Source organism: Variovorax sp. MPBD4-3 (genome assembly GCF_058809745.1).
Genome location: NZ_JBXASW010000017.1, coordinates 1 through 84,973 on the forward strand (window position 1 = coordinate 1; position 84,973 = coordinate 84,973).

Annotated in this window: 77 protein-coding genes, 1 tRNA gene and 1 pseudogene; 41 read left to right on the top strand and 38 right to left on the bottom strand. The window is 67.7% G+C overall.

The window, feature by feature from the left end:
- On the top strand, window positions 1-221 hold a 221-nt coding region (locus AC1RVW_RS12805; RefSeq protein WP_493200278.1), incomplete at its 5' end, for a DUF3297 family protein.
- Between the two features lie 24 nt (window positions 222-245).
- Here the strand turns inward: AC1RVW_RS12805 and AC1RVW_RS12810 are convergent.
- The gene (locus tag AC1RVW_RS12810) at window positions 246-1,112 is read right to left on the bottom strand and encodes a DUF2272 domain-containing protein (protein WP_493200280.1); all 867 of its coding nucleotides are present in this window, start codon (window positions 1,110-1,112) and stop codon (window positions 246-248) included.
- A 435-nt stretch (window positions 1,113-1,547) separates the two neighbouring features.
- Here AC1RVW_RS12810 and AC1RVW_RS12815 point away from each other — a divergent pair, with 435 nt between their 5' ends.
- Window positions 1,548-2,354, top strand: a complete 807-nt coding sequence (locus AC1RVW_RS12815) for a hypothetical protein (protein ID WP_493200282.1) — start codon at window positions 1,548-1,550, stop codon at window positions 2,352-2,354.
- 155 nt (window positions 2,355-2,509) lie between these two features.
- On the opposite strand, the gene AC1RVW_RS12820 is transcribed toward AC1RVW_RS12815, so the two are convergent.
- From AC1RVW_RS12820 to AC1RVW_RS12830, 3 genes are all read right to left on the bottom strand, one after another.
- Window positions 2,510-3,010, bottom strand: coding sequence for a DUF4760 domain-containing protein (locus AC1RVW_RS12820; RefSeq protein ID WP_493200284.1), 501 nt, complete (start codon window positions 3,008-3,010; stop codon window positions 2,510-2,512).
- 438 nt (window positions 3,011-3,448) lie between these two features.
- Complete coding sequence (locus AC1RVW_RS12825; RefSeq protein ID WP_493200286.1) at window positions 3,449-4,012, bottom strand: hypothetical protein; 564 nt, start codon at window positions 4,010-4,012, stop codon at window positions 3,449-3,451.
- A gap of 154 nt (window positions 4,013-4,166) precedes the next feature.
- The gene (locus AC1RVW_RS12830) at window positions 4,167-4,427 is read right to left on the bottom strand and encodes a hypothetical protein (protein ID WP_493200288.1); all 261 of its coding nucleotides are present in this window, start codon (window positions 4,425-4,427) and stop codon (window positions 4,167-4,169) included.
- Between the two features lie 448 nt (window positions 4,428-4,875).
- Here AC1RVW_RS12830 and bla point away from each other — a divergent pair, with 448 nt between their 5' ends.
- Window positions 4,876-5,763 carry a class A beta-lactamase gene (gene bla / locus AC1RVW_RS12835; RefSeq protein ID WP_081266697.1) on the top strand — a complete coding sequence of 296 codons (888 nt, stop codon included), beginning with the start codon at window positions 4,876-4,878 and terminating at the stop codon, window positions 5,761-5,763.
- 202 nt (window positions 5,764-5,965) lie between these two features.
- On the top strand, window positions 5,966-6,283 hold the full coding sequence (locus AC1RVW_RS12840; RefSeq protein WP_106934915.1) for a hypothetical protein: 318 nt from the start codon (window positions 5,966-5,968) through the stop codon (window positions 6,281-6,283).
- A gap of 10 nt (window positions 6,284-6,293) precedes the next feature.
- Here the strand turns inward: AC1RVW_RS12840 and AC1RVW_RS12845 are convergent, their stop codons facing one another.
- The 5 genes and pseudogenes from AC1RVW_RS12845 to AC1RVW_RS12865 form a co-directional block, all read right to left on the bottom strand.
- Window positions 6,294-7,151 (bottom strand): amidohydrolase family protein, encoded by an 858-nt coding sequence (locus tag AC1RVW_RS12845; RefSeq protein WP_199851931.1) that lies wholly within the window; start codon window positions 7,149-7,151, stop codon window positions 6,294-6,296.
- Window positions 7,152-7,198: 47 nt separating this feature from the next.
- Entirely contained in the window at window positions 7,199-7,822 is a 624-nt protein-coding gene (trhA, locus tag AC1RVW_RS12850) for a PAQR family membrane homeostasis protein TrhA (protein ID WP_493200291.1), read from the bottom strand.
- Between the two features lie 37 nt (window positions 7,823-7,859).
- Entirely contained in the window at window positions 7,860-9,269 is a 1,410-nt protein-coding gene (locus AC1RVW_RS12855; protein WP_493200293.1) for a glycerophosphodiester phosphodiesterase family protein, read from the bottom strand.
- A gap of 137 nt (window positions 9,270-9,406) precedes the next feature.
- Complete coding sequence (locus AC1RVW_RS12860; protein WP_493200295.1) at window positions 9,407-10,177, bottom strand: class I SAM-dependent methyltransferase; 771 nt, start codon at window positions 10,175-10,177, stop codon at window positions 9,407-9,409.
- 5 nt (window positions 10,178-10,182) lie between these two features.
- Window positions 10,183-10,323: pseudogene (locus AC1RVW_RS12865) on the bottom strand (O-acetyl-ADP-ribose deacetylase); the annotation flags it as partial.
- Between the two features lie 177 nt (window positions 10,324-10,500).
- Between AC1RVW_RS12865 and AC1RVW_RS12870 the strand changes: the two are divergent.
- Window positions 10,501-11,496 carry a sialic acid TRAP transporter substrate-binding protein SiaP gene (locus AC1RVW_RS12870; protein WP_493200297.1) on the top strand — a complete coding sequence of 332 codons (996 nt, stop codon included), beginning with the start codon at window positions 10,501-10,503 and terminating at the stop codon, window positions 11,494-11,496.
- Between the two features lie 6 nt (window positions 11,497-11,502).
- On the opposite strand, the gene AC1RVW_RS12875 is transcribed toward AC1RVW_RS12870, so the two are convergent.
- The 3 genes from AC1RVW_RS12875 to AC1RVW_RS12885 form a co-directional block, all read right to left on the bottom strand.
- Window positions 11,503-12,927 carry a GTPase/DUF3482 domain-containing protein gene (locus AC1RVW_RS12875; RefSeq protein WP_493200299.1) on the bottom strand — a complete coding sequence of 475 codons (1,425 nt, stop codon included), beginning with the start codon at window positions 12,925-12,927 and terminating at the stop codon, window positions 11,503-11,505.
- On the bottom strand, window positions 12,924-14,327 hold the full coding sequence (locus AC1RVW_RS12880) for a DUF2868 domain-containing protein (RefSeq protein ID WP_493200301.1): 1,404 nt from the start codon (window positions 14,325-14,327) through the stop codon (window positions 12,924-12,926). Before AC1RVW_RS12880 ends, AC1RVW_RS12875 begins: the two co-directional genes overlap by 4 nt.
- A gap of 346 nt (window positions 14,328-14,673) precedes the next feature.
- A complete protein-coding gene (locus AC1RVW_RS12885; protein ID WP_493200303.1) occupies window positions 14,674-15,255 on the bottom strand; it encodes a TetR/AcrR family transcriptional regulator in 582 nt (193 codons plus the stop codon).
- 83 nt (window positions 15,256-15,338) lie between these two features.
- Here AC1RVW_RS12885 and AC1RVW_RS12890 point away from each other — a divergent pair, with 83 nt between their 5' ends.
- Window positions 15,339-15,770, top strand: a complete 432-nt coding sequence (locus AC1RVW_RS12890; protein ID WP_081266706.1) for a VOC family protein — start codon at window positions 15,339-15,341, stop codon at window positions 15,768-15,770.
- A 14-nt stretch (window positions 15,771-15,784) separates the two neighbouring features.
- Here the strand turns inward: AC1RVW_RS12890 and AC1RVW_RS12895 are convergent, their stop codons facing one another.
- Window positions 15,785-17,641, bottom strand: a complete 1,857-nt coding sequence (locus tag AC1RVW_RS12895) for an ABC transporter ATP-binding protein (RefSeq protein WP_493200306.1) — start codon at window positions 17,639-17,641, stop codon at window positions 15,785-15,787.
- Between the two features lie 219 nt (window positions 17,642-17,860).
- Between AC1RVW_RS12895 and AC1RVW_RS12900 the strand changes: the two genes are divergently transcribed.
- The 6 genes from AC1RVW_RS12900 (at window position 17,861) to AC1RVW_RS12925 (ending at window position 24,666) form a co-directional block, all read left to right on the top strand.
- Window positions 17,861-19,090, top strand: coding sequence for an ABC transporter substrate-binding protein (locus AC1RVW_RS12900; RefSeq protein WP_493200308.1), 1,230 nt, complete (start codon window positions 17,861-17,863; stop codon window positions 19,088-19,090).
- A gap of 83 nt (window positions 19,091-19,173) precedes the next feature.
- Entirely contained in the window at window positions 19,174-20,049 is an 876-nt protein-coding gene (locus tag AC1RVW_RS12905; protein ID WP_081266709.1) for a branched-chain amino acid ABC transporter permease, read from the top strand.
- A 25-nt stretch (window positions 20,050-20,074) separates the two neighbouring features.
- Window positions 20,075-22,000 (top strand): branched-chain amino acid ABC transporter ATP-binding protein/permease, encoded by a 1,926-nt coding sequence (locus AC1RVW_RS12910; RefSeq protein ID WP_409195289.1) that lies wholly within the window; start codon window positions 20,075-20,077, stop codon window positions 21,998-22,000.
- Between the two features lie 34 nt (window positions 22,001-22,034).
- Window positions 22,035-22,757, top strand: a complete 723-nt coding sequence (locus tag AC1RVW_RS12915; protein ID WP_081266711.1) for an ABC transporter ATP-binding protein — start codon at window positions 22,035-22,037, stop codon at window positions 22,755-22,757.
- A gap of 76 nt (window positions 22,758-22,833) precedes the next feature.
- Entirely contained in the window at window positions 22,834-23,718 is an 885-nt protein-coding gene (locus tag AC1RVW_RS12920) for a LysR family transcriptional regulator (RefSeq protein ID WP_493200311.1), read from the top strand.
- Window positions 23,719-23,841: 123 nt separating this feature from the next.
- Window positions 23,842-24,666 (top strand): DODA-type extradiol aromatic ring-opening family dioxygenase, encoded by an 825-nt coding sequence (locus AC1RVW_RS12925; RefSeq protein WP_493200313.1) that lies wholly within the window; start codon window positions 23,842-23,844, stop codon window positions 24,664-24,666.
- Between the two features lie 4 nt (window positions 24,667-24,670).
- Here AC1RVW_RS12925 and AC1RVW_RS12930 read toward each other — a convergent pair whose 3' ends face one another.
- A complete protein-coding gene (locus tag AC1RVW_RS12930) occupies window positions 24,671-26,128 on the bottom strand; it encodes a glycosyltransferase family 2 protein (protein WP_493200315.1) in 1,458 nt (485 codons plus the stop codon).
- A gap of 128 nt (window positions 26,129-26,256) precedes the next feature.
- Between AC1RVW_RS12930 and AC1RVW_RS12935 the strand changes: the two genes are divergently transcribed.
- Both AC1RVW_RS12935 and AC1RVW_RS12940 read left to right on the top strand, forming a co-directional pair.
- The gene (locus AC1RVW_RS12935) at window positions 26,257-26,829 is read left to right on the top strand and encodes a cytochrome b (protein ID WP_106934902.1); all 573 of its coding nucleotides are present in this window, start codon (window positions 26,257-26,259) and stop codon (window positions 26,827-26,829) included.
- Between the two features lie 8 nt (window positions 26,830-26,837).
- Window positions 26,838-27,695 (top strand): alpha/beta fold hydrolase, encoded by an 858-nt coding sequence (locus AC1RVW_RS12940; protein ID WP_493200316.1) that lies wholly within the window; start codon window positions 26,838-26,840, stop codon window positions 27,693-27,695.
- Between the two features lie 15 nt (window positions 27,696-27,710).
- On the opposite strand, the gene AC1RVW_RS12945 is transcribed toward AC1RVW_RS12940, so the two are convergent.
- Together AC1RVW_RS12945 and AC1RVW_RS12950 are read right to left on the bottom strand one after the other, a co-directional pair.
- Window positions 27,711-28,727: a Bug family tripartite tricarboxylate transporter substrate binding protein gene (locus AC1RVW_RS12945; protein ID WP_106934900.1), complete on the bottom strand. Its 1,017-nt coding sequence runs from the start codon at window positions 28,725-28,727 to the stop codon at window positions 27,711-27,713.
- Window positions 28,724-29,719 carry a Bug family tripartite tricarboxylate transporter substrate binding protein gene (locus AC1RVW_RS12950; protein WP_493200318.1) on the bottom strand — a complete coding sequence of 332 codons (996 nt, stop codon included), beginning with the start codon at window positions 29,717-29,719 and terminating at the stop codon, window positions 28,724-28,726. Before AC1RVW_RS12950 ends, AC1RVW_RS12945 begins: the two co-directional genes overlap by 4 nt.
- Before the next feature lie 155 nt (window positions 29,720-29,874).
- On the opposite strand from AC1RVW_RS12950, the gene AC1RVW_RS12955 reads away from it, so the two are divergent.
- The 7 genes from AC1RVW_RS12955 to AC1RVW_RS12985 all read left to right on the top strand — a co-directional run bounded on the left by AC1RVW_RS12955 (window position 29,875) and on the right by AC1RVW_RS12985 (window position 37,991).
- Window positions 29,875-31,329 carry an FAD-dependent oxidoreductase gene (locus AC1RVW_RS12955; protein ID WP_493200320.1) on the top strand — a complete coding sequence of 485 codons (1,455 nt, stop codon included), beginning with the start codon at window positions 29,875-29,877 and terminating at the stop codon, window positions 31,327-31,329.
- 85 nt (window positions 31,330-31,414) lie between these two features.
- Entirely contained in the window at window positions 31,415-32,257 is an 843-nt protein-coding gene (locus AC1RVW_RS12960; protein WP_422087192.1) for an IclR family transcriptional regulator, read from the top strand.
- A gap of 53 nt (window positions 32,258-32,310) precedes the next feature.
- Window positions 32,311-33,606 (top strand): aconitase X, encoded by a 1,296-nt coding sequence (locus tag AC1RVW_RS12965; RefSeq protein ID WP_409195295.1) that lies wholly within the window; start codon window positions 32,311-32,313, stop codon window positions 33,604-33,606.
- A complete protein-coding gene (locus tag AC1RVW_RS12970; protein WP_493200323.1) occupies window positions 33,603-34,055 on the top strand; it encodes an aconitase X swivel domain-containing protein in 453 nt (150 codons plus the stop codon). The genes AC1RVW_RS12965 and AC1RVW_RS12970 overlap by 4 nt, the downstream gene beginning before the upstream one ends.
- Window positions 34,052-35,752, top strand: a complete 1,701-nt coding sequence (gene ilvD / locus AC1RVW_RS12975) for a dihydroxy-acid dehydratase (RefSeq protein WP_493200324.1) — start codon at window positions 34,052-34,054, stop codon at window positions 35,750-35,752. Before AC1RVW_RS12970 ends, ilvD begins: the two co-directional genes overlap by 4 nt.
- 125 nt (window positions 35,753-35,877) lie before the next feature.
- Window positions 35,878-37,005 (top strand): porin, encoded by a 1,128-nt coding sequence (locus AC1RVW_RS12980; protein WP_409195296.1) that lies wholly within the window; start codon window positions 35,878-35,880, stop codon window positions 37,003-37,005.
- A gap of 14 nt (window positions 37,006-37,019) precedes the next feature.
- Window positions 37,020-37,991: a Bug family tripartite tricarboxylate transporter substrate binding protein gene (locus AC1RVW_RS12985; protein WP_081266723.1), complete on the top strand. Its 972-nt coding sequence runs from the start codon at window positions 37,020-37,022 to the stop codon at window positions 37,989-37,991.
- Here AC1RVW_RS12985 and AC1RVW_RS12990 read toward each other — a convergent pair.
- Complete coding sequence (locus AC1RVW_RS12990) at window positions 37,978-38,889, bottom strand: aldo/keto reductase (RefSeq protein WP_493200419.1); 912 nt, start codon at window positions 38,887-38,889, stop codon at window positions 37,978-37,980. The genes AC1RVW_RS12985 and AC1RVW_RS12990 overlap by 14 nt on opposite strands.
- 114 nt (window positions 38,890-39,003) lie before the next feature.
- On the opposite strand from AC1RVW_RS12990, the gene AC1RVW_RS12995 reads away from it, so the two are divergent.
- The gene (locus tag AC1RVW_RS12995; RefSeq protein WP_285413360.1) at window positions 39,004-39,918 is read left to right on the top strand and encodes a LysR substrate-binding domain-containing protein; all 915 of its coding nucleotides are present in this window, start codon (window positions 39,004-39,006) and stop codon (window positions 39,916-39,918) included.
- On the opposite strand, the gene AC1RVW_RS13000 is transcribed toward AC1RVW_RS12995, so the two are convergent.
- Entirely contained in the window at window positions 39,907-40,512 is a 606-nt protein-coding gene (locus AC1RVW_RS13000) for a 2-hydroxychromene-2-carboxylate isomerase (RefSeq protein ID WP_493200327.1), read from the bottom strand. The two genes, AC1RVW_RS12995 and AC1RVW_RS13000, sit on opposite strands and share 12 nt — an antisense overlap.
- Window positions 40,509-41,357 carry a CmcJ/NvfI family oxidoreductase gene (locus AC1RVW_RS13005; protein ID WP_493200329.1) on the bottom strand — a complete coding sequence of 283 codons (849 nt, stop codon included), beginning with the start codon at window positions 41,355-41,357 and terminating at the stop codon, window positions 40,509-40,511. The genes AC1RVW_RS13000 and AC1RVW_RS13005 overlap by 4 nt, the downstream gene beginning before the upstream one ends.
- Before the next feature lie 174 nt (window positions 41,358-41,531).
- Here AC1RVW_RS13005 and imuA point away from each other — a divergent pair, with 174 nt between their 5' ends.
- The 4 genes from imuA (at window position 41,532) to AC1RVW_RS13025 (ending at window position 48,009) form a co-directional block, all read left to right on the top strand.
- On the top strand, window positions 41,532-42,341 hold the full coding sequence (gene imuA / locus AC1RVW_RS13010; RefSeq protein ID WP_106934890.1) for a translesion DNA synthesis-associated protein ImuA: 810 nt from the start codon (window positions 41,532-41,534) through the stop codon (window positions 42,339-42,341).
- Window positions 42,310-43,662, top strand: coding sequence for a Y-family DNA polymerase (locus tag AC1RVW_RS13015; protein WP_493200331.1), 1,353 nt, complete (start codon window positions 42,310-42,312; stop codon window positions 43,660-43,662). Before imuA ends, AC1RVW_RS13015 begins: the two co-directional genes overlap by 32 nt.
- On the top strand, window positions 43,655-47,008 hold the full coding sequence (locus AC1RVW_RS13020; protein WP_493200333.1) for an error-prone DNA polymerase: 3,354 nt from the start codon (window positions 43,655-43,657) through the stop codon (window positions 47,006-47,008). Before AC1RVW_RS13015 ends, AC1RVW_RS13020 begins: the two co-directional genes overlap by 8 nt.
- A gap of 71 nt (window positions 47,009-47,079) precedes the next feature.
- A complete protein-coding gene (locus AC1RVW_RS13025) occupies window positions 47,080-48,009 on the top strand; it encodes a hypothetical protein (protein WP_493200335.1) in 930 nt (309 codons plus the stop codon).
- Window positions 48,010-48,025: 16 nt separating this feature from the next.
- Here AC1RVW_RS13025 and AC1RVW_RS13030 read toward each other — a convergent pair whose 3' ends face one another.
- The 4 genes from AC1RVW_RS13030 to AC1RVW_RS13045 all read right to left on the bottom strand — a co-directional run bounded on the left by AC1RVW_RS13030 (window position 48,026) and on the right by AC1RVW_RS13045 (window position 51,197).
- Window positions 48,026-49,063 (bottom strand): phosphotransferase, encoded by a 1,038-nt coding sequence (locus AC1RVW_RS13030; RefSeq protein ID WP_493200337.1) that lies wholly within the window; start codon window positions 49,061-49,063, stop codon window positions 48,026-48,028.
- A 33-nt stretch (window positions 49,064-49,096) separates the two neighbouring features.
- Window positions 49,097-49,615 carry a 2'-5' RNA ligase family protein gene (locus AC1RVW_RS13035; RefSeq protein ID WP_493200339.1) on the bottom strand — a complete coding sequence of 173 codons (519 nt, stop codon included), beginning with the start codon at window positions 49,613-49,615 and terminating at the stop codon, window positions 49,097-49,099.
- 10 nt (window positions 49,616-49,625) lie between these two features.
- Window positions 49,626-49,847 (bottom strand): hypothetical protein, encoded by a 222-nt coding sequence (locus AC1RVW_RS13040; RefSeq protein ID WP_081266774.1) that lies wholly within the window; start codon window positions 49,845-49,847, stop codon window positions 49,626-49,628.
- Between the two features lie 78 nt (window positions 49,848-49,925).
- Complete coding sequence (locus tag AC1RVW_RS13045; RefSeq protein WP_493200341.1) at window positions 49,926-51,197, bottom strand: SGNH/GDSL hydrolase family protein; 1,272 nt, start codon at window positions 51,195-51,197, stop codon at window positions 49,926-49,928.
- A 112-nt stretch (window positions 51,198-51,309) separates the two neighbouring features.
- Here AC1RVW_RS13045 and AC1RVW_RS13050 point away from each other — a divergent pair, with 112 nt between their 5' ends.
- Complete coding sequence (locus AC1RVW_RS13050; protein ID WP_493200343.1) at window positions 51,310-52,218, top strand: LysR family transcriptional regulator; 909 nt, start codon at window positions 51,310-51,312, stop codon at window positions 52,216-52,218.
- 5 nt (window positions 52,219-52,223) lie between these two features.
- Here the strand turns inward: AC1RVW_RS13050 and AC1RVW_RS13055 are convergent, their stop codons facing one another.
- The 3 genes from AC1RVW_RS13055 to AC1RVW_RS13065 all read right to left on the bottom strand — a co-directional run bounded on the left by AC1RVW_RS13055 (window position 52,224) and on the right by AC1RVW_RS13065 (window position 55,320).
- Window positions 52,224-52,646, bottom strand: a complete 423-nt coding sequence (locus AC1RVW_RS13055) for a hypothetical protein (protein WP_493200345.1) — start codon at window positions 52,644-52,646, stop codon at window positions 52,224-52,226.
- Window positions 52,647-52,766: 120 nt separating this feature from the next.
- Window positions 52,767-54,314 carry an amidase gene (locus AC1RVW_RS13060; RefSeq protein WP_493200347.1) on the bottom strand — a complete coding sequence of 516 codons (1,548 nt, stop codon included), beginning with the start codon at window positions 54,312-54,314 and terminating at the stop codon, window positions 52,767-52,769.
- A 10-nt stretch (window positions 54,315-54,324) separates the two neighbouring features.
- On the bottom strand, window positions 54,325-55,320 hold the full coding sequence (locus tag AC1RVW_RS13065; RefSeq protein WP_493200349.1) for a Bug family tripartite tricarboxylate transporter substrate binding protein: 996 nt from the start codon (window positions 55,318-55,320) through the stop codon (window positions 54,325-54,327).
- Window positions 55,321-55,444: 124 nt separating this feature from the next.
- On the opposite strand from AC1RVW_RS13065, the gene AC1RVW_RS13070 reads away from it, so the two are divergent.
- Window positions 55,445-56,356, top strand: coding sequence for a LysR family transcriptional regulator (locus AC1RVW_RS13070; RefSeq protein WP_106934881.1), 912 nt, complete (start codon window positions 55,445-55,447; stop codon window positions 56,354-56,356).
- Window positions 56,357-56,382: 26 nt separating this feature from the next.
- Here the strand turns inward: AC1RVW_RS13070 and AC1RVW_RS13075 are convergent.
- A tRNA-Gly gene (locus AC1RVW_RS13075) sits at window positions 56,383-56,456 on the bottom strand.
- Between the two features lie 60 nt (window positions 56,457-56,516).
- Window positions 56,517-56,996, bottom strand: a complete 480-nt coding sequence (locus AC1RVW_RS13080; protein WP_493200351.1) for a DUF4188 domain-containing protein — start codon at window positions 56,994-56,996, stop codon at window positions 56,517-56,519.
- 91 nt (window positions 56,997-57,087) lie between these two features.
- On the opposite strand from AC1RVW_RS13080, the gene AC1RVW_RS13085 reads away from it, so the two are divergent.
- Together AC1RVW_RS13085 and AC1RVW_RS13090 are read left to right on the top strand one after the other, a co-directional pair.
- Window positions 57,088-57,489 (top strand): hypothetical protein, encoded by a 402-nt coding sequence (locus AC1RVW_RS13085; RefSeq protein ID WP_493200353.1) that lies wholly within the window; start codon window positions 57,088-57,090, stop codon window positions 57,487-57,489.
- A 94-nt stretch (window positions 57,490-57,583) separates the two neighbouring features.
- Window positions 57,584-58,285 carry a Crp/Fnr family transcriptional regulator gene (locus AC1RVW_RS13090; protein WP_493200355.1) on the top strand — a complete coding sequence of 234 codons (702 nt, stop codon included), beginning with the start codon at window positions 57,584-57,586 and terminating at the stop codon, window positions 58,283-58,285.
- A gap of 42 nt (window positions 58,286-58,327) precedes the next feature.
- Here AC1RVW_RS13090 and AC1RVW_RS13095 read toward each other — a convergent pair whose 3' ends face one another.
- From AC1RVW_RS13095 to AC1RVW_RS13105, 3 genes are all read right to left on the bottom strand, one after another.
- A complete protein-coding gene (locus AC1RVW_RS13095; protein ID WP_106934870.1) occupies window positions 58,328-58,597 on the bottom strand; it encodes a hypothetical protein in 270 nt (89 codons plus the stop codon).
- 773 nt (window positions 58,598-59,370) lie between these two features.
- Window positions 59,371-59,685, bottom strand: coding sequence for a hypothetical protein (locus AC1RVW_RS13100; protein ID WP_106934869.1), 315 nt, complete (start codon window positions 59,683-59,685; stop codon window positions 59,371-59,373).
- 192 nt (window positions 59,686-59,877) lie between these two features.
- On the bottom strand, window positions 59,878-60,699 hold the full coding sequence (locus AC1RVW_RS13105; protein WP_493200357.1) for a ferritin-like domain-containing protein: 822 nt from the start codon (window positions 60,697-60,699) through the stop codon (window positions 59,878-59,880).
- Between the two features lie 249 nt (window positions 60,700-60,948).
- On the opposite strand from AC1RVW_RS13105, the gene alaS reads away from it, so the two are divergent.
- The 4 genes from alaS to AC1RVW_RS13125 all read left to right on the top strand — a co-directional run bounded on the left by alaS (window position 60,949) and on the right by AC1RVW_RS13125 (window position 67,997).
- Complete coding sequence (alaS, locus tag AC1RVW_RS13110; RefSeq protein WP_106934867.1) at window positions 60,949-63,573, top strand: alanine--tRNA ligase; 2,625 nt, start codon at window positions 60,949-60,951, stop codon at window positions 63,571-63,573.
- A 36-nt stretch (window positions 63,574-63,609) separates the two neighbouring features.
- A complete protein-coding gene (locus AC1RVW_RS13115; protein ID WP_493200359.1) occupies window positions 63,610-64,626 on the top strand; it encodes a 2-dehydropantoate 2-reductase in 1,017 nt (338 codons plus the stop codon).
- A gap of 705 nt (window positions 64,627-65,331) precedes the next feature.
- Window positions 65,332-67,578, top strand: a complete 2,247-nt coding sequence (locus tag AC1RVW_RS13120) for a M1 family metallopeptidase (RefSeq protein ID WP_493200361.1) — start codon at window positions 65,332-65,334, stop codon at window positions 67,576-67,578.
- A 14-nt stretch (window positions 67,579-67,592) separates the two neighbouring features.
- Entirely contained in the window at window positions 67,593-67,997 is a 405-nt protein-coding gene (locus tag AC1RVW_RS13125) for a hypothetical protein (protein ID WP_493200363.1), read from the top strand.
- A 4-nt stretch (window positions 67,998-68,001) separates the two neighbouring features.
- On the opposite strand, the gene AC1RVW_RS13130 is transcribed toward AC1RVW_RS13125, so the two are convergent.
- Window positions 68,002-68,754 carry an ABC transporter substrate-binding protein gene (locus AC1RVW_RS13130; protein WP_493200365.1) on the bottom strand — a complete coding sequence of 251 codons (753 nt, stop codon included), beginning with the start codon at window positions 68,752-68,754 and terminating at the stop codon, window positions 68,002-68,004.
- 165 nt (window positions 68,755-68,919) lie between these two features.
- On the opposite strand from AC1RVW_RS13130, the gene AC1RVW_RS13135 reads away from it, so the two are divergent.
- The 5 genes from AC1RVW_RS13135 (at window position 68,920) to AC1RVW_RS13155 (ending at window position 75,353) form a co-directional block, all read left to right on the top strand.
- Complete coding sequence (locus AC1RVW_RS13135; RefSeq protein ID WP_081266746.1) at window positions 68,920-69,336, top strand: response regulator; 417 nt, start codon at window positions 68,920-68,922, stop codon at window positions 69,334-69,336.
- Window positions 69,337-69,347: 11 nt separating this feature from the next.
- Window positions 69,348-69,998 (top strand): biliverdin-producing heme oxygenase, encoded by a 651-nt coding sequence (locus AC1RVW_RS13140; protein WP_493200367.1) that lies wholly within the window; start codon window positions 69,348-69,350, stop codon window positions 69,996-69,998.
- A gap of 103 nt (window positions 69,999-70,101) precedes the next feature.
- On the top strand, window positions 70,102-72,375 hold the full coding sequence (locus AC1RVW_RS13145; protein WP_493200421.1) for an ATP-binding protein: 2,274 nt from the start codon (window positions 70,102-70,104) through the stop codon (window positions 72,373-72,375).
- Complete coding sequence (locus AC1RVW_RS13150; protein ID WP_081270138.1) at window positions 72,368-72,826, top strand: response regulator; 459 nt, start codon at window positions 72,368-72,370, stop codon at window positions 72,824-72,826. Before AC1RVW_RS13145 ends, AC1RVW_RS13150 begins: the two co-directional genes overlap by 8 nt.
- Window positions 72,819-75,353: a hybrid sensor histidine kinase/response regulator gene (locus AC1RVW_RS13155; RefSeq protein ID WP_493200369.1), complete on the top strand. Its 2,535-nt coding sequence runs from the start codon at window positions 72,819-72,821 to the stop codon at window positions 75,351-75,353. Before AC1RVW_RS13150 ends, AC1RVW_RS13155 begins: the two co-directional genes overlap by 8 nt.
- Before the next feature lie 102 nt (window positions 75,354-75,455).
- On the opposite strand, the gene AC1RVW_RS13160 is transcribed toward AC1RVW_RS13155, so the two are convergent.
- The 3 genes from AC1RVW_RS13160 to AC1RVW_RS13170 form a co-directional block, all read right to left on the bottom strand.
- The gene (locus AC1RVW_RS13160; protein ID WP_493200423.1) at window positions 75,456-76,280 is read right to left on the bottom strand and encodes a substrate-binding domain-containing protein; all 825 of its coding nucleotides are present in this window, start codon (window positions 76,278-76,280) and stop codon (window positions 75,456-75,458) included.
- Window positions 76,281-76,373: 93 nt separating this feature from the next.
- A complete protein-coding gene (locus AC1RVW_RS13165; protein ID WP_106934860.1) occupies window positions 76,374-76,571 on the bottom strand; it encodes a type II toxin-antitoxin system antitoxin in 198 nt (65 codons plus the stop codon).
- An 18-nt stretch (window positions 76,572-76,589) separates the two neighbouring features.
- Window positions 76,590-77,486 (bottom strand): SPFH domain-containing protein, encoded by an 897-nt coding sequence (locus AC1RVW_RS13170; protein WP_106934859.1) that lies wholly within the window; start codon window positions 77,484-77,486, stop codon window positions 76,590-76,592.
- A gap of 172 nt (window positions 77,487-77,658) precedes the next feature.
- Here AC1RVW_RS13170 and AC1RVW_RS13175 point away from each other — a divergent pair, with 172 nt between their 5' ends.
- On the top strand, window positions 77,659-78,147 hold the full coding sequence (locus tag AC1RVW_RS13175) for a Spy/CpxP family protein refolding chaperone (RefSeq protein WP_493200372.1): 489 nt from the start codon (window positions 77,659-77,661) through the stop codon (window positions 78,145-78,147).
- Between the two features lie 21 nt (window positions 78,148-78,168).
- On the opposite strand, the gene AC1RVW_RS13180 is transcribed toward AC1RVW_RS13175, so the two are convergent.
- The 3 genes from AC1RVW_RS13180 to AC1RVW_RS13190 all read right to left on the bottom strand — a co-directional run bounded on the left by AC1RVW_RS13180 (window position 78,169) and on the right by AC1RVW_RS13190 (window position 83,337).
- Window positions 78,169-78,939, bottom strand: a complete 771-nt coding sequence (locus AC1RVW_RS13180) for a TIGR04325 family methyltransferase (RefSeq protein ID WP_493200374.1) — start codon at window positions 78,937-78,939, stop codon at window positions 78,169-78,171.
- Between the two features lie 122 nt (window positions 78,940-79,061).
- Window positions 79,062-79,964: a response regulator transcription factor gene (locus tag AC1RVW_RS13185; RefSeq protein ID WP_106934856.1), complete on the bottom strand. Its 903-nt coding sequence runs from the start codon at window positions 79,962-79,964 to the stop codon at window positions 79,062-79,064.
- Window positions 79,942-83,337 (bottom strand): hybrid sensor histidine kinase/response regulator, encoded by a 3,396-nt coding sequence (locus AC1RVW_RS13190; RefSeq protein ID WP_493200376.1) that lies wholly within the window; start codon window positions 83,335-83,337, stop codon window positions 79,942-79,944. The genes AC1RVW_RS13185 and AC1RVW_RS13190 overlap by 23 nt, the downstream gene beginning before the upstream one ends.
- 244 nt (window positions 83,338-83,581) lie before the next feature.
- On the opposite strand from AC1RVW_RS13190, the gene urtA reads away from it, so the two are divergent.
- A complete protein-coding gene (gene urtA / locus AC1RVW_RS13195) occupies window positions 83,582-84,847 on the top strand; it encodes an urea ABC transporter substrate-binding protein (RefSeq protein WP_106934854.1) in 1,266 nt (421 codons plus the stop codon).
- Window positions 84,848-84,973: the final 126 nt, after the last annotated feature.

The window sequence follows — 84,973 nt, forward strand, 5'->3', positions numbered from 1 at the left end:
TTCCCGACCACCTGTCTTCCGACCCGCGCAGCCCCCACCACCTGGCGGCCGCCTTCGAAGGCGACATCGGCATCCGCTTCAACGGCAAGGAGCGCCTCGACGTCGAGGAATACTGCATCAGCGAAGGCTGGATCAAGGTTCCCGCCGGCAAGACGCTTGATCGCAAGGGCAAGCCCCTGCTGCTCAAGCTCAAGGGCAAGGTCGAGGCGTACTACAAGTAAGCGGCGCGCTTTTTTGTTTCTCGATCAGCGCCACTGCAGCAGCAGCGACCACGGCTGCCGGCTCATGTGGCGGTCGATGCACCCCGCCGCGCCGGGCGTGCATCCCTCGGGCAGGTAGCTCGGGTCCAGCCAGCGCGTGCCCGGCGCAAAGTCCAGCCGGCGCTGCGTGACCGACTGCAGCACGTTGCCGCCAATCGTGTCGAAGCCCGTCGCATCGACGGCCACCACCACATCGCAATGCATCGGCAGCGCATCGCCGCCGGTGGGCCGCGTTGCCAGCACCTCGCCGATCTTGTCGAAAGTGTCCAGGTCCGCGCCCGCGCCGCGCGCCTGGCAGACCAGATCGCCCACGCGAGGCGGCGTGCGCGTCAGGTCGCAGGCACGCAGGGCGTAGCGCGTCGGGCGCCCGGCCTGCTCCTCGATGCCTGCCTGCCACGCGGCACCCGCGTAGTCCACGTGCGCTTCGGAGAAGACGAACTCGTCTCCCGCCAACCCCGCCTGCCGCGCGAGCCAGCTGATGAAGGCCGCCGACCACGGCGTGTCGATCACCGCGACCCGCTTCAATGCGACATCTACCGCGCGCAGCTCCGGCGAGTCCAGCCCCTCGTCGGGCCCCACGCCCATGCCCTGGAGGCGCGCGGCCGAAGCCTCGTTCAGCGACTGCATCAGCAACTGCCGGTAGGCCGGCCGCAGCCCGCCGTAGCGCACTCGCGAAGGCAACAGCGGATCGACCGCCTGCCAGTAGCCGACCACCCGCTCCCAGGGCGCAAGGCCCGGCACCGTGCGGCGCGTGTCCTCGGCTTCGGAGTCGCCGTCCGTCGTCATGCGGCCCTCGGCATCCATCGTCTGCCCGCCGAAGGCTTCGTGCTCCTGCGTGGCGAAGGTGGCCATGGCGAGGGCGCGTGCGGGGGAGGGGGATTGGAGGGCGGTGTCGAGGCAGCCTGGGGCGGCGAGTGCCGGCGCGCAGGCGCTGGCGAGGCACAGGGCGGCCAGGGCTGACTTGGCTTGGTGCGGGAGAGAAGAGGGGGAGGCGTTCTGTCGCGGCATGTGGTCGGGGAGCATAGCCCGGTGTGTCGCGCAGGGGGTGCAGGCAGAACTCGGATACCGGTGCTGGTTTTTTTCCTGCGGCAATCGCTGGCTGACACTCTGCTTGGTGAGGGGGCCTGTGCTGGCGGATGTTGTGGCGAAGAATTGATGGTGCGGGCGGCGGCGGCGGCGGAGGTGGCGGGCTTTGGTGCTTCAGGGCAGCTTTGCAGCGGTTGCGGCCTTTATCGAAACTGAACTGAATGGCTGAGATCGCCGCCAGTTGCGGTCGCTCGCGCTTGCTTGACCAACGCATCGACGTCCTCGCTCGCAACGGCCTTTTGCCTGATGAAGTGGTCAAGCCGTCAATGGCAAAGAGCGAAGCACACGGTGCTACGCTTACTCATGCCCTACTGCCCTAGCAACTGCATCGATATGCCAGCAAGCTTCCCTTGCAGCGAATACTCCCTTTGGCGTTCGGCTGCCAGCAAACTTGTTGCAGCAGTTCCTGTTGGCGATCCGGCGTGGGAACATCTGGCTGCGTCAAATCTGACGGGAAGGCGATTCCGGCAGGCCCTGGAATATTGGGATGAGCTCAAAACCTTCGTGATGCATACGAAGAACGGTGGTTCACACCAAGAACAGTACGAGACGGACAAGCAGATGTTCGGTCTACTGACGGCCGTGGTCTCCTGCATCGAAAGCACGATCTATTCAATCGCCGCTGTTGCCAGCTTGCCCTCAGTAGCTGGAATACCCTTTGACCTCAAGGCGCAGAAGAGCGGCTCAGACCCGACGTGGCTTGCACAGAAGCTTGCTACCAATCCCAAGGCTACACAGCTTTGCATCGAGCTAACCAAGCTGGCGGCTGCTCCCGAATGGCAGTTCTTCATGACTTTTCGGAATCGTGTGAGTCATCGATCTAACCTGTCCCGCGTCGGATATGCAACGTCTGCCGGCAATGCCTTGCCACCTCCAGATGACTTCCGTTTCAGTGCGACGACGAACACGCCGGACACCACCAAGACGATTGCCGATTTCGATGCCCACCTCGATTGGCTGGCTGTGACTGTAAAAGCGCTGATGGTTGGCGCGCATACATTGCTATAGCGACGGCGCCGTGGCCATGTGTGCAACCCGATCGCGACATCAGCACTAGGAGGCAGAATGAGGCCAAGCAGTGGACCTTCATTGCATAGTCGGTTTTAGCCACCGGGTTAGACCCTAGTTTGGAGGAGGTTGTACGGCGCTGGGGGCCCGGGCCGCTACTGCTGACGGGGGGGTGCTGCAGGCCGCACACCAAGCTCTCGTTCTATCCGCGGCCTCCATTTGTTGTGTAGATTGCAGTAGTGCTCTAGGGTCGTCTTGTCTTTCGCTCGTACCCGTTCGATCCACTTGGAAACGTTTGGCTCATACAGGGGGGAATAGAAATATTTCCACCAGTAGTTGTAGATTAGCTCCCCATCAAACGCCCGCTTCTTGATCAACAGCGCCACGGTGTCCAGCATGCCGAACAGCGCGCTCGCTGCTTCGTCAGCCTCCGCACCTGGAGGCATGGTTTGCAGGGCTTTCCATTCAGCGCTCAAGTCTTTCGTCTTCTTCTCCAAGAATCCAATCGTCTCCCGATGGCGTGCGATTCGACCGTCGACTCGTGCCTTAATGAGGAATGTGATGAAAGCAACTATGAGGGCACCAAAGGCGATCCAGTCTCGAGCCTCCATTTTCGCAACGGCGTTCAAAATCTTGGCCGCTTGCTCGGAAGTCATGGCGGGTTCCATACGATTCCTTAAGTTTTTTTGTCAATGAGTGGTGTTCTGTACCGATTGCTCAGCTTGTCTTGGCATACGTGTCAGCCCAGGCAGCTTGCCACGAGTGACTCGAAGCTGAGTTGATGACTAGCTTTGGCCACCATGCCCAACGACCAATCGCTCGCTTTCTGGAGCACGAACAGGAGACTCCGCTTGTCGGAAGACGATGCGCGCAACCAAAGCCGATAAATAGCGGGATGAACCACCGGGATCACTTAGTGGCCGCTTTAGCGGGGCTCATGTTTCGCGATGGAGATCCCCGCTGAATATCTGTTCATAGTCGCAGCAGTCGTCCATTTCTGGATCTGCGCCCGGCAGCTTTCCAGCCTAAGCTGACTTCGCGCCGGACCTTCATACGATGCAAACACACTGCGGTTTTGGATATTCATAAGGCTCCTAACCATATCTCCGCACCAGCACTTGCAACCGCTCTCTAGCTGGCGCTTTCAACTGTTCAGATTTCGCCATTTCATTGGCCTTCGCAATCAAGCTGCTCTTTCTCGCAGCCTGATTCGCCAGCTTCGCCGGCAGCAGACTCAGCATTGCGAGTTGCACCCCAATCGTCTCGACGTACTCGTCCTGGTACCACTTACCCTGGCTCTTCTCATAAGCCTGTTCATACCGTTGCAGCATCGGTGGCAGCGTTTGCAGAATTTCGCTCGTGATGCGTTCATTGCCGGGGCCGCCGTTGGCGAGCGCGTAGAACACCATTGCGGCGTTGTCGGCGTTCAGCGAGGTGTCTACGCTGCGGCCGCCTTCGTCGCGCAGCCACAGGGGCTCGTCGGGGTATGCGATCTGGCGTTGTTCGGCGGCGCGCAATGCGTACACGTATTGCGTGAGAAGGCTCGAGCTTTGCACCGCGGGGTAAGGCAAGGTCGTTCTGACAACGCTGCTGCATGCAGCTGTAAACACGAGTGCGCTGAGTGCGAGAGCGAGGCGGGGTCGAATGAACGATTGCATTCGGCCAGTGTAAATTTCAGTTACCTGAATAACATCCCATATTCAGGCCAGGCGCCCGGTGGAAACACTTAACTGTTTCCAGTGATCGAGTTGCCCGGCGCGCACTGGCGCCGGGCTTTCTGCGGCCATTGCCGCGTCAGCGCAAAAAAAGTCCTCAGCGCCCCGCGAGCCGCGCAGCCTCGCTGCGCTGATGCAACTCTTGGGTCTCCAGCGCCAGGTCAGCCACGAGCCACAGCACGTTGTCCAGGTGTTGCGGGCCTGCGCCGTCGTGCCAGTCGATGCCGCCGCCGTAGCAGATCCATGTCAGCGATCTCAGTTGCGCCAGCTTGTTTTCCAGAAGGTCGCTGGGCTCTTGCGCATTGACGTTGGGGGAGGGTGCCGGCGCGGGGCGCCGGGCTATATTCGGTCCAGCCATTTGGTGTGCTCTCCTTTAAAGATGGGCACGTCGCTTGGTTAGACGGCTGAGGTGTTACCGCACCTTGGCCGTCGCCTTTTGTTCGTTACTTGCTTGCTTGCGTGTTCGTCGATGCGGCGGGTCGGGTGATGCCTTTCATGCCCCCATGGCGGGGTGTTTGGTGACAGGGGCATCCACTCTAGAGAAGAGCGGGGCGGCCTGGCCTGAGGGCGCGCCACTGAGCCTCGATTCGCGCCAACAAATGCAGCTTTTGGCAATTACGTGATCTGCGCGATTTGCGCGCCACGGCGCCATGCGACCAAGGGCGCCGCTCGGCCGAAGCGAGTTACAGCCGATACACCGGAGACGCAGAACCGAGGCGGCGCGCTGGAGCGCCGGGCATCGCGCTCCTACGATTGCCGGCGTGCCATCCAACCCACTCCACTCGCCGAAAGAAAGCAAAGAAGAAATGAACTCACCCGTCCAGCGCCGCACCCTGTTGCTCGCCGCCTCCGTGCTGCCGCTCGCCTCCGCCTGCACCGCATGGTCGCAAAAGGGGCCGCAGGCTTCCGCCGAGGCCCAGCTCGCCGAACTCGAACGCTCCTGTGGCGGGCGCCTTGGGGTGGTGGCTTTCAACACGGACAGCGGCGCGCGCCTGCAGCACCGGGCGCATGAACGCTTTCCGTTCTGCAGCACTTTCAAGCTGATGCTGGCGGCCACGGTGCTGGAGCGCAGCGCCAAAGACCCGAGCCTGCTGGCGCGTCGCATCAGCTACGGCAAGGCCGACATCATTCCCAACTCGCCCGTCACCGAAAAGCACGTGTCCGACGGCATGACAGTGGCCGCGTTGTGCGCCGCCACCATTCAGTACAGCGACAACGCAGCCGCCAACCTGCTGATGAAGATGCTGGGCGGCCCGGCCGACGTGACCGCCTTCGCGCGCACCATCGGCGACCAGGTCTTCAGGCTCGACCGTTGGGAGACCGAGCTCAACACCGCCATTCCCGGCGACCTGCGCGACACCACCACGCCCGCGGCCATGGCCGACAGCGTGCAGCGGCTGGTGCTGGGCGATGCGCTGGCTGGCGCGCAACGCAGCCAGTTGCAGACCTGGCTGCTGGGCAACACGACAAGCGCCGAACGCTTCATGGCCGCCGTGCCGCCGGGCTGGAAGGTGGGCGACAAGACGGGTGCGGGCTCCTACGGCACCAACAACGACGTCGGCGTGATGTGGCCGCCAGCCGGCGCGCCGCTGGTGGTCGCGGTCTACCTGACCTTCCCCGACAAGGATGCGAAGAACCGCAACGACGTGGTGGCCGCCGCGGCGCGCATCGCCGTCAACACGCTCGGGGGCTGAGCTGCTCTGAAAGTGCACGAAAGCCGCCGAAAGCAGTCGGCATTGACTCCATTCCTACTACTGCCGAGCCGCTACTCGATTAGCATCGAAAGATCATTTCATTTCGACGCACAAGCATTCGGCAACGATAAAAAGGAGCGGTCAGCGTGGACAAGTCATACGGGACAGTGGGTAACGGCGCGCCCTGCGCGGGCACGGCGCAATGAGCGCCAGGTACTCGACCGCGCCGCCGCCCTATTCCGTGCATCTCGATGGCGACGGTGTCACGCTGCGCGACACCATGGTGGTGCGGCAGGTCTTCCTGAGGTTGATAGAAGACGCGCTCGGGTCGCCGGAGCGCGTGGTCGCCTGCTTTCGTGCGTGGTCGAAGGAGACGGCGCCGAGCGGCGAACTGCTCAACGACCATGAACTGGCCGACGCCCGCGCCTGGCGCCAGAGCTGCGAACAGGCCACCGCCAAGGCGAAGGCGATGCTGTCGTCGCCGAACACGGTCGAATTCGTGTTCGAGCTGGCCTGCTGAGGCCCCGGCCTCACGCCGGGCCGGTGCCGCTTCCTTCGCCGAATCCGAACAGCCGCATCGGCGTGTCGAAGAGGATCGCGCGGCGGTCTGCCTCCGAAGGCACGCTGCGCGCGAGCACGCCCAGCAGCGTGCCGTAGTCCAGCCGCCGGGTGGCGCGGATGTTCGGCCAGTCTGAACCCCACAGGCAGTTGGCGGGCCCGAAGGCGGACAGCAGCGCGTCGGTGAAGGGCCGGGCATCCGCGAAGGGCAGCGCCTCGCGCGAGAACTTGTCGTAGCCCGACAGCTTGACGGCGCAGCGCCCGCTGTCGGCCATGCGCAGCAGTGCGTCGAAACCGGGGCTCGCGAGGCCGCGCGAGAGGTCGGGGCGGCCGTGGTGGTCGACCACGATCTGCGCGCCGCAGCCCAGCAGGCGCGGCGCCAGGCCTGCCATCTGGTCGTCCTGCACCTGGACCTGCACGCACATGCCCAGTGCGGCGATGCGTTCCCACAGCGCATCGGCTTGCGCATAGTGGGCAAGGCCCAGCAGCGCCATGTTGAAAGCGATGCCGACCACGCCCTGCGCCTGCAGGTCCTGCAACTGCGAGGCCGATGCGTCGTTGTCCACCACGGCAATGCCCTTGAAGCGATCGCCGCCGCGCCGGATGGCGTCGAGCATGCAGCGGTTGTCGGTCCCGTAGCCCGAGTTCGGGCCGACCAGCAGCGCATGCGACACGCCGTAGGCCGACATCACCTGCATGAAGTAATCGGCGGTGGCGATCTCGCCGCCCGAAGGCGCGTAGAAAACGCCCGGCGCGTACGCGAAGGATTCGGGGTCGAAGATGTGGCAGTGGCAGTCGATCTTCGGGGCGGAAAAAATAGAAGCGTCCATGGGGTGCCGAGTGTGGCATTGCCACGCGGCGGCCGGCACTGCCCCGGCTACAGCACGAACCAGCCGACCGCGATGTAGTGGCTGGTCGTGCCCGCCAGCACGAACAGGTGCCAGGCGCCGTGCGCGTGTCGGAAGCCCTGCCGGTTGCGGTAGAAGATGGTGCCCACGGTGTAGAGCACGCCGCCGATCAGCAGCCAGGCCAGCCCGGCACCGTCGAGCCGCGCGGCCAGCGGCACGGCTGCCAGCACGCCGAGCCACCCCATGCCGATGTACAGCGGCAGCGAGGGCTCGGCCGAAGCGCCGGGCTTCGGCGGCCGCAGCTCGCGCCAGATGCCGAACAGCGCCACGCCCCAGATCGCCGAGAGCAGCAGCCAGCCCCATTTGCCATGCAGCGTGACGAGCGCGAAGGGCGTGTAGGTGCCGGCGATCAGCAGGTAGATCGCGCAGTGGTCGGCCCGCTCCCACATGCGCTTGAGGCGGCCGCGCGTGCTGTGGAAGAGCGTGGAGGCCGCGTACAGCGCCACGGCCGAGAGCGAGAACACCAGCGCCCCCGCAATGCGCGCGGGGTCGCCGGTGGGCACGGTCTTGGCGAGCAGCAGCGCGGTGGCCGGCAGCGCCAGCAGCAGGCCCAGCAGGTGGCTGTATCCGTTGAGTCGTTCGCCCGGGTACATGGTGCCGTTCAGCCGGTTGCCCGCGCCGCGCCGCGCATCAGCGGCCCGTTTCCTTCAGGTAGTTCTTGCGCGCCGCGACGGCCGTGTTCGCGAAGTCCGAGAACACGCCGTCGATGCCGGCGCGGAAGTACGCCAGGTATTCGGCCGTCGGGTCGCCCTTGTAGATGCCGGCCAGGTACCTGGCTTCGTTGCGGAAGGTGTAGCTGTGCACGAACAGGCCGGCCTTGTGCGCATCGGCGATCAGGCTGGTGGGCTTGACGGTGTTCACGTCGGCCATGCCCTTGTTGGCCGCGACGAAGGGCACGATGGTGTGCGCCATGACCTGCGGCTTCCACGGGCCGATGCCGTCGGCGTAGGTCTTGATCTCGGCCAGGCCCGCGGGCGTGAGCATTTCGCCGAAGAACTTCGGGTTGCCGGCCAGCGTCCAGCTGTAGGGGCGGCCGTCGACGAAGGTGTATTCGTCGTTGGTCACGTAGATCATCGCGCCGGTCTTGTAGTCGACGTCGTTGCCGTCCACCAGCTGCACCGCGCGCGCCTTCAGGCCGGCCGAGCGCAGGTATTTCAGGCTCTCGGGCTCGAAGCTCTGCACGAAGATCGGCGCGTCCTTCCGGTTCAGGTCGTTGAAGTTCATGACCTTCAGCAGCGCATCTTCCAGCGGATGGCTGCCGGCCGGGCCGCAGCCGTTGGCAATGGCCTGCGCGTTGTTCCAGATCGGGTTCTTGGTTTCCGGATACACGGAGAACGTGCGGCCGGTGGCGGCGCCCTTGGCCTTGGCGATGTCGATCAGCTCCTGGAAGCTGATGATCGGCAGCTTGCCGTTGAGGTCGGTGGGGCGCTCGTCCCTGGCGTCGTAGGTGGTGCCGCGGATCCACTGGCGCAGCTCGTCCATGGTGAAGTCGGAGATGGACCAGTCGTCCTTGTGTTCCTGGCCGTCGACGACGAGCGACTTCAGCACGGACTTCGGATCGTTCGGGTCGGTCAGGTCGCTCAGGTACTGCGCGGGGCCGTTTTCCGGGGTGGCCGGATATTTCACGTTGACGAGCACGCCCGGCACGGTGCGCTTGCGGGCTGCGACAGCGCTGTTGGTCTTGGCCACCTCCGCGATGTTGGTGTTGTCGCTGAGCCAGGGGTTGTGGCGCGCGACCAGCACGCAGTCCTTGGTGAGGTGCAGGTCGGTCTCGAGCGAATCGGCGCCGGCATCGGCCGCGGCTTCGTAGGCGGTCCTGGTTTCTTCCGGGAACAGGCCCGGCAGGCCGCGGTGAGCAATGACGAGCGGCACCGAGCCGTCGAGCGTGCCCAGTGCCGCCGGGGGCGGGGGCGCGGGTGGTGCCGGTGCTGGGGCCGGAGCCGGCGCGGGCGGAAAAGCCGGAATCGAGGGGCCACCGCCCCCGCCGCCGCACGCGGCAATCATGAGGCCGCCTGCAACGGCCACCAAGGCAGCGCGCATGGGGCGGGGGGCGGGTGCGGGCACATTTTTTGTCATTGGGTTCCGGCGTCCGTTGCAAGTGGATTGAAAGCTGGCGGATGCTAGGTTTGGCCCATGACGCTACGGTGACCGGCAACCTCCAGGCGATCAGTCCACTTTCAGGGCCGCGTGCCCACCAGCACGGGCTGGAAGAACGCGTCGTCGATGCGCCGCACGTTTTCCAGGCCCGCCTCGCGCATCAGCTCGCACAGCCGCGTGGTCGACACGGCGTAGTAGCGCGAGCGCATCACGCGCGTGCTCACGGCGTGCGTGGCCAGGTCTTCGGTGACGAAGAAGAAGCCCAGGTCGTAGTGCTCGCCCTTGCCGCCGTCCGTGAAGTCCCACACCTGGAACAGCACGTGGCGCAGGCCGTTCTCCACGCGCGCGCCGTAGTGCTTCACGAGGTTGCTGCCGCGCTCTTCCTTTGCGTAGTCGCGCACGCTCACCACGCAGCCGCCGCCCGGGCGCAGGCATGCGGCCATCTGGCGGAAGGTGGCCAGCAGGTCTTCGTCGGTCTGCAGGTGCGGCATGGAGTTGTCGCAGGACATTACGATGTCGAAGCCGCCGCCGTGGTGCGTGTGCGCCTCGCGCATGTCGCAGACCGAGAAGGCCACATCGAGGCCGCGCGCCTGGGCCTCGTGCCGCGCGCGTTCGATCTCCTGGGGCGACAGGTCCGATGCCGTCAGCGCGTGGCCCAGCGCAGCGAGCCCGAGTGTCTGCGTGCCGATGCCGCAGGACACGTCGAGCACCCTGCGCCGCGCGTTGCCGCCGGGCCACTCGGTATCGATCAGCTGCGCGAGCTTGTCGCCCTGCGCGCGGATGCTCTCGTTCCAGTCGGGATAGATCAGGTGGTAGAGCGGGGCGAGTTCGTCGTAGAAGTCGTTGGTCATGCCAGTGCCGCCTCGTAGACCGCGAGGTCGCTCGTCACCCCGCCGCCGCCGAGCAGCGAAGAGTTGGCGGCATTGACGATGGCGTCGACCTGCAGGGTTGTGATGTCGGCGCGAAGGGCGCGAAGGGTGCGAAGCGCGTCGGTCATGGCGTGTTCCTTTCTGGTGCAAGCCCGACGATAGCGCCGCGCGAACCCCAGCAACCCCCAGTCGGGCAAACCCGCTCCCGGTGGCTGCCGCGACTCCTTACGATCCGCTCGCCGGCCCTGCAGCAGTGGCGTCGATCTTGCATGGGGCCGGATTGTTCTCAACCCGAGGGAGACTCGATGAAAAGCTTCTTGCCGTGGCGCCGCGCCGCATTCGCGCTGGCGGCGCTGGGCTGCGCAATGGCCGCGCAGGCGCAGCAGGTGCTGCAGTTCAAGTGGGGCCATGTCTACGAGCCCACCAGCATCTTCCATCAGCAGGCCGAACTGGCGGCGCGCAAGATCGCGGAGCAGTCCGACGGCAAGATCAGGATCGAGGTGGTGCCTGCGTCGAAGATGGGGCAGGAGGCCGACTTTCCGCTGATGCTGGCGAACGACGCGATGCAGATCGCCTACGTCGGCGACGCCACGCTGGCCGAAGGCTATCCGCCGCTGAGCCTGGGCAGCTACCCCTTCGCCTTCAAGGATCTCGACCACATGCGCAAGTACCTGGCGAGCCCGTTGCTGGCCGATTTGATGAAGGGCTACAACGAGAAGAGCGGCAACCGCATGGTGGCCACGGTGTATTACGGCGCGCGGCAGGTCACGTCGGCCCGGCCGCTGGCAAGGCCCGAGGACTTCCGCGACCTCCGGCTGTATGTGCCTGCCGCCGCCTCGTACCAGCTCTTTGCCACCGCGCTCGATGCCAAGCCGGTCACGCTGCCTTTCATGAGCCTCTACGGTGCGCTCAAGAAGGGCGAGGTCGAGGCGCAGGAAAACCCGCTGGGCATCGTCAGGTCGAAGAAGCTCTATGAAGTGCAGAAGTATGTGCAGCTCACCGCACACGTCTATGACACGCTGGGCATCGTGATCGGCAAGGCGGCATGGGCCAGGCTTGCGCCGCCGCAGCAGGCGATGGTCGAGAAGGTGCTCGTGGAGACCGCGAAGTGGACCAACGTCGGCGTGATCGCCGGTGAGCTGGAAGACGAGCAGTTCCTGCGCGGCAAGGGCATGACGGTGACGCCGGTCAATCGCCAGTCGTTCCTCGAACGCATCGCGAAGCGTGCGACGCCGGAACAGCAGGGCGCGCGGCCGGGCGACTACGCCAAGCTGCAGGCACTGGCGGCTGGCGCGAACTGAGACCGCTCAGGGCTGCTCGAAGGCCTGCAGCAGCTGGCTCGACAAGTCGGCGACCAGGGCCTCGCGCTGCGGCGACGGTCGCCAGAAGGCGCGGCTCGTCACGCCGGTCGCTTCCCAGTCGGGGTGGTTGCGCGCGGGCTGCGCGGCGCGCACGGCCGCGGCGGCGGCCTTGGTGGGGGCATCGCCGTCGGCCGGTGCTTCGGCTGCGATGCGTTGCGTGGCCGCATTGCCGCGCACCTCGAGCGCCTGCGCGAGCTTGAGCTGCCAAGCGACCAGCGCGAACAGCACGCCGTCTTCGACCGTCAGCTCATGCACGTCGCGCAGCTTGTTGGCGATCTTGCGGCCCAGCGGGCCCCAGCCCTGCGACACCGCGCCACCGATGGCGCCACCCAGCGCAGCGCCCGCACCCAGCGATATGCCGGCCACGGCCAGGTCGGCCACCACGCCCACGGCGGCGCCGATGACCGCGCCCTTGCCCAGGCGCAGGCCGGCGTCCTTCATGGCTTCGGGGCTGAAGAAATCGAGCGTCCAGCGGCCTTCGATGATCGGCAGCGGTGCTTCGTCGGCGTCGCCCTGGCGAAAGCCGTAGAGCGCGAGCAGGTCGTCGGTGCAACGCTGGGCCTTGTCGAACACGGTCTTCCGCAGCGCCGCGACCAGCGTCTGCCGGCGCGCGGCATCGGCGAACTCGGTCGCCTGCACCGTGCGGCGCACCGCGGCGGCATCGACCAGCAGCGCGGCGATGCGCGTGCAGGCCGAGCGGCGGCGCCCGGCGGCTTCGGCCTGCAGCGAATCGACCACGCCGCGCAGCAGCTCGCGGCGGTCGCGCAGCAGGGTGGCGAGGTCGTTGTACAGGTCCTGCTCGGCACCGACGAACGGCGCTGCCGCGTCGAAGCGCACCTGCACATGCAGGCCGTAGGCCGACAGCAGCTCTTTCCAGGCCGCCTCGCGGCTGGCGGCGTCGCGCACGAAGTTCAGCACCGGCAGCACCGGGCGCGCACAGGCGTTGAGCAGTTCGATCTCGTCGCGGAACTTGGGCAGCACCGGTTCGCGCACGTCGATGACGAGGAAGGCCGCGTCGATGTCGAGCATGGTGCGCAGCACCTTGGCCTCCTGCTCGAACACGCCGTGTGCCTCCGGGCCTTGCAGGAACTGGCGGATGCGCTCGGGCGGCGTGGCCTGCGGGTCGAAGCGCGCGAGGTGCTCGCGCAGCGCGACGGCGTCTTCCAGGCCCGGCGTGTCGAAGAAGCGCACGGCGGTTTCGTCTTCCACCTCGAGGTCGGCCGACTCGACGTGGCGCGTGGTGCCGGGGCGCTGCGACACCTCGCCGAAGTCGATGCGCCGTGTGAGCGTGCGCAGCAGCGAGGTCTTGCCCGCGTTGGTGTGGCCGACGACCGCGATGCGGACGGGCTGTGGTTGTTGCTGCTGCGTCATGGAGCGGTGGCCTCGTTCGGCCGCAGCGCGATGTCGATGCGCTCGCTGGCCGCGATGCTTTCCAGGCCGCTGTCGCGCAGCCAGTCGAGCCAGCGTTGCGTGGCGGTGGCATCGGCCGGGCCCGCGAGCCACAGGCGGCATTCGCCGCAATGCGCCAGCACTTCGCGCAGGAAGCGGTCGGTGCCGCGGTCGGGGCTCGATGCGGCATTGCAGGCCAGCAGCACGGTGCGCGGGCGGGCATGCGCGAGCCGGTCGAGCAGCGTTCGGCGTGCCGGGGCGCTGCCGTCGATGCGCTCCATGTGCATGGCCGCATCAGGCGGAATGGTCGCGGGAGGCCAGGGCATGTCGGGCGGCAGCTCGAAGCCGATGACGAAGAGGCCGTCGCGCAGGTCCGATGCGGGCAGCCCGGCAGGCGCGCCGGTGCGCGTGCGGCCGGGGTCGGCATCGACGATGGCGGCGGGCGCCAGCGCGGCGAAGCGCGCGAGCAGCTTGCGGAAGTAGGGCTCGTGCCAGTCGGGCTGCAGCGCCTTGCGTCGGCGCTTCCAGACGGCGGCGCTCAACAGCACCAGCGCGAGGCGCGGCAGCAGGCCATAGACCGTGATGCAGCCGGTGAGCCACAGCGCCCAGGTGCGCTGGCCCGCCGCCGCGGGCGTGGAGGCCAGCACCGTGGCCGCATCCGGCACAGGAAAGCCGATCTGCGCCGGCGCCCAGCCCAGCAGCTGCACGGCCCGCACGAAGAAGGCGGGGTCGAGGATCGTCGTTTCCCAGCTCAGCGTGTAGCTGCGGAAGGCGAGTGCGAACAGCATCGACGCCAGCACCACCGCGAACGACAGTGACCAGATGCCGTGGCTCACGAGCCCGAAGGCCCAGGGCAGCAGCCTGGCGCGCGTCAGCAGCCCGGTGATCGAGCGCAGCAGCACCGGCGCCTGCCCGCGCTTGCCGCCGGCCACGCGCGCGCTGAGCGACAGCCAGATCCAGCCGAGCGATGCGGTGCCGAAGGTGCCCGGCGGTAACGGGAGCCCCGCCAGCCACAGCAGCAGCGTGAGCGCATGCAGGCCCAGCAGGCTCACGAGCGCGACGATCACGTTGATGTGGCGCTCGCCGCCGCCGACCACGTTGCCCGCAAGGCCGAGGCCGGCCATCACGATGAGTGCCACGAGCGCCGTCAGCACCCAGGGCGCCCATTGGCGGGCGCGCGAAAGTTCATGCTGCAGGCCTATGCGTTCGCCGAGGTGGCGGGCGCGTTCGGTGATCTGCGCGTGGGCGTCTGTCTTGCGCGAGGCGATGGCGGTGCGCATGGCCTGCGCGTCGTCGAGCGGACCATTCTGTTCGACCCACCGGATCGCCTCGGTGATCACCGCATCTGTGATGTCAGGTTCGCGCAGCGCGGTGTTGGTCAACAGGGTCCCTTCGCAAGTGAGGCCCCGCACGGTGCCGGGGCGCGCGAATTATGCCCGGCGCGCCGCGGGCTCCCAATGAGAAACGGGGCCGCGAGCGGCCCCGTTCTGCAGGTGTCGGAGTAGGGGGCGTGCCCGGTCTCAGCGAAGGCCGAAGAACGAGAGCACTGCAACCACGACCACGACCAGACCGACGATGTAAATGATGGAATTCACGCGAGACTCCGTTGTTGATGACGACGATGTCAGCATCGCGCTGCACAGGGTGCGCGAATGTCGGCGGCAGGCGGCGTGTGATGTAGGACTTGCGAAGTGACAAGCCGCACCGCCTGCAGCCCTGATAGCGCGCTCAGCGCTTCCTGTCGGGCCCCAGCGCCTGCTCGACCAGCCAGCGCATCGCCGCGCGAACCTCTTTCGCGTCGGCGCCGGCATCGATCTCCAGCGCGGCGCGGTCGAAGGCGGCCGACAGCAGCTGCGAAAGCGCATCGACCGAGACTTCGCCGCGCCCCATGCCGGCGCGCGTCAGGCCCTGGCGCAGCGAGTGCGCCGCGTTGGCATCGTCGATCGCCATGATTTCCGCCATGCCCAGCACCGCAGGGCCGTCGACCAGCAGCAGCCGCGTGCGGCCCGGCACCGTCATGGCGTTCAGGTAGGCCTCGCTGCCTTGGAGCAGGGCTTCATGCGGGCTCAGCCGCTCGGGCGTGGCGGCTTCGATGTCGGCCGCGACGGCCATCGCCTCGCGCGCCAGCACTTGCCGGAACAGGTCGCGCTTGTCCGCGAAGTGGTGGTACAGCGCGCCCCGGGTAATGCCGGCCGCGAGGGCGATTTCGGGGGTGGAGGTATCGCCGTAGCCTTTGCTGACGAAAAGCGCGCGTGCGGCTTCGAGCAGGGCGAGCTGGGTGCTTTCGGTGCGTTCGCGGTTGGTGGCCATGCGGGGTAATTTACATGCAGGCTGTCTGTAGGTTAGTATTTAACGTACGTACAGCCTGTATGTTTTATGAAGGAGCCGATTCCATGAAAGTCACGAGCTACTACCCCGTCGTCATGACCGAAGACGTGGCGGGCACCGCCGCCTTCTACCGGTCGCACTTCGGCTTCGTGCCGCTCTTTTCCAGCGACTGGTATGTGCATCTGCAGTTGGAGGGCCAACCTTCGGTGAACCTCGCGGTGCTGGACGGGCGCCACGAGACCATTCCGGAACCGGCGCGCGGGCAGGTGGCGGGCGGCCTGCTGCTGAACTTCGAGGTGGAGGATGCCGATGCGGTGCACGACCGGCTGAAGGCCGCGGGCCTGCCGATTCTTCTTCCGCTGCGCGACGAGGCCTTCGGCCAGCGTCACTTCATCACCCGCGACCCGAACGGCGTGCTGATCGACGTCATCAAGCCGATCCCGCCGTCAGGGGAGTTCGTTGCGCAGTACGAGGCGGGGGCGCTGCCGGCCGCCTGAACGGGATCAGGCGATCACGCGCGCAGGGCCTCGTCTTCGTCGAGGCTGTCGCCCAGGAAGCCGCCGCTCTGGTGCGCCCACAGCCGCGCATACAGCCCGCCCTGTGCCATCAGCGTGCGGTGGTCGCCTTCTTCCACCACGCGGCCCTCGTCGAGCACGATGAGCCGGTCCATCGCCGCAATGGTGGACAGCCGGTGCGCGATGGCGATCACGGTCTTGCCTTCCATCAGCGTGTAGAGGCTCTGCTGGATGGCGGCCTCGACCTCGGAGTCGAGCGCGCTGGTGGCTTCGTCGAGCAGCAGGATCGGCGCATCTTTCAGCATCACCCGCGCGATGGCCACGCGCTGGCGCTGGCCGCCCGACAGCTTGACGCCGCGTTCGCCCACGTGCGCCTCGTAGCCGCGACGTCCGCTCGCGTCGCCCAGCGTCTGGATGAATTCATGCGCTTCGGCCCGCTTGGCAGCGGCCTCGATTTCCGCGTGCGTGGCGTCGGGGCGGCCGTAGGCCACGTTGTCGGCCACCGAGCGGTGCATCAGCGAGGTGTCTTGCGTGACCATGCCGATGTGGCTGCGCAGCGAGTCCTGCGTGACGTGCGCGATGTCCTGTCCGTCGATCAGGATGCGGCCGCTTTCCAGGTCATGGAAGCGCAGCAGCAGGTTCACCAGCGTCGACTTGCCCGCGCCCGAGCGGCCCACCAGGCCGATCTTCTCGCCGGGCTTCACGGTGAGGTTCAGGTCGTCGATGACGCGGCGGCCGCCGTCTCCATAGCGGAAGCTCGCATGCTCGAAGCGCACCTCGCCCTGCGGCACCTGAAGCCCGGTGGCGTCTGTTGCATCGAGCACCGTGCGCGGGCGCGACAGAGTCTTCATGCCATCCTGCACCGTGCCGATGTTCTCGAACAGGCTGGTCATCTCCCACATGATCCAGTGCGACATGCCCTGCAACCGCAGCGCCATCGCGGTGGCTGCCGCCACGGCGCCCACGCCGACCGCGCCGTTGGACCACAGCCACAGCGCCACGCCCGCCATGCCGGCGGTCAGGCCCATGCTCAGCGCGTGGTTGACGATCTCGAAGGCGCTCACCAGCCGCATCTGGCCGTAGCCGGTCTTCATGAACTCGCGCATGGCGTCGCGCGCGAAGCCGGCCTCGCGCTGCGTGTGCGAGAACAGCTTGACGGTCGCGATGTTGGTGTAGGCGTCGGTCACGCGGCCGGTCATGAGGGCACGGGCGTCGGCCTGCGCCTTGCCGACCTTGCCCAGGCGCGGCACGAAGTAGATCAGCGACACCACGTACAGCACCAGCCAGACCAGGAACGGCCACACCAGCTGCGCGTCGAGAACGCCCACCAGGATGATCATGGTGGCCACGTAGACGCCCATGGCCACGAGCACGTCGGCCAGCACGAAGATGGTCTCGCGCACCGCGAGCGCGGTCTGCATCACCTTGGCCGTGATGCGGCCCGCGAACTCGTCCTGGTAGAAGGCCATGCTCTGGCCCAGCATCAGGCGGTGGAAGTTCCAGCGCAGCCGCATCGGCAGGTTCACGGCCAGCGTCTGGTGCTTGACGATGGTCTGCAGCGCCACCACGCCGATGCTGATCACCAGGAAGGCGGCCAGCCACATCAGCGTGGTGCCGCGCTCTTCCCAGAGGCGCGAGGGCACCTGCCCGCCGAGCCAGTCGACGATGCGCCCGAGGATCGCGAACAGCGCCGCCTCGAAGGTCGACATGACGGCCGTGAGCGCGGCCATGGCCGCGATCTTGCCGCGCACGCCGTGCGTGCAGGCCCAGAGAAAGGCAAAGAAGCCCTGTGGCGGCAGCGAAGGCTCGGCGGCAGGGTAGGGGTGAAGCAGTTTTTCGAAGAAGCGGAACAAGGCGAACGGTCTCCCGGAGAGCCGCTGACTGTAGCCGTGCATGCATGACCTTGCCCCGAAAAGGTGCGTTGTCCACGTGTCGCACGTGGACAGTCCGGCTAGGGTTGTCACTCTCCGGAGGCCGAATCTTTATCGACTATGTTTTGGTGACTTCGCGCTTGCGCGTCGTCGCTGTCGGTCCGACCCAGAAATTTCACAACAACGTTGGAGACGTTTTCCATGCACTTTCGTTTCAAGCTGCTCGCGCTGACCAGCGCGCTCGCCTTCTCGATGGGCGCCCTTGCTGCCGATCCGATCAAGATCGGCGTGGACGGCCCCTTCACCGGAGGCTCCTCCTCCATGGGCGTGAGCATGCGCGACGGCGTTCGCCTGGCCGCGGAGGAGATCAACAAGTCCGGCGGCGTGCTGGGCCGGCAGATCCAGCTGGTCGAGCGCGACGACGAAGCCAAGAACGAGCGCGGCGTGCAGATCGCCCAGGAGTTCGTGAACAAGGAAAAGGTGGTGGCGGCAGTGGGCTACATCAACACCGGCGTGGCGCTGGCCTCGCAGCGCTTCTTCCAGGAGGCGAAGATCCCGGTGCTCAACAACGTGGCCACGGGCTCGGTCATCACCCACCAGTTTGACAAGGACCCGGAGAACTACGTCTTCCGCAATGCCGCGCACGACAGCATCCAGGCGCCGATGATCGTGGAAGAGGCCATCACGCGGCGCGGCTACAAGAAGGTCGCGATCCTGGCCGACTCCACCAACTACGGCCAGCTGGGCCGCGAAGACCTGGAGCGCGCGCTCAAGAACAAGGGCATCACGCCCGTGGCGGTCGAGAAATTCAACATCAAGGACGTCGACATGACGGCCCAGCTGCTGAAGTCGAAGGAAGCCGGCGCCGAGGCCGTGCTCACCTACGGCATCGGCCCCGAGCTGGCCCAGATCGCCAACGGCATGACCAAGCTGGGCTGGAAGGTGCCGATCATCGGCAGCTGGACGCTGGCCATGGCCAACTTCATCGACAACGCCGGCCCCGGCGGCGACGGCGCGCGCATGCCGCAGACCTTCATCCAGGAGCCGACGAACCCCAAGCGCAAGGCCTTCATCGACGCCTTCGTCGGCAAGTTCAAGCCCAAGAACAACCGCATGGATTCGCCGGTCTCGGCAGCGCAGGGCTACGACTCGATCTACCTGCTGGCCGCCGCGATCAAGCAGGCCGGCAGCACCGACGGCCCGAAGATCAAGGCCGCGCTGGAAGACCTGCAGGCGCCGGTCGAAGGCGTGGTGACGACCTACAACAAGCCTTTCACCAAGACCGACCATGACGCCATCACCGCCAACATTCCGGTGTTCGGCGAGGTCAAGGGCGGACGCGTGGTGTTCGCCAACGCAGACGACCAGAAGAACGCCGGCACCGTCCGCCTGAAGGACGTGGCGGCCAACGACGCGCTGCTGAAGAAGTAGCCGCCGGATCGAGCGTCGGCGCCGCCCCGGGACCTGTTCCTGCGGCGGCGCATTTTTTGGTCCACCGCCTCCTGCGAGCCGCCATGCAAATCCTTACCCAACTCATATTCAGCGGCATTGCGCTGGGCATGATCTACGCCGTCATCGCGTTCGGCTATCAGCTCACCTTCGCCACTTCGGACACACTGAACTTCGGCCAGGGCAACGCTCTCATGCTCGGCGCGATGGTCGGCCTCACGCTGGTGAACATGGGGCTGAACTACTGGCTGATGATCCCGCTGGTGTGCCTGTTCGGCGCCTTCCAGGGGGCGGTGGTGGAGCGCATCGCGGTGCGCCCCGCGATCAAGATCAAGTCGGAGTTCGGCTGGATCATGTCCACCATCGCGCTGGGCATCATCTTCACCAACGTGGCAGAGAACGTCTGGGGGCGCGACGACCTGAAGTTCCCGTCGCCGCTGCCGGAGTCGCCGATGCACTTCCTGGGCGCCAACGTGCTGCCGATGGAGATACTGGTGGTCGTCGGCGCGCTGCTCATGATGCTGGCGGTGGAGCTGTTCAACCGCCGCTCGATCTACGGCAAGGCGGTGGTCGCCACCTTCAACGACCGCGACGCCGCCAAGCTCATGGGCATCAACACCGGCCTGGTCATCACCTTCTCGTATGCGCTGTCGTCCATGACGGCGGCCTTTGCCGGGGTGCTGATCGCGCCGCTCACGCTGACCGGCGCCTCGATGGGCGCGGTGCTCGGCCTGAAGGCATTCGCGGTCGCCATCATCGGCGGGCTGACCAGCGGCATGGGCATCGTGGTGGGCGGGATCATCCTGGGCATTGCCGAGACCACCACCGGCTTCTACCTGAGCACCGGCTACAAGGACGTGCCCGGGCTGGTGCTGCTGCTGATCGTGCTGGCCGTGCGCCCGTCGGGCCTGTTCGGCAAGGCCGCCATCAAGAAGGTGTGAGCGCGTGGCCATGAATTCCGAAAAAATGAAAACCAGCCATCTCCTCCTGGCGGTAGCGGGCGTGGCGGCGCTGCTGCTGTTCCCGATCGGCGTCGACAACCCGTACTACATCCACCTGCTCGAGACCATCATGATCTACGCGATCCTGCTGTTCGGGCTGGACATCGTGGTGGGCTACACCGGCCAGGTCTCGCTGGGCCACGCGGGCCTGTTCGGCCTGGGCGCCTATGCGGCCGGCGTGCTGGTGTTCAAGCTGTCGGCGCCGTTCTGGATCACGGTGCCGTTCGCCATCGTGTTCACGGCCGGCTTCGGCGCGCTGCTGGCGTTGCCGGCGCTGCGCGTGTCGGGGCCTTACCTGGCGATGGTCACGCTGGCCTTCGGCACCATCATCCAGATCCTCATCAACGAGATGAGCTTCCTGACCGACGGGCCGATGGGCATCAAGCTGGAGAAGCCAGCGCTCTTCGGCCACAAGCTCGACGACCGCGAGTACTACTGGGTGGTGGCGGTGCTGATGGTGCTGTCGCTGGTGGTGGTGCACCGCATCCTGCGCTCGCACCTGGGGCGGGCCTTCGAGGCGCTGCGCGGCAGCCCGGTGGCATCGGACTGCATGGGCGTGTCGGTGTACCGCTACAAGGTCTATGCCTTCGTCATCAGCGCCGGCTTTGCCGGGCTGGCGGGCTGCCTGTATGCGTACTCCGAGCAGTACATCTCGCCCAACTCGTACAACTTCGAGCTCACCGTGCTGTTCCTGCTGGCGGTGATCATGGGCGGGCGCAAGAGCCGCATCGGCTCCATGCTGGGCGCCACCATCATCGTGCTGCTGCCCAAGCTGCTGGACGACGTGGTGCTGTTCCGCTACGTGTCGGTGGGGCTGGCCGTGGCTGTGCTGGTGGCGGCGGTGGTCGCCGTGCGGCGCCAGCGCGCCACGCCCGGGCAGATGGCCATTCCGGTGGTCGGCAGCATCGCGCTCGCGGGCCTGGCCTTCTGGCTGGACGCAATGACCGACTGGCGGCTGTCGATCTTCGGCGTGATCATGCTGTTCGTCATCTACTACCTGCAGGACGGCATCGTCGGCTTCGTGCGCAAGGCGCTGAACATGCGCCGGCCCGTGGCGTCGGTGGTGGCGTCGGATGTCGACGCTGCACCGGCCGACGCGGTGTCCACCGCGGCCCATGCCGGCGGCACCGAAGACGTGCTCGAGGCCTCGGGCGTGCTGATGCAGTTCGGCGGCCTGAAGGCGCTCAACAACGTCGACCTGCGAATCAAGCGCGGCACCATCCACGGCCTGATCGGGCCGAACGGTTCCGGCAAGAGCACCATGATGAACGTGCTGACCGGCATCTACGTGCCGACGGCCGGCGCCATCTCTTTCGGCGGGCGTTCGCTGGTGGGGCGCACCTCGGCGGATATCGCGCTGTCGGGCATCGCGCGAACCTTCCAGAACGTGCAGCTGTTCGGCGAGATGACGGCGCTGCAGAACGTGCAGGTCGGCCTGCACCACAGCTTTGCCAGCAACCTGCTCGACGTGGCGGCGGGCACGCCGCGCTACCGGCGCGAGAGCGCAGCGGCGGTGCAGCGCGGGCTGGGGCTGCTGAAGTTCGTCGGCCTGGAGTCGTTTGCCACCGAGGAGGCGCGCAACCTGCCCTACGGCAAGCAGCGCCTGCTGGAGATCGCGCGGGCGCTGGCGCTCGACCCGCAACTGCTGCTGCTCGACGAGCCGGCCGCCGGGCTGACCGCGCCCGACATCAAGGAACTGCTCACCATCATCCGCAAGATCCGCGAGCACGGCGTGACCGTGATCCTGATCGAGCACCACATGGACGTGGTGATGAGCATGTGCGACACCGTCTCGGTGCTCGACTTCGGCCAGAAGATCGCCGAAGGCGAGCCGGCCAGGGTGCAGGCCGACGAGAAGGTGATCGAGGCCTATCTGGGCGGCGGCGCATGACGGGCGCCGGCAACGCAAGACCAGGAACCCCAACATGCTGACCATCCAGAATCTTTTTGCGGGCTACGGCAAGGTGCAGGTGCTGCACGGCATTTCGATCGAGGTGCCCAAGGGCAAGGTCGTCACGCTGATCGGCTCCAACGGCGCCGGCAAGACCACCACCATGCGCGCCGTGTCGGGAATGATCGCGCCCACGGCCGGCGAGATCACGCTCAACGGCAAGCGCATCGACGGCCTGGAGTCGTTTCACATCGCCAAGCAGGGCCTGGCGCATTCGCCCGAAGGCCGGCGCGTGTTCGCGACCATGACCGTCACCGACAACCTCACGCTGGGCGCCTTCCCGCGCCTGACCGGCAGCCGCCCGCGCGGCGACGTGGCGGGCGACCTGGAGCGCGCGCTCGAACTCTTTCCGCGCCTGAAGGAGCGCCGCACGCAACTTGCCGGCACGCTGTCGGGCGGCGAGCAGCAGATGCTGGCCATGGCCCGCGCGGTGATGCTGAACCCCGAGGTGGTGCTGCTCGACGAGCCTTCGATGGGCTTGGCGCCGATCCTGGTGGCCGAGGTGTTCCGCATCATCGAGCGGCTCAAGGGCGAGGGCGTGACGATGCTGCTGGTGGAGCAGTTCGCCGCCGCCGCGCTCGGCGTGGCCGACTACGGCTATGTGCTGGAGAACGGGCGCATTTCGCTGCACGGGCCGGCGGAGAAATTGCGCAGCGACCCGGCGGTGAAGGCGGCCTACCTGGGGGGTGGGCATTAGGTGCCGGCCGCTAGACTCCCCGCGTGAAACCTGAAGGAACCGACACCCGCGCGCCTGGCATCTTGCGGAGACCGCCATGGACCGCATGACCAGCCTGCGCGTGTTCCGCGAAGTCGTCGAGGCCGGCAGCTTCGTGGCTGCCGCCGAACGGCTGGGCATGTCGCCGCCGATGGCCAGCAAGCATGTGGCGCAGCTGGAGAAATCGCTCGGCGCGCGGCTGCTGCATCGCTCCAGCCGACACCTGAGCCTGACCGAGGCGGGCACCGCCTGGTACGAGCAGAGCCGCCGCGCGCTCGACCTGCTGGACGCTGCCGAGGCCGCCATCGGCCAGACCCACGACACGCCGCGCGGCCAGCTCAAGGTGAGCGCGCCCGTGTGGTGCGCCACGCCGCGCTTCGCGCGCATGCTGGCCGACTACCGCGCCCGGTACCCCGAAGTGCTGGTCGACATGCACCTGGAAAACCGCAAGGTCGATCTCGCGGCCGACGGCTACGACCTGGCCCTGCGCGCGACGCAGGAGCCGTCGCCGGCGCTCATCGCGCGGCCGCTGTGCAGCGTGCCTTTCCACTTGGTCGGCACGCCGGCCTGCGTCGAGCGGGCAGGCGGGTTGCCCGCGCTGCCGGCCGACCTGGCGAGGCTGGGCGCCATCGTGCCGAGCTACGTGAACCTGGACAACCTCGCGCTCAAGGGGCCGGGCGGGCGCATGTTCCCGCTGCGGCTGGTGCCGGCCATGCGCTCCGACGACACCACGCTCACGCTGCATGCGGTGCGGGCGGACATGGGCATCGCCTACATGCCCTCGTGGCTGGTCGAAGAAGACATTGCCAGCGGGCGGCTGCTGAGGCTGCTGCCGGAGTTCCATTCCGTGCCGGTCACGCTGTTTGCGGTGTACACGAGCCGGCAGTACATGTCGTCGAAGCTGCGGACCTTCATCGACTTTCTGAGCGAGCGGCTCGGGTAGGGCGCGCCACCAAGACTGCCGCTTCAATGTTTCCTGCAAGGAACTGATTCGATGCATCGGTGCCTGTCGATTTCCTCGCAGGAAATGTCTACAGTCGATGCAACGCTTTCAAGGAGCATCGACTTGACCCACGACGACACCCCCACTTCGCGCCTGCCGACCTATTTCATCTCCCACGGCGGCGGCCCCTGGCCCTGGATGAAGAAGGAAATGGGCGCCACCTACGACAAGCTCGCCGCCTCGCTGGCCGACATGCCGCGCCAGATCGGCCGCAAGCCGAGCGCCATCCTCATGGTGTCGGCGCACTGGGAGGCGCCCGCCTTCACGGTGCAGGGCAACCCCAGGCCGCCGATGATCTACGACTACGGCGGCTTCCCCGCCCACACCTACGAAGTGCACTACGACTCGCCCGGTTCGCCGGAACTCGCGCAGCGCGTGCAGTCGCTGATCGCTGCCGCCGGCCTGCCGGTGCAGATTGACCCAGAGCGCGGCTACGACCACGGCATGTTCTCGCCGATGGCAGCCATCTATCCGCAGGCCGACGTGCCGGTGGTGCAACTGTCGCTGCGGCGCGGGCTCGACCCGGCGGAGCACCTGGCGCTGGGCCGCGCGATTGCACCGCTGCGCGACGAGAACGTGCTGATCGTCGGCAGCGGCCTGAGCTATCACAACCTGCGCAACTTCGGCCCGCAGGCGCACGGCGTGTCGAAGGCCTTCGACGACTGGCTCGATGAAGCCGTGGTGAAAAGCGACGCCGCCGGGCGCAGCGCGCAACTGCTCGACTGGGCTTCAGCGCCCGCGGCGCGCATGGCGCACCCGCGCGAAGAGCATCTGATTCCGCTGATGGTGGCTGTCGGCGCAGCCGAGAGCGAAGCCGGCGAGCGGGTCTATCACGAAGACGCCTTCATGGGCGGGCTCGTGGTGTCGAGCTTCCGTTTCGGCGCCTGAGGGCTCAACTGCGGCGCACGCCGTCGGCATCCACCAGCCCGACGCGCGTCTGCTGCCCCCAGGTTCCGCGCCCGGTCAGGAAGCTCCACCACCCCCAGGCCGCGCCCGTGTGCCGCAGGATCTGGAAGGTGAAGGGCTCCACCAGCGCCGCCAGGAACGCCTGCGCCATGTTGGCCTCGCTCTGCTGGCCGATCCAGCGGCGGTACAGGAACACCGACCACAGGTGGAAGACCAGGTCGAGCACGATCTTCGCGCCGATCACGCCGGCCACCGGCGCCAGCACGCTGAAGTTGCCGCGCACCAGGTACATCAGCAGCAGGCCGAAGGCGGCCAGCCCGTAGAGCGGCTGCAGCGTGTCGATGGCCTTCACCGGCAGCATCGCGATGCCGAGCCAGCCATAGCGCCGGTCGCCGACCATTGCGCGATACCAGTACTGGGTCTGCAGGAAGCCGCCGAACCAGCGGCGGCGCTGGCGCAGGAAGGCGCCGGTGCTGCTGGGCGCGTCGGTGTGGGCCTGTGCGTCGCCGAGCACGCGCACGGTCCACGGCAGGCCGTGGGCCTGGGCGTGCCGGTGCAGGCGGTGAATGAGTTCGTAGTCTTCGACCAGGCAGTCGGTGTCGAAGCCGCCCACCGCCCGCACCGCATCGGTGCGAAAGCCGGCAAAGGCGCCCGAGATCAGCAGCAGGCCGTTGACGCGCATCCACGCATAGCGCGACAGGAAGTTGCGGATGTACTCGTACGTCTGGAACCACTGGAAGCAGCGCCCGGCCAGCGTGCGGCTGCACACCGGCGTGATGACGCCGGTGGCGGCCACGAGATTTGGCTCTTCCGAAAAAGCCCGGCGCACCGCGGCGATGGCCTTGGTGTCGAGCAGCGTGTCGCCGTCCACAGTGAGCACGGTGTCGGTGTCGATGCACAGAATGGCCGCGTTCAGCGCCACCGCCTTGCCGCCGTGCGGCAGCCGCAGCCAGTAGAGCACGGGGTGCGTGGCGCTGGCCGCGCTCAGTTCGCCCAGGGCCGGCGCGACCAGGCCATAGCGCGTGGTGAGAAGCTCGGCGGTGCCGTCGCTCGAGCCGTCGTCGGCGATCACGATGCGGTCGGGCACGTCGGTCTGGCCGAGCAGGGCGGCCAGCGTGACGGGCAGCACGGCGGATTCGTTGTGCGAGGCGACGATCACGCCCAGCGTGGTGCGGCGGCCGGTGCCGGCCGGCTGGGAAGGAGGGCGGGGCCGCAGGATCGGCAGTGTCATCCAGCCCACGAACAGCAGCAGCACCGTGTCGTAGAGCACATAGGCCACGCCCACCGACCACGCGCCGACGTTGCCGACGCGGAAGGCCATGGCGAAGAGCAGCCCCCACAGCACCAGCACGCCGCCGTGGATCAGCCAGCTTCGCAGCGGCGTGGCGGGGGGAGACAGGCGCGGCGATGCGGCCAGGAACGCGGAATGAAGGGAATTGTTCAAGAGAAGATGCCTGGGCGACGAACTGTCATACGCAAGAACATGGTCGGCGGTTTCGCAAAGGCCCGGATACAACCGGGACAATCGCAGAACCCACCGACAGACTCGGCCCACGCCTGAAAATTCCCCGCATGCTCCCACAAACCCGCTACACCCGAACCGCGATCGCCTTGCACTGGGTCATCGCATTGCTCATGGCCGTCAACATCGCGCTGATCCTGCTGGTCGACCGCTACCCCGACGACTGGGTGCGCCCGGCGGTCGACACTCACAAATCGATCGGCATCACGGTGCTGGGGCTGGTCATCCTGCGAATCCTCTGGCGCTTCACGCACAAGCCGCCGGCCATGCCGGGCTCCTACGGCGCGTTCGAGCGCTTCGCCGCGCACGCGGCCCACGGCGTGCTGTACCTGCTGATGGTGCTGCTGCCGCTGTCGGGCTGGATGCACGACTCGGCCTGGAAGGACGCCGGCACCCACCCGATGTACCTGTTCGGCCTGTTCGAGTGGCCGCGCATCGGCTGGATCATGGCCATCGAGCCCACCCTCAAGGAAACCTGGCACACCGTGCTGGGCGGCGTGCACGCCTGGGCCGGCTATGTGCTTTACGCGATGTTCGGGCTGCACGTGCTGGGCGCGCTGAAGCACCAGTTCCTGGACGGCGAACGCGAGCTGCAGCGCATGTGGCCGGGAGCACGCGGATGAGCGGCGGCATGAACGAAGAAGAACAAGAAGCGCGCGCAGCCATCGCGCGCGTCGACGCGCTTTCCACCCATCACGACCCGATTCACGGCGGCGTGCGCGTGCGCTGGCGCCGCTTCGGCACCGACACCAGCCGGCCGCCGCTCGTGCTGCTGCACGGCGGCCATGGCAGCTGGATGCACTGGCTGCGCAACGCCGAGGCGCTGTCGGCCGGCCGCACGCTGTGGCTGCCCGACATGCCGGGCTTCAACGAATCCGACGCGCCGGCGCGCGTGCCACCCGGCGAAGACTCGCTGCCGCCCTTGCTCGATGCGCTCGGCGGCACGCTCGACCAGCTGATCGGCCCGGGCACGCCCATCGACCTGGGCGGTTTTTCCTTCGGCGGGCTGACGGCGGCGCGCTTTGCCGTGCGGCGCGGCGCCATCCGCCGGCTTGCGCTGGTGGGCAGCGGCGGCCACGGCACGCTGCGGCGCATGACGGTCGAGATGATCAACTGGCGCTCCGCGCCCGACCGCGAACGGGAGCGCGCCGCGCTGCTGCACAACCTGGCCGCGCTGATGCTGCACGACAAGGCCGCCATCGACGCGCTGGCCTTCGAGATCCACGACATCTCCTGCCACGGCACGCGCTTTCGCAGCAAGGAGGTGTCGCTGTCGGGCGGCCTGCAGCAGGCCATCGACACGCTGGGCGTGCCCACGCTGCTGCTGTGGGGCGAGTTCGACGTCACCGCCGATCCGCGCCCGCTGGTGGCGCGGCTGGTGGCCGAAGGCCCGGGGCGCGAGGGCGCGGTGATCGACGGCGCCGGGCACTGGGCGCAGTACGAGCGCGCCGACGAGGTCAATGCGCGCTTGCTGCGGTTCCTGGCCTGACGCTTCCCGAGCGCGTCACTGCTGCTGCTTCACCAGCCCCAGCTTGCGGATGATGTCGCCCCACTGGTCGTAGGTGGCGCGTGTCAGCTCGGCCAGCTGTTGCGGGCTCGACGACTCGGCCTCGTAGGCGCCCTGGCGGAAGAACTCGCGCGTGGCCGGCATCGCCAGCACCTGCGCGAGCGCGGCGTTGAGCTTTTCGACCACCGGCGCCGGCATGCGCGCCGGCCCGTAGAAGCCGAGCCAGCTGGGCATGTCCACGCCGCTCACGCCCTGTTCGCCCATGGTGGGCACGTCGGGCAGCATCGGGCTGCGCCTGGGCGCGGCCACCGCCAGCATCCGCACCTTGCCGGTGGCCGTGTTCTGGATGGCGTTGGGCGCGGCGTCGAAGTAGTACTGCACGCGGCCCGCGAGAAAGTCTTTCGCGGCATCGGCGCCGCCCTTGTACGGCACGTGCACCACGTCCAGCCCGGCCTGCCGCGCGAAGGCCTCGCCGTAAATGTGCGACGAAGTGCCGGTGCCGAAGGAGGCGTAGCTCATCTTCCCCGGGTTGGCCTTGATGTACGCCACCAGTTCCTGCACCGTGCGCGCCGGCACGCTCGCATGCACGGTCAGCACCAGCGGGCCGCGCGCGCCGAGCGAGATGGGCGTCAGGTCCTTGAACGGGTCGTAGCGCACCTGCGCCAGCGTCTGCGGGTTCTGCGCCACCACGGAAGACGGCGCGTACATGAAGGTGTAGCCGTCGGGCGCGGCGCGGATCACTTCTTCGGTTGCCAGGATGAAGCTCGCGCCCGGCCGGTTTTCAACGATCACCGGCGTCTGCAGCACTTCGGCCAGCCGGAGCGCGACGAAGCGCGCCTGCGTGTCCGACGCGCCGCCGGCCGCCAGGCCCAGCACGATGCGGATGGGGCGCCCCTTTTGCGGGAACGGCGCGGCGGCGCGGGCGGCCAGCGGTGCCAGTGCCGTGCCGAGGGCGCTGGCCGCGAGCGCGGCGGTGAAGCGGCGGCGATGAAGCATGGCGTGCATGCCGCTCATTGTTTGGCCAGCCCGACCTGCTGCACCATCGCGCCCCAGCGGTCGTAGGTCGAGCGCGTGATGCCGGCGAACTCCTCGGGCGTGGAGGCGCCGGCCTCGTAGCCGCCGCTTCGGTAGAACTCCTGCACCTGCGGCATCGCCAGCACCTTCGTGAGTGCGGCGTTGAGCGTGGCGATCACCGGCGCGGGCATGCGCGCCGGCCCGTAGAAGCCCAGCCAGCTCGGCAGGTCGAGCCCGGCGTAGCCCTGCTCGGCGAAGGTGGGCACGTCGGGCATTGCCGCGATGCGCGCGCCGGCGGCCACCGCGAGGATCTTCACCTTGCCGCTGGCCGAGGTGATGACGGCCGACGAGGCGGAGTCGAACATGTACTGCACGCGCCCGCCGATCAGGTCCTTGGCCGCGTCGGAGCCGCCCTTGTACGGGATGTGCACCGCGTCGATGCCGGTCTTCTTCACGAAGGCCTCGCCGTAGATGTGCGAGGAGGTGCCCGCCCCGAAAGAGGCATAGCTCACCTTGCCCGGATGGGCCTTCACGTAGGCGACCAGTTCCTTCACGTTGTTCACCGGCACGGTGGTGCTCAGCGACAGCACCAGCGGCCCGCGTCCGCCCATCGAGATGGCGGTGAAGTCCTTGAACGGGTCGTAGGGCACCTGGCTGAAGGTGTGCGGGTTCTGGGCCATGGTGGACGAGGGCGCGTACAGCAGCGTGTAGCCGTCGGGCAGGGCGCGCGCCACCTCGTTGGCCGCGAGCATGGTGCTGGCGCCCGGCTTGTTGTCGACGATCACGCTGGTGCCCAGCACCTCGCCGAGCTTCTGCGCCACGATGCGCGCCTGCGCGTCGGTGCCGCCCCCGGCGGTGAAGCCCACCACGATGCGTATCGGCTTGCCGCGCGCCGGAAAGTCCTGCGCCAGGGCCAGGGGCGCCAGGCCCAGGAAGGCCGCGGCACCAAGGGCCGAACTGAAGGCACGGCGCGTGCCCCGAAGTTTCTTCATCGATGTCTCCGTCGGAATGTTTCTTTTATATTGATCTTGAAATCCATAAAAATCCATATCTTCTAGGGAATACCCCAGAAGATGCGCTTTTTTCTTTGACAAAATGGAAAATGAAATCAAAATACGATGAAACAAGCCAAGCCGAGATCGCATTCATGAAAACTGTCGTACGTACCGACGAGCGCATCCTGACCTCCGACATCTTCGACCGCGACAGCCGCGTCAAGCGGCCTGACCACGGCAGCTGGGCCGAGCCGGGCAAGCGCATTCCCGTCTATCACCGCTGCGGCGTGCTGGTGGTGGGGGGCGGCCCGTCGGGCACGGCGGCTGCGGCCGCCGCCGCCCGCGCGGGCGCCGACGTCGCGCTGCTGGAGCGCTACAACCACCTGGGCGGCCTGTCGACCGGCGGCCTCGTCATCTGGATCGACCGCATGACCGACTGGGAAGGCCAGCTGGTGATCCGCGGCTTTGCCGAAGAGCTGTTCGACCGACTGCCTGCCGACGCCATCGCCGGCCCGGTGCGCGAAGACTGGGGCTCGCAGGACGCCGCCAAGGCCGCGCACTGGTCGCAGCGCACGGCGGCCTACCACGGCGTGGTCACCTGGTCGCCCACCATCGACCCCGAGCGGCTCAAGCTGCTCTCGCAGGAAATCGTGCTGGAGCGCAAGGTCAAGCTCATCTATCACTCGTGGGCCGCCATTCCCATCGTGCAGGACGGCGCCGTGAAGGGCGTGGTGTTCGAGAGCAAGGAAGGCCGCATGGCCATCATGGCCGACGTGGTGGTCGACGCCACCGGCGACGGCGACCTGTTCGCCCGCGCCGGCGCCGACTACGTGAACGACATCGAGGAGGCCGACGTGCACCACTGCATGAACACCTCCTGGCTGTTCGGCGGCGTGGACATGAACCGCTGGATCGAGTTCAAGGCCGGCCAGCCCGAGGCATTCACCGCCTTCATGGCGGGCGGGCGCGAGCAGTGCGGCCTGTTCGAGCGGCCCTTCGTCTCGTGGCGCAACGACGTGGCGCTGTTCATGGGGCCGCGCCAGTCGGGCTACTCGGCGCTCGACGTGGACGACCTCACCGCCGTGGAAGTGCGCTCGCACCGCGCCATGGCCGCGCACCTGGACTACTTCCGCGCCCATGCGCCGGGCTTCGAGAACGCCTACCTGATGCTGAGCGCACCGCAGATCGGCGTGCGCCACGCCCGGCGCCTCGTCGGCGTGGGCTCCGTGCTGCGCAGCCAGTGGCCCGACGGCGTGCCGCTGGCGGACGAGATCGGCGTGTCGCCCGCGGTGTCGCCGAAATTCCCGAACATCTCCATTCCCTACGGCGCGCTGGTGCCGCAGAAACTCGATGGCCTGCTGGCCTGCGGACGCCACATTTCCTGCGACCGCAACTCGCACGGCTTCATGCGCGAGATTCCGCAATGCTGGATCACCGGGCAGGCCGCGGGCGTGGCGGCGGCGCTGGCATCGCGCGGCGGCATCGCGCCGCGCTTCGTCGACGTGGGCGCGCTGCAGGCCGAGTTGCTGAACCAGGGCGTGTACCTGCGCGCCGGGGCGGGGCAGGCGGCGGCAGCGTCGCCCGCGGCGGCCGAGGCCGGCGTGTGAGCCGGCGGCCATGAGCCCGAAAGCCCTCTCTTCGCAAGCCTCTACATTGGAGAGTCCTGAGACGAGTCTTGCAAAGGGTCCCTCCATGTCCACTGAAAAAAACGACACCTCCTTTTCCGCGGCCGAGCCGGCCGATGCGCGCGGCGAGCGTTCCGACACGGTGAGCGCACTGGAGCGCGGCATCTCGGTGCTGCGCTGCTTCAGCGAAGAACGCCCGGTGCTGGGCCATGCCGACATTGCACGCATCACCGGCATTCCCCGTCCCACCGTCAACCGGCTGGTCGCCACGCTGCTTTCGCTGGGCATGCTCAAGGCGGCGCAGGCCCCCGACCGCTTCATGCTCGGGCCTGGCGTGGTGTCGCTGTCGCGGGTGTTCCTCGGCAGCCTCGACGTGCGCGCCGCCGCGCGGCCCAGCATGCAGGCAATGGCGGAGGAGGTCGGCGCCTCGGTCTACCTGGCCGTGCGAGACGGCATGGAGATGGTGCTGATCGAAGCCTGCCGCCCGCGCTCGTCGATGCTCTCGGCGCGGCTCGACGTCGGCTCGCGCGCGCCGCTGGCCAACTCGGCGCTGGGCCGCTCGTACCTCTCGGCATTGCCCGAGGCGCAGCGCAACCAGCTGGTCGATTCGATGCGCCTGCTGCGCGGCCCCGAGTGGGACAGCATCGCGCCCGGCATGAACCGCGCCATCGGCGAGTCGAAGCGGCTGGGCTACTGCCTGTCGCTCGGCGAATTCCACCGCGAGATCAACTCCGTGTCGGTGCCCCTCATCGGGCCCGACGGCGAGGTGATGGCGCTCAACGGCGGCGGCGCCGCCTTCGTCTTCACCGAAGACCGGCTGCGCAACGAACTTGCGCCGCGCCTGCACGACATCGCGCTGAGCATTGCGCGCGACATCGGCGGCCACGTACCCACGCCCTCACCGGGTTAGCAGCCCGGCCGGGGTTCATTCCCCATGACGACAGAAGAACGGAGACACAGGCCATGCACCTGAGCGATGAAGAAAAAGCCATGTACGACGGCCGCGACGGCCCGGCTGTGCAGAAGGCGATGGACCTGCTGATGCGCTACGGCGAAGCGCTGGGCGCCGAGCGGCTGGTGGAGACGCGCAACGTGTGCGCCACCATCACGTCGACCACGCCCTTCCAGCGCGACTTCGCGCTCGCAAAGGGCGGCGGCATGGATGCGGTGTTCTCCGAGTTCAGCCTCGACAGCCAGGAGACGGTCGAGATTCCGAAATTCAAGGTCTTCACCAGCCACCTGCAACTGGGCTTCGACCCCGGCCAGCCCGAGCGCATGGGCGTGAGCGAGGAGATCGTCCAGTTCTACAACAAGAGCGAGCGGCACGCCGCCGGCCTGGGTGCGCAGATCATGAACACCTGCACGCCGTACCAGGTCGGCAACATCCCGACGCGCGGCGAGCACTGCGCATGGATGGAGTCGTCCGCCGTGGTGTATTGCAATTCGGTGCTGGGCGCGCGCACCAACACCGAAGGCCGCGAGAGCACCGGCGCCGCCATGCTCACCGGGCGCATTCCGTACTGGGGCTACCACCTCGACGAGAACCGCCGGGCCACGCACGTGGTCGAGCTCGACATCGAGGTCGAGTCGGTGCAGGACTGGGGCCTGCTGGGCTACTACATCGGCGAGCATGTGCAGGAACGCGTGCCGGTGGTGCACAGCCGGCGCGGAATTTCGCGGGTGCCGAACCTGCCGCGGCTCAAGCACTTCGGCGCGGCGGCCTCGTCTTCGGGCGGCGTGGAGATGTATCACATCGCGGGCGTCACGCCCGAGGCGCTGACGCTGGAACAGGCGCTCGGCGCAAAGGCACCCGTCGAGGTGCTGCGCTACGGCGAGGCCGAGCGCCGCGCCACCTACGAGAAGATCAACACCACGGGCAAGGACGCCGAGGTGCAGTACGTGATGCTGGGCTGCCCGCACTACACCATCGAGCAGATCTGGGAGGCCGCGCAGCTCATCGAGGGGCGCAAGGTGCATCCCGATTGCGAGCTGTGGATCTTCACGCCGCGCGCCATCAAGTCGCTGGCCGACCGCAACGGCTACACCAAGATCATCGAGGACGCGGGCGGCATCATCATGAGCGACAGCTGCTCCGCCATGAGCCGCGCCGTGCCCAAGGGCACGAAGACGGTGGCGCTCGACTCGGCCAAGCAGGCCCACTACCTGCCCGCCATCCTCGGCGTGCAGGCCTGGTTCGGCAGCACGGCCGAATGCATCGACGCGGCCTGCACCGGCCGCTGGAACGGAGGCTACGCATGAGCGCCGCAGTCGTCACTGGACAAACCATCGTCATCCGCGGCCGCAAGGTGGTGGGCGGCGTGGCCGAAGGCGAGGCGCTGGTCACGCGCGACCTCATTTCCGGCTGGGGCGGTATCGATCCGCGCACCGGCACCGTCGTCGAGACCCGGCACGAGCTGCGCGGCCAGAGCTTCGCCGGCAAGGTGCTGGTGTTTCCGGGGGCCAAGGGCTCGTCGGGCTGGTCGGCCATGTTCCACATGACGCGGCTCATGAACTCGGCCCCCGCAGCGTTCCTGTTCAACGAGATGACGACCAAGATGGCGCTGGGCGCCGTGGTCACGCACGCGCCTTCGATGACCGATTTCGAGCGCGACCCGCTCGAATGCATCGAAACCGGCGACCGGGTGCGCGTGGACGCCGACCGCGGCGTGATCGAGATCACGAAGAAGAAGGCCGGAGGTGCCGCATGACCCGTCCCCTGCGCAGCAACTTCCCGCGCGGCTCCTACCTGTGGTCGGTGCGCAATGCGCACTGGCGCGCGCTCGGCATTCCGGAAGAGGACTGCGAGAAGCCCAAGATCGCCATCGTCAACAGCTCCTCGGAGCTGGCGGCCTGCTTCAGCCACCTCGACCGCGTGGCGGTGGAAGTAAAGGCCGCCATCCGTGCCGCGGGCGGCGTGCCCTTCGAGATCCGCACCGCCGCGCCCAGCGACTTCATCACCGGCGCCGGCGCACGCGGCGCCTACATGCTGGCCGCGCGCGACCTCGTCACCAACGACATCGAGGTGGCCGTCGAAGGCGCGCAGCTCGACGGCATGGTCTGCCTCACCTCCTGCGACAAGACGGTGCCGGGCCAGCTCATGGCGGCCGCGCGGCTGAACATCCCGACGCTGCTGGTGCCCTGCGGCTACCAGCCCAGCGGCGAGTACCGGGGCCATCACATGGACATCGAGGAAGTGTTCATCGGCGCGATGCATGCCGTCACCGGCAATCTTCCGGTCGAGGAACTGGTGGGCATGAGCCGCGAGGCCATTCGCGGGCCCGGTGTGTGCTCGGGCCTGGGCACGGCCAACTCGATGCACATCGTGTGCGAGGCGCTCGGCCTGGCCTTGCCGGGCAGCGCGCCGGTGGCCGCGCTCAGCCCGAAGATGATGGCCGACGTGCGCGCGGCTGGCACGCGCATCGTGCAGATGGTGCTGGACGACCTGAAGCCGCGCGACATCCTCACGCCCGGTGCCTTTGCCAACGCGGTGCGCGCCGTGCTGTCCATCGGCGGCTCGCTCAACACCGCCAAGCACCTGCAGGCGGTCGCCACCGAAGGGGAGTGCGGTGTCGACGTCTACGGCCTCTTCGAAAGCCTCGGTCCCACGACGCCCGTGCTGGCAGGCGTGCGGCCCATCGGAAGCGATTCCATCGAGGCCTTCGAGGCGGCGGGCGGTTGCCGCGCGCTGATGAAGCAGCTCGAGCCGCTGCTCGATACCACCGCGCCGACCGTCACCGGCGGCACCGTGGCAGACAACCTGCGCAACATCGAAGTCGCCGACGCCGAGGTGATCCGCTCCATCGGCCGGCCGGTCGCGCCGCTGCCGGCCATCGTGCTCCTGCGCGGCAACCTCGCGCCGGAGTCCGGGCTCATCAAGACCGGCATCATGGAGCGCAAGGTGCGGCGCTTCACCGGCCCGGCCGTGTGCTTCTGGACTTCGGACGCGGCCATCGGCGCGCTGAAGAAGGGCGAGATCGTGCCGGGCCAGGTGGTCGTGATGCGCGGTGCCGGCGCCTGCGGCGGCCCGGCCATGGGTGGCGGCGCGTCGCGCGTGGTCTTCGCCATCGACGGTGCCGGGCTGGGCGACCAGGTGGCGCTCCTCACCGACGGCCATCTCTCGGGCCTGGTCTGCAAGGGGCTGGTGGTGGCCGAGGTGTCGCCGGAAGCCGCGCTGGGCGGCCCGCTCGCACTGGTGCGCGACGGCGACACGATCACCATCGACCTCGATGCGCGCCGCCTCGACATCGCGCTGACCGACGCCGAACTCCAGGCCCGCCGCGCCGACTGGCAGCCCCCGCCGCCGGTGCATGACACCGGCTGGCTGCAGCAGTACCGGCGCAACGTGGGGCCGCTTTCCAAGGGCGCCGTGCTCGTTCGCACCGAGCGCCCCGAGCCCGCGGGCTAGGCCTCTTCGAACCCGGCCTTCCCAACCGGTGCGGACACCCGTCCGCATCCGGTGGCGCAGCCCTGCGCGCGTCGCGTCCGTTCCGAGTTTTTCAACCCAAGAAAAGAAGCAGGAGACAGGAAACCATGAAGAGATTCTTGATGTGGTCGGCGCTGGGGCTGGCCGGCAGCGGCGCGGCGCATGCGCAATCCAGCGTCACGATGTTCGGCGTGATGGACCTTGGCATCCAGTACACCAAGGGTGCCGGCAACGGCTCGGTGAAGGCACTGTCGAACGGCGGCCTTTCCACCAGCCGCATCGGCTTTCGCGGCACCGAGGACCTGGGCGGCGGCCTGCGCGCGGGCTTCTGGCTCGAAGGCAGCCTGAACCCCGACACCGGCACCGGCCGGCCGAGCAACAGCAACAACCAGACCAGCGGCGCGGGCACGGCGGGGCCGATCACCTTCGACCGAATGTCCTTCGTGAGCATCTCGTCGGACACGCTGGGCGAGCTCCGGCTGGGGCACGACTTCATTCCCACGCACTACAACAGCATCTACTTCGACCCCTTCAACGCCAACGGCGTGGCGCGCGCGGGCAACCTCACGTTTGCGGGCGCGGGCACCGGGCCGCTGCCCACGGCCATCACCGGCAGCAACACCGTGAGCTACTGGCTGCCGCCCAAGCTCGGCGGCCTCTACGGCATGGCGATGGTGGGCACCGGCGAGAACGACTCCACCGCGGCGAACCGCGACGACGGCAACTTCGCCGGCGCGCGCCTGGGCTTCGCCTCCGGCGCGTTCGACATTGCAGCGGCCGTCACGCGATCGCATTTCAATTCGACCGCCACCATCGGCAACTACACGCACGCCAACATCGGCGGCTCGTGGGATGCGGGCTTCGCGAAGTTCTTCGCGCTCTACAACATGGTGCGCGTGAAGATCGTGGCCGGCACGGTGCGCAAGAACACCGCCGAGATCGGCGTGCACATCCCGGCCTTCGAGGTCGGGCGCATCCGCATCAGCTACGCCTACCTGGACGACCGCAGCGACGACAGCGTGCGCAACGCCGACGGCACGCCGCGCAACCGCGACGATGCGCGGCAGTTCGGCATCGGCTACGTGCACAACCTCTCGAAGCGCACCGCGCTCTACGGCACCTACGCGAGGCTGATGAACGGCGGCCAGGCGCGCTACGTGGTCAGCGGCGGCCTGGCGCCGGCCGCCGGGCAGCGTTCGACCGGGTGGGAATTCGGCGTGCGCCATCTCTTCTGAAACAGGAGTCCGTCATGCAACGCAGAACCCTGACCCTGGCGGCCGTATCGGCGCTTGCCGCAACCGCGCTGCCCGGCACCGCCGCATGGGGCGCCGAGGCGTATCCGAGCAAGCCGCTGCGGCTGATCGTCGGCTTTGCCGCGGGCGGCGGCGCCGACTCGCTCACGCGCATCATCGCGGAGGGGCTGGCCAAGCAGCTCGGCCAGCAGGTGATCGTGGAGAACCGTCCCGGTGCCGACGGCGTGCTCGCCGCGCAGGCCACCTCGTCGGCCAGACCCGACGGCTACACGCTGCTCATGGGCACCAACACCGCGATGGTGGCCGCGCCCACGCTGCGGCCCACGCCGCCCTACGACCCGTTCAAGGCTTTCACGCCGATCAGCTCGGCCGGGCAGTTCTCGATGTTCCTGGTGGTGCCGGCCAGCCTGCCGGTGAAGAGCGTGAACGAGCTGCTCGCGCTGGTTGCGGCCAAGCCCGGCGCGCTCAACTCCGCGTCGAGCAACAGTGCCTCGGAACTCGCGATGCTGCAGCTGCTGGGCGAGCGCAAGGTGGTCAACGCACGCTACAAGGGCGACATGCAGGCCATGACCGACCTGCTGGGCGGGCAGATCCACATGATGTTCACCACCGGCACGCTGGCGCCGGGCTTCGTGAAGGAAGGGCGCATCCGCGCGCTGGTGACGCTGCTGCCGCAGCGCAGCGGCCTCTTGCCCGACGTGCCCACCGGCGGCGAGCTGGGGCTGGGCAAGCTCACCATCACGCCGTGGGCCGGCTTCTTCGGGCCGCCGGGGCTGCCGCAGGCCATTGCCGACAGGCTCTCGCAGGAGCTGCAGAACACCCTCAAGCGGCCCGAGGTGCATGCCCAGCTGGTGCAGCAGGGCTTCGAGGGCTACGGCATGAGCCCTGCCAGGTTCACCGAGTTCTTCCGCACGCAGTACGACGCCTTCGGCGCCACCGTGCGCGAGCACAACGTCAAGTTCGAATAGCGCCGGCCTCGCGGCGCCAGAACGCCGCATCGGGAAAACTGCCGCTGCCGGCCGCCGCGTTGTCCGCCATGTGCTCGGCGCGGCTCGTGCCCGGGATCACGCAAGTCACGGCCGGGTGGCTCAGCACGAACTTCAGCAGCACCTGCGCCCAGCTCGTGCAGCCGATCTCGCCGGCCCACGGCGGCAGCGGTTTGTCGCGCAGGCGGCGCAGCAGGCCGCCGCCGCCGAAGGGCAGGTTGACGATCACCGCCACGCCGCGCTCGGCCGCCAGCGGCAGCAGGCGCTGTTGCGCCTCGCGGGCGTCGAGCGAGTAGTTGATCTGCAGGAAGTCGAGCTTCTCCGCCTTCAGCACCGCTTCCACCTCGCCGTAGGCCGAGGCGGTGTAGTGCGTGATGCCGATGTAGCGCACGCGGCCCTTGTCCTTCCAGCCGCGCAGCGTGGCCAGGTGGATGCGCCAGTCGACGAGGTTGTGCACCTGCATCAGGTCGATGCGCTGCGTGCGCAGCCGCGCGAACGACTGCTCCATCTGCGCGATGCCGGCCTCGCGGCCCGAGGTCCAGACCTTGGTGGCGAGGAAGGCCTTGTCGCGCTGGCCCGCAGCCGCCACCAGCTCGCCGGTGGTTTCCTCGGAGCGGCCGTACATCGGCGAGCTGTCGATCACCGTGCCGCCGGCCGCGAACAGCGCATCGAGCACGCCGGGCAGGCGCTTGTATTCCTCGGTGCCGGGGCGCTGGTCGAAGCCGATCCAGGTGCCGCAGCCGATGACGGGCAGGGCTTCGCGGGTGGAGGGAATGGGGCGGGTGTTCATGGCGGGCGTGGGCGGTCGTTGCGCCAAGGCGGGGAGCGCGGCGCCGGCGCACAGCGCAACGCCTGTGCGCAGCAGCTCGGCGCGGGTGATGGGGAAATCCTTCAGGGGCGGCATCGGCGGCCAGTATCCGGCGGAAGGCGCCGCACGCAAGCTTGCGGCCTGTGCTCCAATCCGGCTTTTCGCCGCCTCACATTCATCATGGGAATGCCACTCTCGCTGCTTCGCATGCCTTCGCTGGACCTGGTGCGGGGCTTCGTGGCGGTAGGCCGGCGCATGAGCATCTCGCTCGCGGCGCAAGACCTCTGCCTCACGCAGTCGGCGGTGAGCAAGCAGGTGCATGCGCTGGAAACGCTGCTCGGCGTGAAGCTGCTGGTGCGCGGCCACCGCTCGATCGCCTTCACGGCCGAAGGCGAGCGGCTCTTTCGCAGCGCCGACGGCGCGGTGCAGCAACTGCAGGACGTGATGGGCGGCATCCGCCAGTCCGGCGAGCAGCGCCCCGTGACGCTGAGCGCGAGCATCGGCATGACGGGGCTGTGGCTGCTGCCGCGGCTGGGCAATGTGCAGAAGCTGCATCCGGGCGTCGACGTGCGCGTGTCGTCCAACAACCGCCTGGCCGACATGCGCAACGACGGCATCGACCTTGCCATTCGCTACACGACGCCCGTGCTTGCGCCGGCCGGGGCGGTGCGGCTCTTCGGGGAAACCGTGGCGCCGGTGGCGCACCCTTCGCTCGGGCTGGCGTCGCTGGCGTCGGCGCAGGCGCTGTCGCAGCTTTGCCTGCTGGCCTTCGACGATCCGCAGCACCCGTGGCTGCAATGGAGCGACTGGCTCGCGGCGGTGGGCTGGGCCGATGCGAAGCCGCGCGCCGTGCTCCATTTCAACCAGTACGACCAGTTGATCCAGGCGGCGCTGGCCGGCCAGGGCGTGGCGCTGGGGCGGCTGGAACTGATCCAGCCGTTGCTCGACGACCGGCGGCTGGTGCGCGTGGCCGCACCCGCGCCGGCGCAGCCTTCAGGCCATGCCTACTGGCTGATCCACGCCGACGAGGCACCGCGCGAAGACGTGCGCCACGTGGCCGAATGGCTGATGGACGAGGCGCGGCAGTCGTCAGGGCACTGAGGGCATCGCCTTGCAACATGCGATCGCCTCGTCGAGGCGGTCGTTGCCCCAGAACATCTCGCTGCCGGCAAAGAAGGTCGGTGCGCCGAAGATGCCTTTGTCCGCGGCCGTCTCGGTCTGGCGCCGCAGCCGCAGCTTGTTGGCGTCGCACAGCGCTTCTTCAAGGATGCGGTGCGCCGGCAGACCCAGTCCGGCGAGCAGGTCGCGCATGGCCTGCGGCGAATCGATGTCGCGGTCTTCGGCGAAGTTCATCGTCATCGTGCGGCGGCAGAACTCGCCCATCCACGGCTGCGCGGCACCCACCAGCGCAATGCGCAGCGGCAGCACGGCCGGGCGCGGAAAGCGCGTCGGCTGCCGCCACGGCAGGCCATGCTTGCGGCACTGGCGGGCCATGTCCTTCCACGTGTAGTCGCCTTTCTCCTTCTGCAAAACGAAGGGCGACGTCTCCCAGCCGAAAGATCGGAAGATCGGCCCCAGCAGGAAGGGCTGCCAGCGGATGCCGATGCCGTGCGCGGCCGCCTCCTGCTCCACGCGCATCACGCTGAGGTAGCTGTAGTTGCTGCCGAAGTCGAACCAGAAGTCGAGCGTGTTCATTCGAACACCACTAGGCAGCGGGCCTCGATGCTCTCGCGCAGCGGCGCGTCGGCGGGCGCCTCGGGGTGGTCGAAGGCGGCATGCGGCGTGTAGCGAGAGACGCCGCTGAGCTGCGAGTCGTACTGCTTGAACACCAGCGCCTCGTGCCGGTCCATCGCGGAAAAATAAGACCAGCGGTGCGAGGGCGAATGCGTCGCGAGGTAGATCTCGCCGGTGCGGCGCGGATAGCGCACTTCGGCGTCGACCAGGTCCCGGGCCATCACCGAGCGGGCATCGCACACGGCGAGCGGCGTGTCGAGCACCGGCCCCCTTATCGAACGCCAGACATTGACGATGCAATAGCGCCGCACGGCCGCGGCTTCCTCGGGGTCGGGCAGCACCAGGGACAGCCGGCGACGGCCAGATTCCTCGGTGTAGTCGTTGTGGATGCGGCCGTTGGCGGCGGCCCGGCCGTCGGTCGCGCGGCGGCCGAAGCTCAGGGCGGCGCGGTCGGCTTCGCGCCTGCGCACCAGGTGGTCGAAGACATGGGCACGCGAGCCGCCCGTGACGGCCAGTGCCAGTTCGGCCACCTCGCGGTGGTAGATGGCCGTGACCTCCGCGTCGTCGAGGAAGTCGCGCACGGCCGTGGGCGCGTCGCGCAGCACGAAGCCTTCGCGCTCGATGTCGGGTGGCGCCGCGGCTGCGCGCGCATCCGCGATGGGCATGGGGCGCAGTTCGTAGCTGCCGCTTTCCCAGGGCGTGTCGGGCGGCGGCTGGAAGGTGTAGCTGACGGGGCGCAGGGCGGACGGCTGGAGGTAGTTCAGGCCTGCGGTGACGGCTGTGACGGCTGTGCTGGGGGTGGTCATGCGGTGCTCCTGTTGGACGGCTCCATTGGAGCGAAGCGGCAGCCCCGGCTCAAACGACTTCTGGGCGCCTTCGCATGAACACCGGGAATATGAAAATCCCCGTGACGAAGAAAAACAGCTTTTTTCCCGCAGCCCATGGAATACTGTATAAAAATACAGTTAACAGTCTTCGCCATGGGCCTTCCTTTCCTCGATTCCTTTTCCGCTGCCGCGGGCCGCGGCGTCTGGCATGCCGACGAACTCGGCCTGGCCGACGCCCAGGTCGTCGCGACCGGCCATGCCGCGCTCGACGCGGAGTTGCCGGGCGGCGGATGGCCGGTCGGCGCGATGACGGAACTGCTGCAGGCCGCGCCCGAAGCCCATGTCTGGCGGCTGCTGCTGCCGGCGCTGGCGCAGGCGGTGCAGGCGCGCGGCGGGCCGGTGGTGCTGGTCGGCCCGCCCTTCGAGCCCTGCGGGCCGTCGCTCGCGGCGCAGGGGCTGCCGGTGGAAGCGCTGATGTGGGTGCGCAGCGAGGCACCGGCCGCGCGGCTGTGGGCCTGCGAGCAGGCGCTGCGCTGCGCCGACGTGGCGGCCGTGGTGGCGTGGCTGCCGCAGGCGCGGGTGGCCGAACTGCGGCGGCTGCAACTGGCGGCGGCGCAGCATGAACTGCTGCTGTTCGTGTGCCGGCCCGACTCGGTCGCGTTGTCGGCTTCGCCCGCGCGGCTGCGCCTTCGCACCGACCGCTGCGAGGCCGATGCTTCGCAGATCGCGCTGCACATCCTCAAGCGCCGCGGGCCGCCGCTGGCCTCGCCGGTCATGCTGCCTGCGCGCAACGAGCGCATGGCCGCGCTGCTGGCCGCCGCCCGGGTGCGCCGCAAGCTGCGGCTGCAGCAGCAAGGCACCGTGGTGGAAGCCGGCGAGACGGCAACCTCCGCCAAGGTGGTGCGCATCGACGCGTGGAAAGGAGGCCCAGGTGCACTGGATCGCCTTGCGGTGGCTACTTGACGACGCCGGCACGCCCGAGGGCCCGGTCCTGCCCACGCCCGAGGCTATCGGCTGGTGGGCGCTGCGCTACACGCCCCACGTCGCCTGGCAGGACGAAGCGCTGATGCTCGAGGTCTCGGCCTGTGAACGCCTCTGGGGCGGCCGGCTGCAGCTGATGCGCCTGCTGCTGGCCGACAACCCCGCGCCCGACGCGCGCATGCTGGGTACGCAGGGCGCCACCAGCCTCATCGCGCTGGCGCGGCTGCGGCTGTTCACGCGCGAAGAGAAGCGGCCGCAAGACGTGCCCGCCGGCCTGCCGCTCGACACCCTGAGCGCGGCGCGCGCGCACCTCGACCTGCTCGCGCGCCTCGGTTGCCGCACCTGGGGCGACGTGGCTGCGCTGCCGCGCGGCGGGCTCACGCGGCGCTTCGGTGCCGAGCTGCGCGATGCGCTCGATGCCGCCTGGGGCCTGCGCCCCGAAAGCCATGCCTGGCTCACGCTGCCCGACGTGTTCGAGCAGAAGCTCGAACTGCCCGCGCTGGCCGAAACCGCGCCCGAACTCATGTGGTCGGCCAACCGGCTGCTGGCCTCGCTGCAGCTGTGGCTGCGTGCCCGCCAGCGCGGCGCGCGCGCGCTCGAGCTGCAATGGACGCTCGACCTCAAGCGCTTCAACGGCGTGAACCTGCCGCCGCACCAGCAGGTCACCGTGCGCACGGCCGAGCCCACGCAGGACATGGCGCACCTGCGCCGGCTGATGTCCGAAAAACTCGCGCTCACCACGCTCTCGGCGCCCGCGAGCTGGCTGCGGCTGCGCACGCTGGAGACCGATCCGTGGGCCGGCGCCAGCACCAGCTTCCTGCCCGAGGACAACCGCAAGGGCGACAGGCTGCACGAGATGGTCGAGCGCCTCAGCGTGCGGCTCGGCCCGTCGCAGGTGCTGGTGCCCTCGGCACAGGCCGACCACCGGCCGGAGCGCAAGCAGGCGTGGCGGCCCGCGCTGCACAAGGACAAAGCCCCGCCCGACAAGGCGCGCAGGCAGGCGCAGGCCGCCGCCTCGCAGCCCGATGCCATCTATCCGCCGTGGCTGCTGCCCGAGCCGCTGCGGCTCGAGATGGACGGCGAGCGCCCGTGCTATCGCGGCACGCTGAGCAGGCTGGTCGGGCCGCAACGCGTAGAGGCAGGCTGGTGGGGCGACAAGGAAGAGGGCGGCCAGCCCGCCATGCGCGACTACTACGTCGCGGAAAGCCCCGAAGCCGGGCTGGTGTGGATCTTTCGCGAGCGGCCCGCTGCGCGCTTTTCTTCGGGCGAGGTGCGCTGGTACCTGCAGGGGTTCTATGCCTGAGCTGAGCGACAAGCAGGAAAGCAGGCGCCAGCCCGCCAAGGTGCATGCGCTGCCGGTGCCGCTGCGCAAGCCGCCCGCGTTCACGCTGCCCGACTACGCGGAGCTGCACTGCCTGACCAACTTCAGCTTCCAGCGCGGCGCATCCACGCCCGAGGAGATGGTGGAGCGGGCCTATCAGCTCGGCTACACGGCGCTGGCGATCACCGACGAGTGCTCGGTGGCCGGCATCGTGCGGGCGCATGTGGGCTTGCGCGACCTGCCCGCGAAGCTCGAAGAATACGAGCGCGAAAACCCCGACGAGCCGAAGATCCCGCGCAACCCGGCTTTCCGCCTGCTGTTCGGCAGCGAGTTCCAGTTCGAGCGCTTCAGGCTCGTGGTGATCGCCAATGACACCGAAGGCTGGGGCAACCTGTGCGAGTTCATCACCGCAGCACGCAACACCGAGCTGCCCAAGGGGGAGTACCGCGTGAGCTGGGAGGAGAGCGACGTGGCCTCCCTGCAGCGCTGCCAGATCCTTTTCGTGCCGGACCGCAACCCGGGCGGCGCCATGGACACGGCCACGCTGCATGAAGACCTGATGGCCGCCAGGGCGCTGTACGGCGAGAACCTCTGGCTGGCCGTGGAGCTGTTCAGCGAACTCGATGACGACCTCTGGCTGGTCACGCTGATGGAAGCGGGCGGGCAAGCCGGCGTGCCGCTGCTGGCGGCCGGCGACGTGCATATGCATGCGCGCTCATGCAAGCCGATGCACGACGTGTTGACGGCCGTGCGAGAGGGCAAGACGGTGGCCGAATGCGGGTTTGCGCTGCAGTCGAATGCCGAGCGGCATCTGCGGCCGCGCATGCGGCTGGCCGAGATTCATCTGCGGCAGATGCTCGACAACACGCTGGTGGTGGCCGAACGGTGCAAGTTCGATCCGGATGTGATCAGGGAGAACTACAAGTACCCGCTCGAGACCCTGGGCACCAATGAAACGCCAGCGCAGACGCTGGTGCGCAAGACATGGGAAGGCGCGCGCGGGCGCTACCCCGACGGCATTCCCGACAAGGTGCAAAAGCAGGTGCAGAAAGAGCTCGACATCATCATCGAGCTCAAATACGAGATGTTCTTCCTCACGGTGGAGAACATCGTCGGCTTCGCCAGGTCGCAGAAGATCCTTTGCCAGGGGCGCGGCTCCTCGGCCAACTCCGCCGTCTGCTTCTGCCTGGGCATCACCGCCATCGATCCGGACAAGGGCACGCTGCTGTTCGAGCGTTTCCTCAGCCGCGAGCGCCATGAGCCACCCGACATCGACGTCGACTTCGAGCATCAGCGGCGCGAAGAAGTCATCCAGTACATCTACGAAAAATACGGACGGCATCGCGCCGCCATCGCCGCCGTGGTCATCTGCTACCGCTCGCGCAGCGCATTGCGCGACGTGGGCAAGGCCATCGGCATCGACGAACGGCTGATCGACGAATTCGCGAAGGACCACTACTGGTTCGACGACACCGTGCGAGGCGAACAGCTGCTGCAGGCTGCCGCGCGTGCAGGCGTGGAAGAAGACGAACTCAAGCTGGTCCAGTGGATCGAGCTCACGCAGAAGCTCAAGGGATTTCCGCGCCACCTGAGCCAGCACGTGGGCGGCTTCGTGCTCACACACACCAAGCTCACGCGGCTGGTACCGGTCGAGAAGGCGTCGATGAAAAACCGCTCCGTCATCCAGTGGGAGAAGGACGACCTCGAAGCGATGGGCATGCTCAAGGTCGACGTGCTGGCGCTCGGCATGCTCAGCGCCATTCGCCGCGGGCTCGAGCACATGAACCGCTGGCGGGGCTCGACGGTGGAGATGCACCAGATACCGAACGACGACCAGAAAGTGTTCGACATGATCTGCGACGCCGACACCATCGGCGTGTTCCAGATCGAGAGCCGGGCGCAGATGTCGATGCTGCCGCGCCTGAAGCCGCGCAGCTATGAAGACCTGGTGATCGAGGTGGCGATCGTGCGGCCGGGGCCCATACAGGGCGGGATGGTGCATCCGTACCTCAAGCAGCGGGAGCGGGTGCGCAAGGGCTTGGCGATTCACTACGAGAAAGAGGAACTGCGCGAGGCACTGGAGCGAACGCTGGGCATCCCGATCTTCCAGGAACAGGTGATGCAGATCGCCATGATCGCGGCCAGGTTCACGGCGGATGAAGCCGATCAGTTGCGGCGAGCCATGGCCGCATGGAAGCGCAAGGGCGGCCTCGGCAAGTTCCACGACAAGCTCGTGCGCGGCATGGTCGACAACGGCTACAAGGAAGCCTTTGCCGAAGCCATCTTCAAGCAGGTCATGGGCTTCGGCGACTACGGCTTCCCCGAAAGCCACGCCGCCAGCTTCGCACTGCTCGTCACGGTGAGCAGCTGGCTCAAGCACTACGAGCCCGCCTGCTTCCTGGCCGCGCTGCTCGACTCGCAGCCGATGGGCTTCTACAGCCCCTCTCAGCTGGTGCAGGACGCACGCCGCCATGGCGTCGAGGTGCGCCCGGTCGATGTGACGAGAAGCGACTTCGACACCACGCTCGAAGCGCGGGACCCGGATGCACCGCGTCCTTGCGGCATCGATGAACGCTATGCCGACCGCCTCGGCAACGAGAACCAGCCCGCGGTGCGACTGGGCCTGAACCGCATTGCCAGCCTCAGCGCGGGCGGCGCCGAGCGCCTGCTGCAGGCCCGCGCCGCGGCACTCTTCACCAGCACCGAAGACCTCGCCTTGCGCGCCGAACTCGACGGCAAGGACATGGCCGCATTGGCCGCGGCCGATGCGCTGATGTCCCTCTCCGGCCACCGCCGCCAGCAGGTGTGGGACGCCACGGCGCAACGCCGGGCGCCGGCCCTGCTGCGAGGCGTGCCCATCAACGAGCAGGCGCTGCTGCTGCCGGCCGCGTCCGAGGGCGAGGAGATCGTCGGCGACTACGCGTCGCTCAGGCTCACGCTGCGCCGCCATCCGCTCGCGCTGCTGCGCCCGCGGCTGGCGCGCATGAAGCTCATGAGCGCGGCCGAGCTGCGTTCGGTGCCCAACGGCCAGACTGCGCGCGCCTGCGGCATCGTCAAGGGCCGGCAGCGGCCGCAGACGGCCAACGGCACCATCTTCGTCACGCTGGAGGACGAGACCGGCAACGTCAACGTGATCGTCTGGAGCCATGTCATCGAGGCCTGGCGCGAGCCGCTGCTCAAGTCGCACCTGCTCGCGGTGCAGGGCACGTGGCAGCGCGACGATGAAACCGGCGGCAAGGTGCAGCACCTCGTGGCCACCGGCTTCAAGGACCTGACGCCGCTCATGGGCCGGCTCGCGCAGAGCAACACCAGCCGCGACTTCCATTGACGGATCGATCGATGCAACCGATCGTTCCATGCCTCGCGTTCCGAAAGACTTTTCGCTAACCTGCCAGAGCCATGCCCGAACTCGTCCTTGACCCCGTCGTCGCCACGCCCATCGGTCCGCCGCCGCCCGCACCCGACGTGCCGGTGCCCATGCCGCCGCCACCGCCATCCGTGCCACCGCCGGAGGGCGATCCGCCGCCGGTGGTTCCGCCGGTCACCGACCCCGGTTTTCCGCCGCCGGTGGTCGAGCCGCCGCCGATGCAGACCGCCTCCTGCGAAGCTGTCGAGGTGCCTTTCGGCAAGCTGCACGCACGGCGCCTGCGCGAAATCTACCGCTCCGCCGGCTGGCCCTGCTGCGACGGCATCGAGGTCGAATTGCTGGCGGGCGGCTTTCTCGAGCGCGTGCGCAGCATGCACGGCCACGAGACGCTGCGCGTGACCGACGCCGGCATTGCGCGCATCGCGACCACGCTCACCATCAACCGCGCGGCCCTGTCGCCGCACGAGGCGCTGGTCGAGCGCGTGGCGCGCGAGATGACGCGCGGCGGCCGTATCGCATGGCGCGGCCTCGGGCTGCGCGCACGGCTGCCGCCGCTGGAAGACGGCGGCAAGCCGCGCTGGTGCATCGCGCGGCCCGATGTGTTCTCGATCCGCAATACCAGCGTCGAGGCTTATGCACATCCCATCGTGCACGAGGTGAAGGTGAGCCGCGCCGATCTGCTGGGAGACCTGCGCAAGCCCGACAAGCGCGCGGCGTACCTCGACCTGGGCGGCGAGTGCTGGTACGTGCTGGGCAACGACGCGAAGGGCCGCTGCATCGCCAAGCCCGAAGAGGTGCCGGCCGAATGCGGCGTGATGGTGCTCGAAGGCGAACGGCTCGTGGTGGCACGTGCGGCCGTGCATCGCAGCTTCGAGCGCATTCCGTTCGGGGTGTGGCTGGCGCTGGCCAAGGCGAAGCCCATTGCCGGCTTCGAGGAAGACGCGCAGGATCTGCTGATCTGACGCGCCGGTGACCGTGTCAGGTCACGGCGTCGTAGCTCTGGTGGGCGATGGCCACCGCGCCGTTCGGCACGAACAGGCTCTGCATGCGGCGCATGCCTTCTTCGCGCCCTTCCGCGCTGGCGTTGGCGATGGCGTTGGCCCTTGCGCTGTCGAGTATCCGGTCGCAGAGTTCGAGTACGTCCCTGGTGATGCGCTCGTAGCGGTAGTAGGCCAGCGCGACCGCGTCGATGTCCGACGGGCCGTAGCCTTCGTAGAACAGCGCTTGCTGCCGAGGCTGGTTCCACGCGTTGCCGACGCCGCCGCCGATGAACATCAGGTCGCGCTCCTTGGGCGCGAGGATGGGCGCGTGCCATCCGACGATGGACACCCGGTCGCCTTCGCCCACGATGACGTTGCCCGCGTGGATGTCAGCGTGGCACGGCACGAGCTGCGGTGGGCGTTCCAGCAGGATGGACGCCAGTTGCTCGCTGCGGTAGACGACGGTGTCGATCTCTTCGGCGTGCTCTTCCCAGAAGGCGAGGAAGCGCTGGACGATGCCGTCGCCAGCAGTGCCGTTGATGAAGCGGCGCTGATAGCGGCGCACGCCTTCGCGCCACTGGTGCGCGTAGCTTTCCTTGGGGAGCTTGGCCAGCAGGGCTTCGGGGAGTTGGGTGCGGTGGATGGCGCCGAGCGCCTGGCCGAGTGCGATCCACTGCCGGTCCGACAAGGTGCGGTCGAAGCCGCTCTGTCCGTCGAAGAATGGGTAGAGCGTCCAGTCGAAGCCGTGGCCCTGGGTGCTCAGCGTGCCGTCCGTGGCGGGCATGGGGGCCATCACGGCGTCGATGCCCTTGTCGTGATGAAGAAAGGCGCAGAGGGCGAGAGCGGCAGGAGGATCGATGGCGCCCTGTTGCAGCTTCAGGAAATACCGCGTCTCGTCATCCGCAATGACGCGAAAGGCAGCGGATGTGGCGCTTGCTCCCGCAGGAAAAAGTTCGGCCTGGGCAACGCGGAGCCGGTAGGCCTGCGCGAGGTGCTGGGCGATGGTCTCGTGCGAGATGTCTGAGGGTGTCGGCATAAGGCCACTGTAGTGCCTTGCGAATGCCTCGTCTCAATGCAGAGGATATGAGTCCAGCAGCTCGTGGCGGAACGAGCGAGTGAAGTGCGAGCGGACCAGGCGGAATTCATGGGCGAACCAGTGAATAGGCTCGAGGGGCATGGGGGCGGCGGCATGCTCTGAATTGCGTGCGATCGTGATGTGTGGCGTCCACCGGCCTGACAGCAACAAGGAAAAGCCCGAGCGCCGCAGCGCAAGGCTGATGTCGTATTGGAGGCGCCGCAATCCCTCGTGCGCGGAGGGCCGCACCACCGAGACGTCGTTGGGCCATGTGCATGAGCTGTCGAGCTTGATGTTCAGCGGCCGCGTGGGAACTTCGGCGAGTGCGGCACGCAGTCGCAGCTCGGCTTTGCCCTGCTGATCCTCGAGGGATTGAAGCGTCAGGTGCAGGCGCTCTTCAGGCGGAAACGAGCAATCTCTTGGCCACCACCAATCCTGGCGGTGTGCCTGGATTTCAGCTTGCACGTCTGCGGTGGGGAAAAGTCCGATGAGGAGCCTTGTGCCTTCGGTCATTGTCGATCCTTCAGGAAACTGACGGCCACCAGCTCTCGGCCGTCGTGCGGATGACGCGCGCCGCCTGGACGCGAACGTCGTCCTTGTCATGGATGTCGTACTGGCCCTGTTCGCGGGCCACCTTGAAGGGCCAGGTGGAGACCCGGCCCTTGCGTGAGCGGGGCTGCAACGGATGCAACCTCGAGAAGAAAAGAGCCTGCGCGGAGGGCGCGGGCGGGTTGGCGGTGGTCATCGGCGTCGCCTCGATGTTGTTCTTGGAGACGACGAATTTTAGAGAAATACTGTATTTATGTACAGTATATTTGCGAACTCACGGCGCCCTGCCCAGCAGGGCCTTCAGGTCGATGGCGGCGGCCATCGCCTTGTAGCCGGCGTCGCCCGGATGCAGGTGGTCGCCCGAGTCCATGGTCGCCTTCAGGCGCGATGGATTGGCCGGGTCGCGCAGCAGTGCGTCGAAGTCAACCACCGCGTCGAACGCGCCGCCTTCGCGGATCCAGCGGTTCACGGCCTGGCGCACCTTGTCTTTTTCGGGTGAGTAGTGGCCCGCGAGCGGCGTGCCTTGCAAGGCGCCTTCATTGGGCGGGATGGTTCCGGCCACGATGCGCACGTTGTGGGCACGGGCCATCTCTATCAGTTGCCTGAAGCCCTGGATCAATTCTTCCGCGCGCATCGCGGGCTCGTCGGGCGCGAACGGACCGCCGGGCCAGCCGATGTCGTTGGTGCCCAGCAGCACGACCATGGCCCGCACGCCCGGCTGCGCGAACACGTCGCGGCCCGCGCGTTCCAGGCCGGCGCGGCCCATGCCGTCCTTCAGCAGCCGGCCGCCGGAGATGCCGGCGTTCAGCACGGCGACGCCACGGTTTGCCAGCCGCTCGGCCAATGCATCGGGCCATCGGGTGTTGGCGCCGGCGGTGGAGCCGTTGCCGTCGGTCAGCGAATCGCCGAGGGTGACGACGGTGACCGGGGGCCTGGGCGTTTCCACGATCAGGCCGCTGACGTAGACGCGGGTGCTCCACTGGCTCGCGTTGGCCGGCATGCGCGGGGCGCCGGTCAGGTCGCCGTCTGCCACGTAGGCGATCTGGCGGGCATCGAAATGAAAGCCTGCGGGCTGGCTGGGGCGCGGCAGGTAGAGCGACACCGCAACCTCGCCGAGTGCGGGCAAAACGATGTCGACCGGATCGCTGACGAGCCGGGCACCGGGCGGTAGGGTCACCTCGGCCTGGCCGCCGAATCGCAGTTGCCGGTCTGTGCCTTCGACGATCCCGGAGCCCTCTGCATGGCGTGCCACGCGAGCCGCGCCGATGTGCAGCGGCGACGTGCCGCCTTCATTGCTGATCACCACGCGCAGCCGCGTGCCGCCGATGCTCAGGCGCGCCACCTGGCGCACGGTCTGCCGGTTGAACTGGAACGGCAGGCCCGGGGGCAGCACGAAGTCGCCGCTCCAGATGGGCTGCGTGCTGGCGACCCAGCTGGGGCTCCAGTAGGCGGTTGCGGGTTCGGCCGCGGACGCGGAGACCGCGGCGGCGAGTGAAAGCGCCAGGGCGCCGTGGCGGATGAGCGACGTGAATGCAGAGGGTGTCATTTGCATGTCCTTGGATGAAAAGCGAATCGATGACACGACTTTCATTCATGCAGATACGGATGGGTAGAAGGCAGAATGGCATCCAGCCCATTCCATATTCGAATACATCTCCATGGACACCTTGCGCGCCATCGAAGCCTTCGTGCACAGCGTCGAACTGGGCAGCCTGTCGGGCGCCGCGCGTGCGCTGGACACCACGCAGCCCACCGTCAGCAAGCTCGTCGCGGGGCTCGAGCGCTCGCTCGGCGTGCGGCTGTTGCGGCGCACCGCCGCGGGCCTGAGCCTGACGGAGGAGGGCCAGCGCTTTCACGAGCGCTCGCGGCGCGTGCTCGAAGACTACGGCGATGCGGTGGCCGATGCGCGCGAAGGCATCCAGCAACCGCGCGGCCTGCTGCGCGTGAGCGCGCCGGTGACGCTGGGCCAGCGGCATCTCAATGCGATGGTGCTGGAGTTCCTGGCGCTGTACCCCGACATCGAGCTTGAGCTGGTGCTCGACGACAGATTCGTCGATCCGCTGGAGGAACGCGTCGACGTGTCGCTGCGGGTCGGAGGCAAGCTGCCGCCCGATCTCGTTGCCCGGCATCTCGGCACATGGCCGCGCGTGCTGGTTGCGTCGCCCGACTACATCGCCGCGCGCGGCAAACCGCGCAAGCCGCAGGATCTGCTGGCGCACGACTACCTGCGCTATGCGGGCGGAGACGACGGCGTGCTGCTGCAGGGGCCGAACGGGCCGGAGGCGGTGCCGGTGCGCAGCCGCTATCGCGTCAACAACGCCGTGGCGCTGCTCGACAGCGTGCTCGGCGGCGCAGGCATTTCATTGCAGCCGACGTGGATGGTGGCGGACCTGCTGGCGCAAGGCCGGCTGGTGCGGGTGCTCGGCCGGCACACAGGGCCGGCGCAGGAGCTTCACCTGCTGTATGCGCCGCGCCGCCATCTGCCGCTGCGGGTGCGCGTGATGGTGGAATTCCTGGACGAGCGGGTGTCGCGCTTGCCTGGAGCCTTGTCGCCCCGGCAAGGCTGACGCCGTCAGTCGATGCGGATTTCGAAATACGCCTCGTCGGTTTCGCCCAGATCGCGAAAGCCCGCGGTTCGCGCGGCGTCGTAGGCCTTTGCCCAGCGCTTGGCCATTGCGATTTCTGCCTTCGAGAGTTCGCTTTCGCTCGACTCGCTGGCATTTTGAAAGGCGCGCAGCGTGGGAATGACATCGTTGCCCAGCTGCCGGTCGATTTCGCGGCGGAAGCGCTGCTCGGCCACTCTTGCGGCGTCTGCCGATGGCAGTGCGTAGTCCGCCAGCCGCACTGTGTAGGCGTCTGGTGGCGAGGCATCGGCTTCTTCAACCGCTGCTTCGACCTCCACGAAGTGGAGCGGGGGTTCGAATTCGGGCAACGATGCGGCAGGCATGGGTGCTGGCGTGGTTGCGCGGGGAAAGAACAGTTCAGCTTGGTTCATCGTCCTGGTGTGCTTGGGGCAATTGACCGGGATTGGGAATTTCAGAACTCCCGTGAAATACTGTTTGAATATACAGTATTTTGATGTGCAAGCAAACCGGCCGATACCCGCCGGTGAGGCTCAGACAGCCGATATCGCGGCTGTCTCCATGAGGCCGCGGTCGAAGACGGGCGGTGTCGTGACGATCGATGTCAACGCGGGCTCCGCCACTCGCAGCGCGGCCAGGTCGGGGCGCGGCCTGCGCAGCTGCGCATCGCGAGCGAACGCCGCCTCCATGGCATGCGCCGCACCCAGCACCTGGTGGTCCATCCTGAATCCGCCCACGACCTGCAGCCCGAAGGGCATGCCTGCGTGGTCGACGCCGCAAGGCAGCGAGATCGCCGGGTGCGTCGTGAGCGTGACCACGTAGGTCAGCGCCAGCCAGCGGTAGTAGTTGGCTTGCTTCTCGCCGTTGATGGTGTCGGCGTACGGCTGCGTCCAGGGGAAGGGCGAGACCGGGGTGGTCGGCGACAGCACGAGGTCGTAATCGGCGAAGGTCGCCTGGAAGCGCTTGAGAAGGCGGGTCTGCTCGGCCTGCGCCCAGGCGCTGTCGAGCAGGCTCATCTGCGCGCCCATTTCGTAGTTCGCTCGCGAGTGCGGGCCCAGGCTGTTGGGGTCGCGCTCGTAGGCTGCCTGCATGCCCGCCACGAAAGCCTCCGCGCGCAGCACGTCGAAGCAGCGATGCGCCTCGCCCATGTCGAACTCGACCTTGTCGCAGCGCCGGAACAGGTGCCGCATGGCCTCGATCTTGCGGCGGAAAGTGGCGCGGATGCGGTCGTCCACCGCGCAGGTGCCGAAGTCTTCGGTCCATGCCACGCGCAGGTTGGCCAGGTCGACCGGAGCCGGTTTGAGAAAGGACAACGGATCCAGCGGATGGCTGAGCGGGTCGCCCGCGTGCATGCCGGCGGATGCGGCCAGCTGCAGGCAGGCATCTTCGACGGTGCGGCCCATGGGGCCGACGACCGAAATCGGGGTCCAGCCCAGCGGCTTGCGCACGCTCGGCACGATGCCCGGCGAAGGCCGGAAGCCCACCACGCCGCACTTGGCTGCGGGAATGCGCAGCGAGCCGCCGGTGTCGGAGCCGGTGCACACGGGCAGCATGTCACAGGCCAGCGCCGCCGCCGACCCGCCCGAAGAGCCGCCCGCATTCAGGTTCGGGTTGAAGGGGTTGCCGGTGGCGCCCCACACTTCGTTGCGCGAGTTGGCACCCGCGCCCATCTCGGGCACGTTGGTCTTGCCGGTCACGATGGCGCCCGCGCGGCGCAGGCGGGCCACCAGTTCGATGTCTTCTGCAGGTACGTGATCGCGATAGATGGCGGAGCCCCAGGTCGTGAGCAGGCCCTGCGTGGGCTCGAGGTCTTTCACGCCCAGCGGCAGCCCGTGCAGCAGTCCTAGCGGGTCGCCGCGCATGACCGCGTTTTCCGCGCCTTTGGCTTCCGCGCGCGCGCGTTCGAAGCAGGTGGCGGTCACCGCGTTGACGAAGGGGTTCACGCGTTCGATTCGCGCGATGCATGCTTCCAGCAGTTCGACCGGCGAGATCTCCTTGCTGCCGATGAGGCGGCGCAATTCGACGGCGGATTGCTCGACGAGCTCGGCGGGGGGGGGCGATGTGTTCGGTGTTGCGTTCATCGGTCGCTCTTCAATCGGCCGTGATGCTCGCGCGCGCAGCCACGGCTCGCATCACCGGCAGTTCGCGGTTGATGAGTTCGCTGGCCGCGGCAGCATTGCTGTAAGACGGCTCCAGCCCCTGGCCCAGCAGCTTGGCGCGCGTGTCGGGGTCGGCAATGGTCGCCGCAAGGGCCTTCTCGAGCTTGGCCTTCACATCGGCGGGCAGTCCCTTCGGCGCCGCCAGCATCAGCCAGGCGTCGATGTCTATGTCGGCATAGCCGCTCTCGGCCATGGTCGGCACGTCGGGAAGCAAGACGGAGCGCTTGGCCGTGGTCAGCGCAATTGCCTTGATCTTGCCGCTCTTGAGTTGCGGTATGGCTGCGCTCACAGTGTCGATGCTGAAGGGAATCTGCCCGCCCATCAGGTCGGTCATGGCCGGAGCGCTGCCCTTGTAGGGCACGTGCGTCATCTTCAGGCCGGCCGCGTGCAGGATGCTTTCGCCGGCGAACTGCGAGGTGGTGCCGGTGCCGAAGGAGCCGTACGAATATTTGCCGGGCGACGCCTTCACGTAGTCGACGAACTGCTTCACCGTCTGCACCGGCACGTCGCTGTTGGCCAGCAGGATCAGGGCGATGCGCCCGGCGATGCCGATCGGGTCGAAGCTCTTGACGGGGTCATAGGGCAGGTTGGCGCGGATGGCGGGGTTGACGGTGAACGTGGAGCCCGAACTGACCAGCAGCGTGTAGCCGTCGGGCGCCGCCTTCGAGACGTAGCTTGCGCCGATCACCGTGCCGGCGCCTGCGCGGTTCTCGATGACGACAGGCTGCCCGAGTTCCTTGCCGAGCCGCTGCGCGATCACGCGGCCGTTGACGTCCGTCGCGCCCCCGGGCGGGAAGGGAATCACGAGCGTGATCGGACGCGAGGGGAAGGCCGTCTCGGCGGCGGGCGCGGTCAGCGGCACCGCGGCAAGGCTGAATCCGTACAGCAAGGCGAGGGCCGCGCGGGCCATGAGCGGAAGACGCTTCATCGGAGCTCCTGATGGTTCGAGAGAGTGCGAAACAGAGTCATCCTAGGAGTCGGCAGTCGATGCAACAAGCGCAATGTTTAGAATCTTTAGTTGCCGAATCGGCAATCGAGAACCGGAGAATTCCATGTCACTTCGTGCCTTGCAGGAGACCGCGGTCCGCTATTTCCTCGAGGTCGTGAAGACCGGCTCGGTGAAGGAAGCGGCTCTCAAGCTCAACGTCGCGCCTTCGGCGGTGAGCCGGCAGGTGGCGCGCCTGGAGCGCGAACTCGACACGCTGCTGTTCGACCGCCACGCGCGAGGCATGGTGCCCAATGCCGCCGGCGAACTGCTCGCGGCGCATGCCAAGCGGGCGCAGCAGGACATCGAGCGAGTCGCGAACGACATCGCCGGCTTGCGCGGCCTGCGCAGCGGACATGTGCGCGTGGCGAGCACCGAAGGCTTCGCCTTCGACTTCATTCCGACCCTGATCGCCCGCTTCCGGCGCAAGCACGAGGGCGTGCGCTTTCACTTGCAGGTCTGCTCTCCGGCGGACATTTCCAGGCATGTGCGCGACGGCGAAGCCGATGTCGGCATCACCTTGAGCGCCGTGCCCGAGCCCGGCATCGAGATCGAGCTGCGGCACCCCAGCCCCATCCTGGCCGTGATGGGCAAGGACCATCCGCTGGCGTCGCAGCGGCAGTTGTCGCTGCGCCAGGTGGTGGCGTACCCGCTGGGCTTGCCGCAGGAAGACAGTTCGATACGGCGCCTGCTCGACGCCAGCTGCAGCCGGCAGGGGCTTAGCTATGTGCAGGCCATGTCCAGCAACCACGCGAGCGCGCTGCTGAGCTTTGTGGCGACGGGTGGAGACAGCATCGCCTTCTACGGCGCGCTGTCGATGCGCTCGCTGCTGCAGAGCAAGGCGCTGGTCGTCATTCCGCTAAAGGACCGCGAGATGAACGAGCGTCATCTGGAAATAGAGACCATGGCGGGCCGCTCGCTGCCCGATGCGGGAAAAGCCTTCGTGCGCTTTCTGGTCGACGCGGTGAAGGCTACGTGATGCGGTCGGGGAAGAGGAAAGGGGAGTGGAGCGGGTGAAGGGAATCGAACCCTCGTATGAAGCTTGGGAAGCTGCCGTTCTGCCATTGAACTACACCCGCATCAAGCAGCGGATTCTACAGAGGAAAAGCAGAGCCCTTCCCCCGCGACGAGATCGTGGTTCACTTCTGCGTCTTCGTCGCCCTCAATCGCGCAGCCGCAGACCGATTGGCTTCCACGACGCCCTGCGTCGTTCCGGCCCGTCCGAGCCCGAACGCCGGCATGTTGACGTAGATGTTCTCGTAGGTTCCCGGCGCTACCGCGTAGGTCTCGTGCCAGATGCCCACGGAGCCATCCGTGCCGATCGCCTTGTTGAAGGCCTTCCATGCGGGAAGATGTTCGGCTTCCTTGTCTTTCGCGTAGGCGAGCAGCTGCTCCATGGAGCGCCAGTACTGGACCTGGATGATCGTCCGCGAGAACCACATTTCGGCATGCAGGAGGCCGCGCTCCGGCTGGCGACCGAGCTCCTTGAGCATGCGCGGCATGGCGCTGGCGACAGGCAGCCACTTGTGGACTTTCCATGGCTGGTTGATGCGCATGCCGATGAGGAACACGACGAAGTCGCCTTCCAGTTCGGCGGTCAGGCGTTCTCGATGAATCATGGGTTAGGGCATCCTGTTTGGAGACGGTGAAGTCTATGGATGGACTGTGTCAGTCCACCGCCTCGGCGGCCACCTCAATGCGACGGAATGCATGTTCGAGGTGCCAAGTGCGCCTGGTGCGGATCGAATCGCAATCCCGGATCAGGCCTTGTTTTTCATGGGCTATGCTGCGCGGCGCAACGCAATTTTTAGCTTGGAAATCAATCAATCAATGGAAGACGTGAAGATCCTGCAGATCATGCCCGCCGAAGGCTGGGTTGCCGTGTATGACGGAGGCGACGACGGCGAGATGGAAGAGCCCCTGGCGTGCTTCGCGCTGGTCCAGGTCGACTACAAGAATGGTGACGGCCCGCAGACCGAAGTCCGCGGCATGGCGCCTGACGAGAAGCTCATGGCATTCGTGGAAGATGCCGAGAATTTCGTGACGATTCGACGTGCCGAAGAGAGCGAAGACGACGACGAAGAGGAAGACGAGTCCGAAACCGAGGACTGAGTGTCCGGGCCGGGGGTTATAGCGCGTATCGCAATGCGCCCAACACCCAATCTGCGGGATTGCTGGGAGGGTACCGACGGCTCACCATCGCTGCATGTACCTTCACCCTCTCACGGCGAACTTGCCGGCCGCGGAGCGCGAGGCGCTCATCAATTGCAGCGAGCTTCGCCACTACAAGCGCAACGACACTTTGCTGAATGCGGGTGAGTCGACCGATCAGATCTGTTGCGTGGCAAGCGGGCTGCTGCGTGTCGTCACGCCATCGCGCGATCAAGGCACAGAAGTGACGACCGAGTTCGTCGCACGCAACGATTTCTTCTTCGACCTGTCGATCCGCGAAGACCGCTACCAGTCGATGCATACCCTCGTTGCCGCGCTGCCGTCGGCGGTCTATTTCGTGCCCATAGCCGTCATGCGCGGCCTGTGTTCCAGGCATCCCGAGGTCGCACTGGGCCTGCTGGGCCTCGCGATGAAGCGAATGAGCATGCTGCGCGCCCAGATGCGCCGCATCTCGTCTCTGCCGCCCGAGGCGGTGGTGCATCGCGTGCTGCACCAGTTGGCCGACCTGGCCCCGTCGAGCGCAGGCGGGTTCGACAAGCGCATTTCGCAGTCGGTGATCGCGTCGTACGCGGGCCTTTCGCGGGAGGTGGTCAACAAGACCATGCGCGGCATGGAGAACCGTGGCCTCATGCGTCGCGACGATGAGGCGGTTTACCTGACCGATGGAATGGCGACGACAGATTTCGGCACGTTGCGCGACATCGCCCCACCGCCTCGGACTTTCAGCGCGGCCTGACGTCTTGCGGAGCGACCTTGGAGGTTGGGCTTCGGAGCTTGATCAGGCGCCGCCGCGCGTCGGCGCAGCGCCATCGTCGGACGGCGGGGAAAGCGGCATCTCTGCCGCTTCGCCATTCTCGACATAGTTGGGCTCGACCGGGTGGACGATGGCCGCGGTCTCATCGTCGTCGAACTTGACCAGCAGGTATTCGCCGCTCGATCCCCGGATGGTGCCGAAGCGGCCCTTGAGTTCCACACGGCCACCACGCCGCGCTGGAACCTTGAAGCGCGTTCGTATGTAGGGAAGACCAACCTTGAAATATTCGACCACGGAAAACTCTCTGTAGTGCTGCGGTGCCACGTCGGAATGTCATTGGCAGCGCCTCCCTGGCTGGCACGAATCCGGCGACTGCATGGTCGCAATTTCCCGGGAGGCTACGGGATGGCGTGTCAGCCGGAACCGACCGTTGCTGACAGCCGCCGGGTCTCCGGGAACCCTCGAGCGTTGCGCGAAAACCCCGAATTCAACCCGTTCCGAAGATTTTTTCAAGTGCTGCCTCTTTTGCGGGCATCGCGTTGCAGGCCACGCCAGACAAGGCTTCCGGGCGCTGCACACAAGGTTTTCCACAACATTGTCCCCATCGGAAAGGGAAAACATGTCATTGCCTTGTGGTAGGCCGCAGTGACCGCACCCGACCCGTCGAAGCGCGGCTGGTTCCAGGCAAAAAAATACCCGCCGAAGCGGGTTGCGAGGAGCCCATGAGGGCGCTCTAAGAACGAACAGAGAGCTCTTCTTCTATTTGCGGCCCTGTTGCGTGACAGCAATTGCATGGTCCTGGGAGGCCGGCTGGAAGCCTGTCAGCCGGAAACAGTCAGAAGCCGTAGGACACTCATTAAAACGTGAACTATTTGGCAGTTTTTTCAGGGTCGGAAGTTGTTGTGCCACAGCACCATATTGGAATTGTCGGTGCCGTCCGACAAGGCGGCGGCGCTTGAAGCCCTAGATTTTGTTTGCTCGCTTCGAAGTGCGAGTTCTCTGTGTGTGACAGCACTCAAGAGGTTCAGCCCAGCCTAGTGCTGGGTTTTTTTTTGTTCGATTTCTGATCAAAGGAGCTCGAAGTGAAATTTCGTGTTCCGAGGGTGGCTGAGCAGTGGTGCCGCCACACCGACAGCGTGCTCCCATGCTTCGCGCCATGCGCGGGCATTGGCAATCTGCGTGTCCGTCATCGACTCCGTGCCCCACTCGAGTTGGCTGGACCAGGCCCGGTAGCACTTCACCACGCGCGTCGGCGGCCCGATGCGCTGCTCGAGCACCCGCAGAAAGGTGAAGCGCACTTCCATCAGGTCACGTATGGAGAGACTCGTGCCTTCGAGGCGCACTGTGTAGGCTTGGTCGCGATTGGTTTTGTTTTCGAACATCGGACTCGCATGCAGAGACTGCGAGCAACTTGCCAGGAGCGCAGGGCGCTCATCCGAAGGTCTCAGCCCCGCCGCTAGAGGTGTGGGGGCAGATACTAGCGAGACGCCGGTTGCCGGAAACGAGACGGCCGTTCCGGTTTTCTGCTTTACACACGCTCGAGCCCGCGGCGTGGCTGTTGCAGGCGGGCGCGCTCAGCGCAGGAACACGTGCTGCATGAACTGCTTGATCGGATACTGGATCACGGTCTGCACCCGCGCGGGCAATTCCAGCGGCCGCATCAGCATCTTGAGCGTGGTGCCGGCGCTCAGGTTGGTGCGGATGGTGCTGTTCATCTTGGCGCTCAGTTGCTGCACGTAGGCGGTGTCGCTGGCGCGGCTGGGCGAGCGGGCCTGCACCACGTGGCGGATGGCGCAGTCGGCATCCTCGCTCTTGAGCTCCAGCGTGCGGCGGCCGATGGTGCCGAACACCCGGAAGCGGCTCAGCCTTTCCTGCTCGCGGTAGCGCCGGAAGAAGCGGTAGAAGTGCTTGTAGTGGTTGACCTCGTCGGTCGCGATGCGGCTTGCCAGGTCGTGCAGCACCGGCTCCGTGGTGCTGCGGGCCATGGCCCGGTAATAGGTGGCGGTGCCCGTCTCGACCACGCAGCGCGCGGTCATTTCGAGGGCGCGGGTGGGTGCCAGCAACTCGACCTTGCAGTAGGTCGCATACTCTTCCAGGAAGCCCGCGTAGGCGGTGTCCCATTCGAACTCCGGCCACACGTGGCGCACGTAGGCGCGCAGCGCCTTGCCGTGTTGCAGTTCTTCCTTTTCCCAGTGGTTCGACAGCCAGTCGGTGACCTCGTCGTCGCCGTGGAAGAAATCGATCAGGTTCTGGGTGTAGAGGTCGGAGCCGCTCTCGATGAAAGAGGCTGAGACCACCAGGTAGAAGAGGTTTTCGTCCGCACGGACCTCATCGAGCGCAATGCGCGAAAAGTCCAGATCTTCGATCTTCCAGTGTTCCGCCTCTTGCCTTGCCATGCGCGCTCCTTGCTTCAAGTCCGTACAAGTACGGATGACGTCGCCCGTATTTGGTTCTCTTTTCCGTCAGGGCCGCATATTAGCCGCGGCGCCCGGATCATGCTGTTTTGCCCTGGACAGCCCGGGAACCGTGGCCAAACCTATAATCGTTTGTTCAAGCAAATCAAGCAGTTAGGCCGGTTCGCCGCAGTGGGTTCGACAAGAGGGTCGCCATCGCCGCGCCGCCCTCGACAGAAGACGAATCCAAAGATGAGCCAGCCCACATTCACGGTCGCGGACATCCGCAAGACCTTTCTCGATTTCTTCGCTTCCAAGGGCCACACCGTGGTGCCGTCCAGCTCGCTGGTGCCCGGCAATGACCCCACCCTGATGTTCACCAACTCGGGCATGGTCCAGTTCAAGGACGTGTTCCTGGGCGAAGACAAGCGTCCCTACGTGCGCGCCGCCTCGGTCCAGGCCTGCCTGCGCGCCGGCGGCAAGCACAACGACCTCGAGAACGTGGGCTACACCGCGCGCCACCACACCTTCTTCGAGATGCTGGGCAACTGGAGCTTCGGCGACTACTTCAAGCGCGAATCGCTGAAGTGGGCCTTCGAGCTGCTCACCGAGGTCTACAAGCTGCCGGCCGACAAGCTCTGGGCCACCGTCTACATCGAGGACGACGAGGCCTACGACATCTGGACCAAGGAAATCGGCCTGCCGCCAGAGCGCGTCGTGCGCATCGGCGACAACAAGGGCGGACGCTACATGTCCGACAACTTCTGGATGATGGCCGACACCGGCCCTTGCGGCCCGTGCTCCGAGATCTTCTACGACCACGGCCCCGAGATCCCCGGCGGCCCGCCCGGCAGCCCCGATGAAGACGGCGACCGCTACATCGAGATCTGGAACAACGTGTTCATGCAGTTCGACATGCAGCCCGATGGCTCGGTCAAGAAACTGCCCGCGCCCTGCGTCGACACCGGCATGGGCCTGGAGCGCCTGGCGGCGATCCTGCAGCACGTGCACAGCAACTACGAAATCGACATCTTCGACGCGCTCATCAAGGCCGCCGGCCGCGAAACCGGCACGCAAGACCTGTCGAACAACTCGCTGAAGGTGATTGCCGACCACATCCGCGCCACCTCGTTCCTGGTGGCCGACGGCGTGATCCCGTCGAACGAAGGCCGCGGCTACGTGCAGCGCCGCATCATCCGCCGCGCCATCCGCCACGGCTACAAGCTGGGCCAGAAGAAGCCGTTCTTCCACAAGCTGGTGCCCGACCTCGTCAAGCTCATGGGCGATGCGTACCCCAAGCTCGTGGCCGATGAAAAGCGCATCACCGACACGCTGAAGGCCGAGGAAGAGCGCTTCTTCGAGACGCTGGCCAACGGCATGGAAATCCTCGACGCGGCGCTGGCCGGCGGCGCCAAGACGCTGCCGGGCGAAGTGGCGTTCAAGCTGCACGACACCTACGGCTTCCCGCTCGACCTGTCGGCCGACGTGTGCCGCGAGCGCGGCGTGGGCGTCGACGAGGCCGGCTTCAACGCGGCCATGGAAAAGCAGAAGGCCGCGGGCCGTGCCGCCGGCAAGTTCAAGATGGACCGCAACGTCGAATACGCCGGCGCGGGCAACACCTTCACCGGCTACGAGCACCTCGAGGAAAACGCCAAGGTCGTGGCGCTCTACCTCGAAGGCGCCGCCGTGCAGGAACTCAAGGAAGGCCAGAGCGGCATCGTGGTGCTCGACACCACGCCGTTCTATGCAGAAAGCGGCGGCCAGGTCGGCGACCAGGGCGTGATCGTGTCCGAGGGCGTGCAATTCGGCGTCGAAGACACCCAGAAGATCAAGGCCGACGTGTTCGGCCACCATGGCACGCAGACGCAGGGCACGCTCAAGGTCGGCGACGCGGTGAAGGCCGCGGTCGACACTGCGCGCCGCGCCGCCACCATGCGCAACCACTCGGTCACCCACCTGATGCACAAGGCCCTGCGCGAAGTGCTGGGCGACCACGTGCAGCAGAAGGGCTCGCTGGTCGACGCCGACAAGACCCGCTTCGACTTCGCGCACAACGCGCCCGTCACGCGCGAGCAGATTACCGAGATCGAGAAGCGCGTCAACGCCGAGATCCTTGCCAACGCGCCGACGCAGGCCCGCGTGATGGACATGGAGTCGGCCCAGAAGACCGGCGCCATGATGCTGTTCGGCGAGAAGTACGGCGAGACCGTGCGCGTGCTCGACATCGGCACCAGCCGCGAGCTGTGCGGCGGCACCCACGTGAACCGCACCGGCGACATCGGCCTGTTCAAGATCGTCAGCGAAGGCGGCGTGGCCGCCGGCGTGCGGCGCATCGAGGCCGTGACCGGCGCCAACGCGCTGTCCTACCTGCAAGACCTCGAATCGACCGTGCAGAGCGTGGCCGCCACGCTCAAGTCGCCGGCCGCCGAGCTGCAGGGCCGGCTCACGCAGGTGCTCGAGCAGGTGAAGGCGCTGGAGCGCGAGGTGGGTTCGCTCAAGGGCAAGCTCGCCTCGTCCAAGGGCGACGAGCTGCTGGCGCAGGCGGTCGACGTCAACGGCATCAAGGTGCTCGCCGCCAAGCTCGACGGCGCCGACGCCAAGACGCTGCGCGACACCATGGACAAGCTGAAGGACAAGCTCAAGACGGCAGCCATCGTGCTGGCCGCCGTCGACGGCGACAAGGTGCAGATCGCGGCCGGCGTCACCGCCGACAGCACGGCCAAGGTCAAGGCCGGCGAGCTGGTCAATTTCGTGGCCCAGCAGGTCGGCGGCAAGGGCGGCGGCAAGGCCGACATGGCCATGGCCGGCGGTACCAACCCGGCGGGCCTCGCGGCCGCGCTGCAGTCGGTGCAGGCCTGGGTCGCGGAACGCGCCTGACGCCACCACGCCCCCAGCGCGCAAGCACTTCGTTTCATGCCAGACGCGATGCCCGGTGAAGTGCTCGTGATGGGGGCCGGCACCATCGGGTGCTTCATCGGCGGCAGCCTTGCGGCGGCGGGCGTGCCCGTCACCTTCGTCGGCCGTCCGCGCGTGCTCGAAAAGCTTGCGACGCACGGGCTGACGCTCTCCGACATGGACGGCGGCCGCCACAAGCTGCCGGCCGCCGGGCTGCGGCTGTGCGAGCAGGTGCCCGTCGGTGCCCGGCCCGCGCTGGTGCTGCTGTGCGTGAAGAGCGGCGCCACGGCCGAGGCCGCGGGCGAACTGGCCTTCGCGTTGCCCGCGGGCACGACGGTCGTTTCGCTGCAGAACGGCATTTCCAACGGCGACGCCGCGTCGCAGGCCGGGCCGTCGCTCAACGTGCTGTCGGGCATGGTGCCCTACAACGTGGCCGAGATCGGCGCCGGCGCCTTTCACCGCGGCACGCCCGGCCGGCTGGCCGCGCAGGACGACGTTGCACTGCGCCCCTGGCTGCCGGTGTTCGAGCGTGCCGGCGTGCCGCTCGATCTGCATGCCGACCTGCTGCCCGTGCAGTGGGGCAAGCTGCTGCTCAACCTCAACAACCCGGTCAACGCGCTCTCGGGTCTGCCGCTGCGCGAAGAGCTGATGCTGCGCGGCTATCGCCGCTGCTTCGCGTCGCTGATCGACGAAGCATTGAGCATCCTCAACGTTGCGGGCATTGCGCCGGCGCAGGTGGCTGCGGTGCCGGCGCGGCGCTTGTCGAGCCTGCTGCGCCTGCCCGACTGGGTGTTTCGCATCGTCGCGGCGCGCATGCTGCGCATCGATGCCAAGGCCCGCTCCAGCATGGCCGACGACCTGGCACTGGGCCGCCGCACCGAGATCGACGCGCTCAGCGGCGAGGTCGTGCGTCTCGCGCAGGAGCATGGCCTGAGCGCGCCGCGCAACGCGCGCATGGTGGGCCTGCTGGGCGCATGGCCGCAGCAGCCCCGGCGCTGGACGGCGCGCGAGCTGCAGGACGCATTGGGCCTGTAGCGCTCGCGGCGTGCCCGGGCGCATGCGGCCCCGGGTACGCAACTTTCATGGCTTTTTCTACGACACGAACCTTCGTACTGTGGCGATGCACGCACAGTCTTCGCCCTCTGGATTTGTCATCTGCGTGAGCATGTGTTGCTGCTGCTGAACCATCTTCGTAGCGTGCATGCTGCGCGGTGGCCCATGACTCCATTCGGCCTATGGCGCGCGAACATTTTGAGAGAGAAAAGTTCCGGCAGTCGTTGAGCCGTCGCATTCGATCAGCTAAAACTGGCGCACTTCAATGGACGAGGGAATGCGCGTGAAACCAACGAGAAGAGCCGCAAAGATTCTTGCCATCGCCAGCATGGCCTGTGCCGTTGACGACGACGCGCGCGAACGCGCCTTGTCGATCTCGAGGCGCTGAACGCACCCTCCGCGCCGCCAGCCCTAGCTGCGCATCCCGCATCCGATCAACCCGCTGCCTGACGGGAATGGACGAGCTCATCCCTCGCATCCTGGGACCACCGCTTTCTGCGCGGTGTGGCTCCTGCGTGCGTGTGCTGTCCTGACGAACCACTTGTTCGCCGGGAGGGCACCGTGCTGCCCGCTGCATGGGCAGTTGTTCATCCATCTCATCCGCGCGTGCCATGCGCATCGCTGGCTATCCGCCGGCGCTTGCGGGGCGGCGCATCTTCTTCTTACCAAGAGTACCCAGAGGCGATCATGAAAAAATTCAACACACCCGTCGTCAATCATCTTGCCATCACGGCGGTGACCCTCGCCGTGCTGACGGCCTGCGGCGGCGGCGGAGACAGCGGCGGCGGTGCTTCTCTCGGCGGAGGCGGCGTCGGCCTCGGCGCGTCGTCGGGGCCGGTGGTGTCGGCGCCCGCGGTCGATCCCACGCAGAAGGCGCCCGACGACGGCGTGCCCGTGGCCGCCAGCGACCTGGCCGCCGCGGCGGTGGACCGCTCGGCCAAGCCGCAGGAACTGCCCGACACCGTCTGGCCCAGCAACTACAAGCTGTGGTTCCGTCCCGATGCGGCGCTCAAGACCTTCGTGGGCCGCGGCGACGTGGAGATCGAGGTGCTCAAGCCTGTCGATGCCATCGTCGTGGCCGCGCACAACCTCAACTTCGCCAAGGGCCGCACCACCTTGCGCAAGGTGTCGAACCCCGGCGAGGCGATACCGCTGATTCCCACGCCGCAGACGCTCGGCGACTTCGTGCAACTGCGCCTGAGCGACGGCCAGATCGCCAAGGGCAAGTACCTGCTGCACATGGAATGGGACGGCAAGATCCAGTTCTCCGACGCGGAGTTCTGCCCGCCCGCGGAAGTGCAGCGCAACCCGTTCTGCTCGGCAGCCACCGGCATCTTCAAGGTCGGCCTCTCGACACCCGAGGGCGTGAGCAGCGACGCTATCGTGACGCAGGGCGAGACCAACTACGCGCGGCAGTGGTTCCCGGGCTGGGACGAGCCGGCCTTCCGCCATACCTTCGAGATCTCCGCCGAGGTGCCCGGCGACTGGAAGACGGTGTCCAACGGCGCGCAGATTTCCGCCGTCAAGCTGCCCGACGGCTACCAGCAGGTGTCGTTCGAGAAGACGCCGTCGATGCCGATGTACCTGACCTTCTTCGGCGGCGGCAAGTTCGACATCCTGCCCGACACCTTCAAGAACCCGCTCGACGGCAGCGACATTCCGCTGCGCTGGTTCACGCCCCCGGGGCGCTCCACCTGGGCGACCTTCCCGATGGAGTGGACCAAGGTGGCCATGGACTACTACTACAAGTACACCGGCATCCCGCTGCCGATCAAGAAGTTCGACACCATCGCCGCCAACGACAGCTACGACAACAAGCCCAACACCGGCTTCGGCGGCATGGAGAACTGGGGCGCGATCTTCGAGTTTGCCGACGCGGTGCTCACCAAGCCGGGCGACAAGCCCACGCTGTATTCGGTGACGGTGGTCACGCACGAGATCGCGCACCAGTGGTTCGGCGACCTGGTCACGCTCGACTGGTGGGACAACGTGTGGCTCAACGAGTCGTTCGCGCGCTGGTTCGAAAGGCGCACCACCATCAAGTTCCACCCCGAGTACTACAGCTTCTCCGACTACGTGCTCGACAAGCACAACGTGATCGTGGCCGACCTGAAGAACACGGCGGTGCCGGTGCAGCGCAACCTCAACGACGCCGGTTCCTTCGGCTTCATCAGTCCGTCGATCTTCGTCTACAACAAGGGCAGCCACGTGCTGGAGACGGTGCAGAACTACATCGGCGAAGAGGCGATGCAGAAGGGCCTGCAGATCTACCTCAAGGACTACGGCTTCGGCAACGTCACGCCCTCGCGGCTGTGGACTTCGCTGGAGAAAGTGAGCGGCGGCAAGAAGGTGGCCGACATCGGCGACAGCTTCATCCGCCAGACCGGCGTGCCGCTGATCACGGTCGACGCGCAGTGCGCTGCGGACCGCACCTACGTCAATATCACGCAGGAGTCGTTCCCCAACCAGAACCAGTTCCCGGCCTCGACCTGGAACATCCCGGTCACGCTGGCGTACGGCGACGCGATGGAGCAGCGCAAGACCTTCGTCATGTCCACGGGCGCGGTGCAGGTGGAGCTGCCGGGCTGCACCGCGGTGCTGGCCGGGCCGACCGGGCAGGACTACTACGTGAGCAACTACAGCGCGCAGTCGTGGAGCGCGCTGCTGGCCAAGGCACAGAGCTTTGCCGACAACAAGCCGCTGCTGCTGAACATCGAGCGCGACGCCTTCCGGCTGCTGCAGGTGGGCCGCATCACGCAGGCGCAGTACGACCAGATCAAGGGCATCGTGAACCTGCCGGCGGCGCTGCTGGCCAAGACCAGCGAGAGCCAGCAGAAGATGGGCGCCGTGGACGCGGGCGCCGAGAAGGAGGAATACCCGCACGCGCTGCGCTTCCAGGGCAACCTGAAGCTGCGCGAGAACACGAAGCGCTGAGAAGGAAGGCCACCATGAACACGGCATCGAAGAAATGGCTGGCCGCCGGCGCCTCGGCGCTGCTGCTGCTGGCCGCATGCGGCGCGCCGGAGGCGGACCTGGTCGGCGTCTACGCCGTCAGGCAGAACGGCGCGCTCAAGGAGCTCATCAAGATCGAGCGCCAGGGCGACGCCTACGTCATGCGCGACAAGGTGCGCACACCCGAGTGGAGCGAACCGAAGATGCAGATGCGGCCCGTGACGCGCGAGCAATGGAGCCGCATCACCACCGACAAGGAAAACACCGCCTTCGTCGGCGTGGCGAGCGGGCAGCTCGGCATCTTCAAGGTGCCGGCAGGCTGGAAGAAGAACGGCTTCCAGACCTCGACCGGCTACTTCCTGTTCTATTCGCAGGGGCCGGTCGAGGCGTACAAGCTCTGAGCGTTCAGGCCGGGGGCGCGACGCTCGCGCCCTCGATGCGATGTCGCTTCAGCGCGTCGGCCACGAAGCCGGCGGCCTTCATTTCCTCGACGAAGGCCGACAGCAGTGCCTGGGCATCGGCGCCCCGGCTGGCCGGCGTGCCCATGGCCTGCTGGATCACCATGAAGCGGCCCGGCAGCACGCGCACGCCCGGCGCGCGCTGCGCCTCGCCTTCGAGCAGCTGGCGGATGCCGGCCGCCACTTCGACCTCGCCCGCGCGCAGTGCCGCCAGCGCCGGGCCGGCGCCCTGCAGCCGGACGATCTCGGCCTGCTGGATCTCGCGCGTCAGGAACAGGTCATAGGCGCTGCCCGCGCCGACCGAGATGCGATGACCCGGCGCATCGACCTGCGCGTTGTCGGTCAGGGCGCTGGCCGAGGGCACGAGGTAGCTGCCCTCGATCAGCACGTAGGGCGCGGTGAACAGCAGCCCTTCGCTGCGCGCGGGATCGATGGCGAAGAAGCCGATGTCGGCCTTCTCGCTCTTCACCGCGTCCACGGAGGCCGCGGCCTTCTCGAACACGACCAGCTCGATGCCCACGCCCAGCCGCCGAGCGAATTCGCGCGCCAGGTCGATCGACACGCCCACCGGCTCGTCGCCGGCGGAGTTCCTGTTGGCGAGGATCGGGTTGCCGAGGTTGATGGAGGCGCGCAGCGTGCCGCCGGGCGCGAAGGCTGAAACGAGGGCGGGGGAGATCGTCGTCGGCTGAGGCTGTGTCATGGCGTTCATTCGTCGGCAGGCGCCGCCGGGGGAGATGGGGAGCGCGCCAGTTTACGGGGGCGCTTGCCACATTTCCTACCGGATGTAGGGAAGCGCGCTCACCGGGCAGGGCTCGCGGATTCGCTTACCCTTGGGGATATTCGAAGAAACAATTTTGTCTCCGCCGTGCCGCTTTCTACCTTTCTTGTCGAAGACAACGCCCACATTCGCCATAACCTGATCGCCGCCATGGAGGACGAGGTCGACATCCACCTGATCGGCACCGCCACCACCGAAGAGGACGCGGTGGCCTGGCTCGGCGACAACCCGGGCGCCTGGGACCTGCTGGTGGTCGACCTGTTCCTGCACGAAGGCTCCGGCCTGGGCATCGTCAAGCGCTGCGGCCGCAGCCGGCCCGGCCAGCGCGTGGTGGTGCTGACCAACTACGCCACCGGGGAAATCGCAGATTGGGCGCGCGAGCTCGGCGCCGACGCCGTTTTCGACAAGGCCGCGGACCTGGACGGCTTTTTCTCGCTGTGCGCCAGCTTCGAGGCCGAAGGACGGGAGAGCGGCGGCAAGCCGATGGAAAGCCTCGCGCCATGAGCGTGGGAAGCATGGAAAGTACGGAAAGCACGGCAGCCCAGCCCTCCGTGGCCGAGGTGCTTCGCCCGCTGCGCAACGCCACCCAAGCGCTGCATGAAGCGCTGGACAGCCGCCTGCCGATTGCGCGCGAGAACGCCTCACTGGCGGACTATGCCGCCCACCTGCGCGCCCTGCGCCCATGGCTGGAGGCCGTGCGGCAGGCGCTGGCCGCGCCCGGCGATCCGGGGCTCGACCGGGTGGCGCGGCGCACCGACCGGCGCCTGGCCGCGCTCGCGCTCGACCTCGAAGACGCCGGCGCGGCGCCGGCCGGGGAGGGCGCGGCCGCATCGGCCGAGCCGCCCGAGCCGCCATTCGCTCCGCAACTGGCCGAAGCCGCCCGCGAACCTGCCTTCGCCTGGGGCCTGGCCTACGTGCTCGAGGGCTCCCAGCTCGGCGGCATGGCCATGCACAAGCGCCTGGGGCCGAGGCTGGCGCCGCACCCGATGCGATACTTCCAGCCGGTCGACGCGCCCGACGGCCTGGCCGCCCAGTGGAAGGACTTTGTCGCGCAACTGGCGGCTGCGCTGCGCGATCCGGCCGCCGTGGGCTCGGCCCAGCGCGGCGCGGTGGCCGGCTTCGAAACCTTGATGCCGCGCTTCGGCCTGCAGGTGGCCGCGCTGTAGGAACTGGCCGACGAGAGCGCCCGGGACACGCTGGCATGATCCTTTCGACCTATTCTCATGAGAACACGCGCGGCCCCGGCCGCGCTGCCTGACCTTGTCCAACGTGCCACCGCCCATCACTTCCACCGACCTTCTGGCCGGTTCGCGGGCCATAGAGCCCGTCGAGGTCGACCTGTCCAATTGCGACCTGGAGCCGATCCGCGTGCCGGGCTCGATCCAGCCGCACGGCCGCATGCTGGTGCTCCAGCCCGAGTCGCTGGCGCTCGTCGCATGGAGCGAGAACTGGCCCGACGCCGAACTGTCCGCCGCGCTGGCGGCGGTTCGCGGGATGGCCCTGCCGGCGCTGCCGCCGGGCGGCTCGCCGGTGTCGCTCGGCGCGATGAACCTGGCGCACGCCTTCTTCGACACTTCCGCGCACCGCAGCGACAACCACCTGATCGTCGAGTTCGAGGCGGCTTCACCGCCGGGCGGCAACGAGGCGCCCATCTACTCGCTGGGCCGCGTCTTCCTGCCGCGGCTGCAGGAGGCGGCCACGGTGGCCGAGCTGTGCGGCCTGGCCGCGCGCGAGATGAAACGGCTCACCGGCTTCGGCCGCTGCCTGGTCTACCGCTTCGACGCTGCCGGCCACGGCGAGGTGCTGGCCGAGGAGGCCGACCCCGGCTACGACAGCTACAACGGCCATCACTTCCCCGCTTCCGACATTCCGCGCCAGGCGAGGGCGCTGTACCTCGTCAACCATTTCCGGCTGATCGCCGATGCCAACTACCAGCCGGTGCGCCTGCTCGCCACCGACGCCGCGCTCACCGCCGCGGACATCGACCTGTCGCAGGCGCAACTGCGCAGCGTCTCGCCGATCCACCTCGAATACATGCGCAACATGGGCACGCTGGCGTCCATGTCGGTGTCGATCATCATCGACGGCAAGCTGTGGGGGCTGATCTCGTGCCACGACCATGCCGCGCGCTTTCTCGACACGGGCACGCGGCTCGCGTGCGAGCACCTGGGCCAGTTGCTGTCGCTGCAGATCCAGTCGAAGGAAAGCAACGGCGAGGTGGCTGAGCGGCTCGAGTTGCGCCAGCTCACGCTGCAGATCGTCTCGCACCTGTCCGAGAGCGACGCCACGCTGCAGCACCTCACGGCCGAGGTGTCGCTGATGCTGCGCGTGATGCGCGCCACAGGTGCCGCGGTGGTGCTCGACGACGAGGTCTGGTGCGTGGGCGAAGTACCCGCGCGGGCGCATGTGCAGGAACTCGCGGAATGGATCGCCGGGCTCGGCGTGGAGGTCTACGAAAGCAATGCGCTGGCCGAGCATTTCGCGCCCGCAGGGCAGTTCATCGACGTTGCGGCGGGCGTGCTCGCCATCTCCATCTCGCAGGTGCACCGGCACCTGATCCTCTGGTTCCGGCCCGAGATCGTGCAGACCGTGCGCTGGGCTGGCGACCCGCAGAAGCCGCAGGCCGTGGTCAACGGACGCATGCATCCGCGCCTGAGCTTCGCGAGCTGGGTCGAACACATCCGGGGCCGCTCCACGGCCTGGACGGCGGCCGAAGTCGGCGCGGCCGGCGAGCTGCGACAGGCGCTGATCGGCATCGTGCTGCGCCGAGCCGAGGAGCTGGCCTCCGTGGCCTCCGAGCTGGGCCGGGTCAACAAGGAGCTGGAGGCTTTTTCGTACACCGTGTCGCACGACCTGCGCGCGCCCATGCGGCATATTTCAGGCTACGTCGACCTGGTGGCCCAGAGCGAGGGCAAGCAGCTCAGTGCCCGGGCCCATCGCTACCTTTCGCACGTCAAGGACGCCGCCGCGTTCGCGGGGCAGATGGTCGATGCGCTGCTCGACTTCTCGCGCATGGGCCGCTCCGCGCTCAAGCAGCGCGAGGTCGACAGCGGCTCGCTGGTCGATGGCCTGGTGCGCGAGCTGAAGCGGCTGGAGCCGCAGCGCAATGTCGAATGGCAGATCGACCCCGATCTCCCGCTGCTCTACGCCGACCCGCTGCTGCTGCAGGTGGCGGTGCGCAACCTGCTGGCCAACGCGGTCAAGTATTCGCGCACCCGCAACCCGTCGCGCATCGTGGTGCGCGCCATCCGCAGCGACCTGGGCGACGGGCTCGAGGTGCAGGACAACGGCGTGGGCTTCCAGATGAAATACGTCGACAAGCTGTTCGGCGTGTTCCAGCGGCTGCACCAGGCCGAGGATTTCGAAGGCACGGGCATCGGCCTGGCCAATGTGAAGCGGATCGTGGAGCGTCATGGCGGCACGGTCTGGGCAAAAGGGGAAGTCGACGCGGGGGCGAGCTTCGGCTTCATCCTGCCGCGCGCGGGCCCCGACAACGCGGCCGCCCCGACGGCGCCGGCCGCCAATGGAGAAGGACATGCTTAAGCCGATCCTGCTTGTCGAGGACGACAAGCGAGACCTCGAACTCACCCTCATCGCGCTGGAGCGCAGCCAACTCGCCAACGACGTGGTCGTGCTGCGCGACGGCGCGCAGGCGCTCGAATACCTGCACCGCGAAGGCGAGCATGCGGACCGCATCGAAGGCAACCCGGCCGTGATCCTGCTGGACCTGAAGCTGCCCAAGGTGACCGGCCTCGAAGTTCTGCAGGCGGTGCGCGCCAGCCCGGCGCTGCGCAGCATTCCGGTGGTGATGCTCACCTCGTCGCAGGAAGAGTCGGACGTGCTGCGCAGCTACGAGCTGGGCGTGAACGCCTATGTGGTCAAGCCGGTGGCTTTCGATCGCTTCGTCTCGGCCATTGCCGAGCTGGGCGTGTTCTGGGCGGTGCTCAACGAGCCGCCGCCGGGTTCGCTGAAGGCGGCGCGCAAGCATGAATAGCGCGGGCGGCGCCGCTGCCGCGACACCGCAGCCTCCGGGCATCCTGATCCTCGAAGACTCCCGCTTCGACGTCGAACTGCTGATCGAGGCGCTGGCGCAGGCCCTGCCGTCGGCCACGACCCACGTGGTGCGCGACGAGCGCGGCTTCGTCGACGCGCTGAACAAGGGCGGCTTTTCGCTGATCCTGTCCGACTACGAGCTGCCGGGGTTCTCGGGCGCGCATGCGCTCGAGGTGGCGCGCCGCATGGCGCCGGAAACGCCTTTCATCTTCGTCTCGGGCGTGATCGGCGAGGACAACGCGGTCGAGCTGCTCAAGAGCGGCGCCACCGACTACGTGAGCAAGGGCCGCCTCGCGCGGCTGCCGGTGGTGCTGGACCGCGCGCTCAAGGAGGCCGCCGACCGGCGCGCCAAGGGGCTGGCGGAGCGCCGGCTGAACGCCGCCAACGCGGCCATCATGGAAGCCGAGGCGCGCCGCCTCGCGCTGATGGAACTGGGCGACCGCATCCGCGACATGGACGAGCCGGGCGACATCGCCTATGCGGCGTCGGAAATGCTCGGGCAGCGCCTCGACGTGGACCGCGCCGGCTACGGGCTGGTGGACACGGCGGCCGAGACCATCGCCATCGCCCGCGACTGGACCGCGCCCGGCGTGGCCAGCCTGGCGGGACTGCTGCACTTTCGCGACTACGGCTCCTACATCGAAGACCTGCGCCGCGGCGTGACCGTGGCCTTCGCCGACGCGCGCCTGGACCCGCGCACCCGCGACAACGCCGATGCGCTGGAAGCCATCACTGCACGCGCGGTGGTCAACATGCCGCTCACCGAACGCGGTGGGCTGGTCGGGCTGCTCTATCTCAACCATGGGCAGGTACGCCCGTGGTCGCGCGACGAACTGGACTTCGTGCGCGAAGTCGGCGACCGCGTGCGCTCGGCCATCGCGCGGCGCGAGGCGCAGATCGAGCTGATGGCCTTCGCCGAATCCCTGGAGCGTCAGGTCGAGGCACGCACCCACGAGCGCGACCGCACCTGGGCCCTGAGCCAGGACCTGCTGGGCGTCGCCAATGAGCAGGGCTACTTCGTGAGCGTGAACCCGGCGTGGGAGACCGTGCTGGGCTGGAGCGCCGACGAGATACGCGCCATGCCGTTCCGCTCGCTGGTGCATGCCGACGACATGATCCACACCGAGGCCGAGCTGGAGCGCCTGATGCGAGGCGAGCGCACCACCGGCTTCGAGAACCGCTACCGCACGAAGAGCGGCGGCTACCGCTGGCTCTCATGGACAGCCGTGCCCGACAACGGCCTGCTGTATGCCGCCGCGCGCGACATCACCGACCAGAAGGAGCGCGAGGCCGAGCTCGATGCCGCGCGCGAGCAATTGCGCCAGAGCCAGAAGCTGGAGGCCGTGGGACAGCTCACCGGCGGCCTGGCGCACGACTTCAACAACCTGCTGGCCGCCATCAGCGGCAGCCTGGAACTGATGCGCCGGCGCGGCCTGGACGGCAAGCCGGCCGACATGGAGCGCTACGTGGGCGTGGCGCAGGGCGCGGTCAAGCGCGCGGCGGCGCTCACGCACCGGCTGCTGGCCTTTTCGCGGCGCCAGACGCTGGAGCCCAAGCCGCTGAACGCCAACCGGCTGGTGACGGAGATGGAGGAACTGCTGCGCCGCACCCTCGGCCCGCACATCGCGCTGGAGACGGTGGCGGCCGTGGGCCTGTGGAACGTGCACGCCGACCCGGGCCAGCTGGAGAATGCGCTGCTCAACCTGTGCATCAACGCACGAGACGCCATGCCCGAGGGCGGCACGCTGGTCATCGAGACCGCCAACCGCTGGATCGATTCGCGAACCGCGCGCGACCGCGAGCTGCCGATGGGGCAGTACGTGTCGCTCACCGTCAGCGACAACGGCGTGGGCATGCCGCCCGAAGTGGTGGCGCGCGCCTTCGATCCCTTCTTCACGACCAAGCCGATCGGCATGGGCACGGGCCTGGGCCTGTCGATGATCTACGGCTTCGCCAAGCAGTCGGGCGGGCAGGTGCGCATCTACTCGGAAGTCGGCAAGGGCACCTCGGTCAGCATCTACCTGCCGCGGCACGACATGCAGGAAGAGGTGGCGGCCGCGCCGGCCGAGGCCGTGTTCGCGCCGCGCGCGGACCAGGGCGACACCGTGCTCGTGCTGGACGACGAACCCGCGCTGCGCATGATCATCGTCGAGGTGATGCAGGGGCTGGGCTACGCCACGCTGGAGGCCGGCGACGGCGCCGAGGCGCTGCGCATCCTGCAGTCGACGCGCCAGCGCATCGACCTGCTGGTGAGCGACGTGGGCCTGCCCGGCGGCATGAACGGCCGGCAGGTGGCCGACGCCGCGCGCATCGCGCGGCCCGGCCTCAAGGTGCTGTTCATCACCGGCTACGCGGAGAACGCCGTGCTGAGCCACGGGCACCTGGACCCCGGCATGCACGTGATGACCAAGCCCTTCGAGATGGACGTGCTGGCGCGCCGCGTCAAGCAGCTGATCGAAAGCCGCTAGGGCTGGGCGGCCACCGCGAGCACCGCCTCGTCGCCCGGATCGAAGGGCGGCGGGCCGCGCGGTGCCGGATTTTCCCTGGCTGCCGCAGCGCTTGTGTTCCGCTCAGCGCGCGGTCAGCGGCTCCAGCCCGGTCTTCGCGATGGTCGGCGCGGCGGCCGGCGAGTTGAGGTAGCGGATCAGCTGTTTCGCCGCCTCGGGCTGCTTCGAAGCGGTGGCGATGCCGGCCGAGAACACCGTCACGCGCTGCACCTCGGCGGGCAGCGGGCCGATGTAGTCGATGCCTTCTATGGGCAGCAGCTCGCTCACCTGCTGCAGCCCCAGCGCCGCGTCGCCGCGCGCCACCACCGAGCCGACGCGCTCGCTCAGGATGCGTTTGCTCTTGGGCTTCACCTGGGCCTCGATGCCCAGCTTCTTGAGCAGCTCGGTCTCGTAGTAGGTGCCGCTCGCGCTGGCCGAATAGGCGATCGACGGCGCGGCGATCAGGGTGCGCTTCAACGCATCGACAGTGCTGATGTCGGGCCTGGGCGCGCCCTTGCGCACCGCGAAGCCGATGGAAGAGCGCACCAGGTCGACCTGGCTGCCCGGCACCACCTTGCCCTGCGCGACCAGCGCGTCGAGCGCCGGACGCGCGAGGATCACCACGTCGGCCGGTTCGTTGCGCGCGAGGCGGCTGGGGATCGAGTCGTCGGCGTTGCCCATCGACGCGCCGTAGGCCGTCTTGACGCTGCGGCCGCTGCTGCGCTCGAAGGCCGGGCGCAGGTCGTTGTAGGCGGCGGTGAAGCCCCCGGAGGTCATGACGTGGATGTCCGCGCTGGCTGCCGGGGGCTGCGTGCCGCCGATGCCGCCGCAGCCGGCGAGTGCGAGGGCCGCGAGCAGGGGAAGGGCGGCGCGGCGGGTGAAGGAAGAGAAAGAGGGCTTCGTCACGATGTCTCCAGTAGGAAGCGGCGGCGAACGGTGCCGCCCGCAGCCGTCATCGTAGAAGCCCTGGCTGTCATTCCGCCCACGGCGGATTGGGGGTTATCACCGAGGCGGCGCCGGCTTGTCGTCGTCCTTCGCGTCGGCGGCCGGCAGCCGACCGCGCCTGGCCAGCCCTTCGCGCAGCAGGAACTCGACCTGCGCATTCGCGCTTCGCAGCTCTTGCGCCGCCAGGCGCTCGATCTCGGCCCACAGGGCGGGATCGATGCGCAGGGGATAGGATTTTTTTCCGGGACTGGCCATCAGGAAACGGGGGCGGGGTCAGGTGTAAAGCGTACCCGTGTTGACGACGGGCTGTGTCTCGCGGTCGGAGCACAGCACCACCAGCAGGTTCGACACCATCGACGCCTTGCGCTCGTCGTCGAGCACCACGAGGTTGCGCTCCGACAGGCCGCGCAATGCCGCCTCGACCATGCCGACCGCGCCGGCCACGATCTGCTGCCGCGCGCTCACGATGGCCACCGCCTGCTGGCGGCGCAGCATCACCTGCGCGATCTCGGGGGCGTAGGCCAGGTGGGTGAGCTTGGCGTCGAGCACTTCGACGCCGGCGCTCGCGAAGCGCTGGTTGAGCTCCGCCTTGAGCGCGTCGGCCACCGTGTCGAGCCCGGCGCGCAGCGTGGTCTCGTCGCTGGAAAGGTCGTCGCCGCTGTCGTAGGCATAGAGGGTGGCCAGGTGGCGGATGGCGGCCTCCGCCTGGATGGCGACGAACTTGTTGTAGTCGTCTATTTCGAACACGGCCTGCGCGGTGTCGTGCACCCTCCACACCACCGCCGCGCCGATCTCCACCGGGTTGCCGCGCTTGTCGTTCACCTTCAGCGGCGGCGTGTTGAGGTTGCGCGCGCGCAGCGAGATCTTCTTGCCTGTCTGCAGCGGGTTGGTCCAGCGCAGGCCTTCGGTGCGGTCGGTGCCCTGGTACTCGCCGAAGAGCGTGAGGATGATGCCCTCGTTGGGCTGCAGCATGTAGAGACCGGGCACCAGCGCCAGCCCCGCCACGATCAGCAGCACGCTCGCCGGTGGCGGCATCAGGCGCTGCGCCATGGCGACCGCGCCGAGCACCATCAGCAGCACCGCCACCGCGACGATGCCGTAGCCGTTGATGGAGCGGTAGGGGCGCTCCTTGCGGATGGAGCGCGGGGTTGCGGGGGGCGTCTCGTTCATGGGTTCCTCCGTTGAAAGTGATATCACTTTAATATCTTTTCTGAGGCCGCTCAAGATTTTTCTGACGGCGATGCGCCTTTACCCCTGGTTTACCGGCGCGCAATCCGCTGGACAGCGGCGGCTCCTGAAATGCACCTTGGCCCTTTCCGGGCCTGCATCAAAGGATTCCAGGATGACGATGAAACGACCCCTGCAGCGGTTCGCGCTGGCCGCGGTATTGATCGCCGTGAGCGGCCACGGCTTCGCTCAGTTCGGCGGCGGTGGCGGTGGCATGGGTGGCGGCCGGCGCGGCGCGCGCAGCGACAACGCGTCGAGCCAGCGCACGGGCGACGGCCTGTCCACGCCGGCCACCGCGGCGGCCAAGGTGCGCGACAAGCTCTACGACCTGCGGCTGCAGTTGATGGTCACCCCGGAACAGTCGCCGCTATGGGACCGTTTCTCGGATGCCGTGTGGGACCTGGCCGGTCGCGGCGGCTTGGCCAGCGCGGCGTCGGCGGACGACCAGACCGCGGTGCAGTTCGCGCAGCAGCGCGCAGCGCTGGCAGCAGACCGGGCCCGCCGCGCACAGGCAGTGAGCGATGCGCTCTCCAGCCTCTACGACACGCTGTCGCACGAGCAGCGCCACATTGCGGACCAGAACCTGCCCGCCGTCATTCCCTGAGGGGTTCGCGGCCCTGCTGCTTCAGGTGCCGAGGTCGAAGCAGCAGCCGGCGTAGTAGGGCTTGTCGCCGCCGTCCACGAAGGGCACCTCGATCGGCTTGCCCTCGTTGCGCCATGCATCGCGCTTCTTGTAGCCCGAGCGCATGAGCTCCGCCATCAGCTCGTCGTAGTGTTCGATGCGATAGGGGCACACCGCCACGCCGATGCTGTTGAGCGTGTAGATCGTGCGCTCTGGATGCACCGCCGTCGTGTTCAGGATGATGCGCCTGGGCTTCACCGCCAGCGACGCAAGAATCGCGTCGATGCGCTGCGGCAGGTATTGCAGGCTGCCCGATGCATACAGCAGGTCGCAGCCGCTGGCGTCGCGCGGGTCGGTGGTGAAGTCGAGCTGCGCCGTGGCCTCGCGCTGCACCGCCAGCGCGCGCCCGCTCTCGACCACGCCGGGCACGTCGCACACGGTCCAGTGCAGGTTGTGGGGGTAGCTCAGCACGCGCCGGAACGCGTAGTACTTGATGCCGATGTGCCCGCCCAGGTCGAACACCCGCGTGAGGCCCGCATCGATCGAACGCCCGAGCCAGAAAAGCGCCGGGTAGTCGTAGAAATAGATCTGCGGGCTGTAGAGCTTGGCGGCCTCCGCGTTGTCGTAGCCCACCGCCTTGCTGGGCGGCGCGCCGGCCTCGGCCGCGGCGAAACTCTCGAACGAGCCCATGAAGAGGTTCTCGTCCTGGTTGTTCAGGAACTTGCGCTTGTAGGCGCTTTCGCGGGGCGGAAACTGCAGAAGGCTTGACAGCATTTGTTTGCTCCGGTGGCGCCTGATTCTGAGCGCGACAGGGGCCTCGAAGGGGCAAAGCCCTGCGCCGTTGGGGCGGTTACCCCGCGGGGGTTACCTACCGTTCGCGCCCCGGGTGTCCGGCATCACACCAGTTGCCCGCTCGCCAACGCCGCGGCCGCAGCCCGCGTCTCCACCCCCAGCTTCTCGAAGATGTGCTCCAGGTGCTTGTTCACCGTGCGCGGGCTGGTGCCCAGGATTTCGCCGATGTCGCGGTTGGTCTTGCCCTTGGCGAGCCATGACAGCACCTCGGTCTCGCGCGGCGTGAGCGCCGCTTCCGCCAGCCGCGTGGCCGGGCCTTCGCGCTGCATCGCGAACAGCAGCATGGTCTCGCCGAGCGCCGCGGCGCCCAGGTTGCGCACCGACAGGCGCATGCCCGTGGCGGTGCCGACCGCAACGGCCGCGCCCGGCGCCAGTGCCGCTTCGAGCGATGCGGGCAGCAGGCCCGGTGCCACCGGGTCTTCCAGCGCATGCAGCCACAGCGCGGCCTGCGGCGAGCGCCACGCGATGCGCCCGCGCGTGTCGACGAACACCACGCCCATGCCGGCCACGTCGACCGCGTCGCGCGCCATGCGCGTGATGCGGGCGTTGCGCGCGTGCGTGTGCAGCCGCGCCAGAACTTCCTGCGCGCGGATCGGTTTCACCACGTAGTCGACACCGCCGCACTCGAAGCCCTCGACCACGTGCGAAGTCTCCGACAGCCCCGTCATGAACAGCACCGGAATGTGCGCGAGCGCCGGATTGGCCTTGATGCGCCGGCAGGTCTCGAAGCCCGAGAGGCCGGGCATCAGGCCGTCGAGCAGGATCGCGTCGGGCACCACCAGCTCGAGCCGCTGCAGCGCGGCCTCGCCGTCGGCCGCCACCAGCACGGTGTAGCCGCTGGCCTCGAGCGTGTCGCACAGCATGCCCAGGCTGCTGGGCGCGTCGTCGACCACCAGCACCACGGGGCGTTCGGCCGAGGGCGATTCAAGGGGAGAGGGTGTCAGCATCTTCTGCCAGTGCGTTGCGGAGGTTGTCGAGTTCGAAGCGCGCGACCATGCCGCGCAGCCAGGTGCAGGTGGCCGCTGCCGATGGCGATGCGGCGGCCAGCCGGTCGAGCGCGGTGTGCAGGCCGCGCACGTGGCCCATCTGCACCAGCCGCATGAGTTCGGCGCGGTCGTCCTCCGACAGGTCGAGCCGGGGCGGACGCAGGGGCGTTTTGTCGTCATCGGCGGCGGGTGGTTGCGCATCGCCGGGCGAAAGCCATTCGAGCCCGAGGTGGCGTTCCAGCGTCGCGATCAGCTCCGACTCGATCACCGGCTTGCCCACGAAGGCTTGGCAGCCCGCGGCGCGCAGCCGCTCGGCCTGGTTCTCGAACATGTTGGCCGAGACGATGATGATCGGGATGTCGCGGAAGCCCGAGGCGCGCACCGACGTGGCGGTCTGCCAGCCGTCCATGTCGTCCATCGTCAGGTCGAGCAGGATGGCCGAGGGCAGCTCCTCGCGCAGGCTGTCCAGGCACTCGGTGCCGCTCGCGGCCTCGCGCACCTCGAAGCCCAGCGGCACGAGCATGCCGGCGAGCATCTGGCGCTGCACCGGCTGGTCGTCGACCACCAGCAGCGTGCGGCGCGCGCCGAGGTAGCCCGACACCGGCTGGCGCGGCGCGCCGGCCCTGGCCTGCGGGCCGGGGTCGGCCACCTCGCGCAGGTACACGCGCACGCTGAAGGTGCTGCCTTGCGACGAGGTCGAGGCCAGCTTGAGTTCGCCGCCCATCAGCGAGGTCAGCAGCCCGGTGATGGTGAGGCCCAGCCCCGTGCCCGGCTCGCCCCTGCGCCGGCCGGCCGCGCCGCGCTCGAAGGGCAGGAAGATGCGCTGGTGGTCTTGCGGCGCCACGCCGATGCCGGTGTCGACCACGTCGAAGCGCAGCACCTCGCGGCGCGCATCCACGTGCAGCGTGACCGTGCCGCTGTCGGTGAAGCGCACCGCATTCGTCAGCAGGTTGATGAGGATCTGCCGCAGCCACTTGGCGTCGGCATGCACCCAGGGCGGCAGCCGGCCGGCATGCGTGTAGACGAAGGCCAGGCCCTTGTTCTCGGCCTGCGGCCGCACCATGTGCACCAACTGGTCCAGAAAGGCCGGCAGCGCCAGCGGCGCGGGCTCCAGCTGCAGCCGGCCGGCCTCGATGCGCGCCAGGTCGAGCAGCCCGTCGATCAGGCCCAGCATGTGTTCGCCGCTGCGGTGGATGGTCTGCACCGCTTCGCGCGGCGGCGTGACTGCATCGCCCTTGAGCAGGATCTGCGAGTAGCCCAGGATGCTGTTGAGCGGCGTGCGCAGCTCGTGCGTCATGCCGGCCACATAGCGCGTCTTGGCCTGGTTGGCGGCCTCGGCGGCTTCCTTGGCCGTCTGCAGCGCGGCGTCGGTGCGGCGGTGGGCCTCGATCTCCAGCGCGAGCAGGTTGTTGTGGCGGTTCGATTCCTCCTGCGCCATCTGCCGGCTTTCGCTGCCCAGCACCACCCACCATGCCGCCACCGCGGCCACCACCGACAGCAGCGCGAACACCTTCAGCAGGGCCGTGGCCATGGTCGAGTCGCTGGTGCCGGCGATGGCCTCCTGCGCATAGACCACGCCCACCACCGTGGCCAGCAGCGCGATGAGCGACGTGGCCACCAGCAGGTAGTGCGCCACGCGGAAGTTGAGCCGCGCCGACAGGGCCGGCGGCAGCAGCGCCTGCAGCCATCCGCTCATCTGCTCGGCCGCGCGCGAGTCGGTCTTGCAGCGGTCGTGGCAGCGCGATTCGAGCGTGCAGCACAGCGAGCAGATCGGCGCGCTGTAGGCCGGGCAGTGCGCCATGTCTTCCGACTCGAAGCTGTTGTCGCACACCGAGCATTTCACGCTCTGGCCGGGCGCCCAGCGCTCGATGTCGTTGCGCGCAAGGTAGTAGCGCCCGCGCGTGCGCCACGCCAGCAGCGGCGACACGGCCATGGCCGTGACCAGCGCGATGAAGGGCGAAAAAGCCTTGGCCCAATGCCCCAGCGCGCCCGAGTAGGCCAGCATCGCCAGCGCCGCCGCCACCAGCATCGCGACGAGACCCACCGGGTTGATGTCGTAGAGGTGCGCGCGCTTGAACTCGATGGCCTTCGGGCTCCAGCCCAGCGGCTTGTTGATGACCAGGTCGGCCACCAGCGCGCCGACCCAGGCGATGGCGATGTTGCTGTAGAAGCCCAGCACATGCTCCAGCGCCGCGAACACGCCCAGCGCCATCAGCAGTATCGCGATGACCACGTTGAACACCAGCCACACCACGCGCCCCGGGTGGCTGTGCGTGAGCCGGGCGAAGAAGTTCGACCACGCCAGCGAGCCCGCGTAGGCGTTGGTGAGGTTGATCTTCATCTGCGAGACCACCACGAACAGCACCGTCACGCCCAGCACCCAGGCCGGATCGCGCAGCACGTACGAGAAACCGGTGAGGTACATCTGCGTGGGCTCGATCGCGTGGATGCCCGGTATCTCGTGCTGCAGCGCCAGGAAGGCGAGGAAGGCGCCGCCCATCATCTTCAGCATGCCCGGCACGATCCAGCCCGGCCCGGCGACCAGCACCGCCGTCCACCAGCGCACGCGGTTGGCGGCGGTCTTCTCGGGCAAGAAGCGCAGGTAGTCGACCTGCTCGCCGATCTGCACGACGAGCGAGAAGGCCACCGTGGCGGCGGCGCCGAACATCAGCGGGTCGAAGCCGCTGCTGTCCGAGGTGCGGCCCACGAGGCCGGTGAAGTCGGCATACAGCTCGGGCTTCTTCACCAGCACCGCCACGAAGGGGCAGACGAACAGCACGATCCAGATCGGCTGCGTCCACAGCTGCAGCCCCGATATGAGCGTGATGCCGCGCGCCACCAGCGGAATGATGACGATCGACGACACCATGTACAGCAGCCACAGCGGCCAGTCCAGGTACATCTGCAGCGCAAGCGCGAGGATGGCGGCCTCCAGCGCGAAGAAGATGAAGGTGAAGCTCGCGTAGATCAGCGAGGTGAGGGTGGAGCCCAGGTAGCCGAAGCCCGCTCCGCGCGTGAGCAGGTCCATGTCCACGCCGTGGCGCGCCGCGTAGTACGAGATCGGCAGGCCCGTGAGGAAGGTGATGAGCCCGACGACGAGGATGGCCCACAGCGCGTTCGAGAAGCCGTAGCTCAGCGCGATGGCCCCGCCGATGGCCTCCAGCGCCAGGAACGAGGTGGCGCCGAAGGCCGCGTTGGCCACGCGGAACTCCGACCACTTGCGGAAGCTGCGCGGCGTGTAGCGCAGGGCGTAGTCCTCCAGCGTCTCGTTCGCGACCCAGGCGTTGTAGTCGCGGCGGATGCGAAAGATCTTCTGTCCGGAGACGGATTGCATGGCGGGTTCTCGCGGCGGCGGTTGCATGGGGCGGGTACAGCAAGAAGCGCTCCCTGGGCCCTTTTTTCGCCGATCTCCGGCTCGCGAGTCTGCGGGCAGGGCCGGTTGTCGCCGCTACGTTGAATGACGTATTCGCGCATACGCCGCTGATTTCTAAAGTTCCAGCCATGGTGCTCGCAGCACCGTCCGATGCACTGCGATGGTGCGCGGCCTTCCTTTTCAACAACCTGCCTGGAGTTTCCTGATGTCGCGTGATTCCGATTCTTCCCTCGATGCCCTGGCATTGCGCCGCCGCCGTCTGCTGCAGGGCGCCGCGGCGCTGCCCGTGATGGGCCTGAGCGGCCTGAGCTTCGGCCAGGGGCAGTTCCCCACGGCCAAGGTCAACACCACCAAGCTCGCCGTGACCGACACCGAGGTGACGGTGGGCCAGCTGCATTCGTCGACCGGCACCATGGCCATCTCGGAAACCGGCTCGATCCAGGCCGAGCAACTGGCCATCGACCAGATCAACGCGATGGGCGGCGTGCTGGGCCGCAAGATCAAGGTCATCAAGGAAGACGGCGCCTCCGACTGGCCCACCTTCGCCGAGAAGTCGAAGAAGCTGCTGGTCAACGACCATTGCGCGGCCGTGTTCGGCTGCTGGACCAGCGCCTCGCGCAAGGCCGTGCTGCCGGTGTTCGAAAAAGAGAACGGCCTGCTGTACTACCCGACCTTCTACGAAGGCCTGGAGCAGAGCAAGAACGTGATCTACACGGGCCAGGAAGCCACCCAGCAGATCATCTGGGGCCTGGACTGGGGCGCGAAGGAGAAGAAGGCCAAGACCTTCTTCCTCGTGGGCTCCGACTACATCTGGCCGCGCACCTCGATGAAGATCGCGCGCAAGCACATCGAGAACTTCCAGAAGGGTTCGGTCAAGGGCGAGGAGTACTACCCGCTGGGCCACACCAACTTCAACTCGCTGATCAACAAGATCAAGGTGGCCAAGCCTGACTGCATCTTCGCGGCAGTGGTGGGCGGCTCGAACGTGGCCTTCTACAAGCAGCTCAAGGCCGCCGGCATCACCGGCGACAAGCAGTTCCTGCTGACGCTGGCCGTGACGGAAGACGAGATGACCGGCGTGGGCGGCGAGAACTTCGCGGGCTTCTATTCTTCGATGAAGTACTTCCAGACGCTGGACAACCCGAACAACAAGAAGTTCGTGGAGGCCTTCAAGGCCAAGTACGGCAAGGACGCCGTCATCGGCGACGTGACGCAGGCGGGCTACCTCGGCCCGTGGCTGTGGAAGGCGGCGGTGGAGAAGGCCGGCAGCTTCGACGTGGACAAGGTCGTGGCCAGCTCGCCCGGCATCGAGCTGAAGACGGCGCCCGAGGGCTACGTGAAGCTCGACGCCAACCACCACCTGTGGAGCAAGGCGCGCATCGGGCAGGGGCAACCGGATGGGACGTTCAAGGTGGTGGCGGAGTCGGCTGAGCTGATCAAGCCCGATCCGTTCCCGAAGGGCTACCAGTAATCCCTTGCCTTTCTCCCTCCCCCTCTGGGGGAGGGCAGGGGTGGGGGCGCGGCGGCAGTTGATGAAGCCTTGCGCTTGCCGGCGCCGCCGTGGGGGGGGGGGGGGGGGGGGGGGGGGGGGGGGGGG

Bases quoted from the DNA above. Each gene is read 5' to 3' on its own strand.
- AC1RVW_RS13045 (WP_493200341.1), bottom strand. From the start codon at position 51,197: ATGACACCCTCTGCATTCACGTCGCTCATCCGCCACGGCGCCCTGGCG.
- AC1RVW_RS13125 (WP_493200363.1), top strand. From the start codon at position 67,593: ATGAACACGGCATCGAAGAAATGGCTGGCCGCCGGCGCCTCGGCGCTG.
- AC1RVW_RS13040 (WP_081266774.1), bottom strand. From the start codon at position 49,847: ATGACCACCGCCAACCCGCCCGCGCCCTCCGCGCAGGCTCTTTTCTTC.
- AC1RVW_RS13120 (WP_493200361.1), top strand. From the start codon at position 65,332: ATGAAAAAATTCAACACACCCGTCGTCAATCATCTTGCCATCACGGCG.
- AC1RVW_RS12830 (WP_493200288.1), bottom strand. From the start codon at position 4,427: ATGGCTGGACCGAATATAGCCCGGCGCCCCGCGCCGGCACCCTCCCCC.
- AC1RVW_RS13170 (WP_106934859.1), bottom strand. From the start codon at position 77,486: ATGAACGAGACGCCCCCCGCAACCCCGCGCTCCATCCGCAAGGAGCGC.
- AC1RVW_RS12935 (WP_106934902.1), top strand. From the start codon at position 26,257: ATGCTCCCACAAACCCGCTACACCCGAACCGCGATCGCCTTGCACTGG.
- AC1RVW_RS13155 (WP_493200369.1), top strand. From the start codon at position 72,819: ATGAATAGCGCGGGCGGCGCCGCTGCCGCGACACCGCAGCCTCCGGGC.
- AC1RVW_RS13035 (WP_493200339.1), bottom strand. From the start codon at position 49,615: ATGACCGAAGGCACAAGGCTCCTCATCGGACTTTTCCCCACCGCAGAC.
- AC1RVW_RS12905 (WP_081266709.1), top strand. From the start codon at position 19,174: ATGCAAATCCTTACCCAACTCATATTCAGCGGCATTGCGCTGGGCATG.
- AC1RVW_RS13025 (WP_493200335.1), top strand. From the start codon at position 47,080: ATGCCCGAACTCGTCCTTGACCCCGTCGTCGCCACGCCCATCGGTCCG.
- trhA (WP_493200291.1), bottom strand. From the start codon at position 7,822: ATGTACCCGGGCGAACGACTCAACGGATACAGCCACCTGCTGGGCCTG.
- AC1RVW_RS13065 (WP_493200349.1), bottom strand. From the start codon at position 55,320: ATGAAGCGTCTTCCGCTCATGGCCCGCGCGGCCCTCGCCTTGCTGTAC.
- AC1RVW_RS13100 (WP_106934869.1), bottom strand. From the start codon at position 59,685: ATGTTCGAAAACAAAACCAATCGCGACCAAGCCTACACAGTGCGCCTC.
- AC1RVW_RS13070 (WP_106934881.1), top strand. From the start codon at position 55,445: ATGTCACTTCGTGCCTTGCAGGAGACCGCGGTCCGCTATTTCCTCGAG.
- AC1RVW_RS12810 (WP_493200280.1), bottom strand. From the start codon at position 1,112: ATGGCCACCTTCGCCACGCAGGAGCACGAAGCCTTCGGCGGGCAGACG.
- AC1RVW_RS13165 (WP_106934860.1), bottom strand. From the start codon at position 76,571: ATGGCCAGTCCCGGAAAAAAATCCTATCCCCTGCGCATCGATCCCGCC.
- AC1RVW_RS12995 (WP_285413360.1), top strand. From the start codon at position 39,004: ATGCCACTCTCGCTGCTTCGCATGCCTTCGCTGGACCTGGTGCGGGGC.
- AC1RVW_RS13140 (WP_493200367.1), top strand. From the start codon at position 69,348: ATGGAAAGTACGGAAAGCACGGCAGCCCAGCCCTCCGTGGCCGAGGTG.
- urtA (WP_106934854.1), top strand. From the start codon at position 83,582: ATGTCGCGTGATTCCGATTCTTCCCTCGATGCCCTGGCATTGCGCCGC.
- AC1RVW_RS12870 (WP_493200297.1), top strand. From the start codon at position 10,501: ATGAAAAGCTTCTTGCCGTGGCGCCGCGCCGCATTCGCGCTGGCGGCG.
- AC1RVW_RS13080 (WP_493200351.1), bottom strand. From the start codon at position 56,996: ATGATTCATCGAGAACGCCTGACCGCCGAACTGGAAGGCGACTTCGTC.
- AC1RVW_RS12900 (WP_493200308.1), top strand. From the start codon at position 17,861: ATGCACTTTCGTTTCAAGCTGCTCGCGCTGACCAGCGCGCTCGCCTTC.
- AC1RVW_RS12845 (WP_199851931.1), bottom strand. From the start codon at position 7,151: ATGGACGCTTCTATTTTTTCCGCCCCGAAGATCGACTGCCACTGCCAC.
- AC1RVW_RS13190 (WP_493200376.1), bottom strand. From the start codon at position 83,337: ATGCAATCCGTCTCCGGACAGAAGATCTTTCGCATCCGCCGCGACTAC.
- AC1RVW_RS13130 (WP_493200365.1), bottom strand. From the start codon at position 68,754: ATGACACAGCCTCAGCCGACGACGATCTCCCCCGCCCTCGTTTCAGCC.
- AC1RVW_RS13150 (WP_081270138.1), top strand. From the start codon at position 72,368: ATGCTTAAGCCGATCCTGCTTGTCGAGGACGACAAGCGAGACCTCGAA.
- AC1RVW_RS12965 (WP_409195295.1), top strand. From the start codon at position 32,311: ATGCACCTGAGCGATGAAGAAAAAGCCATGTACGACGGCCGCGACGGC.
- AC1RVW_RS12920 (WP_493200311.1), top strand. From the start codon at position 22,834: ATGGACCGCATGACCAGCCTGCGCGTGTTCCGCGAAGTCGTCGAGGCC.
- bla (WP_081266697.1), top strand. From the start codon at position 4,876: ATGAACTCACCCGTCCAGCGCCGCACCCTGTTGCTCGCCGCCTCCGTG.
- AC1RVW_RS12915 (WP_081266711.1), top strand. From the start codon at position 22,035: ATGCTGACCATCCAGAATCTTTTTGCGGGCTACGGCAAGGTGCAGGTG.
- AC1RVW_RS12955 (WP_493200320.1), top strand. From the start codon at position 29,875: ATGAAAACTGTCGTACGTACCGACGAGCGCATCCTGACCTCCGACATC.
- AC1RVW_RS12970 (WP_493200323.1), top strand. From the start codon at position 33,603: ATGAGCGCCGCAGTCGTCACTGGACAAACCATCGTCATCCGCGGCCGC.
- AC1RVW_RS12945 (WP_106934900.1), bottom strand. From the start codon at position 28,727: ATGAGCGGCATGCACGCCATGCTTCATCGCCGCCGCTTCACCGCCGCG.
- AC1RVW_RS13185 (WP_106934856.1), bottom strand. From the start codon at position 79,964: ATGCTGACACCCTCTCCCCTTGAATCGCCCTCGGCCGAACGCCCCGTG.
- AC1RVW_RS13090 (WP_493200355.1), top strand. From the start codon at position 57,584: ATGTACCTTCACCCTCTCACGGCGAACTTGCCGGCCGCGGAGCGCGAG.
- AC1RVW_RS13115 (WP_493200359.1), top strand. From the start codon at position 63,610: ATGCCAGACGCGATGCCCGGTGAAGTGCTCGTGATGGGGGCCGGCACC.
- AC1RVW_RS13105 (WP_493200357.1), bottom strand. From the start codon at position 60,699: ATGGCAAGGCAAGAGGCGGAACACTGGAAGATCGAAGATCTGGACTTT.
- AC1RVW_RS13005 (WP_493200329.1), bottom strand. From the start codon at position 41,357: ATGACCACCCCCAGCACAGCCGTCACAGCCGTCACCGCAGGCCTGAAC.
- alaS (WP_106934867.1), top strand. From the start codon at position 60,949: ATGAGCCAGCCCACATTCACGGTCGCGGACATCCGCAAGACCTTTCTC.
- AC1RVW_RS13020 (WP_493200333.1), top strand. From the start codon at position 43,655: ATGCCTGAGCTGAGCGACAAGCAGGAAAGCAGGCGCCAGCCCGCCAAG.
- AC1RVW_RS13000 (WP_493200327.1), bottom strand. From the start codon at position 40,512: ATGAACACGCTCGACTTCTGGTTCGACTTCGGCAGCAACTACAGCTAC.
- AC1RVW_RS12885 (WP_493200303.1), bottom strand. From the start codon at position 15,255: ATGGCCACCAACCGCGAACGCACCGAAAGCACCCAGCTCGCCCTGCTC.
- AC1RVW_RS12890 (WP_081266706.1), top strand. From the start codon at position 15,339: ATGAAAGTCACGAGCTACTACCCCGTCGTCATGACCGAAGACGTGGCG.
- AC1RVW_RS13050 (WP_493200343.1), top strand. From the start codon at position 51,310: ATGGACACCTTGCGCGCCATCGAAGCCTTCGTGCACAGCGTCGAACTG.
- imuA (WP_106934890.1), top strand. From the start codon at position 41,532: ATGGGCCTTCCTTTCCTCGATTCCTTTTCCGCTGCCGCGGGCCGCGGC.
- AC1RVW_RS13030 (WP_493200337.1), bottom strand. From the start codon at position 49,063: ATGCCGACACCCTCAGACATCTCGCACGAGACCATCGCCCAGCACCTC.
- AC1RVW_RS13085 (WP_493200353.1), top strand. From the start codon at position 57,088: ATGTTCGAGGTGCCAAGTGCGCCTGGTGCGGATCGAATCGCAATCCCG.
- AC1RVW_RS12875 (WP_493200299.1), bottom strand. From the start codon at position 12,927: ATGACGCAGCAGCAACAACCACAGCCCGTCCGCATCGCGGTCGTCGGC.
- AC1RVW_RS12825 (WP_493200286.1), bottom strand. From the start codon at position 4,012: ATGCAATCGTTCATTCGACCCCGCCTCGCTCTCGCACTCAGCGCACTC.
- ilvD (WP_493200324.1), top strand. From the start codon at position 34,052: ATGACCCGTCCCCTGCGCAGCAACTTCCCGCGCGGCTCCTACCTGTGG.
- AC1RVW_RS12820 (WP_493200284.1), bottom strand. From the start codon at position 3,010: ATGACTTCCGAGCAAGCGGCCAAGATTTTGAACGCCGTTGCGAAAATG.
- AC1RVW_RS12940 (WP_493200316.1), top strand. From the start codon at position 26,838: ATGAACGAAGAAGAACAAGAAGCGCGCGCAGCCATCGCGCGCGTCGAC.
- AC1RVW_RS13175 (WP_493200372.1), top strand. From the start codon at position 77,659: ATGACGATGAAACGACCCCTGCAGCGGTTCGCGCTGGCCGCGGTATTG.
- AC1RVW_RS12985 (WP_081266723.1), top strand. From the start codon at position 37,020: ATGCAACGCAGAACCCTGACCCTGGCGGCCGTATCGGCGCTTGCCGCA.
- AC1RVW_RS12840 (WP_106934915.1), top strand. From the start codon at position 5,966: ATGAGCGCCAGGTACTCGACCGCGCCGCCGCCCTATTCCGTGCATCTC.
- AC1RVW_RS12910 (WP_409195289.1), top strand. From the start codon at position 20,075: ATGAAAACCAGCCATCTCCTCCTGGCGGTAGCGGGCGTGGCGGCGCTG.
- AC1RVW_RS13055 (WP_493200345.1), bottom strand. From the start codon at position 52,646: ATGAACCAAGCTGAACTGTTCTTTCCCCGCGCAACCACGCCAGCACCC.
- AC1RVW_RS12980 (WP_409195296.1), top strand. From the start codon at position 35,878: ATGAAGAGATTCTTGATGTGGTCGGCGCTGGGGCTGGCCGGCAGCGGC.
- AC1RVW_RS12855 (WP_493200293.1), bottom strand. From the start codon at position 9,269: ATGCGCGCTGCCTTGGTGGCCGTTGCAGGCGGCCTCATGATTGCCGCG.
- AC1RVW_RS12860 (WP_493200295.1), bottom strand. From the start codon at position 10,177: ATGACCAACGACTTCTACGACGAACTCGCCCCGCTCTACCACCTGATC.
- AC1RVW_RS12950 (WP_493200318.1), bottom strand. From the start codon at position 29,719: ATGAAGAAACTTCGGGGCACGCGCCGTGCCTTCAGTTCGGCCCTTGGT.
- AC1RVW_RS13180 (WP_493200374.1), bottom strand. From the start codon at position 78,939: ATGCTGTCAAGCCTTCTGCAGTTTCCGCCCCGCGAAAGCGCCTACAAG.
- AC1RVW_RS12960 (WP_422087192.1), top strand. From the start codon at position 31,415: ATGTCCACTGAAAAAAACGACACCTCCTTTTCCGCGGCCGAGCCGGCC.
- AC1RVW_RS13060 (WP_493200347.1), bottom strand. From the start codon at position 54,314: ATGAACGCAACACCGAACACATCGCCCCCCCCCGCCGAGCTCGTCGAG.